The organism is Legionella impletisoli (assembly GCF_900639875.1).
In the GTDB taxonomy this organism is placed as follows: Bacteria; Pseudomonadota; Gammaproteobacteria; order Legionellales; family Legionellaceae; genus Legionella_A; species Legionella_A impletisoli.
Window position 1 is genome coordinate 117,844 of sequence record NZ_CAAAIA010000005.1, and the last position, 87,532, is coordinate 205,375.

The following is an 87,532-nucleotide window of genomic DNA, read 5'->3' on the forward strand; positions in this document are numbered from 1 at the left end:
ACTTAGGCGAAACCATCACCGATGAAGAATTGATTACCCTTGATAATGTGACCATTTTGCATCGTTTATATCATGAAACAGAGCTTAGGTTGTACAATGCCCGTGCGGTAAAATTTCAATGTCGTTGCACTCAAGAAAAAATGAAGCAAGTTTTAACTATTCTAGGTGAAGAGGATTTAAAGAATTTGCTCAAGGAGCAAGGCCATGTTGCCATTCGTTGTGATTTTTGCAACAAAGAATACCAATTCGATGCCATTGATGTGACCATGCTGTTTCGGGGGTAGGCTCATCCGAGCCTCTACCCCACATATTTATTGCATGGGCATATCCAATGAAGACAAAATGTCACTTTCTGGATCAGAAAGATGGAAGTAATCACCGCGCATGGCCTGTAAGATTTGCTGCATCGTATTAAATTGTTCGCTTAATTGAAAAAATAAATCAGCAGAATGGCGTTCCTGTAGTTCTCCTACAGACAGGTACGCCGCTTGACCCATGTCGCTAAAATATTCAAGGCTAACATGGCGTTTATTAGCCATTCCTGGAAATAAGCCACAGAACAACAAACTCTTATCACCCACGTCTTTTAAGCGCTCTACTTGTCTTTTTCCAAACAATTGCATGGATTCTAAAAAATCAAGCGCTATCACAGACTCTAAGAGTTGGGTCGTTTGAGAATACCGCATTAATAAAAACACAAGGTAACTTTCCGTGTTTTCATTTAAAACCAGTCTGGTTGCAGCCTGGGCTTCATTCACCAACGCGTGCCATTGGCTGGTATCGGTGGGATGCAGAATTAATTTTTTCATAATTAACCACCTTTTTCTTTTACTCCTACTATAAGTTTAGCAAAGCTCATGCCACATGAAAGAGAAATGGGAAGATTTTATATAATTTAATAGCTTAGAATTAATTCTTTCACCGCTTCATCGGGAGTTGTACGATGGGTGAAGAAATCACTTCTATTGAATTGGGAGCAGCTTTTTTATTTTAGCGCTCTCGGCAGCGGATTTGGATCTATGCCTAGCCCTTTTAAAACTGTTAGATACGCTTAAGGAAGCGCAGCAACAAGCCCTATTTAAACAAAGAAATACGGATAACCTATGCTTTTTGGAATTAGTTTCTCCAGGTAACCGAGCTCGCTTAATTCAAGGGGCAGCGGTTTTAAAATCCCCTTGGCTTAGCGTATTCATTATTTACGAACGAAATACCCTAATAGATCTTTTACCCTTAATTTTTAGTCAATTATCTCAACCAGATCAAGTTAATCTACTCATAGAAGCGTTTAAACAAGTCATCAGTGACAAAAGGGATCTCGAACCTTTATTAAGCTTTACGCAATCTTTGACATACAATGTTATGCGAGATTTTCTCGCCGGGCCTGTTTTTCCGGGCAATAGCAATCTCTTGCTGCATTATTCTATGCATCTTTCTAGTCTCTTGCCAAATCTGAAGAGTTTAAATCCTGAAGACAAAGAAACGATGCTAAAGCAAACTGACTCTGACGGATGGAATGCTTTAACGCTGATAGCGCGTTTTTCCCCAACATCTCTATCTCAATTGTTTCCATTAATTAACGAATTGGATGAGGTTACGGCACAAACGATCATTGAAAAAAAATGTTATGATTATCAATTCAGTAACGTACTCAATGTCATATGGGATTACCACCCCGAACATATTACCGATTTAGTGCCCTTCATAATAAAACTGCCTCTAGAGAAACAAGTCAAAATGTTAATCGACGCTTTTAAAAACGCTATCGCAAATAGACAACAGTTACAACCGTTATTGTCGGTCACCGAATCCTTGCAAATAGACCTTCGCGTCGATGTTTTGAAAACCGTTAAAAAACTTAAACCTATTTCGACAGAAGACAAGAAGCGTATAGAAGCTTTGCTTAAACAAAGTCAGGAAGAAATTAAAAGGACGAAACAGCGCCATTCTTCCACACCTCATGCGGAAAGCAGCGGTCCTTTAGGAAGATTGGGTATTTTTCATAGTGAACAACAAAACGGCTATACACGAGTACCCACCGCTGACCCAGAAGCGTTTAATAATCGCCTATAATCGTAAATTCAATATACAATATTCGACTTTAGGACCAGGAGTGGCACCTTCTGGTTTTGAAACTACGATTTCGATTAAATAAGCGATATTCTGCAAATTTCAATGTATAATGGTAAATACATAAACAAATAGCTTGGATTATCATGCATTGGCATGAGTCCTGTGTTGCTTTTTTAAGGTTAATCATGATTGAAAAGATTCGAAATATTGCCATCATCGCTCACGTCGACCATGGTAAAACCACCTTGGTGGATCAGCTTTTACAACAAACGGGTACGTTGAACGAACGTGCGCCTAAAGTCGAGCGGGTTATGGACTCGAATGCGTTAGAAAAAGAACGTGGGATTACCATTTTAGCTAAAAATACCTGTGTTCATTGGCATGGCCATCAAATTAATATTGTCGACACCCCGGGGCATGCTGATTTTGGTGGAGAGGTCGAGCGTATTTTATCGATGGTGGATAGCGTGCTGTTGCTTGTAGATGCTGTCGATGGGCCCATGCCTCAAACGCGATTTGTCACTCAAAAAGCTTTTGCCCAAGGATTAAATCCTATTGTGGTCATCAATAAAATCGACCGTCCTGGAGCACGCCCTGATTGGGTCATGGACCAGGTGTTTGATCTGTTTGATAATCTTGGCGCCAATGATACACAATTAGATTTTCCAGTGGTGTATGCATCTGCATTAAATGGCTATGCCAAATTAGATTTAGCTGACGAAACGAACAACATGGATGCGTTACTGGAAACCATCATTAAGCATGTGAGCCCGCCTGATGTGGATGAAAAAGGCCCTTTTCAAATGCAGATAAGCTCATTGGATTATTCTTCTTATGTTGGGACCATTGGCATTGGCCGTGTAACCCGCGGACAAATTAAAGCGAAATCACCCATAAAAATTATTGATAAAGAAGGCGGCGTTCGCAGTGGTCGATTATTGCAGCTCTTAGGGTTTAAAGGATTAGAGCGTGTTGAAATTGAGCAAGCTCAAGCGGGCGATATTATTGCCATAACAGGGGTGGATCCTTTAAATATTTCCGATACCATTTGCGACCCAGCACTTGTTGAAGCTCTGCCACCACTGACCGTGGATGAGCCAACCATCAGCATGACCTTTCAAGTTAATGATTCTCCTTTTGCAGGCCAAGAAGGGAAGTTTGTGACTAGCCGTAAAATCCGTGAACGATTACAAACGGAATTATTGCATAATGTCGCTCTACGGGTGGAGGACACGGACGATCCTGATAAATTCAGAGTCTCTGGTCGTGGCGAGCTGCATTTATCTATTTTAATTGAAAACATGCGCCGTGAAGGGTATGAATTGGCCATTTCAAAACCTGAAGTCATTCTTCGTGAAGAAGAAGAGCAAATGCTAGAACCCTACGAGCACTTGACCGTTGATATTGAAGAAACGCATCAAGGCAGCATTATGGAAAAGCTAGGCGAACGTCGCGGTGAACTGCAAAACATGATGCCAGATGGCAAAGGTCGAGTCCGCTTGGATTATATTATTCCAACGCGTGGTTTGATTGGTTTTCATACCGAGTTTTTATCCAGTACGTCTGGAACCGGTTTAATGTATCATGTGTTTGATCATTATGGCCCAGCCCATCGTGGTCGCATAGGTAAACGCAATAATGGGGTGTTAATTGCAAATTGCCAAGGTACGGCTCGTGCCTTTGCGCTGTTTAACCTCCAAGAGCGAGGTCGTTTGTTTATTGAGCCTCAAACCGTCGCGTATGAAGGGATGATTGTTGGGATCCATTCCAGAGATAATGACCTTGTGGTCAATGTGACTAAAGAAAAACAATTGACGAATATTCGTGCATCTGGAAGTGACGAAAACATTATTTTAACCCCAGCCATTAAATTATCGCTTGAACAAGCCTTAGAATTTATCGATGATGACGAACTCGTGGAAGTCACGCCAATCTCGATTCGTCTTCGTAAAAAAGAGTTAAAAGAACATGAGCGTAAACGAACAGCACGTGCGGCTAGCAGTGACACATAACTCAATAAGGACTGATTGGTTATGACCAAGCAAAAGTTTAAACGTGTAATTTTATACGCAAGGCAACACCGCGCCAATCAAGGCGTAAATGAAACCCTACACCGCTTGATTGGGTATTTAAAGTCTAAAAAAATAGCGGCATTTCAGGATGCAGATACCGCGTCGAATTTTGAGTTAAAATTGCCTGTATTAGAGCGTGACAATATGGGTGAAAATCAAGATATCATTGTCGTGGTTGGTGGCGATGGGAGTTTACTTTCAGCCGCTCGAATGGCGATTAAAGTGAATGTTCCCGTCGTTGGCATCAACCGCGGACGACTGGGATTTTTAACCGATATATCACCTTCAGAAATTGAAGACCAACTCAGTGCTGTTTTAAATGGAGAATACCAGGAAGAACGTCGCTTTTTATTACAAACGAGAATTCATGACGAAGATTCCACTTACTTTCAGGGTGATGCACTCAATGACGTTGTTTTAAGTCGCGGAAGAGAAACGCATTTAATTGAGTTTGACGTGTGTATTAACCAACAATTTGTCAGCCATTATCGAGCAGATGGCTTGATCTTAGCAACGCCGACTGGTTCGACGGCTTACGCCTTATCAGCCGGTGGGCCTATTATGCACCCCCTTTTAAACGCCATGGTGATGGTGCCGATGTTTTCTCATAGTTTAACCACAAGACCTTTAGTCATTGATGGTCACGACGTCGTGGATTTAAAAATCAGCCAAAGCAATGAAAGTGATTTGCAAATCAGCTGCGATGGCCATGAGTCTCGTACAGTCAAGCCAGGGCAGATTATATCGATTGAAAAAAATGCGCAACAGTTAAAGCTATTGCATCCCAAAGAATATAATTATTATGATACGTTAAGAATCAAACTCGGGTGGGGAAGCAAATCCCAGGGATAAATTATGCTCACGTCATTACGCATTGAAAATTTTGCCATTGTAGCTAAGTTAGAACTGGATTTTGAATCAGGAATGACCGCTTTTACAGGTGAAACAGGCGCGGGTAAGTCCATCATGATCGACGCCCTAATGTTGGCACTTGGGGATCGCGCCGACGTATCCGTGATACGGCCTGGTGCGGATAAATGCGACATCACCGCTTGTTTTCATTATGACGAACATTCTCTGCCTGCCCAGTGGCTTAAGGAGCACGAGGTATCCAGTGATGAGGGTGTAATCTACCTTCGCCGAGTGATTCATGGGGAAGGTCGCTCAAAATCTTACATCAATGGCCAGCCTTTTCCCTTGCAAAAAGTAAAAGAACTCAGTGAGCGTTTGGTGGATATTCACGGTCAACACCAGCATCAAAGCTTACTTCATCATGCCACACATCGCCAGCAACTTGATCAATTTGCAAATCACGATTCTCTCCTTGAACGCGTTGCTGCTTTGTTTCAAACTGCTCAAACCATTAAAAAAGAAATTGAACGCCTTGAACGTCAACATGTTTCTGAAGAGCGGCAAGAATTGCTGCGATTTCAAATTGAAGAACTTCGTCATTTGAATAGTCATGATGGAGAGATGCAACAGCTTCATGAAGAACACCAATGTTTACATCATGCCCGTGAATACCTAGAACATGCACAAGAGATTAACACATTACTCAACAGCGATGATGAGCCAAATATTATACAAGGCTTAAATCACATCATGCAGCGGTTATCGAGTTTACCAGCCCATCTAGAGCCAATTAAAAATGCGCTTGAATTAATTAATTCGGCCTTGATTCAATGCGAAGAAGCAAACGATGAAATCACCCGTTTTTCAGAGCAAATTTCTCTAGATCCCGAGCGGTTAAATGAGTTGGAAGCGCGAATTAGTCAACTACATCAAGCAGCAAGAAAGTATCACGTAGATGCCAATCAGTTAACTAATGTATTAATCGAACTCGAGAAGGAATTAAACACGCTGGACAATTCAGGCCAGAAACTCATCGAACTAAAAAAAGACTATCAGTCAGCCATCGAGGACTATCAAAAAGCTGCAGAAACACTTCGCCAGTCTCGCCATAGTTACGCCAAGAAATTAGCAGGTGAAATCAGCGGCACCATCCAATTATTGGGCATGCCACATGGTTACATTGAAATAGAAATCACCCCCCTTGAAAAGATGCAACTTCATGGTCAAGATAAAGTTGAATATAAAGTGTGTACAAATCCTGGCATGAAACCAGACACATTAAATAAAGTGGCTTCCGGGGGCGAATTATCCCGAATTAGCCTTGCCATTCAAATGATTACTGCCCAGCGTGGAAGTACGCCTACTTTACTCTTTGACGAAGTCGATGTCGGAATTGGTGGTGCCACTGCTGCTTTAGTAGGGCGATTGCTTCGCACATTGGGTGAGCGATTACAAGTGTTTTGTGTGACGCACCAACCCCAGGTCGCAGCGAGCGCGCATCACCATTTTCTTGTAGAAAAGCATAGCGATCAACAACAAACTTACTCACACATTATACGTCTACAAGATTCTGATAAAATCAATGAAATCGCAAGAATGCTTGGAGGATTGAAAGTCACCGAACAAACGCGCTCTCATGCAAAAGAACTGCTTCAGCAATTTGATACCTGTTTGGCTTAAATGAATGCTTCCTTATCCACATTTCTTGTAGGAACACTTTGAGTCGATTAGGCTTTGTTATTTATACTGAAAGAAACAGGTTATAAACAAAGTTATCCACAGAGATGGTCTATGTTTAGAAATTGATGCGACGTAAAGACCTATCCATTAAGTTAAATAGGTGCGTCGCTCCGTCATGGTTTCAATGCTGTTATGGACGGTTTGCTCACAAATTTCCTGCATAATGGGTAGTTCGCACAACGGCTTATTCTGAGCAATAAGATGGGCAATTAAAACACAATCTTCCCAGGTTTTTTCACTTTTACGTGCCTTATTTTTTAGCCAAAGCGCAACCCAGATAAAATGAAACAACCAACGGTCGCGCTGCTTTTCGAAAACTTGTGCAAAAACAGCGTCCATGGCAGCCTCAAAATCACAGACCTTAGTTCCTTGCATAAAGCTACAGAATTGATTCACCACTTTGTCGACGTCTTGATTTTCAATATACCAAGATTCAGTAAATCGTTTGGTTTTAGACCATCCTCTTGAGCGCTGTAAAGCTTCATCAACACGGACATGCGTAAAGGGAGCAATTTGTATCGTGAGTTGTTGCAATAAAGCTTTTTCATCGATGTGCTGTGGGATAAATTGAAGACCCAATTCTTCTTGAATCTCCAGCAAATGTAAATCAGGCATTTCACCATGAGCTATGCTGATGGCTAGGAAATGATTCGTCAAGCATGTTAAATAATCGATATCCACATCGCGAAGCATCACGGTTTCTTCGAAAGACTCATCATAATAACGATTAAGCTCATCAGTTGGGATATCTGGTGTAAACCAGGCGTCTTTAATACCAATATCCAACTTAAACAATAAACCACAAAGACGATTTATTTTTCGCTGTTTAAAATGAATGAAAATTCCTTGTGCACCACTACCATCTACTTCACTGGCCTTAATTCGCAACGTAGGATTTTTTTTCTCGTTCTGAAAGACAACGCCACGCTTTCGTTGGATTTTAATCCAACGATCAAATTGGGCTTGATAGGATATGGGATACCAGTGTTTGATGGCTTGCAAACGCGATAAAGATACTGAGTTTAACGTGATTTTATCCATTAAAAGATCGATGGTTCCAATGACCACATCACGCACTTCAGCTTTAGGATGAAGCAAGGTTAAAAGAGCAATATCCTGTCCTTCTTCAATACTGTATAAATCAATTACTAGATCCGTAAAAAACTCCGCTGGCAACGCATAGCTTTGTGCAAAAAAGTTTTCAGCAATATCAAACGTTGAAAGATCGGATAATTCCTCGATTAAATCTCGTATGGAGTTTAAATGTGCGTCTTCTTCTTGTGGTAAGGTTAACTCTTCTTCGCTAGCTAACGAATAATACGCTTCTTTAAGTTCATCAGACAGCTCGACATGCACCTCGTAAAAAGCATTTAATATAGGAAGCCAGAAACTCAAGGAGTGGCCACTCGTTTGAATAGAATCGGCCAGGTGTGACATTAACTGGTCTAATAATCGTGCTGCCAGCTTGTTTTGTGATTCGGTTGCAGCTTGTAATTGTGAAATACAAATTTCGAGTGCAAAAACACAAGCAGAATAATAAGGCTTAGCCACATCAATATCTAATTCTTCCATGGCGACGATGAGATCAATTAATCCTATGGCGAGCTCTGGTTCTTGTATGAAATGAGAATAATGTCTAGGGTCTAGATTTTGACTTTGTTCGATGACTTCTGCGATATCATGCAACCAGGTTTTTAGTCGTTCAATGTTTACCATTATGCCTTATCTTCTACAGGTCTTGGTTTGCCATGCTCATTAATAGCAACAAAAACAAATGTGCCTTCAGTGACACGATATTTATGTCCGCTGCCAAGTTCTTCTGACCAGACTTCTACCGCAATGGTCATCGAGGTTCGACCTTGTTTAAGCAGTTCAGCATGGCAGCTAACCACATCTCCGACATGAACCGGTTTTAAAAACGTCATGGAATGAATAGCAACCGTTGCAACCCGGCCTTTAGCAATCTTCTTTGCTAAAACACCGGCAGCAAGGTCCATTTGAGAAACCAACCACCCACCAAATATATCACCATTAGCATTGGTGTCTGCTGGCATGGCTAAAGTTTGAATGGTTAGCTCCCCTTTAGGTTTTGAAATCATGATGAACCACGCTTTAATTTCGAGAGTGCATCAGCCATAGCCGTATTAAACACGGGCTTATTGTTCGCCGATGAGGTTTTAGTAGGTGCGGGGCTTTTATCCAGTGTTTTTTTCTTTATGACTTTCGGTGTATTGGTTTTAGCTGGTTTAACTTTTTTAGCTTGAGTGGTTACCCCTTGTTCATCTTCCAATCTCATCGAAAGGCTAATTCGACGTCGCTCTTCATCTACTTCAATGACTTTAACTGTAACAATATCGCCCGCTTTAACAATTGTACGGGGATCACTGACAAATTTATTGGTGAGTGCGGAAATGTGAACAAGACCATCTTGATGGACACCAATATCTACAAATGCGCCAAAATTCGTAACGTTGCTCACGACACCTTCCAAAATCATTCCTTTTTTCAAATGATTGATGTCTTCAATCCCTTCTTTAAAACTAGCCGTTTTAAATTCAGGTCTCGGATCACGTCCAGGCTTTTCTAATTCTTTGAGAACATCCAATACAGTAGGCAATCCAAATTGCTCATCAACAAACTCTTCTGGATTAATGCCTCGAAGCAAATCACGATTTCCAATTGCTTCAGAAATCACGATGTTTTTACTGGCAAGGATTTTTTCAACCAGAGGGTAAGCCTCTGGGTGAACGGCAGAAGCATCCAATGGATTTTCTCCTTGCATAATTCGTAAAAAGCCTGCAGATTGCTGGTATGCTTTCTCACCCATGCGAGAAATTTGTTTCAGTTGTTCGCGTGTAGCAAAAGAACCATGCTCATCACGATATTCAACCAAATTCTTCGCTAAGGTTTCATTGAAGCCTGAAACACGCGTCAGCAAGGCAGACGATGCCGTATTTACATCGACACCCACCGCATTGACGCAATCTTCAACCACCGCTTCTAAACCGCGAGCTAATTTGGCTTGATTCACATCATGTTGATACTGTCCTACGCCGATGGATTTTGGTTCGATTTTAACCAGCTCCGCTAAAGGGTCTTGCAGACGTCTTGCTATAGAAACAGCCCCTCTCAGAGTCACATCCAACTCAGGGAATTCCTTTGCAGCTAACTCAGAAGCGGAGTAAACAGACGCTCCGGCTTCATTAACGACAAGCTTGGTCAATTTTAAATCTGGGTACATTTTAATTAGATCAGAGACTAGACGCTCCGTTTCGCGAGAGGCAGTACCATTACCGATGCTAATCAGATTGACTTCATAGCGTGCCGCTAATTTTGCAAGTGTTGCAATGGCCTGATGCCATTCATTATTTGGCGCAAAAGGATAAACGGTGGCGTAATCCAAGAGTTTACCAGTTTCATTAACAACCACTACTTTAACGCCGGTGCGAATTCCTGGATCAAGCCCGATGGTCACCTTATGTCCAGCCGGTGCGGCGAGCAGCAAATCTCTTAAATTCAAAGCAAATACTTTAATCGCTTCTTCATCAGCCATCTCGCGTAATTGCGTCATCAACTCTAATTCTAACTTGGTAAAGAGTTTAACTTTCCAAGTCAGTTTAATCGTATCGAAAAGCCACGTATCTGCGGCTCGGCCTTCTTCTGTGACGTTAAAATATTGGGCAATCCGTTTCACCCCATAATCGGGATCATCTGGTAAGGTTAACGCCAATTGTAACGCACTTTCTCGCCGTCCTCGAAATAAAGCTAGGGCGCGATGAGAAGGAATTTTTCGAATAGGCTCGGCATAATCAAAATAATCGGCAAATTTATTGGCCAAAGCATTCGCTTTTTCTTTGGTTCCCATAGACGTCAGTACACCATGTTGCCATAAGTAGCTTCTTAGTTCTTTAAGCAAATCTGCTTCTTCAGCGAATTGCTCCATAAGAATCTGACGTGCGCCTTCCAACGCAGTTGCTACATCCTCAACACCTGCGTCTGGATTTACAAATCGCGTAGCGTATTCTTCTGGAATAAGAGAGGGATCCTGGAGTAAGTCAAGTGCCAAAGGCTCTAAGCCCGCTTCCTTAGCCAGCATGGCTTTTGTACGGCGCTTTGGTTTATAAGGAAGGTATAAATCTTCAAGTCGTGTTTTAGTATCTGCTTGCTTGATTGCCTCTTCCAGCTCTGGAGTGAGCTTTTCTTGGTCTTTAATTGTCTGGAGGATGACTTTTCGACGCTCTTCTAACTCGCGTAAATAATGTAAACGATCAGCTAAAAGCCGTAACTGACTGTCATTTAACCCTTGGGTTGCTTCTTTTCTGTAGCGCGCTATAAAAGGAACCGTAGCTCCCTCATCTAATAACCGAATCGCTGCTTCAACCTGCGCTACGTGCGCGTTGAGTTCCCCTGCAATCACCGACGCTGTTGCCAACATCTCCTGAGTCATCTATTTCCCCGTAAATCTAATAAAAACTATCTAAAAAATGCGCATTATACCCGTTGTCTCTTGAATTGCGAGCCTACCAGAAGATGAATCTATTCGACGGTCACGGATTTAGCCAAATTACGCGGTTGATCTACATCCGTGCCTTTAACCACTGCAACATGATAAGCCAGAAGTTGTAGTGGTAGAGTATAAATTATTGGCGCAATCCAATTACCGCAAGCCGGAACTTTAATAAGTACGGCACCATTCGCTTCCCAGCTCTGTGAGTCATCCACGAACACCAGAAGTTGGCCTCCACGTGCGCTAACTTCATGAAGATTAGATTTTAGTTTATCCAGCAATTCATCATTGGGAGCAATAGCCACCACCGGCATGCTTTCATCCACTAACGCAAGTGGTCCATGTTTCAATTCACCCGCAGGGTACGCTTCCGCATGAATATAAGAAATTTCTTTTAATTTTAAGGCACCTTCCAATGCAACAGGGTATTGAACGCCGCGACCTAAAAACAGAGCATGGGCCTTATTCACAAAATTCGTGGCGAGTGATTCAATTTCACTGTTCATGTTGAGCGTTTGCTGGCATTGTTGTGGCAATTGCTGTAATTGACTAAGCACCTCATTCGCTCGTTCATCTTTAGCAAGAGCTGCTGCCAGCATTAAAAAAGCGGCTAATTGCGTCGTAAATGCTTTGGTGGATGCAACACCTATCTCAATTCCGGCGCGAGTTAAAAATACAAAATCAGACTCACGAACCAGGGTTGACGTGGCCACATTACAAATGGCAAACGAAGCAAGATAATTCATTTTTTTTGCTTTTTGTAAAGCAGCCAAAGTATCTGCGGTTTCGCCAGACTGCGAAACCGTGATAAACAAGGTTTCTTCGTGAATCACCACATCCCGATAGCGAAACTCGCTGGCAATTTCAACGGAAGTAGGAATCTTTGCCAGCGATTCAAACCAGTATTTGGCAATTAATCCAGCGTGATAACTTGTACCACAAGCTACAATATGGATTTGTTTGACTTTATCGAGAACGGCTAAAGCCTGATCACCATAGCTTGCTCTTAAAACGTTTAAACTGGAAATTCGACCCTGCAAGGTATCCGCCAACACTTGGCTTTGCTCAAAAATTTCTTTGAGCATGAAATGGCGATACTCCCCTTTACTCACTGCATGGGAATCATTGCTTAAAGAATGGGCTTCTCGATTGATGGGGTTATTGTTGGCATCATACAATTTCACGCCTTGAAGGGTTAAACAAGCACTCTCACCCTCATCGAGATACACCACAGATTGTGCGAACGTACGAAGCGCTAACGCATCGGAGGCAATAAAGTATTCATCGATGCCGTATCCCACTACCAAAGGGCTGCCTTTACGAATAGCAATCATTTCATTGGGAAACGCTTGGTGAATTACGCCTAAAGAAAAAGCGCCTTGCATTTGCTCTGCAGACACCTGAACTGCTCGTAACAAAGACGATTCAGTCTTACCATGATAATGAATCAGGTGTGCGGCTACTTCTGTATCCGTTTCGGATAAAAACTCATACCCTTTGCCCTGTAGAAACTGACGCAGTGATTCATGATTTTCAATAATCCCATTATGAACGACAGCTAATTCATTTTGCGAGAGATGAGGATGCGCGTTTTGCTCACAAGGTTTGCCATGGGTGGCCCAGCGGGTATGAGCGATACCAACTTTTCCAGTCACGGCAGTTTTTTGCATCGCTTCGGCTAGTGTTTGTACTTTGCCTAACATACGAACTCGTTGCAGTTTTAAATCAGAATTAATCACCGCAATACCTGCAGAATCATAGCCACGATATTCTAATCGGCGTAAGCCCTCTAATAATATTTTGCTAACTTCCCTGTGTGAAACGGCTCCAATAATCCCGCACATATTGACTCCTCATTCGAAGATTTTTTGCTGCAAACCAAAGATTATGCCACAACGTTAAAAAATAAATTAGTGTTTTAGAGACTTATATGGACGCGACTGCCTAGCTATCCGTTATAAAGCGCTTGCCAAAACATCGAGACCTATTACTTATTTAATTTTTTCATTAGCCTTGAACGGTCTCTTGCCCAATCCCGCTCTTTGATGGAATCACGTTTGTCATAAGTTTTCTTACCCTTAGCTAACGCAATTTTGGCCTTAATCCGATTATGCTTCCAGTAAAGCGATAAAGGGACAAGGGTATATCCTTGGCGTTCTACGCGACCAATTAATTGATTTAACTCCCGCTTTTGAAGCAATAATTTACGAGTGCGAACAGGATCGGGGTGATCATGTGTTGATGCGGTAGGTAAAGGTTGAATTTGAGCACCTAACAACCAAGCTTCACCTCGTTTTACAATCACATGCGCTTCGGCTAAATTTATTTTTCCAGCACGAAGACTTTTGACCTCCCATCCTTCTAACACCATCCCTGCTTCGTACTCTTCTTCAATAAAAAAATCAAAGCGTGCCTTTTTATTCACGACAATCGTTGAATTTTGCTGTATTTTAGCAGTCATAAGACACCTAAACGTTAACATTCAAAATGATAGGGAATGAGCGCTTGTTTTTCTACTTGCCATAGACTAGGAAAATCAAATAGCTCGGACAGACTCAAATACCCTAAAATAAAAACAGCAAGTATAAACGATTCAACTCAAAATAGGACAATAATATTAGAAACTGCCATACGGAACTAACTTTAATTGGAATATTGACTAGGAGAATACCCCATGAATCTAGGTGAAAAAATTCCTTCTACTGAATTTGTAGCAACTAATAATGTGCAATCTAATTTTGATGCTTATCGAGGGAAGTGGTTGGTGCTTTATTTTTATCCCAAAGACTCAACACCAGGCTGTACCCTTGAAAGCCAAGAGTTTAGAGACCAATATTCCAAGTTCAAAAAAAAGAATGCGGAAATTTTAGGTGTTTCACGCGATAGTCTTAAGTCTCATGAAAAATTTAAAGCCAAATACGAACTCCCTTTTGAACTGATAAGCGACCCAGATGAAACCCTTTGCCAAGCATTTGAGGTGATTAAAATGAAATCCATGTATGGCAAGCAAGTCCGAGGAATTGAACGAAGCACATTTCTTATCGACCCAGATGGTGTATTGCGCCATGAATGGCGAAAAGTATCGGTAAAAGGCCATGTTGAGGAAGTCTTATCTAAGCTAGAAGAACTTGCATAAGAAAGATGTAGCTTTTTCATTTTTGTGTGTCGTCGCTAGCGCGAGCTGTTTATAACCTCCCCTACGCAGGCAGAGAGGAGGCAATTGCTCTTCGAATTAAATTCAACTACCGAATTTAGGATAAAGACTTGACTGCTAACAGTCGGCTTAGCACAATGAAATGACGAACTTAGATCAGGAAGAAATGATGGACGCCAAAAAGGAACAAAAGTTGTTTGTGTTGGATACTAACATTCTCATGCACGATCCAACCGCTATATTCCGTTTTGAAGAGCATGATATATATTTGCCCATGGTGGTTTTGGAAGAACTAGACAATCATAAAACAGGGCTCTCCGAAGTTGCCCGTAACGTCCGTCAAACCAACCGTATGTTGGTTGAACTGATGAGCAATGCGAGTCATGATCAAATCGTAGAAGGATTGCCCATCCCGAATTACTTGGTTTCCGAAGAAGTCAAAAGCAGTGGACGGTTATTTTTTCAGACCGATGATTATGAACCACTTCGCCCTACCTCCTTACCAGGACATAAAGTCGATAACACGTTGCTTGCCACAGCACTTGGTCTGCAAAAACAGCATGCCGATAAACAAGTTATTATTATTTCTAAAGACATCAATCTTCGAATTAAAGCGGGAATACTTGGCATTCAAGCGGAAGATTATTATAACGACCGCGTGTTAGACGATGTGAACTTGCTGCATAGCGGCGTTCATATTCTGGAAAACGATTTTTGGGATAGTCATTCTAAAGATATGGAAGCATGGCAAGAAAGTGGCGATACGTTCTACCGCATTAACGGTCCCTTGACGAATAAATGGAATCCAAATGATTGTTTAAGTACGGAAGATAATCAGTTTCAAGCCATGGTAAAGCAAGTTGAGCCAGGTCATGCCGTGGTACAAATCGCTCATGATTACACGCAAACGAAAAATGCAATTTGGGGAATTACTGCAAGAAACCGCGAACAGAATTTTGCATTCAATATGTTAATGGACCCTGAAATTGATTTTGTAACCTTACAAGGCTCTGCAGGTACAGGAAAAACGTTACTGACCATCGCAGCAGGCCTTACGCAAGTGCTTGATCTTAAGCGATACAATGAAATCATCATGACTCGTGTAACCATTCCAGTGGGTGAAGATATTGGCTTTTTACCGGGCACGGAAGAAGAAAAAATGACGCCTTGGATGGGGGCCTTAATGGATAATCTTGAAGTACTGCACAGCGCTCAAGAAGGCGGAAGTTTTGGGCGTAGTGCCACACAAGACCTCTTACAAAATAAAATTAAAATTCGCTCCTTAAATTACATGCGAGGACGTACGTTTTTAAATCGTTTTATTATTATTGATGAGGCACAAAACTTAACCTCAAAACAAATTAAAACACTCGTTACTCGCGCAGGCCCCGGCAGTAAAATTGTTTGCCTTGGGGATATTAAACAAATTGATACCCCTTATTTGAGTGAAACCACGTCCGGGTTAACCTTTGCAGTCGATCGTTTTAAGTCTTGGCAACATAGCGCACACATGACTTTAACGCGTGGAGAGCGATCAAGACTTGCATATTATGCCGCTGAACATTTATAGTACGCACTTTTTAGAGATTGATCATGTCTACCCAAGCCATTACGTTTGATGACGTTTTACTTATCCCTTCTTATAACCATCACGAATCTCGTCGGGTGGTGAACATTGGTATGAAGGACCGCCTAGAAAAGCTTACCCTCGAATTGCCTGTGATCAGTTCAAACATGGATACCATCACCGAAAGTAAGATGGCAAACTTTATGTTAAGTAAAGGTGGCATTGGCGCGCTACATCGTTTTCTAAGTGTTGAAGACAACATTCGAGAGTTTAAAGCCTGTGAAGGCCAGGTTTTCGTCTCCGTAGGCTGCACTCCCGCAGAGCTCGAGCGCGCAGAAGCGTTGCGTGACGCAGGAGCCGATTATTTTTGCGTGGATGTTGCACACGCTCATGCTAAATACGTCGGCAAAACTTTAAAAAGCCTACGTCAAATGCTTTCTGATCGCTGCATTATGGCTGGGAATGTTGCCACCTATGCGGGTGCCGATTATCTAGCCTCCTGCGGCGCAGATATCATTAAAGCGGGCATTGGTGGTGGATCAGTATGCAGTACGCGAATTAAAACGGGCTTTGGTGTGCCCATGCTGACTTGTATTCAAGATTGTGCAAGAACCGATCGTTCTATTGTTGCCGATGGTGGAATTCGAACCTCTGGAGATATTGTCAAAGCATTAGCTTTTGGCGCTGACTTTGTAATGATTGGTGGCTTACTGGCAGGAACGGATCCCACTCCAGGAAAAGTCATTACGAAAGAAGACGGCACCAAAGTTAAAATGTATCGCGGCATGGCTTCACGAGAAGCACAAGAAGATTTTATTGGTCAAGTCCATGAGTGGAAAACCGCTGAAGGCGTTGCCACCGAAGTGCCTTATCGCAACACCCAGGATGCGATTATCGCAGATATTATCGGCGGATTACGTTCGGGCTTAACCTATGCTGGTGCAGACACCATCAGTGAGTTACAACGTAAATTAAATTATGTTGTGGTCACTCAAGCCGGTAAACTTGAGAGCATGCCTCATAAACTATTGGAGCGATAACTATCGCTCCAAATCGAATAAGTAAGGTTACTTAAGCACCAGGCAATTGTAATCCAGTGGATTGTTGATTTTCTAGCTCCAATTGTTTCTGCTGTGATGCTTGGACTGTTTGACGATCTGATAATGTATTATCCGCTATGGCTAGAAGTGCTGCGCTTGGATTAGGAGAACTAGAGGGTTGGCTCATTTGAGCTAAGCTCGTTTGGGGGCTCGCCGCTTCTGGTGTATCTTCAATAGCCAGAACATTTGCAGTACTTTGCGCGGAAATTTGTGCCCTTGGCTCAGAAGCTTGGATGCTTTGCTGAGAGTTTTGCTTAGCTTCTGACAGTTGAGCATTGTCGGTAGCTGAAACAGCCTCTGTGAATTGAATTTCTTCAGAGTCTGAGTCTTCTGTTGCTTCTGGAGCTTTGCCGTTCTCTGCTGGATTTTGAGCGACTTGTTCTTTGGCTTGTGAGTCATTCGCGTTTGAATTGGTACCTAAGTCCCGATTTAATATCTCCTTCATCATCTCAATATAGAATTCCAACATAGTCGTTGGATTACCTCCGCTTAAAAGTGGATTATCTGCCATTTGCGGATTAACGTCGCTTCCTGCCGTATTTTGTGTTTCATTGGATTGTTCATCATTTTTTTCTTGTTTTTGATCACTTTCCTCCGCCTCTTGTGGTGTAGTCGGTGTACTGGCTAGAGGTTCTGGTGAGGGAGGCTGGGCATTAACTTGAGGTGCTACCGCTCCTACTTCAAGAGCTGTTTCCTCTTCTTCAGAAGCTTCGGCAGACGGTTCTACTGAAGGGATGGCGACTTGAAATTCATCCGATTGAGGACTTGTTGTCGGCTGAGGGGATGTAGAAGTTGGATTAGTAGAAGCAGAAGATTTCTCAGAAGCAATTTCCTCTGTAAAAGTTGCTGTTGCTGCTTTTTGTAAGAGATTATTTTTGTATTGTTGAAATTTATCTTCATTATTTATCGCGTCAAAAGCGTTATAGATTTTTTTAAATGTTTCTTCATCACCTCCCTTATCTGGATGATGTTGTAAAACAAGTTTATTTCTTGCCTTTTTTACATCCTGAAAAGTAATGTCTTTAATGTCGCGCTCACCTAACCCTAAAGTTACAAAGTAGTTTTCTTCGTTCGGCATGACTAAAACCTCATTTTGTCATTTCATACTATTAAGTATATACCCTAAGACATAAAATAATTACAACACAATGGTGTGTGACACCCAGAGCAAGAATTATGGATTCATCACTCTTTTTATAATGATTGTATCCAGAAGTGAATCATTACTTATCCTCCAGGTATGTTTTTTACACCTTCTTTACTTTATAAGTATAGCAGCTTGCATTATGAACGATTTCTCTCTTCTGGGTTATACTATTAACAATAGATGGTTCAAAACGGTAGAAAATATGGTGCGTAGCTATGGATATTGATGATTTTCGTTACATGTGGCGAGGCAAAGCCATTCGCTCTTTGTCTAAAGAACAATCTGCCTGGTTAGCACCGATTGATCATCGCAAAGAGCCTCGCGAACGCGCTTTATTGTTATTGCATGGTTTTTCATCCTCTCCAGCGGTTTACCGGGAGCTCATGCCAACGTTTTCGCGTTTATACGATGCTGTGTTATGCCCTGCTTTACCTGGCCATGCAACGCATTTAGCCGCCTTTGCTAAAGTAGAAGCCCATGAATGGGTTCATGCTGCGGAAGAAGCTTGTGAGGCGTTGATAAAAGATTACCCCAAAGTAGATGTGATGGGGCTTTCATTAGGCGGGTTATTAGCTTGTCATTTAGCCAATCGCTTTTCACTGCATCATCTTTATTTACTAGCTCCTGCGCTTTCGCTGCAATTAAATATTCCCTTAGCCATCACGCTTGCTAAACTCTTACGTACTCTTGGATTTAAAACATTACGTAATCGAGCAGGTAATTTGCGTACAAATCGAGCAGCTGAAATTGCGTATCGTCATTTACCCATTGCGACTATTATTGAAATATTAACCTTAATCAAAGAATTTAAATTCTCACCTCCCAAATGCCCCGTTGATGTTTTTTTAGGAGCTTATGATGAGGTAGTTGACTCCCATGAGGTGGAAAAATATTTTGATAAGCTTTCAAATGTTGACATTCATTGGCTGCAAAACTCCGCTCATATTTTGCCATTAGATGGGGATATTGATCGCATTATTGCTCGCTTAAAGCAGAACTCAAAGAAAGAAAACCCTATTCTAAGCCAAGAAAACGCTTCGTGACTCAAGCAAAATTACACCCGACATTCCACATCACAGTATTTTTAGCAAAAAAGACGCCGTTCGGAATGTCGGTTACATTTGAATCCATTTATTATAATGCGTGTACTCTTGGATAAATGGCATTCTTAAATCCCGCATGTCTAAAACAGAGCCGTCAAACGCAAGAAAGTCGGTTCTCATATCCGGTATATTATAAAAATGAATATCGCTAGCATCACTAGCCAGTGTATGCTGACGTTTGACCGCGGAAATTTCGGCAACCGACTGATTAAAGGTTTTCACAAAGGCACGTTCTGCCCGCAAATAACGGCCATGAAACCGGGCTTTATCACATAACTCTACATCGAGCTTATCGGTTATGCCAGCGAGCTGAATATAAGATTGATCATAGCCACGTACTACCAATGCTTTGCTATTAACCCAATAAAAACTTAATTGAGCTTTATCTACCATAGTCAGCGAGGTTACATTCGCCATGCCTTTTAATTTAACATTGGCGTTCCCGCTTAAATCCATCATTAAATTATGGCTTCGAACGCCACTTATATCCACGGTACCAGAAGTAATATTCAGTTTTCTAACCCCGAGGTTGCCTCCTAAAATGATGTTTCCCTTGTCATTATCTAGGACAAAATCAATCAAATTGGAATTAATCTTCGTTCCTTTAACAATTCCATTACCTTGATATTCAAAGCGATTTAAAAAACGCCCATGTACTTTGGCGGTAACTGGCCCATGTTTAGGGTAACCTTTTCCTGCGATAATGACTAAGGTATTGTTAGATAGGGTGGTTGTGACGTTGGCTAAATCGGTTGCAGCGCCGATTAAAATTACTTTTGGTTTTGAATATCCCGAGTGAAGACTGATGTTAATATTTCCTTGAACCTTGACTCGATTAAAGGTCCCAACATCTCTTGTTTGTTGGATAACAGGTAATGTCGATGGGGGGGATGGGCGATGAGCACAACCAGCCAACATCATTAAAAAAATCAATAAAATAGAGCGTCTTAGCATGATTCTTTTCCTGTTCCAATATCTTGCTACATTAGAGGAACTTCGGATAATGCGCAAGAATTTCATTCGGCAAAGAGAAATTCCCGCCTTAATCGTATTATGCAGGAACATTCTATTGGACGAGCGCTTGATCAAACTTCACTTTGCTACATTAACCTAAATTTCTGACTAAAATTTTCCGTACCTTATCTTATAAGCTTTTCCCATCTTATTCGGGATAAAAATCGGAAATTTTGATTCGATTTGAACACCCTCCACGATGAAGGTCAACGGGTGCCTTCTGGACCAAACGAGCTAACGATTCTCCTTTTGGCATTAAAGCTGGGAGTGTAATGTACACATCCACCAAATAGCCATGAGTACATCCAAAATAGACCTTATCCTTCGCTCCTTTTCCGAACGCACTTTCAAATTCACGCTGAAGATCAACCAATCGAACTTCCTCGCCAACGTGCTTTGCTAGAAAATTGCTAAATGAAGTTTGATTTAATTGCTCAACCAGATCCATAGCAAGCGAAAAATAGTCATCACTCGATAGCATCTGACACATTCCATGGCGGTTCCATTCATGGCGCTCAAGACAGCTTCCGTGCTCAAAACTTGGCATCAATTGCTTCAGTCGCTTACTAACCTGTGGGCTTAATGAAACAGGAGGATAATGACAAAATTTATTTTTTTTGCTTCCGCCACAATAGCCGTAATGACTGCCACAGCTTTTCTGATTTGGCCATAATCCATGCAGCGCTAAATGACTTGCTTGGTAGGAGTCGGGGTTCAATTTATAGCACTCTGGTTTTCCAGCTTCATAGCCATACGTTTCGCAAAATCCAGGTTGCCAATTGAGCGCTAAAACAAAATGATCCGCCAGTCCCGGGGTATTATCACAAGGGATCCTTTTTTTTACAGTATATTGGGATTTGCCGCACGCTGCTTTTACCCATCGTAACGCGTTTGGGTTGTCATGCAATTGAATGCGAACCCATTCAGGAGCTTGGTGATTAATTTCTTTGATTACATAACGTTGTGAGGGATATAGGTACTCTTCAGCAGTCTGGGGCTCATCTTTTGATATATACGCGGGACACGTATTTGAAGCTTCAAAGTAGCCTGCAACAGGAATCGCAGCTAACCCAGTCGTTGAGAAACATGCGAGCAAAATCAGGGTAAATCTTATCATTCATGCCCCCTGGCATTTGTATAAGATAAAGTCCATTATATCTGGATTAGAAGAATTTACCAGTGCTCATTGAAAGGGACTTACGGATTGGATTTAACCTAAGACATTAGGTTAAAAAAGAACTTTCCCTTGGATGATTGATATGGCAACCAAGGGAAAGTATGGAGAAATCGAGGTTTAGACCGCCGATACTTCTTCAGCTTGTAGGCCTTTAGGACCTTTGGTAACCGTAAACTCAACACGCTGACCTTCAGCTAAGGTTTTACGATTTTCTGAACTGACAATTGAGCGGAAGTGCACAAATACATCATCTTGACCATTATCACGGCTAATAAATCCATAGCCTTTATCATCATTAAACCACTTCACGTGGCCGGTTTCTTTAGCAGACATTCTTTTTTCCAAAATTAAGTTATACACATACTTGTGGATTAGGTTCCAGGAAGAACGATTGGTTGGCGTTAGGTTCACTACTTATTAAATCGTTAAAGGAGGGAATTCACGAGTAACAATGTTTACCGGGATACTACAACAAGTTTTATAAGTATAACGCAGGGTGTGTAATATAGCGAGCTTTTTTGTTTATTTTTTTATTTTTTGTACAAATAATTGTCTATTTGGAGGGCGGTTTATTATGCTGACGAGTCTTACGCCTTAAAGGACAAGTGTTCATGTGCTTAGCACCTAAATGTTCAGAAAGTCTATCCAGAGCAATTTCATTGTTTTTATAAAAATGATGTGGGCCAAGTTTTTTAACCAACCCACTTCGTTTTAATAAACTCATGACGGGTCTTCTTACACGAGTAAACCAGAGCTCAATCCCTGCCTCTTCGAGCCTTGCTGAAACACTACGTAAGGTTTCAACGCCGGTCGCATCTAATTGATTGAGACTAACGCAGTCCATAATGATATAACGCAATTTTTGTTTAGCGCTGATGAGTTCTAGGATTTTATTTTCAAAATAAGCCGCGTTAGCAAAGTAAAGTGGCCCATTAAATCGCAGAATACTGATTAAATAACAGGTTTCTTCTGTCTCTCGGTCGGTAACTTCGACTAATTCTCCATGCTCATCACGAGTTAATTCACTCAGTCTTGGGCGCATCGTCTCGTATAAATAAAATATTAATGAAAGTAAAATGCCAACCACGACAGCAAAAGCAATGCGTGGGGCTAAAATTAATGCCATGATAAATGTCGTGAGAGCAACAATACCCTCGTTGCGACTAATCTTCCAAACTCGCCACATTTCTTTAATATCCAACAAGCTTAATACCCCAACCATAATAATGACACCTAATGTGGCATAAGGGAGATAATAAAATAACGGCGTCAACCATAGCAGCACAACCATCACAACGACACCGGCAACCACAGAGGAAAATGGAGTCCTGGCACCGGCTTGATAATTTAAAGCGGTGCGTGTGAAGCTACCGGACACGGGCATGCATTGGAAATAACTTCCCACGCATTTCGCTAATCCCTGGCTTAGTAATTCTTGGTTCGTATCAAACTGCTGCCGACTTTCCGTAGCGATTCGCTTAGCAATGGTAATTGCTTCGGTAAAGCCAACCAGCGCAATAACTAAGGCCGCAATAAAGAGATCGCGCATGATTTGCCAATTAAACACAACGGGCTTAAACGAAGGTAAACCGCGAGGAATAGCCCCTACTACCTCACCACCTGCTTGAATTTTTAAATAACCGTTCTCGGGTAGTTTGGCAATGCGCCAAGAACGTGGATCCACTTGCCCAATAGGACTCATTTGATCGTCTACATAAAACACGTTCTGATGATCAGCGGTCATGCGTCGAAATCGCAAACGATTTAATTCCGCCATTTCAAGGTTATGTCGCAAAATCAAACGCTCCATTTGCCATTTGGCTTCAGCTGCCTTATTCATGGCTTCATCCGTTTCTTCAGCATTGGGGCCTACTTTATTAACGGTATTTTCCACTCTTTTTTGCGCCTTTTTTACTGCAGCAATTTGGTCTTCCAGCTCCTTCGGGTAAGATTTATAATGTTCTAATATTTGCTGAACGGGAAGGTTTACAATCTGATTAACCCGAATGGTCTCTGTTTTTTCGTAACCACTCAACCAGGCCACGAGCGTTGTTATCACGACGGCAAATAAAATATGGGGCCAACCAGGCCATAACCAACGTCCGCCTAAAATAATAGCAAAGGATAACGCCGCAATAACCATGGTAGGCCAGTGTGGATTTGCCACTGCATCTTTTAACACTTGCCACACTGTTTCATAAAAATGAGGACTGGTTACGGCATAGACTCCGAATAAACTATTAATTTGCATGCACGCAATTACAATAGCAACCGCATTAATCAATCCCAATAACACGGGGTAGGATACAAAGTTAACTACAACTCCAAAACGAATAAAGCTAAGCGCGAGTTGAATGAGGCCTATTAGAAACGTTAAGAGAACCAAATAACTTAAATAATCATTTGTACCTACAGCCGCAACGGGTTGTAAAGCCACAGCCGTTAATAATGAGGTGACCGGTACAGGGCCTGTGGATAAACTACGTGACGAGCTGAATAGCGCTGCAATAATAGGAGGGATAAACGCTGCATATAACCCCATATAGACAGGAATACCTGCCAAGTGGGCATAAGCCATGGATTGCGGGATGAGTAGCATCACCACCGTTAACCCAGCCAATATATCGGCTTTTAAATTTGCCCAATATTTTAGCTCTGGAAGCCATTCTAGAAATGGCAAAGCTCGTTTAAGCCCTCCTTCCCGAGCAAATAATTGGTTCCACTGCAAACTCATTGATCAGCATCCTTATGCTATAAGTAGTCTCCTATGCCCTATTTGACTCTTCTAATCCTTAATGAATTTCGAAGCCTTTGGAGTTTGCGGCTCACTAAAGTCCGGCAATAGTGGTTTTAATTGCATGGCCAATTGCAAAAGACGCCTGTCCATCCCTTTTCCAGCGGCAATTTGTACTGAGACCGGTAAATGATCATGATAGCATACTGGAATGGTCATAGCTGGAACTCCTGCCTGATTAAAGAGTGATGTAAACGGCGAAAATTCAATATTTTTTTCCAAAAAACGTTCAAAATCGTCTTGCATGCTCAATTGACCGATAGGAAGCGGCAATTGTGCCAGTGCTGGACTCACTATAAAATCGACCTGATTAAGTACCTGATGCAAAGGGCGAAGTGCTTGAAATAATTTATTTTTTGCAGTAATTAATTGCGACGCTGTTATCGTGCGCCCCTGTTCATAAAACTGCCAAGTCACAGATTCTAGAACATTAAGTGTGGCCTTACGATCTAGGGCATATTCCTGCTGTTCAATTTCGGCATAGGTATTTGCCGCAATAAGACAAAGCGTGCACTCACCAATCGTATCTAAATCCAGATCTAAAGTAATCGTCTTGATACAGTAACCTTGATCATTCAGTAAAGCAGTAAAATGATCCAAAGCTTCATGACACGGCTTAGCGACCGGTACAGAAGGAAATGCTCCTTGCAGTTTCGCAAACGTTAAATGGCTTGGCAAGCGCTCTGTGCCATGGTGAATATTCAGTGCGGTCGTTAATAAGGGAAAGAGATTGACCGCATCATCAAGATGTCTTGTCAAAATATAATTTGTCGCCAAACCAGACCATTGCTCTTCTACCCAAGGTCCTGTGGGCATTAAACCAGGGGTGGGCTTAAATCCAAATAACCCGCAGCATGCGGCAGGTATACGGATAGAGCCTCCGCCATCACTGGCGGTAGCGACAGGTGCAATCCCAGCGGCTACCGCTGCGGCTGATCCACCCGAGGACCCACCTGGAGTACGACTTAAGTCATAGGGGTTACGACAGGGTCCAAATATCACAGGCTCCGTAACATAGGACAGCCCAAGCTCCGGTGTATTGGTCATGGCAAAAGGAACAAACCCTAGCGTAAGTAAACGTTCTATAAAATCGCTATTCTCACGACCCCGATTCATTTTAAAAAAACGAGACCCTTCAGTATTGCGAACGCCTTTTAAAGCATAACCCAAATCTTTAACTAAAATGGGCACCCCATAATAAGGTTCTTGACCATTCATTTGAGCTAACTGTGCTCGAGCCCACGAGCGGCAATCGGTAACTACCGCATTTAAAAGAGGGTTAACTTCTTCCATTCTTGCTAATGCACAATCCAATGCTTCTTCGGCGCTGATTTCATTATGTTTAATCAGCTTTGCAAGGCTTTGTGCATCCTGTTCGATGTATTCGCGAACGTTCATGGAGATCCCTTACTTACATTTGAGCTTAGGGATTGATCGGAGGTAAATCATCCTGTTTATTTTTTTTATTACGTTTTCGCCTACGATAATTTGCGATACTCACCCATAACTCATTCCCATGCCATTTAACTTGATTGCCAGGGCTGTAAATCGCTTGAGATAGTAGAGTAAGTTGCTTTTTAAAACGCGGGTCGCGTATTTGTTTGCTAATATCATTTAAATCAATAAACTCTTTATCAGGCCAGTGTAAAGAGGCCCAGTGCAGCAAAGCTTCTCGCGCTTTGGCAGGATTATTATTAATACAGGCTTCATGCAGTCGTTTAATCGCTAACCTCTTTTTATTGCCTGCTACTATTTTTGGCCTAAACCACCAAATCATTAAGGTCAAAATCCATGCGACAGCGAAAGTAACGGCTAAAAACCATGCTAACGGACTCGATTTTTCCGTGATGATAATTTCTTTCGATTTATTGGCTGCATCTATTTGTAGAGGAGCTTTATCATCGGGTGTCATTCTACTGGCTGCGTCCAAAGGCGTGGATGTTGACTTGTCAGAGCTTTTCACTTCAAGGGTACGCGGGGATAATTTTGCAATCTCCATGTTACCGGTTGTTGTGTTTAGCCAGCTAATACTTAATTCCGGAATCGTAATTTGTCCAGGTTTATTCAGAAGGTAAGTGACTTTAATTTCAGCTTTGCCAACGAGCTCATGATCACGAATGGCATTACGAAGGTCAGGTTTCTCAGGGTAAACGTTATAATCAGGTTGATCTTCAAACTCCAAAGGAGGCAACAATTGTGCTGGAAGCGCTACCGCTTCTACTGTAATGTACCGGGTTAACGTGTCACCCACTTTTGCAAAATGACTAGGGTTGTCATAGGTTTCTGATAACGACACATTCTTAGCCGGAAGCCAATGCTTTCCCTTAAAGTCATTAGGGATAGATTTAACCATTAACTGGGAGGTCTTGGGTGGAATATTAATTTGTCGTGGGATTGCTTCATAAGCCAATGCGTGAAAAGCAGGCCCTGTGATCGTTAACTCACCGCTTTTTTGCGGAAAAATCGCATAGCGCTGCTCTTCAACGATATAATTTCGTCCATTCTCTAAGCTTTGATAGCGATCTGCGTCACCCAATGGGATCAATAACGCATTCTCTACTTTAGGTGGTTGATATTGGGCATCCAATAAACGCCCGCTGTTAAATAATTTTACCGAGTACACCACTTGCTCACTAATAAAAGGGCGTTTTTTACTGAGTTCTGTTTTTATCAAGACTTCATCTTGACTGTCTGCTGGTTGAGCATCTTGAGGTTGTGGGGTAATAGGCTGGCCACTGACTTCGACCGTGAACGCTTTCGTTTGGTGATTCCCAACGTTTAATGGAGGAATAGTTAAATTTCCTGTCGTTTTAGGCATTAAAAGAACAATAAATTGACTAATGGACTTAGCCTGGCCATTCATTACGGTATAATTCATAGCGCGCTCTGTTCCCACAATGCGAAAATCTTTTTGTAAGGGCGTAAGATTTGGCAGTGCAGTCTGCTTATCATCGGATGTGATGATAAGGTGAAATGTTTCGCCATACTGAATTTTATCGGGTTTAACCTGAGCGGTAATTTCGGCTACCGCTGTGTTTAACCAGAGGTATACAAAAATAAATAAAACAGCCTGTTTTAACAGCGTCGTGTTCTTATTCATTCTCTGACTATTCGAAGCTTGGCTGTTGAATCTAACAGGTTGATAAGATTGGTGGATCCCGCGGTCAAGCCGCGGGAAGTCGGCAAAGGAAGGGCTTTTATCTTTTAACAACGCTGTGTTCTTATCTTTCTTTTCCTGACCGTTCGAAGCTTGGCTAGTGAACCTAACTGGTTGATAAGATTGATGGATCCCGCGGTCAAGCCGCGGGAAGTCGGCAAAGGAAGGGCTTTTATCTTTTAACAACGCTGTGTTCTTATCTTTCTTTTCCTGACCGTTCGAAGCTTGGCTAGTGAACCTAACTGGTTGAAGAGATTGATGGATCCTGCACTCAAGCCGCGAGAAGTCGGCAAAGGAGGAGCCATTATTGTTTAGGTGTGCTGTTTTTTGAAATTGATACTCATTCATTAATACCATCCTCGCTGCCTTCTTAAGTGATCACGAAGAAACTTCTCCCGCATTAATCCACCGGGATCATCAGGTACTAAGCGCAATAATTGTTCTTTAGCATGTTCTTGTTCTTCTTCAGTTTGTGAACCAGTTGCTGGCTGCTTACCCGATGCATCTGCAGGTTGCTGTTCTTGTTTATTGGATTGAAGTTTCTGATCGCTGGCGTTGTTTTGATCCTGTTTGTCCTGATCCTGTTTGTCCTGATCTTGTTTGCCTTGATCTTGCTTACCTTGATCTTGCTTACCTTGATCCTGCTTGCCTTGATCTTGCTTGCCTTGATCCTGCTTACCTTGATCTTGCTTGCCTTGATCTTGCTTGCCTTGATCTTGCTTGCCTTGATCCTGCTTACCTTGATCTTGCTTGCCTTGATCTTGCTTGCCTTGATCCTGCTTGCCTTGATCCTGCTTGCCTTGATCCTGCTTGCCTTGATCTTGCTTGCCTTGATGCGATTGGTTTGGTTGTTTTTGTTCTTTTTCCTGCCGTTCTTTATCCTTTTTTAAAAGATCCGCTATTACTTTACGGTTATGGAGCGCGTCTTGATGATCAGGTTCCATGGTTAAAGCTTTATCGTAAGCAGCTAGGGCCGCTTCATAATTTCCCATATGAGCCAATGCGTTGCCCTGATTATAATAACCCTGAACATCTTGCTGCGAAGCATACCATTTAGCAGCTTGTTCATAATGACCCGCGCGATAAGCCGCGGCAGCTCGCCAATCCGTTCGTGCAAATGTTTCTTCGGCTTTTTTGTATTTCCCTTGCTTCATTAAGTTTTGTCCTTGCTGGTTTGGAGTCACCCATAGGTCCGCCCAAGACCAAGCTATCACATGCGGTGACCATATCAAAAGCAGCAGCAAAACGATACGGTGAGCGGTATTGTTCATGTGGTAAGCCTCTGCAACCATCCACGTCGAAATGCGGGTAATAATAGAATTAAAGCCGGAATTAAAAACCATCGGCCTTGATCTTTCCAAACCGGAATATCATTCTTTAAATTGGCAGTATATTGTTGGTGATCACGTGTTGATTTAAGCCAAAACTCAATATCACTAGACGTATTGGAAAAAGAAATCACTTCCCCTTCACCTGCATGTGCAAATCGTTTAAACATCGGATTGGTTGAAGTGGTCGTGATAGGCAAAATAGAAGTATGTATCCCATCTGCTGCGAGCAATTTTGCTTCATCTATTGCTGCTGAAGAAGGAGGTGAACCCGTAAGAACGAGTAACTCACCGCTATGATAACCCGCTTGAGTAATTAATTGCGCTGCTTGTGATAGCGCTGTTTCTAGCTTTTGACCAGGGACTGGCATAATATCGGCCGTTAACGATGATAGAAGTGCATCAATCGTTTCTGCATCATCCGTTAAGGGTGAAACAATAAAAGGTTCACTGGTATAGACGACTAAACCAAACTGTCCCGCATCCTTATATTTAAACAAATCATGCAGCTTAAACTTAGCTCGCGTTAATCTATCTGGGTTCAGATCGTTTTCTAACATGGCGTGAGACATATCCAAAACAATAACTCTTGGCAATCGATGTTTAAAGGTTGGTACAGGATATCGAGACCAGGTTGGACCCGCTAACGCGACTATCATAAGTAATACACTGGTAAATAAGATCCATAGTGATGCAATACGCTTACTCTTTTGTTTCGTTTTCATCAAATAATGAAGAAGATGACTATCGCAAACATCACTCCATGCCAGTAAACCTTGTTTATTGCGCAAAATCATTCTAATCAGGATGAATAAAGGGATTATAGCGAGCAACCAGTATGGTCTTAGAAAATGAAATTCTGCCATTAAGATAATGCCTCCTGGTTCCTTTGAACCATTCGTCTAGGCAAAACACCAGCTTCATAAGCCAACCAGTAAAAAAATAAAACGAGGGCTAAACTTAACGGCCAGTAATAATAGTCGTGTTGCGGTCGAATCGTCTCTTCATCCTGCGATACACGTTCTAGACGATTAATGGTGTCATAAATGTTTTGTAATGATTGCATATCCGTTGCACGAAAATAGCGCCCCCCTGTAATGTCAGCTACCTTTTGTAAGGTCTCTTCATCAAGATCTGCCGCTGCATTCATATTAAAAAATAAGCTGTTGATGGCACGGGGGTCCGCCTCCGAGCCCAAACCAATGGTATACACTTTAATATCATCGGTTCGAGCTAATTCAGCGGCTTTTATAGGCGTGAGCACACCAGAGTTATTTGCGCCATCGGTTAACAATATAATGATTCGTCCTTCTTTGGGGACATTCTGAAGATGTTTAACCGCTAATCCTAATGCATCACCAATGGAGGTAGTTTTACCCGCTAATCCAACGGTGGCGTCTTCAATTCTTGTTAATAAATTTTCTCGATCATAGGTTAAGGGTGTTTGAAGATAAGCTCGACTGCCAAATAAAATGAGCCCCATTTTATCCGCTTTTCGTTCAGCAACAAATTGCTCTGCTGTGTGCTTAACAACAGACAATCGGCTTACCGGCCGGCCACGTACCAACATATCTGTTAATTCCATGCTACCTGATAAGTCTAGAGCCAGCATAATATTATACCCTTCTCGAGCAATAGGTTCTGGCTCACCTACCCACCGTGGGCCTGCAAGTGCAAGTAATAATAAACACCAGATAAAAAATAAAAGAGCTATACCCTTACGACGCGCTAAACCATGTTTTTCTGTTTCCACGATGCTTGCCACGGCATGATAAAAAGGAACTTTCAATGCAGCAGGCAAATGAAGTGGCGCTCGTGACATAAAAAACCAAATAAACCATGGCAGAGGCAAAGCGAGCAATACCCAAGGGAGGGCTAATTCAAACATGGTTTTCTCCGTTGCTTAATCCAATCCTTTGCATAACGGAATAAAAGATCAAGGCGCTTGCGTTCGTTGTCCCGTTCATAAGGGAGCTCAAGCAACTCGTATCGAACTTGTTTAAAATCAATGCGTTGCCCCGTGTCATTTAGAAATTCAAGCCACTGTTCGCCTTTTAGACCAGCCACCTGTTCGCGAGGAAAATAAACCAATGCAACTCGTTTTAACAACTCCGAAATTCTTGCGCTTGCCTGCTTACTATTATGATTGGTTTTATACTCTACATGATATTCATTCAGTAAACGTAAAGCTTGACGTTTGGAGCGTGCGTGGAGATAACGACGATACAAAATCCAAATACAACAAGCCATTCCCAAAACGAAAACCAAAAAAAGCATATACCAACCAGGAGCTAAAGGCCACCAGCCCACGGGCACTGGTAAATGGATGTCGCGAAGCTGGGCTAATTCCTGGGGAACCGAGTTAGCCATGCGTCGATCTCCTCGGATACGTGGTTCTAACAAGATAGGGTAAATCCATCTCGCTCGTTACTTGCACATACTGGATCTGGTTTCGCTTCATCAATGCTTGTAGCTCGGTAATGCGACGCTCGCAATACGTTTGATAGGCAGTCGTTACTGCCTGTTGCGTCGTATCCAATAAAATTTCCTCACGACCATTCGTAATGGCATATTGATGAGGTTTTGGAGGGGAGAGCTCTAAGGGATCACAAACATGATAAGCCAACATATCATTATGTGCTCTAAGTCGGCTCAAGTGTTGTTCAGTCTCTTCATCAACCAGATAAAAGTCACTGATTAAAACAAGAATACTCCCCGGCCTTGCCACGCGCCGAAGCCGCACTAAAGCCTGATTCAATAGGCTATGTTGCAAAGCGTTGCGATCAATAGCATGCGGAGCCTCTTTTGTGTAAGCGGATAAGGAGGCTAAAAAGGGCAACACACCCGCCTCTCGACCACGTGGGATAAACTCACTATGGGACTTATCTGAAAACAATAAGCCGCCAAGCCTGTCGCCTTGATTAACAGCTGTCCAAGCAAGGATCGCCGCCAATCGTGCTGCAACTGCGGATTTAAATGCCACCCGCGTACCAAAGTACATAGAGGGACTAAAATCGGCTAATATAATAGCGGGACGTTCGCGCTCTTCCTGAAACAATTTCACATGGGGTCGTCCGGTTCGAGCCGTTACGCGCCACTCCATGTGTCTGACTTCATCTCCTGCTTGATAATTACGAACCTCAGCAAAATCCATGCCTCGACCACGCAGTTTGGATAAGTGATTACCTGATCGCACGGCGCGTCGCTCAGGGGTATAATTTGCAGAATAAGCATAGCGCCTTAATGCGATTAGCTCAGTCAGTTCTGTAACCACTCCATCACTCATGCGGCTTCCTTAAGGCAAGGCCACCAAACGTAACAATTCATCTAGGAAATCATCGCTGCTAACCCCTTCTGCTTCCGCTTCAAAGGTTAAGAGAATTCGATGACGTAATACATCATGGGCGATGACATGAATATCTTCGGGAATAACGTAATCTCTTCCCGCAAGCCATGCATGTGCTTTAGCGCAGCGATCGAGCGCGATGGTTGCGCGTGGGCTTGCGCCATATCGTAACCAACGTTGGAGTTGACCGCTGTATGCTTTAGGATTTCGGGTCGCAACCACCAATTGAACGATGTAATTTTCCAAAGGCTCACTAGTATGAACACGAAGAACTTGTTTACGCGCTTCAAATAACTTACTTTGCGCTAAAGGTTTCACCTGTTGTTTACTGACATTTGAAGAATTAGAAAACACCGACTCAAGTGCTTCTTTTCTTGCCAAAGTAAGAATATCGTGTTCAACTTTAGCGTCTGGATAACTAATTTTTACATACATTAAAAAACGATCTAATTGCGCTTCTGGAAGCGGGTAGGTCCCTTCCTGCTCAATGGGATTTTGCGTAGCCATTACAAGGAATAGTTCAGGCAAGGGATAGGTTTTTCCACCAATAGTCACTTGGCGCTCGGCCATGGCTTCAAGCAAAGCAGATTGAACTTTTGCCGGAGCACGGTTAATTTCATCAGCCAGGACTAAATTATGAAAAATAGGACCTGGTTGAAAAATAAAAGACCCATCATCTGGGCGATAGACATCGGTTCCTGTTAAATCACCCGGTAATAAATCTGGCGTGAATTGAATGCGATGAAACTGGCCCTCAATTCCTTCAGATAGCTCCTTAACCGCGCGAGTCTTAGCTAACCCCGGAGCCCCTTCCACCAACAAATGTCCGTCGGCTAATAAAGCAATTAACAATCGCGATACCAAATCGCTTTGACCGAGAATTCGAGAATTTAAAAACGAGCTAAGTTGCAGTACTTGCTGCTGAATGACATGTTCAGCAGAAACGTCGACTTGTTCCATGTAATCAACCTGTTGCAAAAAATAGTATCCTAACGTGAAATACAAGAGCTGCCAATAGTTTCGAACACATCGACTTACTTTAACCCCGACGTGAGCATACAAGCATCTAATAGCATTTAATAAAATTAAAATGTCTACGTTCCTCGCTTTATGCGCTGTCTCTTGATCATATCTTAAGCCTACGCCACACGGCTTGACCGGGTGACCCAGTTTTTTAGCACAGTGCTTATGGATTCTCTGTCAAGCCAGATAACCTAGAAGACTAGAGCTGGATTAGATTTTCAGAGATGTAAGATTAAGCTTTATGCGAGGAATCCCGTTCCGAATTTCAAGCTCGACTAGATGCCCCTGCATAAAGCAGGACAAGTAGGCAAAAAAAAGCGTGTAATGTTCAAAAATTAAATGCGTTTGCTATGCCCCGACGTCAATGGAAGTGTCTTTTAAAATAATCCATGGTTGCCGTATTTAGATCATCGCTATATATCCCCTCTCTTACCGCAGAAAGTTTAGGACACAAGTAAATGATATTGCTGGTATTGTACTGGAATCCTAGAGGAATCGTTGCGCAATAAGGAAATACCCTATGAATCGTATTGTAAACCTTTCGTGAGTAGGCATCCATGAACAAAGGATTGGCAATAACATTGACCAATAACAAACCATTTTGCTTTAAATGATCGGATAGCGACTGAAAATACTCTCTGGTAAGCAATGCTGAGGGAATGGTCGCTTGATGACTGTAAACATCAGATAAAATCACATCATAACGCGTGGAATTTTCCTGTAAAAACTGCCGCGCATCCTGGCCTATAAATTGACCATTAATGGATTCTTTTAAAAAATATTCTTCCGCTATTGATTTAATGGCAGGATCAATATCGATATAAGTAACTCGGTTATCATGAGTGCCTGCTGCAGTTAAAGTAAATCCTCCTGCACCAATGACTAAAATGTCTTTTTGTTTCATATTGAGCTGTTGAAAAAGAATATCTCGAATAAATTCAACATAGGCGAATGCTTTCTTATCTGGAGTTAACATGGAACTGCTGGATTGGTTAATTTGCAAAACTCTTTTGAAATCCGCCGTTTCAATCACTTGATAATTCCCATAATTATTGGTCATCTTAAATTGCTGCGTTTCTACGTTCACATTGAGCATTAAAATAAAAAGCATTATCACAAACAAAAGCAAGATATGTAATAACGAATGTTCACTCAGAGGGCGAATATAAACCACCAGCACGAACAACAACAGACAATTGATGACTACCGTCCAAGCCACACCAAGATATTGAAACAGCAGTAAAGAGGTGAGCAAGGCACCAAGAAACGAACCCACCGTACTCAAAAATAATGCACGACCACTGATATGACTCACTCGCTGGCTCTGGCTAAATAAGTTCGTAGTCAGTGGTACAGTCTGCCCCAACCAGTAAACAATAGGGGCTAAGGCCACTAATAAATAACCAAACAAACTCATGAGGAAAGGTAGCGTTAAGACAATCGCACTGACGTAATAATATAAAGCAATGAAGGTGTAACTGAGACCAAGGCCAATCCAAATCATGCTTAGCGTAAAATTACGGCTAAGTACTTTAAAAAAGTCACGCTTGTAACTTCCTCCTCGCCAATACCCTAATGCTAAAAAGAGAAGAAAGACCCCGATGATAATGCTTGTTATTAATACACTGCCACCATAAAAAGGCAATAATTGTCGAATGGTTAACACTTCAACAGAAATTGTGATAAACCCTTCGAGTAATAAAATGATGAGCAATAAATGTATCATGAAACATTCCTAAAAAAGACACGACTTTATGAAGTAAGCGCTTCATTTTAAAAATGCCTTTTGAATGGATAAATCTCGCAAAGTAGGTCAACTCATGAAGAAAAGTCAATAGATTTGTTGTTTTTTCAAAAAATTTGTAGCAGGATGAAATGTGGTTATAAATTAGGGAGTCGCTATGAGAAATGGATGTATAACTGTTTTAGCCTTATCCGTATCTGTTAATGCAATAGCTGCATCGCAACAAATGATATGGGGAACTTCAAACCAGGCCTTGCCGCAATTAAAACAACACTCACCGTTTACGAAGCATGGCTTTTTAAAAACAATGGATAATCCTAAGGATGCTGATTATCAATTAGAGCTGATTGAGCCTTCTAAAGCCGACCAAAAACACGTACGTTATCAAATAACATATAAAAATCTACCTGTTTGGGGACATCAGATTGTTTTTCATAAAAACGATGCAAGCTCAAATCCCAAAGTGACCGGAATTAATGTTTCTGGAATTGAAAAAGATGTGACCAGTACTACCGCTCGTCTATCTCCAAGTGAGGCTGAAAAAGAAATACTGGCTAAAATTAAAGAACCCATTAAATTTAAAAACCTTGAAAAAGTGATTTTTATTGATAAAAAAGAAAAAGCGCATCTAGCTTATCATTTATCCTTTTTCGTCAATACTGATAAAGATCCAATCAGCGCACCAAACTACCTTGTTGATGCCAATAATGGCGAGATTCTACAAGAATGGAATGAAGTCCGAAAAGAGAAAATTGGTCAAGGGCTAGGGGGAAATTCATTAAGCTTACCCTACCGCTCAGGTATGTTTCAGCATGGCGATGCCCTACCAAACCTACCTGCGCTAGGCAAGTTTGACGTTCAACTGATTAACGGCAAATGTTACGTTCAAAACGATAATATTCGAGTGATTAACTTGGAGAACTACCCCTTAGGGTATGATGCGTTTCCAATTAGTACCTTTGCTGAGGCAGCAGCGAATATTGAGGCGTTTTCATATCCCTGTTCCCCACAAAGTCAATTCATTAATTATTCAGATGGCTCAACAGGACCTATCAATTTTTCGTTTTCTCCGGTGAACGATACGATGTATTTCGCACAGAAAACTCTCGATATGTACGATGAAATGTATGGTGTAGAGCATGCGATTGGAACAGAAGATCTTCCCTTAAGAGCGTATACTCATTTAGGGTATATGGATAATGCATTTGCTATTCCAACTATCAAAATGAAAGGGTTTGTTCTAGCACATCAACAGATCGTCATTGGAAATGGTTCAGAGTTTTTAACAGCGCCTACACAATCCGTTATTGCGCATGAGCTGTCCCATAACTTCACAGAGCTTAACTCAGGCTTATATTATGAAGGTCAATCTGGCGCAATTAATGAGGCCTTTTCTGACATGGCGGCGATTGCTATGCAAGATTACATCAGCCTAGAATACCCATGGTACTGGGATGGTAAAGACTGGGCTTTGGGACGCGAAGCTGTTTTAGATGGAAGTCCTATTCGTTATATGGATGATCCTACCCAAGATGGTTATTCAATTGGACACGCGAAAGATTATACCGACGATTTGGATGTGCACTTAGCCAGTGGCGTCTTTAATAAGGCCTTTTACTTATTATCGACCAAACCGGGTTGGTCCGTTCCTATGGCGTTCCAAGTGATGGTTGATGCGAATCAAAACTACTGGTCGCCCATTGCCTATTTTGACTTTGCTGCGTGTGGTGTGATTCAAGCAGCGATGGATCGCGGATGGAACGCAGAAGATGTCATGACGGCTTTTGCTGAAGTCGGCGTCAACTGCCCAATGTATAAGTCAAGATATCCCGTTCCACAACCAGAGGATGAAGAGCAACAACACGTTGATCAACAACAAGACGATCAACAACAAGACGATCAAAGCGATACACAAAATGACTTTAATCAAACCGATGATCTCTCAATGAGTGTTTAAATCCATCCGGTTTTATATGTGCACCTACGGCGTGATTGCTAATTTTGCTTCACGCCGACTGATTAAACAAATTCTTAGCGATTAAGGGGACTTTTATCATGAAAAAAGCGATTGCAATCTTAACCTTGCTTTTTAGTTATGCAACCTATGCAGAAACACTCACAAGCCTTTCAAAAGAGGAAGTGATCCATGTTTTTCAAGGAAATACGATCAAGAGTGTACCATTAGCCAATTTAGATAGTCAGCTCGTTCCTATTTCATTTTCGAGTTATTTTGATAAAACCGGTCAAATCATAGGAAAATTTAATAAAAAACCCTTAGGCAATGAACCTCAAAAAGATACTGGCACCTGGAAAGTAAAAGATAATGGCGTTCTATGCATAACCTGGAAACGATGGTTTAGCGGCAAAGAGGTTTGTGCTTTAACATATCCATTAGGAAATGGATATTTATTCGTTAACCCAGATAACAATAACTTTGAAAGCGTTATTCATAAAGACATTAAATCTGGCAATCAGATTGAGGAGTAACCCGTTTTCAAAAGGCCAGCGATCGCTTATAATTTCCTCTTTTTGACCAAGCCATTTACTTCTTGTTCGGGTTTTTATGAAGCGATCTGTGGGTGTTATTGTGTTGGCTTTAAATTTTGTCGAATGGCTGGAATTTAGTCTTTATCTTTATTTAGCCAAATCGGTATTTGCCACCACCTTTTTCCCACCATCTAATCAAAGTTTAGTGCTAACTTTTGCCTTATTTGCTGCGGCTTATCTTGCTAGGCCTATAGGAGGGTGGTTATTTGGCCGCAAGGCAGACTTAACTGGCCGTCGTAATCCAATGATGCATACCGCAGGATTAATGGGTATTGCAACCCTCGGTATTTGTCTTTTGCCGGATTATTCTCACATCGGGATATTAGCCGCGTGTTTACTATTAGTGTTTCGTATCGCTCAAGGGCTGGCCTTAGGCGGCGAAATTAATACTTCTGCCATCTTTCTCATTGAACATAACCCCAATAATCCCCTTTTAGCCGGCAGTCTGGTAGCCGCCTTTGGCGCACTTGGAATGTTTGTAGGAGGAGCAATCGCCGCGGTAATTCAATATTGCTCCGTTTCTTGGGTTTGGCGTGTCATATTTGCAGTCGTTGGTCTCGCTTCCTTATTGATTTCTCGTTTGCGCAAGCGGTTACAAGAGTCCCCTGAGTTCAATCATAAAAAAGATCTTTCTCGTAAAGAATTATGGCAACATCATGGTAGAGGCATGCTTCACATTGCGGCCGTCGGTGCTTTTGTAAGTGTGATGGTTTATATGTGTAATATTTTCTGGTTAACCTATGCCAGCGATCAAAAACTTTGGAGTAGCATAACTTGTGCCTGGATTGCCTCTCTAGCCCAGTTGGGTTCTGCCTTACTAGCCATACCCATTGCCCGATTTAGCTCCAAAAACCATGCACCCCAGTTACTGAAGCTTAGTATGTTTACGATTAGCATAACCGCACCGGTTCTATTTTATTGCACTTCTCAAGGTTTTCATTTAGGAGTATTTCTGGCACTTTGCGGCTATATGCTGGGTAACGGACTACTCTGTTCGTCTTTGTATTATTTTTTATACCAACAATTACCTATGCAATACCGTTGTCGTGGTGTATCTACTATTTGGGCATTCGCTGCTAGTCTCGGGGCTATGGCACTGCCACTAGCACAACAAACCGTTAGCGGCGCAGCTGGATATTGGATCCCCGCGCTTATCGTCAGTATTATTGCCTGCATTGCTTTCATCATCCTCCATGAGCCAAATGGTGGCAGAGAGACTACAATAAAAGAGATACCAGCCGGATAATTCAATATGCTCACAGATCATTTTAAAACATTCCCTCAGTATGTTATTCCCAAACATTCGTTAACGACTTTGGCGGGGTTACTAGCCAACGTCAAAACACCGGCCATTAAAAATCATTTAATTAAAACGTTTATTCGACGATACAACATTAATATGCAGGAATCGTTAGTAGAAAATCCCGAACACTATGAGACGTTTAATGATTTTTTTATTCGTCATTTAAAACCTGAATGTCGACCCGTTTCAAATGCTCATGTGGTTTCTCCAGTAGATGGGTACGTCAGTGAAATCGGCCAGATTAAAACGGGCAAACTGGTGCAAGCCAAAGGTAGAAACTATTCTATTGAAAAGCTGCTTGCTTCTGAGCAATCCATTTGCCATCAGTTTTCTGAAGGGAAATTTGCAACCTTATACTTATCTCCAAAAGATTATCACCGGGTTCATATGCCCATGAAAGCAACGCTTAAGGAGATGACTTATGTCCCAGGCAAGCTATTTTCCGTACAACCATCCACCACGCGTGTTATTCGCAATTTATTTGCTCAAAATGAACGGTTGGTGGTCTTATTCGATACCGATCTAGGACCTATGGCTATGGTCTTGGTCGGAGCAACCATCGTAGGTGGGATTGGAACGGCTTGGCATGGTGATATTAAACGATGCAAAAAGCAAACTCGATTTATTTATCCTGCCAGCAACTACAGTCATACTGAGCTTGATAAATCCCAAGAAATGGGATATTTCAAACTAGGCTCGACCGTCATTTTACTTTTTTCAAATCATTGCCCGATTGAATGGGAAACAACCCTTCATAATGGCTCCAGGATTCAATTAGGCGAGCCCTTGGCCAGGGTGAAATAATTTAGGTTAAAAGAAGTTAACAGATTGTTCGTGCATATGCTAGATTTAAAATAACGTGAGTTCGAGAGGAGCAACATGTGACTGAATACATCTATAAGGGATTTAAAATTTCATACAAAATCATGGCAACGGGCCAAGAAGAATACAAAGCCGACGGTACTGCAACTTATCTGTTAAAGAAAGACAAAAAGTTTATTCCTGTTAAATTTCATACCGAGCTCGATACATACGATAGAGCAGAGTATGAAATCAAATCATTGCTGGAACAATATGTTGATTTTGAATTAAAACATTACTACGAAACGGAAAAATAAATTTGGAGAACCTATTGAAAAATGGTACCGAGAAGAGGACTCGAACCTCCACGGGGTTGCCCCCACTAGCACCTGAAGCTAGCGTGTCTACCAATTCCACCACCTCGGCAAGCAATGGTCGCTAAATTACTCAAGTTTCGAATAGCTGTCAATTAGAATTTCAAATAGGCTCCAAAAATCATTATCTTTGGCTGTATAGCGTCACCCATTAAGTTTTAGACAAGGCGTAGGTGATTGAGGCGAAGGAGTGTATAAACAATACATGACTGAAGCCGAAAGAACCTACAACGCAGTATAAAGCTTAAACGCAGTATAAAGCTTAGTGGGTGGCGCTATAGATGATTTGTGCCAGTAAGCTCTTTAGAATTCTAGGTTCCTATACCTATCAATACATTATAGAATGAAATTTATTTTGTAAGGCTTTTTTCAATGGCATTACTAAACATCATCGAGCGCTTAATCGACTCTTGGTTCGCTTTTATGCCACAGCCTAAGCCAAGTTCTGCTTCTATCCTAAATACGAGACTAATTGCTCATCGAGGAGCACATGCGCACCATACCAATATCATTGAAAATACTTTGCCCGCGTTTCAAAGAGCTCAGGATTTAGGATGTTGGGGTATCGAGCTGGATGTACATTCTACAAAGGATCAGATGTTCGTTGTAAATCATGATCCAGACTTAAAACGATTATGGAACCGAACCATGACCATTTCACAATGCCATTTCGAAACATTGCGTCAAGAAGTACCCGAAATTCCGACGTTAAATGAGGTCGTTAAACGCTTCGGCGGGCAAATGCATTTATTCATTGAGCTAAAGTCCGCTATACGTAACGAATCCATATTGGCAGACATATTAAGTCACTTGACTCCTAGTGAGGACTATCATTTGATTTCACTCCAAGATAGATTTTTTGAACACTTTTCACGCTTTCCTAACCATTCGCTTTTATTGGTTCCAGAGCATAATAACGTCAAGCGCTTTGTAAACCTCTCGTTGAGCAAAGAGTATGGTGGGGTGTTAGGCCATTATTTACTTTTAAGAAATAAATACATCAAGAAACTACGGCAAGCGCAACAAATCGCAGGCGTTGGTTTTATTGACTCAAAATATAGCCTTTATCGCGAAATGAATCGCGATTTACATTATATTTTTACTAACCAAGCTGAAAAAATGAGCCGATACTTACAAGACTTGCAGGATGAGCATAAATGAAACACGCTTCTTCAAAATTGAAGAAGCGTGTTTCACAAACCGCTTGTTAGGAAGGATAAATCATTTCTTCAGGTTTAACGTATTCATCAAATTGTTCGGCAGTCAAAAATCCGAGTTTCACAGCCGCTTCTTTTAAGGAAGTGTTTTCTTTATAGGCGGTTTTGGCAATTTTTGCTGCTTTATCATATCCAATATGTTGATTCAAGGCGGTAACTAGCATGAGGGAATGATGCAAATAATCTGAAATTTGCTTTTTGTTAGCTTCCAAGCCTTTGACACAAAACTCTAAAAAGGAATGACAGGTATCGCTTAAAATATTTAATGAATGCATGACATTAAAAATAATAACCGGTTTAAATACATTGAGCTCAAAGTTCCCTTGGCTATCAGCGATAGACACAGTGGTGTCATTACCAATAACCTGAACGCAAACCATGGTCATTGCCTCTGATTGTGTTGGATTGACTTTGCCGGGCATGATGGAAGAACCGGGTTCATTTTCAGGTAAATGCAATTCGCCGATACCGCAACGAGGGCCAGATCCTAGCCAGCGAATATCATTGGCAATCTTCATTAACGCACAGGCCAAGGTTTTCATAGCGGAATGCGCCATAACCAAAGGCTCATGAGACGCCAAAGCCGCGAATTTATTCGGCGCAGAAACAAACGGCAAGTTTGTGATTTTGGCAATATGTGCGGCTGCTTTTTTAGCAAATTCGGGATGCGTATTTAAACCCGTACCAACCGCCGTTCCCCCCAAGGCCAGCTCATAAAGCTCAGGCAAAACCTGTTCAAATCGTTGAAGACACGCGTCCAATTGCGAAACATAACCAGAAAATTCCTGACCTAACGTTAAAGGAACCGCATCTTGTAGGTGTGTTCGACCAATTTTAACGATATCGTTGAATGCTTCTTGTTTTTCTTTTAATCCGTCACGCAAAGCACGTACGGCAGGAATTAATTTATTATGAAAGCCAAGTGCCGCTGCAATATGCATGGCGGTTGGGAACGTGTCATTAGATGATTGAGACATATTCACATGGTCATTAGGATGAATCGGTGATTTACTTCCTAACGTACCTTCTGCCATTTCAATAGCACGATTTGAAATCACTTCGTTGGCATTCATATTTGACTGCGTGCCGCTTCCTGTCTGCCATACATGCAGTGGGAAATGCTCATCTAATTTGCCTTCACTAACTTCTTTGGCCGCCGCAACGATTAAATCAGCCTTATCTTTCGGTAATTTACCTAATTCCAAATTGGTTAATGCCGCTGCTCTTTTTAAGATCCCAAAAGCGTGTGTGACTTCACGAGGAATAATATCTTGACCGATATTAAAATGGTGCAATGAACGCTCAGTTTGAGCTCCCCAATATTTATCCGCCGATACGGCGATTTCACCCATACTGTCGGTTTCAATTCGAGTGTTGGTCATAATTTTTTGCTCTATTTAATTAAAAAATTCCAGTTATTCTAACACAATTCTTGCATTACTTTGACAACGATCGTAACGATGGGGTATAAGATCTGATCCAGATTTCTATGTAAAATCGTTGTGAAAATCAATCGAATTTATCAACCAGGTACCTACCAGCCAGGGGATACCGTTGACTTATCGCCCAGTGCGGGACAACACGTCAGTGTGGTGTTGCGGATGAAACCAGGCGAGCATTTAACTCTATTCCGAGGAAATAATTACGAATACCATGCGGTTATTGTTTCTGCCCAAAAAAGACAAGTCACAGTTCAAATCCAATCACATCAGAAAATGGATCGTGAATCTTTTCGAATGATTCATCTCGCTCAATCCATTTCAAAAGGTGAACGGATGGAGTGGGTGATTCAAAAGGCGGTGGAGTTAGGGGTAAGCACGATTACACCTCTTATTTCAGAGCGTACCGTAGTGCGCGTAGATGAAAACCGTCTATCTAAGAAATTAGCGCAATGGCAAGCCATTGCGATTGCCGCTTGCGAACAATGTGGACGAAATTCATTGCCAACCCTTCATCCTATTACCGTGTTTCAGGATTACATCCAACAAACTGAAGCCGAACTTAAATTGTTGTTGGACCCAGAAAGCGAAAAAACCTGGCGCGATTTTGATTTTGAGGTTAAAGATATTACTCTTCTAATTGGACCAGAAGGGGGCTTTAGTCAAAATGAAATTGATTTAGCTCGCGCTCATCAATTTCAAGGTCTAAAACTTGGACCTCGCATTTTAAGAACAGAAACTGCTGCAATTAGTGCATTAAGTATGTTGCAAGCTGTCAGTGGTGATCTATAATGTCCACTAGAATAATTAAAAGGGGTTTTACTCATGAGCGAACACATTAAAACCGTTACAGATGGTAGCTTTGAAGAAGATGTCTTAAAATCTGGCAAACCTGTGTTGGTGGATTTTTGGGCCGAATGGTGTGGTCCTTGCCGCGCTCTTGGACCTATTTTGGAAGAAGTGGCTGCAAACAATAGCGATAAGGTGAGCTTCGCCAAAATTAATATTGATGAAAATCCTCAAGCTCCATCAAAATATGGTGTAATGAGCATACCAACATTAATTCTATTTAAAAATGGCCAAGTTGAAGCCGTTAAAATGGGATTGCTTTCCAAGTCTCAATTAAGTGCGTTTGTCGAAAGCAATATCTGATTGAGCCAGATTTCCTTTGCTCCTCAATAATACATGCTGCGGCTTGACCGCAGCGTCTCTTAATTTCTTTTAAACTTCTTTACAAAACATGACATTCTCGCCTTGTTCCAGCCAAAATACCTGTTTAAACTATCCTTCAACTAGCCGATACACCCTATGTAACCTTCTTTTTGCGATCGAATTTATATGATTTTCCTTGTATGTCAGCAAGTTATCTCAACTTCCTTCCGTGCCAAATGCCACAGGGTTGCCACCTTCGCTGGCATGTCCGGTTTTTTTGTCATGTAAAGAGCTTTTGAGGAGAGAAAATATAGATTTGACAAGCAAGCTATGATAAGCTAGAAATAACTTAGGTATGTTGCAGTTTTGCAAAATGCCTTAGGCAGCGGTATTCCTAGCTGTCCTTCCCGTAAAAAACTATCCTGGAAACCCATTTCATTTAACCAACACATCAAGTGAGAAGTATGAATTTTAGTGAACTTAAGCAGTTGCCTATCGCTGAGCTCGTCAATATTGCTCAAGAGTTAGGCGTAGAAAACACCTCCCGCATGCGTAAGCAAGACATCATTTTCGCTATTCTTAAAGCCCACGCGCTTAAAGGCGAAGATATTCATGGCGATGGTGTGGTCGAAGTGTTATCGGATGGCTTCGGCTTCCTGCGCTCTTCAGACGGCTCTTATCTTGCAGGCCCCGATGATATTTATGTCTCTCCGAGTCAAATCCGCCGATTTGGTCTTCGTACAGGCGATACAGTGTCCGGTAAAATTCGACCCCCTAAAGATAATGAGCGCTATTTTGCTTTATTAAAAGTTGACCAAATTAATTTTGAAGCACCCGATAGCGCAAAACGTAAAATTCTCTTTGAAAACTTGACGCCTTTATTCGCAACAGAACGCTTAGTGATGGAACAAGGCAATGGCAGCACAGAAGATTTAACCGCACGCGTGGTTGATTTAGCGGCTCCATTTGGCCGTGGCCAGCGTGGATTAATTGTTTCTCCGCCCAAAGCAGGTAAAACATTAATGCTGCAAAATATTGCTCATTCGATTGAGAAAAATTACCCCGATTGTTACTTGATTGTTTTGTTGATTGATGAGCGCCCTGAAGAAGTGACTGAAATGCAACGCTCAGTAAAAGGCGAAGTCGTTGCAAGCACCTTTGATGAGCCCGCTAATCGCCACGTTCAAGTTGCCGAAATGGTCATTGAAAAGGCAAAACGCCTCGTTGAGCACAAACGCGATGTAGTGATTCTTCTTGACTCGATTACCCGTTTAGCCAGAGCTTACAACACCGTCGTTCCTGCTTCAGGTAAGGTATTAACTGGAGGGGTAGATGCCAACGCCTTACAACGTCCGAAACGCTTATATGGTGCGGCTCGTAATATAGAAGAAGGCGGAAGCTTAACGATTATTGCAACCGCTCTGGTCGATACTGGCTCCAAAATGGATGAAGTTATTTACGAAGAGTTCAAAGGAACGGGTAACATGGAAATCCACTTAAGCCGCAGCATTGCTGAGCGACGAGTATTCCCTGCCATTAACATTAATCGCTCCGGAACCCGTCGTGAAGATCTGTTGTTAAGTCCTGAAGAACTTCATCGTACATGGATTTTACGCAAAATCCTACAATCAATGGATGAATGCGATGCGATTGAATTCTTGCTTGAGCGCATGAAAAATCATAAAACTAATGCTGAATTCTTTGAGGCCATGAAACGACAGGAATGACCTCTGCATGAACTATGGAGATCTGCGCGATTTCATATCGCAATTGGAACGCCAAAATCTATTAAAACGCATTGACTATCCCGTATCGCCTAAGCTTGAAATGACAGCCGTAAGCGATCGCGTTTTAAAATCTGGTGGACCAGCCTTATTGTTTACCAATCCTAAAAACTACGACGTTCCCGTGCTAACCAATTTATTCGGCACGGTTGAACGCGTGGCTTTAGGAATGGGTGAATCCAATATGAATGCTCTACGCGACGTTGGAACATTACTGGCGGCGCTTAAAGAGCCTGAGCCTCCAAAAGGCTTTAAAGATGCCTTTAATAAGCTTCCTCTGTTAAAGCAAGCGCTCAATATGGCGCCTAAATACGTGAGTAAAGCCAAGTGCCAAACTCACGTACTTGAGAAAGAAGAAGTCGATTTAAGCCAACTTCCCATTCAAACCTGTTGGCCAGAAGATGCGGCTCCCCTCATTACCTGGGGGCTCGTGACCACCAAGGGGCCTCTACAAACGCGACAAAACATGGGCATTTATCGCCAACAAGTGATTGGAAAAAATAAATTGATCATGCGTTGGCTATCTCACCGTGGTGGTGCATTGGATTATCAAGCTTGGCAAAAAGCTTATCCTGGCGAACGATTTCCTATTGCCGTGACCCTTGGTGCTGATCCTGCAACCATTCTTGCTGCCGTCACCCCGGTTCCGGATACTTTATCAGAATACGCCTTTGCTGGATTATTACGCGGCCAGCGTACTCAGCTAGTGCAATGTTTGGGTAGTGATTTGCATGTACCAGCCAGCGCTGAGATCATTCTCGAAGGATATCTCGAGCCTGGTGAAGAAGCACCTGAGGGCCCATTTGGTGATCATACGGGATATTACAATGAGGTCCAATCTTTCCCAGTGTTTACCGTTGAACGCATCACCCATCGAGATGATCCTATTTATCACAGCACATATACGGGTCGCCCACCAGATGAGCCGGCTATTCTTGGCTTAGCGTTAAATGAAGTATTTGTCCCGCTGTTGCAAAAACAATTTCCTGAAATTGTTGATTTTTATCTTCCGCCTGAAGGATGTTCTTATCGTCTTGCGGTAGTCACCATAAAAAAACAATACCCTGGGCATGCGAAACGAATCATGATGGCAGTGTGGTCTTTCTTAAGGCAATTTATGTATACCAAATTCGTCATTGTCTGTGATGACGATATTAATGCCCGTAATTGGCAGGATGTCATTTGGGCTATGACGACCCGCATGGATCCCCTTCGTGATACCGTCATGATGGACAACACGCCCATTGATTACTTAGATTTTGCCTCGCCAATTTCTGGACTAGGTTCAAAGATGGGAATGGATGCGACCAGTAAATGGCCTGGTGAAACCACACGAGAATGGGGCAAACCCATTGTGATGGATTCGGATATCTTAGAGCGTGTGGAAGCGTATTGGCCTGAGTTAGGAATTGAGCCATGAAAACAACCTCGGCAAAAATCGAGCGGATCACCCCCCTAACCAATAGTATATTGCAGTTGATTTTAAAACCTGAACAATACATCGATTATATAGCCGGCCAGTACTTACAAATCCAATTACAGAAGGAAGTATTTAGTTACTCCATAGCGAATGCGCCTTTAGGCTCCCATACTTATGAACTGCATATTCGTCATAGTCAGGATAATCCCTATAGCCAATCTCTACTCGCTGAAATCAAGGCGAAAGGATCCTTACAATTAACTGTCCCCATGGGAAATTGTCATATTCGTAACTTGGATTTTGAAAAGCCTATTTTATTTCTCGCAGCAGGCACTGGATTTGCCCCCATTAAAGCCATGATAGAACATCTTTTGGCGCAAGGATCCAAGCTACCATTTGAATTATTCTGGGGCGCTCGGTCACAAAGTGATTTGTATATGGATGAACGTGTCCACCACTGGCAAACACATGTTCCTCAATTTCAATATTTTTCTCATATAACGTCCACCAGCAAAGAAACATTAGCTTCACTAGCCTACAAACGCCATAAACATGATATTCATGATTGGCAAATTGTGATCGCAGGCCCCTTTGATATGGTTTATAGTACACGTGATTTCTTAATGAACCATCAGATCAATCGAGAAATCATGTTTTCTGATGCGTTTGATTTTGAAAAAGATTAGGGCTTGTTTAGGAGGATTATCCAATGGAAACGTTGTATCAAATATTAGGACTCATTGCAGCGGGTGTTATTATTTGGATCTTATATCGTTATATTCGTGCGCGCCCTGAAACCCTAAGCCGTGAGTCATTAAGCAAAAGTTTTTTTACTATGGGGATCCTAGCCATCTTATTGATGTGTTTTGTAGCGTTGCTGATCGTTATGGCTCGCTCAACTTAGCCTAATTTCACCCTCCTTCGGATAAGTCAATCCGGCATTCCACACCTGCGGAATGCCGGGTCAATGTTTTTTAATGTTACTCTGATAATGCCCCTTACTTATTACCAAATAGTCTTCAACGTTTGGGTTATTAATGACGCACTCGCTCTCATCTGGTAGAAGCAAACGCTCTTCGACATAAGTCATTTGCGTGCTCTCATCGACCAGTAGTCGATACCAAGGATCACGCTCTTCAAACCCACGTTTAATTGCCTGAGGGTTATAGCGTCCGGAAGCTTGAAATAATGGGTCCACATCAATAACAACCGCCCGATATCCTTGGCGTTTATGAATGACTACATCTCCAATATTATATCTGGCCTGTTTATCCATTCGATTCTCCAATCCTTGAGTTGGTTGCTATTTATTTGAATAAACTGATTTAAATATATTATCGGGGATTAAGAGGAAAACTTTACTTGTCAGGAGTCAGGGTCAGGGGTCAGCATTCTGAACCCTGAACCCTGAACCCTGAACCCTGATACCTGATACCTGATACCGATATCTAATCAAAACGCTTCACTTCGCGATGACAATAGGGGTTTTTATTATGTTTTTGGTAATAGTTCTGGTGATAATCTTCAGCAGGCCAGAATGGCTGGGCGGGTAGAAGTCGAGTGACTACATCTAAGCCTTTAGCTTTGAGTTTCTGAACTAAGCTCTTAACGTCTTCTTCTTGTGTTTGATTATAATAAAAAATCGCGCTCTGGTACTGAGAACCAATATCAGGACCTTGTCCGTTTCGTTGGGTAGGATCGTGAATTTCAAAAAAACGCCTCACCACCGCGTAGTAATCCAACTTTTCGACATCAAACAACACCCGTACCGCTTCATAATGACCGGTATTACCAGCAGAAACCTCCTCATAAGAAGGATTTAGCGTATGTCCCCCAGTATAACCCGATTCAACTTTAAGGACTCCTGGCATTGCTTGGAGGTAATATTCCACACCCCAAAAGCATCCTCCAGCTAAAATCGCTTCGTTTGTATCGCGTACTTTTGTCTCACTTACAAAATCAATCGAGGCTGAATTCACACAATATCGTTTATTTTTAGCCGTAAAATGCTCTCCAATAAACACATGTCCTAAATGACTACCACAACGCGTGCAAAGAATCTCCGTCCGAAGGCCGTCAGGATCTTTCGTTTCTCGCACGGCTCCTTGTATATCTTCATCAAAGCTAGGCCACCCACAACGACTAGTAAATTGGCTGTCAGCACGAAAGAGTGCCAGCCCACAGCGCCTGCACAAGTAGGTTCCAAATTCCTGAAGTACGTTGTACTGGCCAGAATGTGGTGGCTCTGTGGCCTTATTGAGGAGGATATTCAAGGCATTAGGCAAAAGACTCGCTTTTTTATCCGTATAGTCAGTCATCATGGCGATTGCAAATTTTATCAGCGAGATAACCAATGGCACCGGCGTAATATATTGAATTATTGTAGCGTAAAATCATTTTATAATTTGGAAACGCTAGAAATACCGGGCCACCATAAGGCTGAATAATGCTCGCCTCTAGATTTTGATAGGGTAAAGGCTTCCCATCGGTGGTTCGAACCCCCATGTCATTCCACTCTTTAGTGGATTTCACCGTGGCTTTGCCTTCCAAAGATTTATCAAAGTTTGCAGGAAGCTTCACACGAATGGCCCAAGGTTCACCAGTTTGCCAACCATTTTGTTTCATATAATTCGCAATGGATGCAAACACATCCGCTTTTGAATCCCAAATGTCTTTGCGGCCGTCTCCATCATAATCTTGCGCGTACTTCATCCAGCTAGAAGGAAGAAATTGCGGTTGACCAGAAGCACCAGCCCATTCCCCTTTAAAGCGATCTAAGGTTACATGACCATCATTTAGAATGTGTAAGGCATAAAAGAGCTGTTTTCTGAAAAAGTCTTGGCGATTTGAATCATAGGCTAAGGTTGCCAATGAATTAATGACAGGGAAATTGCCCATATAACTACCATAACTCGTTTCCATTCCCCAAAAAGACATAATAAAACAAGGATCCACACCATATTGTGCCGCGATATGATCCGCTAATTCTTTATTTTGTTTGTATTTTTTTCGCCCGATGATAATACGATAATTATCAACACGTGAATTACGATATTTGGTGTAGGTGAGACGATGCTCAGGTTGTGAACGAGAAAGGCTTTTGACTCGTCTGCTCGGTTCATGAATATTAGCAAACGCTTCATCAAACGTGCCTGGCGAGATACCTTGTCTGAGCGCTTCTTCTCGAACTTCTGCCACCCAACGATTCCAATTTTGACTGTCTGCGTAAGTGAATGGCGTGAGTGCTAATCCAATGATCGTAGCGATGAGCTTACCCCGATTATTCATATTTATTTTCCTCTTTTTATTATCGTCAGGGGCAACTGACTCACTTAAAGCCAGCCCATATTGATAGTTATCGTTCATTCAACAGCAAGTGTGCCTTTATAAGCCGCATCGGCTTTGTTTGGAAAAACTTTAGTAACCAGTGTAGACCATTTTATACAAAGCCAGTAATCCCTGATATAAAAACTCTGATGCCGTCCTCAAATAAAATGAAATATTATCAGTATTTTCATAAGTAGGTATTGGATTGAAGTTCTTGCATACATCTAAAATGAGGATACTGAACTACAAATTGGCTATACTTATCAACATTATAAGGATTATATTCTAAGTGGTGGGAAAATGAGAATAAGGATAGGCTTTAAGGGACTAGGGCTATGCGTTTAATGAAAACCCATTCCCTCAATTCTCTTTATCGCTTTTTTGTTGTGCTCGCGTTTTTAATTCTTCTTATATTAAATATTTTAATTTTTTATGCCAGCTATAATCAAAGACAAATTATTGCCAGTGAACGCAATCGTTATCAATCGCTTAAAACCATTTTAGAACTGGTTGAAAACTCGGAAAATTTAACAAAGATTGCCCGACTTTACACCATAACAGGAAAAGAAAAATACAAAGATTATTTTTATAATTTACTTGCCATCCGTGACGGAAAAAAGTCCCCTCCTCCTAATTACTCACCCTTTTATTGGGATTATGTTTTGGGAGGAAAAACACCTCACTTCGCAACCGCGCCATCGTTACGAGCTAAACATCAAATTGAACAGCTTGGATTTACCAATTATGAATTAACCCTCCTCAAAACAGCAAAAGCGAAAACCAATGCACTAACCAGGATGGAAAAAGAAGCCATTGACTTGATGGATAGGCACAAAGGCCTTGTGAATAATGGCGCTCCCAATTCTTTTGTATATAAAGCACGTGCGCTCTTACACAGCCCGTTATATCTTGAAACCAAATCGGAATACTTAGAACCACTCGAACAATTTCAGCTCGCGGTCGATTTAAGAACAGCAGAAAATCTTAATCAATTGCAAAAAAGACAACAATATGTTTTTTACACCATTCAACTGATTTTATTAATCGCCTTAATGCTTTGTCTTATTGTTTACCGCTATACAAAACACAATGTTGCAAAACCTATTGCAAAACTACGAAAACAAGCGGAAATGGTAAGCCTTGGTAATTACAGCATTCGAAACAAAATCGAATCCCAAAATGAATTGGGCATTCTTGGTGATACCATGAATGAAATGTGCACACATATTGAGGATGATATCGAGGAACGTGAGCATCTCACGGAGTTATTAAGCAAAAGTGAGGAACGGTTTCGTAATGCGCTTGAATACGCTCCCATTGGCATGGCGATTCGCACCTTAGACGGAACGTTTGTTCAATCCAATCAATCCTTGAGTGATATTCTTGGCTATAACGCAAAAGAGATACGCACGTTAACGAATGCTAACTTCATTCATCCTGATGAATTAGAGGATGTAGAGCATATGGAACAACAACTGATTAGCGGGAAAGTCGCTGCAAAACAGCTTGAGGTTCGACTAATCCACAAAAGCGGAAAAACGGTGTGGTGTTTAGTCAGTGAGTCCCTAATTTATGATAATGAAAGTCAACCTAAAAGCCTCGTCACACAAATTCTTGACATCAGTCGTCGCAAGCATGATGAACAAGAAAAAGCACAAATGCACAAACAAATGTCCGATGCGTTGGTGGTACTAAAGCAGCGCGATAAAGAAAATGCCTACTTAAATAAAATGAATGAAATGCTTTTGGCATGTCACAATCCTACCGAAGCTTATGAAATCATTTTTATCACAGCCAAAAATTTATTTTCGGGATTAAGTGGTGGATTAGCAATCTATAATCCTAAAAAAGGAGAAATGGAAACGCTTTATCAATGGGGTAAACAGCAAAATTTAAAGCCTTGGTTTTTACAAAAAGAATGCTGGGCATTACGAAACGGAAATATTTACCATATCAAATATCCAGAACATTCTGTGCTATGTACCCATTTTACAACCCATCCCTCGGGCGGGTATATAGATTTTCCCTTGTTGGTTAATGAAAACATCGTCGGCTTATTATCTATCTCCTGCACGAAAGGAGAGTTCTTAGATAATAAAAAATCACTAGTCATCACCTTCAGTGAAAACATTAAATTAGCCTTGGCAAACATTCATCTTCGCGAAGCATTAAGACATCAAGCGATACGAGACGGTTTAACGGGGCTATACAATCGTCGCTACTTAGATGAAACGCTACCCCGAGAGCTTGAACAAATGAAACGTCGCGGACATGCCCTTACCTTAGCGATTATTGATATTGATGATTTTAAACAATGCAATGACCAGTATGGCCACGATGCTGGAGATGAAGTACTGAAGTATATCGGCAAGGAACTGCAGCGAAGTGTAAGAGCAGGCGATATATCTTGTCGACTTGGGGGCGATGAATTTGTGGTACTTTTCATTAACACCACGGCTCAAGAAGCAAAGCAACGCATCGAAGAAATGATTCGAAGAATCCGTTCAACGCAAATTCGATTTCAAAACGAAACACTTCCCAGAGTCCATTTATCTGCAGGATTAGCTACCGCCCCAGAGCATGCTACAGCCGCCAGTGAATTAAAGAGGGCTGCGGATGATGCGCTTTATGTAGCAAAAAACTCTGGTAAGAATCGTATTCAAGTCTACTCTCCCCAAAGCGAACCCTAAAAAATAAAGCTATAGATCAGCACGCAGAGAAGCCATGGGCTCTAATAAAGAAGCCCGACGAGCTGGATAAAAGCCAAAAAATATCCCAGTAACCACAGAAACAGCAAAACCGGCTAAAGGAGGTACAATATAAAGAGTAAAAGACCAATGATTAAAAAGAGCTATCATCCAAGTCAAGGCCAATCCTAATAAAACTCCCAAAAAACCACCGGACAAAGACAAAATCACCGATTCAACCAAAAACAACGCTTGAATTTCGCGATTTTTAGCTCCTAATGCTTTTCGAACACCAATTTCTTTTTTTCGCTCGCTCACGGCAACCAGCATGACGTTCATTACCCCAATCCCACCAACCACTAAGGAGATCCCACCAATAACGGCTAACAACATGGTAAAAATCCTACCTTGACTCTCCATGCTAGCAATGATTTGTTTTGCGCTTCGAACAAATAAATTCAAATCAGGAGCCAGTTGATTTATGGTTTGCTTGATCTCCTCAATGACATCATCAATCATTTGGGTCGAATCCAGTAGCAACACTGCGTTGTTGATTTTACTGTCTTTATTGACCAGCATCATACCCGAGATTGGGATGATAATTGCGCGATTAATATCCTCATTAAAAAAACCATTTTCCTTCCAGGGCTTAGCCACACCGATGATGGTATACAACGCCTTACCAATCCGTACTTGCTTACCTATAGGATTATCCAAGGTATATGCTTTTAATTCTTCAGCCAAAGCGCTTCCAATCACGCAAAAATGTTCAAACGTCTCAACAAACGAAACAAAATGACCTTCAGACAACCGAATATGAATGATGTCCGCCAATGATTCATCTGCACCAATAATAGCGCCATTTAACGTCTTTCCTTCGAAACTGATGGCTTGGTAAGCGGTACTGTAAGGTGCTAGTTTTACGATAGCTGGGATTCGTTCTGGAATCGAACGCCATTGTTCTAAAGAAATGGTATCCTGGCCATTATGTTGGACTGTGGATGTGTTTTGATAAACCGATAAAGAGAGCAAATCCGTTCCTAGTGCTTTAAATTGAGCGAGTGCTTTCTCGGTAGCCAGCTTGCCAGAGCTTAAGAGTGCCACCACAGCCGCCGTTCCCACTAAAATACCCAATACAGCTAAAAACGAACGAAGCTTAGCCGTAGATAAGTTAATGACTGCTTGTTGGAAATGCCGTTTTAAATTCATGCCGATATCACTGTTGCCTTATAATTTCCCCATCAGCCAATACAATTTTTCGCGTACAAAGATCGGCAATTTTTTCATCGTGAGTCACAATAATGATGGTTCGACCCTCTTGGTGAAGCGCTAAAAACAAGTTCATAATCTCTTTTCCAGTTTTTGAATCTAGAGCACCGGTCGGCTCATCTGCAAGAATGACATTGGGATCAGTAACCAGTGCTCTGGCAATTGCGACACGTTGCTGCTGCCCACCGGATAATTGATTGGGTCGATGTGAGCTAAAATCACGCATATTTACACGCATTAGTGCTCTCTCAACGCGCTGATTAATTAAGAGATCCGATACATTTCGATACGTCAGGGGCAAACCCACATTTTGAAGCGCTGTAAAACGTGGTAAAAGATTAAATTGTTGAAAAATAAATCCTATGTGCTGATTACGTAACAAGGCCAGCTCATCTGGACTAAGTCCAGCAGTGTCCTGTCCGTTTAAAGCATATATGCCCGATGAGGGCTTATCCAAAAGCCCAATGATATTCATTAAGGTCGATTTCCCAGATCCAGAAGGCCCAACGATTGCCACCAATTCGCCTTGATGAATGGTTAATGATAGGCCTTTAAGCACCGTATTCATCTCTGCCCCAATAGGATAGGTTTTTACAAGATTGGTAAGGGTTATCAGTGCCATATACTTAAATCTGCCTTAACTATACAAAACCACATCGCCCACACGAAGTCCTGAATCAATAACCACTTTATTCGCCTGTGCAGCGCCTGTAGTCACGACCACTTCTTGGGCTTGTCCGGAATGCGCTTGCACAGTGACCACACTTTGACCGTGTTTCAACTTTACCGCTGTAATCGGCACCATCAGTTTATTCGCATGTTCTGCAGCTAACTCAATGTTGGCGCTCATACCGGATTTAACCCATTCAGCTTGCTCTGGAGTTAATATTTTAACTTCGACAATGGCAGAAAATGAAGGCAATGTTTGAGCACTGTTAGAAGAAGCCTGGGCATTCACGGCAACAAGTTTACCTAGTAATACATCATGTGGAAACGCAACACTTCGTATCGTTGCTTTCATACCTACTTTAATTTTATCAATATCCACTTCGGGCACATCGATTTCCACTCGAATTCCACTCATATCACCAATTAAAGCAAGTACTTCTCCTGCTTTAACCGATGAACCAATTCCTAAATGGCCTGATTTATCCTCACTGGATTTTGGGGGATAGAGCAAAACGCCTTGGCCTCGTGCTTTTAGAAATATTTGGTCATGCTTTTTTGATAACGCCTGCTGGACCTTATCAAACTCTGCCAAACTGAGTGCGCAAAGATTTTGGTTATCACGATTACCCGATTTTTCAACAAGCTCTGAGAGTTTTTTTGTGGCTTGAATGAGCGAGACGCGGGCATTATACAAGCTGGATTTTTCGCTTAAATAATTATTTTTGGAGATAAGCCCGGCAGTCCAAAGGTCTTCCGTGCCAATGAATTTAGCTTTTGCAATATTATAAGCATCTTTTGCTTTGAGATATTCAGTTAAGGTATCGTTGTAATGTCGTTGCAATTCAGCAGAATTTAAAACAAAGACTGTCGCATTTTTTTGAACCTGTTGGCCATAATGATAGGGCATGGTTGCAATAACCCCATCCATTGGATTGGTAAGCGAATATTCCCGAATGGGTTGAATAATGCCTGAAAAATGCAGTGTTTTGGATAATGTTTCATACTTTACAGTATAGGTTTTATCCAACTTAGTAGGAGCAGCCACATGCCGATCACATCCGCTAATAAAACAAAACAGTAACGCGAGAATGATGGTTTCTATTAAATTGAGTTGACGGTTTATATTCATTAACAATACCTGAGTTTTATATCCCAATATTTAAGTGTGGTTCCCAGCATTTTTTGAAGCTCGGATAACTGGTTTAAATAGGCTATTTTTGCGTTGATCAAGCCCATTTGAGCCTGCAACAATTGATTTTGCGTATTGTGCACATCCAATGAACTGGCAATACCCGCTGCGAGTTTCTTTTTTTCCAAAGCATACGATTGCTCGGCTAATTCAACTTGCCGTTTTGCAAGTTGATACCGTTTAGCCTGGGATTCGATATTGGTAATGGTGTTTTTAATAGCCGTAATTAAAGCGCGTTTAGCAGCGATTAAATTAAGCCTGTCTTTTTCCAACTTCACTTTGGCTGAAATCACTTGATTACGACGATTTAAATCATTAATCGGAATCGTTAACGTAACCCCCGCAGACTCAGTAATATTACGCCCATTGTATATACCATTCGGTGCATTGGTTGTGTTGTCGACGTTATTAATAATTCCTGCTTGCACATTCGCCGTCGCATCGAGCTGCCATAACTGTTGGTTTTTCGCCACGTGCAATGCGCGTTCATCGGCCTTCAAAGCCATTTTAAGTGCTAAATACTGCGTGTTATTTTTAAGTGCCAGTTGAATCGAATCATTTACATCGGGAATTTTTAGCGTCTCGATACTCACATCACTTGGTACGGCTAACTTCATGTCCGGATCCAAACCTATGGCTTGTAATAAATCCTGCGTGGTGGTTCTAAATTCATTTTCGGCTTGTTCCACCATCAAGCTTAACGACTCAATCTGATAGGACTGTTGAATATTGGCTGTGGGCTCAAGTTGCCCGGCCTCAATTCTTTTTTCATTAATTTCATAGGTTTTTTGCGCGTCTTTAAGTTGCTGCTGTTGAATTTTTAAGTTATGACCACTGATAATTAAAGCGCGATAAATACTAATCACCTGAGTAATTTGATCCATCACGGCTTGGTTAAGATTTAGCTTGTTTAACCAATCGGCATCGATTGCATCTTTTAAATTTGCTTCATTGGCGGCACGACCAAATCCTCTGAGAAGAGGTTGTGTCAGTGTAAAGTTTAAAAGGGGATTATAATTGCCCGCAGCTGCAACATTATTGTCCATTTTTAATGATAAAGAACCACCATAACGATTTTTATAACTGAGTTCAGGTGTTGCAATCGCTGTTTTATTGAAGGTGGTCCCAACGCCACTATAACGGCTTTGTTCAATGAGTCCCGTTCCTGCAAGTGCATATTGCAATTCGAATTGATTGTAAGCAAGCCGCAATTGGTACCGTTGAATAATGCGATCCAGCTCAGCATTTTGAATATTGGGGTTGTACCGAAGAGCTAATAGGATAGCCTCTCTTAGCGTTAAAAAGTGTATTTGTTTACCATGAGGTCTAGGGGATGTTGGCAATGCAACCCAATGATGGAGTATATATTCTGGATTTTGCATTGCACAGATTAAACGGTTTTCAGCTTGCTCAACGCGTTCAATTTCCTGGCTTGGATTGGGTAACCATTGAAAGAGTTTGGTAGGCGGGTGCTCAAGCTCAACTAACATCTCTTGGGCATAGGCCAAGGGTATTGCACACCATAGTAACCAGAGTATGTAAAAAATAAACCTCAAAATCATACCGATGTAGCCATACCAGGTACTGCAAATCGTTTCTTATCCTGTAAACGCAATGCCGTTAATTGCCCACCCCATAAGCAACCTGTATCAATGGGATGAAGTTTTTTGTTGGGTGACAAACCCATCAGGGCAGCCCAATGACCAAATACAATGTCAGCAGATACTTCCTTGCGGCCAGGCACATTGTACCAAGGATATAACTCTTTAGGGGCATCGTGTAAGGTGCCTTTATAATGAAAAATTAAGTGACCATCTTCATCGCAAAAGCGCATGCGAGTAAAATAATTACAAATGACGCGTAAACGTTCATAGCCAACTAACTCATCTGACCAAAGATCAGGTTTATTGCCATACATATGCGCTAAAAATTTATGAAAATCTTCATCTTGCAACGCAGTTTCAAGCTCTTTGGCTAACGACATCGCTTGAGTTAAATCCCACATAGGCGCAATCCCTGCATGCGTCATGACGACATTCAATGTTTCGTCATAACATAAAATGGACTGATTTCTTAACCAATGACCTAATGTCTCAGCATCATGCGCCTTTTCAATTTCGTTTAATGTGTCATCGTTATTGGACCAAGTGGATGCTGAGAATAACCGGCTCAGTAGATGTAAGTCATGATTACCTAAAGATAATCGTGTTTTTGAAGGCAGCGATTTAACAAATCTTAGAACAGCCAAGGACTGTGGTCCACGATTGACTAGATCACCCGCAAACCATAATCGATCCGTTTGTTCATCAAATTGGATAAGTTCAAGTAAACGCATGAGCGGATCATAGCATCCTTGGACATCACCAATTGCATAATCAGCCACGGAATTTACTCCCAGCCTGCAAAGTATTCATAGTATCTCCTGCTTTCACCCATTGTCCATTCGCTAGGAGATGCTGCAAAGCCGTTTCGCTAACACCAACCAATTGCTGATTAAAATGCTGATTAAATTGTGCTTTATTAATGACTTCAACGGCAGAGAGCTCAGACACTTTCCCGGTATTTAAATGATGGTATTTGACCCGCTCAGGGAGTACTACTGCATAATTTTCCAAGACAACGCCACTCACCATCTGTTGTGTATGCGCTTGCTCAAATCGTGACGTTACAACACCATCCGGGCCTACTTCATGCAATTGCAAGGCTAATAAGCCATTTTGCACGGCCTGCCAGTTTTTATATTCCGGGTGTTCTCGTACAAATAACTTGTATAAATCAGAAGACATTAACATACCACCTGGAACCATAAATAAAGGCGCTTTATTAATCATAAGCTCGCCTTTTTCTAAAGCTTCGATAAGCCATTGGATAAAATGTACGCCAGTGGCACGCTCGCGCTCAACAAGCGATGCAGGAGAGGTGTCTACAAACGTACTCATCCGACCACCTCGCGCACCTTTCCCAAGCGCGGTCAGTGCCATAAAATCAACAATAAATCGCTGAATCGCAATGGCATCTGCACGGACTAAAAGCGCACCTAGGGTTCCGGCGGATTGCCAATCTTCGTTTAGTAAAGCAAGCCAAACTTTTAAAACCTCGGGATTAGATGCAATCCAAGAAAACCCGGTCGTTGGCATTAACATTTTGGCCAATAATAAATTCAAGCGGCAACGTAAATCATCATCTTCTTCGCTTAACATTTGATAATGATAATAACTTCCTGCCGAACAAATACTTTCGAGTAACGGGTTCCAGACTTTATTAGATTGCCCATTGATATCAAACAAATCCACTTGATAATCAATTTGCAATTTACCGATCCCCTTTAAAATGCCCGCTGAAAAGAGAGCATAAAGCCAAAGCTTTTGTTCCTCAGAAAGCTCTCCTTCGAGAATGATGTACTCACGAAATAAATTCATGGCCGCTTCCGTACGATTTAAGGCATAATCGAGAACACCGCCAGGTAATGAATAATAGCTGTTGGCGGTTTCAGGTAGACTCTGGCAATGATTGATTAAATTATGGACCAGCGCTAAGCACATCGTTTCATAACGACTTTCAGAGAGTTCCAAGGCGCCTTGAATCAAGCTAAGCAAGTGTTGTCGCTTATCCTGTTTTAATAGCTCTTCTGGAGTTTGAACAACAAGCATATCTTTTAAAGGCTTGCCTTTACTTGGCTTATCTTTTCTACCATTTCTATGAAACAAAACAAACCTCCAACGCCAAAATTGAGTCAAAAAGCTCTCACGGATTCAGTAGAGCGAAGTATACACTATTTGGCAACAAATTTCGCTATTTGAACATACTCAGAAATAGATATTTGTTCAGGCCTCCGTGTTGGATCAATTCCAAGGGTGATAAGGGATGCTTTGTCAACGATTGGTTTTAAGTTATTTGCCAATGTTTTTCGTCGCATTGAAAATGCTTTTGCGACTAAAGACTCAAGGTTTTTAAAATCAATCTCAGGGTAAGGAGTATGAGTATGTGGGGTTAAGCGGACAACGGCGGAATCCACCTTTGGTTTGGGGAAAAACACTTCGGGTGGAACAACAAATAGCGGCTCCACCTCACAAAAATATTGTACCATGACACTAAGTCGCCCATAATCCTTCCCGCCTGGGGAAGCAGCTAAGCGTTCCACCACTTCTTTTTGAAGCATAAAATGCATATCTTTAATGGATGACGTATCTTGCACCAGATGTAAGATCAAAGGCGTTGAAATGTTGTAAGGCAAATTACCAACAATTCTTAAATCATTTCCTAATTCACTAAAATCAACGGATAATGCATCCCTATCCAGCACAGTGAGCTTATTGGACGCGTCAGGCAAAGCCTTCAAGAAAGGTTGGAGATCGCGATCAATTTCGATGGCTGTTAAGGCGTTTAAGCGCTGTAAGAGTGGCCTGGTTAAAGCACCTTGCCCAGGTCCGATTTCAACCACGATATCATCAGGTTTAGGATTAATAGCTTGAATAATGGCCATGATCACATGGGGGCTTTGCAAAAAATTCTGGCCAAAACGTTTACGAGGTCGATGTTGCATGAAAGAATAATTTTTTAAAGTTAGGCATGAAGTATATACCTGTAATCTCGCATTTTGAAAGATTATGAGTATATAAAGATTACGAGTACATAATGAAAGATGATGATAAAAATACACCGATAATGCTAATTCACCTAATTGAATTAAGGCAAAGAGCGACCTTGACTCTAATTGTCTTTGCGGTCTTTTTTTTAATTTGTTTTATGTGCAGCGATAAATTGTTTCTTTTTGTGGTATCCCCCTTAGTATTGTCTTTACAACCGGGCAGTTCTCTCCTCGCAACACACATTACCTCCCCACTTATTACACCGTTACAACTAGCATTTGATGCATCTTTATTACTCACCACGCCATTTGTCTTGTTACAACTTTGGCACTTTGTTGCACCTGGACTCTATCAGCATGAACGACTGAGCATTAAATACATTACACTCTTTAGCGTTATTTTATTTGGTCTTGGCATGATGTTTTGTTTTTATATTGTCTTACCGTTTATTTTACAATTTTTTGCACAAACAGTACCTGAAGGGGTCCGATATATGCCTGATATGTCGAATGCAATTGATTTTATTTCTCGAATGCTTGTACTCTTTGGGATTTCATTTCAGGTTCCTTTGGTTTGTACTCTGCTTGTGCATTTAAACATCGTTACCCTAGACACCCTAAAAAGTATGCGTCCTTATATCATCGTTATGGCATTTATAATAGGTATGTTACTGACACCACCTGACGTTTTATCCCAGGTGTTATTGGCAGTTCCTTTATGTTTACTATATGAATTGGGAATTTTGGGCGCTCGTTGGTTTGCAAAACCCGCTTCAGACTCCAGTCGTTCGTTAAATTAATCCGATGGCTTTTCAGAATGTTTTTGATATTCGCTGTCTGCCTTATCTGCTTTTTTCATGTTTTCATGCAACTGATGTTCATTGAGCTGAGATTGGATCAATTGAGAGAATTGATGTTGTAGACGGCTGACAAATTTATAGAGTCTTGCCAAATGATGGGCAAGCATGGGCAACTTAGAAGGGCTAAATGCAAGCAAGGCCACAACTAAGATTAAAAATAACTCAGCGATACTCATTCTTTTTTCTGTTCATCATCGTGTAATTCGCGCCGAAAATTTTTAAGCGCCGCCCCCAAATCAGAGCCTAAGCTTTTGAGTTTATTCGTGCCAAATAACGCGACGACAATCAGTAAAATTAATACCAACGACAGCGGACTGATCCCACTTAATCCCATGATTTCTCCTATGGCCTCGGACTTTTGATAATAAGCTATACGAGCTAAACGTTGATAGAATTCCTCAGAAGTCCTTAATACTCCAGTAAGCGTCTTGTTTTTTTAGAATAGCGTTTTCGATTCATGAATGCTACAACTCCTCCACCAAGCGCAGCGCCAAGAGCGACGGGTACAATTTGTTCATCAGGCAGCCAATCCAAATAATAGGTTATGCCAAACAAAAGCATCGCGATAAAGACCCCCATTCCTAATCCTTTATACCAAGCAGCGCTATGACTGTATTTCACATCCTGTTCATTCTCTTGTTCCAGAAGCTTTCGGTTTAACTTTTTGTTTAATAAAAGCACGTCATTTAATAAGCGTGGCATATACGGCAGCTGCTCAACAAAAAATGGCCAGTTGTTTTTAATGTGCCCCAAAAGCGCCTTCGGCCCAAGCTGCTTTTGAACCCAGTCTTCTAAGAAGGGTTTTGCGGTTGCCCATAAATCAAGCCCAGGATATAGCTGCCTCCCTAAACCCTCAATGGCTAATAAAGTTTTTTGCAGTAAAACAAGTTGTGGTTGTACCTCCATGTGAAATCGTCGGGCAACCTGGAATAATTGCAATACCACTAATGCAAAGGAAATATCTTTTAAAGGCTTTTCAAAAATAGGCTCACAAACCATACGAATATCGCTTTCAAACTCATGTACTCGAGTATCACGAGCTACCCAGCCAGATTCAACGTGAAGCTCAGCCACGCGATGATAATCACGATTAAAAAAGGCTAATAAATTTTGTGCCAGGTAATTTTTGTCTTGTTCATCCAACGTCCCTACAATTCCAAAATCAATGCAAATGTACTTGGGATCTTGTGGATTATGAAAGGAGATAAAAATATTCCCTGGGTGCATGTCGGCATGAAAAAAACAATCACGAAACACTTGAGTAAAAAATATTTCCACCCCGCGTTCAGCTAATTTTTTCAAATTGACATTGTATTTTTTTAACGTGGCGATATCGGTAACTGGAATACCATAAATTCGTTCCATAACGAGCACGTTTTCACGTACGTAGTCCCAATACACTTCAGGGATGTATAACAAGTGGGAGTTTTGAAAATTTCGCCGCAATTGAGCAGCATTTGCAGCCTCTCGTTGCAGATTCAATTCATTAAGCAGATTTCGTTCAAATTCATTGACGATTTCTTTGGGTTTATAGCGATTGCTTTCTTCCCAATAGCGATCGGCCAATTTCGCTATAAAATGAAGAATCCCTAAGTCCTGCTCGATGATAGGTTTAATACCAGGGCGCAGTATTTTTACCACGACGTCTTCGCCGCTTTTTAATGTAGCGGCATGAACCTGTGCGATGGAAGCTGAAGCAAGCACGTGCTCATCAAAGGTTTTGAATAATTCGGATGCTGGAAGGCCAAAGGTGGCCTCAATAATCGCTAAAGCTGAATCACTGGGAAAAGGAGGGACTTTGTCCTGAAGCTTTGCCAGCTCAAGGGCAATATCTACTGGTAATATATCTGGACGTGTGGATAGCGCCTGACCAAATTTAACAAAAATAGGCCCCAATTCTTCTAAGGTTTTTCGAAGGGCTTCGCCGCGGGTTAACTTCTTTTTTCGAAACCAATTCCAGGGATTTAAGTACACAATAAAACTCAATGGCGCAAAAAGAGGGATACTAACCACCACTTGATCCAAGCCATTTTTAGCGAGAATATAATTAATTTTTATAACACGAAGCGCTTGTTTAATCTGTTTCATGGTTCGCCATTAGTTGGTTGACTTGTGCGGTTAGCCGCTCGACATCCAAGAGTAACTCATCCACATCTTTACAAAAATCTTCGACTTCTTCTGCCGGAGGAAACCATTGTATTTCTTCTTGTAAGTATTCCGTTAAATTTTGCTGCATGGAGGAACTAAAATAGGCGGTGAACTCCTGGCCTTTGCGAAAAAAAGAACCCAACTGGTGAGCAACGACATCCCCAGTAAAATGGGCTAAATGACCTTCCCAATCAATGTCAAGCTCATCAAATAATTGCTTAACGCGTTGACCAAGTTCGGTATCGCCCGTAATTTTAATTTGATCATTAAATAGTGAGCGTACTTTTGAAGCCGGCAGCACGCTTAAGCGAATCAGACCAAGAGGGCTACTTTCAATGGTCGTATTTATCTCGCCAGGCGGATAATCATGCAATTGCAACATGGTCGCTGAAAAAGAGATATAAAAATTGACCTTTAACGGATTAATCACTACTTTCAACACTTTACCTTGTAAGGCATGGATGCGAGCGGCACTGGCTTCATCCAGCGATAAAGCGTGGTTTATTGCTTTTTGCAATGCTTTAAGGGTATACATCTTAATCATGGTTTTCTCAATATTTATAGGCCATATGCAAGGCAACGATCCCTCCTGTCAGGTTATAATACCGACAGTCTTCAAAGCCAGCCGCTTCCATCATTTCCTTTAAATCCGTTTGATTAGGATGCATACGAATTGACTCAGCGAGGTATTGATAGCTTGAAGCATCGTTCACCAATAATTGTCCCAATTTAGGCAAAATATTAAATGAATACCAGTCGTATACAGGCTTTAGGCCAGGGAGTGTAGGAGAAGAAAACTCTAAAACCATCACTTGGCCGCCAAGTTTGCATACGCGATACATAGAACGAAGGGCAGCCGCTTTGTCGGTTACATTTCTAAGACCGAAAGCAATCGTAATACAGTGAAAGGAATCATCAGAAAAAGGCAATGATTCCGCATTCGCTTGCACCACATCCAGATTCAAAGACACGCCCTCATCAAGCAATCTATCGCGCCCAACTTCAAGCATAGAGGCATTAATGTCGGCTAAAACAACTCGCCCTGTTTCACCTACACGCTTTAAAAATAAGCGCGTTAAATCGCCTGTACCTCCGGCTAAATCCAATACCGAATGCCCGGCATGGACTTGGCTCAATTCAACAGTAAACCGTTTCCATAAGCGATGAATCCCAAGTGACATAAGATCATTCATTAAGTCATAGCGGTTTGCCACAGACTTAAATACTTCGCCAACCTTTTTTTCTTTTTCTTCCCATGCTACGGTTTGATAACCAAAGTGAGTTTTTTTTTGCTGTTCGCTCATGACGGCTTAAATAGAATCAAAATAAAGTAGTTTATCTTAACTGATTCCGTAATAAAAATCAGTTTTTAGACAAAAAGACCTTGTCCATTGTATTGAGCATTGTCTTGATGTCGTAAGATCCCTACTTCCCCCGCATAAAGCGTGGGAAATAAGAAATATGCTGTAGCCACTTAGTAAATATGACCTGTAGCCACTACAGTAGTATTAAGAAAACTTTAAGATTGCATGTTAAAATAGCCGATGGGAAATAGGCTAGTACACTGTACTAGGTTTGAATTGAGAAGATTATGTTACAAGTCATTGCTGAAACGTTTGCACCTTTGCTGAGCTTATTTTTGTTTATTTTAGGAGCGGGATTTTTTTCTACGTTGCTTGCGCTCGTAATGACCTTAAATGGGGCGTCACCCATTATGATAGGTGCTTTAACTGGGGTCTTTTACGCGGGATTAGTGTCGGGCTCATTTCGCATTGAGCGATTTATCACACGCGTTGGTCATATCCGTGCTTTTTCAGCATTTTCATCTACCTTAGCTATCACGTGTCTTCTGCATGGCCTATTTTATAACCCGTGGTTCTGGATGGTGTTGCGTTTTATTGCGGGGTTTGCGAGTGCTGGGCTTTTTGTAGTCATTGAAAGCTGGTTACTTTGTAAAAGTACTACCGTAAATCGGGGCCAAGTATTAGCTTTATACATGATAACCTTTTATGCTGGACAAAGCTTGGGGCAGTTTTTCTTAAACCTCGGTGACCCTCAAACCATGTTATTATTTTCCATTACCTCCATGCTTTGCTCTTTGTCTATTATTCCCTTATCGATGACGCATGTGCGTTCACCACAATACGACGAGCCATCGACCTTAAGTTTTAAGAAGCTCATTAGTATATCGGCTTCAGGAGTACTCGGGTGTTTTATTTCAGGTTTAATTATGGGGAGTACTTATGGCCTGATGCCTTCTTTTTTAAGTCAGGCATTTCATTCCAATGCCGCTGTAGCAAAGTATATGTTTGCCATTATTATAGGTGGTATGCTCCTGCAATATCCTGTCGGTAAGCTCTCGGATATTTTTGAGCGGCGCCTGGTGTTAATCGTGATTTCTTCTGCAGCCATTTTGACCTCACTCGCTATTCTTTTAATTAATCATCAAATAGGCTGGTTATTTTTTTTACTCATGGTATGTTTTGGTGGATTAACCTTTACACTCTATCCCATCAGTATCACTCAAGCTTGTGAAGCGCTAGATACAACCGATTTAGTTGCAGGAACACAAAGTCTATTGCTGATGTATAGCATTGGAGCTATGGTGGGCCCATTAATTGCCCCAGCGTTTATTGAATTTTTTGGTGAGCGGGGTCTATTTGTGTATTTCATAACCGTTTGCGCCATGGCCATCCCCATTTTAATCCTTAGAAAAGCTCAAAAACCGGCTTTACCCCAAGAAGAAAATTTTGTCTCCATGCCACAAACTTCACCCATTTTATTTGAGCTTGACCCTCGTGGAGAAGAAAATGGAGAAGTCAATTAAAGAAACGTATCTTAGATGAAGCGTCGTAATTTGAAAGTCTGTTTGGTTTTACAGACTTTCAAATCAGAGAATGTGGTTAACTTGGTTGAGAAGAAGGTGTACCAACATCCGCTTCGGGATCAGGGTCCTGGGCTGGATCATCTTCATCGCTATCATGCTCATCGCCATCTTCATCGTCCTGTTGATCATCGGCTTCATCCGTTGCCTTTGAATTATTCATTTCTGAGTCCGAAGAAGTCGCGGTGTTATTACTGGCTGCCGCGGGAGCTTGTGAGCCATTGGCTTCAGGTGTATCTGCATACGTCCAGGTAGAAAAGGAAATGAACGCCAAGAATAATAGAAAGAGTCGCTTCATAGATATCTCCATAAATTGAAAACGCATCAAAAAAATACTCTCCTACTATAAGTCGAATTGTAACATCTTAGAATAGGGAAGTAGCTAAAAGACGTTTACAAAGACTTAAATAGTGCGATACATCCGGCATGCATTGATGACGCTCTGCTAACCATAATGTCTCTGCGAAGCAATCCATCATTTTATGCTCAACACAAAGTGGATCATGATGTTTTTGAACGAGTGTTTGAAAAATGGAACGAATCCCATTGGGGCGATCGGTTGTGACTTGATCACGAACTGCTAAATGAAGCCCCATATGTAAAAAGGGATTTGTTTGTCCTAGCTCTGGATAAAACACATGCTCAGATTCCAGGGACGATTGCTCAAGAAGGGTATGATATTCAGGATGATCCAGAATGACTGCTACAACCTGCTTTTCTACCGATGAAAGTGATTCTTGGTTTCGATATTTTTTCCAACTGGTAAAAAACATCTGCCGCGTATCTTTAACTGAAGTGCCATAAAACATAGAAAAAACCATTTTTTATAAAGTTTGAGTTTAAATTAAACATGCTTTATGAGCAACTCGTATAGGAGCAGCAATGGATTGAAACGACTGAATAAAGAGACAAGCTTTGCTTTACATTGACACGGATTAGCCTTTATGAGATAGTTTCATCGCGAGGTTGGACTTGCTATGTGTCATTCCACTGGGTCAATTGGCGACACACTGATTGGCCCTTTCTTATAACAGCGTCAGTTTGAACGCCAGGTAAATCATAATCACTCCACTCACCCCTTCAACTCTTCGCCATATTTTGGCCTGCGTTAAACGCTCTGAAAAAAAATAGGCTAAGCAAGTTAATGTAGTAAACCAAACTAAGCTCGACGCAATCACACCCATTAAGAAAAGATTGGGATGATCCGGATATTGGCTGCTTCCTCCGCCAATTAAGACCAAAGAGTCAATAATGGCGTGTGGATTGAGTAAGCTAAATCCCAAAGCAAGAAATATAATTTTTGTACGACTTAAAGGTTGAGGACTTAATTTCAGCTTAGAAGCACCAGGCTTTATTGCAGAGATTAAGGAGCGACCGCCATAGAATAAGAGAAATAGGCCTCCAAGCCAGGACATCCAGATTTGAACGCCTGGATGATGTTCTAGGACATGATGCAAACCAACGACACTAAAAGTAACCAATACCACATCACAAAAAAAGCAAGTAATGGCTGATAAAACTGCATGCGTTCGCAAAGCTCCCTGCCGAATCAAAAAAATATTTTGTGGACCTAGCGCCATAATTAAGGACAAGCCCAAAGCTAAGCCACTTAAAAAGATAGGCATGAATCAACTCCAGGAGCTATGGGTGGTTTCGCTAAAAACTCAAGGTTTATGGGCAAGAGCTCGCGGGGTAACATTTCTAATAGGCGATCGAGTACTGATTTAGCATGCTTTTCTTTAAAAAAACTCATTCTTGGGCACTTCAAAGAAGGCTGCTCGGATAATTCAGAAGAGAGGGTCAATAATTTTAAAATAGCGACTTGTAAATCAGTCAGCGTTCTCGCCATTTCAATAAAGTCGGTTACCTCTTTAAGTTCATCAGCGCTTAAATATTGACTCAACCACTGACATGCGCGCTTAATTCTTTCTAATGATTGTTCAAAAAAAGACGATTTTAAATACCGTGCTGCTTCTTGCTCCATCTCAGCACTTAAAGCATTGATTGGTTCTTCAACGACAGCAATCGTAAGGTTATGATGAAGGGCATAATCCGTCCATAACTGAATCATCCCATCAACACTATACTGGAGTTCACCCGTCATAAATCTCATAGAGAAAAAATTATCACAAATAAATTCGCCTAATGGCTTTAAATGATGATAATTTTTTTTGAAAATGTAATGATCCACAAAGCGATTCATAAGATCACACAGCATATAACTGTCTTGCCAAAAATCTGCGGGGATGCGTTGTTTAAGCTCGGTAGGCATGTAATCAGCATACCCTCCTATCGTGAATTGGCCAACAAATTGGGAAAAACCAAAATCAATCGGGTAGGCAGCAAAACGTCCATCGGGTTGACGATGGAGGTTAATATTGTCCCCTTTAATGTCCCCATGCACGACTCCCTTTTTATGAAGATTTTTTATGCTGTAAAGTACGGCGAGTATTGCATTGACAAAATCTTCCGGCGTTGTTAATTCGGTTTCATTATTAGATAATTCCTTACCTGGCAAACGCCTCATCACCACTTGGCTTGGCTCGCTGCCATCATCAGCTGATCGGAAGTAAAATGCACTGTGTTTGCCATAAACTTCGCGAAAAAATTTGCTTTCATTGAAGAAAAGTATACGTTTATAATAAACACTCGAAACAAGTCGCTCCCGTTTAACAACCCAGTCTAATCCTGACTGACTTTGCAACGTCCATACGTTAGCAGAGCTACCGCCTCCTAAGTGTTGCGGCTCCACTTCAGTAACAACATCTAAGAGCTGATCACTTTGCTTATGGTACAATAAAAATTGCGCTGTTCGAGATGTTTGCACACGTCTACCTTATTCACTATCAACGGAATATAAGGCCTATGGGATTTAATAGGCTAAAAAAATGAACTTCTGATTATAATTTGTTCACCGTGGTTTGTAAATATCTAACGTTTTCCTCGATTTCTCTTTTCATCACATTAGTCGTTCTAACAAGATTGCATGTTACCGCTGACGCAGTATAAAATGCTCAATTTGTTTGTCCTGCCAATGATTACCCAAGTTTTGTGAGTTTAAGGAGGGAGCGTGGGCTCTTTGTTAAAAACCAATGCATTAGCAATCTATGTGGCTTCTGCATTATGTGTATGTTCTCCATCGCTTTATGCTGCTGAAAACAACGCTGTGAATGAATCCAATCAAACGGTGAACGAATCGAGTAAACCCGCTAACGATTCGGATAAAAAAGATGGCTTTCGATGGACGAATCCATTAATTGATGGTTATTACCCAGTCTACCCTGAAACCAAGCCAGCAACCGGTGAAAAGGAAAAGTTAATCAAACGTGGTGAATACTTAGCTAAGCTCGGCGATTGTATTTCATGCCATACGAACGTGAAGGCTGGCACGCCTCCTTATGCAGGCGGGTTACCCATTGATACACCTTTTGGAACGATTTATAGCTTAAATATTACGCCCGACAAAGAAACAGGAATTGGGAAATGGAGTGAGGAAGATTTCATTCGTGCCGTTAAACATGGTCGCGATCCTAAGGGGCGAAATTACTTTCCTGTGTTCCCTTACGTTTACTTTGCAAACATTACCGATGATGATGCCAGGGCCTTATATTATTATTTCATGAACATACCGGCCGTAAATCTTCCTAACAAAAAGCAGCCTTTTCCATTCAGTATGCCAGGCGCAAGTCTTGGGATGTGGGGCTGGAATTTACTGTTCTTCTTCCCCAACCAAAAATTTGAATACAACCCAGAACAAACCCCAGCTTGGAACCGTGGAAAGTACATTGTAGATGGTTTAGGCCACTGTAGCATGTGCCACACCCCATTAAATTTCCTAGGCTCTCCCAAGCACCGATTTTATTTAACGGGTGCTTTTATTGATGGATATTGGGCGCCTAACATTACGAAATGGGGCTTACAAGGAGCAAACCGATACGATGTTGCTGATGTATTTATTAAAGGGGAATTAATCAATATGGCAGGCCCTGTTGCAGGCCCCATGGCAGAAGTGAACCATAACAGTTTAAGTTATCTTACGGAAGAAGACCAATTAGCCATCGCTGAATATTTGAAAACCGTGGTCAGCGAAGAACCTTTAGGCCTCGCACCCACTCATAAGCAACCCACATTGAAACGTGGTAAGCAAGTGTATGTGAACACCTGCATCATTTGTCATCAAGACGGCAAGATGGGTGCTCCTTTAATTGGCAATGGCGCCGGCTGGACGATGCGACTTAAAAACAGCGGTCTATCGGGCCTTTATCGCCACGCCATTCATGGCTATAACAGTATGCCTCCGAGAGGAGCTTGTGTAACCTGCTCTGATGAGGACGTGATGTCTGCTGTGGATTATTTACTGAATAAATCCTTATCTCGCTCAGAATGGCTTGATCTGAAATCAGGAGGCGTCAGTCAACATAAGCCCGATGGGAAAATCATCTATAAAGAAGCCTGCGCAGCTTGCCATGATGAAGGGAAAATGGGTGCACCTAAGATTGGCGATCAGGAAGTATGGAAGCCATTAATTGCACAAAACTTTGATGTATTGATCCAAAATACCATCAGCGGAAAAGAGCATCCAGTCAATGGTGGTTGTAAACATTGCACGACCGGCGAAGTGATTGAGGCGATAAAATACATCGTCAGTCAATCCAAAACGGAAGGTAATTATTCGTTATGGTGATTAACTAAAGTCTACCCATTTTAAACAAGTGAGCAAAAATACTTTACGAATCATTTTGCATAATTTTAAAACATGGCGAGTAAAGTATAACTATTTAATAAAACACGATTATTTGTAAGGGGCGGGAATGCTAAAGAGGTTAAACGTCTACAAAACAGTTTTCATGCTTTGTGCGACTCTGGTTAGCCATGGTTTATGGGCCGCGGCCGATCCATGGCAAATGAACATGCATAAAGGGGTGACTCCATTAAGCCATGATATGTATGATATTCACATGGTGGCGATTGTCATCTGCGCCATTATTGGGGTCGTTGTATTTGGGGTGATGCTTTATGCATTAATTCATCACCGTAAATCTAAAGGATATACACCCGCGACTTTTCATGATAACACCCGGCTAGAAATTGTATGGACTGTGATTCCTTTTTTAATTTTATTTGGACTTGCTATTCCAGCTACGAAAGTTCTGGTTCGTTTAGAAGACAATGCTGAATCGGATGTGACAATTAAAGTCGTTGGGCATCAGTGGAAATGGCAATACGAGTATTTAGATCAAGGTATTAGCTATTTCAGTAATTTATCTACCCCTTATGCACAAATCGCCAATGAAGAGCCCAAAGGAGAATGGTATTTATTAGAAGTCGATCGTGAAGTGGTTGTGCCCACTCATAGAAAAATTCGTTTTCTAGTGACTTCAAACGACGTCGTTCATTCTTGGTGGGTACCTGAACTAGGTGTCAAAAGAGACGCCATACCTGGGTTTATGCATGAAGCATGGGCACGAATTGAAAAACCTGGTGTGTATCGTGGTCAATGTGCTGAGCTTTGCGGCATTAACCATGCTTACATGCCTATTGTGGTTCGGGCAGTGAACGAAGAAGAGTTTGAACAGTGGGTTAATCAACAAACCAAAGTGGAAGAAAAATACAAAGACACCGAGGATAAGCCCGCTGAGCAACGCGACATGACTCGAGCTGAATTAATGAAGCTTGGTAAAGAAAAATACGATTTAATTTGTTCAGCTTGTCACAAACCAGATGGTACCGGCTTGCCACCGATGTACCCTGCTTTAAAAGGCAGCTCGGTCGCCGTAGGAAATCCGATTTCAAGACACATTAGCATCATATTAGATGGCGTTCCAGGAACGGCTATGCAGCCGTATAAAGCCCAATTTACTGATGAAGAAATTGCTGCCATTGTGACTTATGAACGCAATGCGTGGGGCAACAACACAGACGACATTATTCAGCCCGCTGAAGTTGCTAAAGTTCGGCAGGGTGAAAATATTCAACCCAAAATGGTTAAAAAAGCTCAAGTTGGAGGTTTAAGATGAGCCAAGTGCTAACACATGATGATGAACATGAACATCATGGGCCTGAACAAGGCAAAGGGGTAATCGGTTTTATCAAGCGTTGGCTTTTTACAACCAACCACAAAGACATTGGTACGCTGTATCTATGGCTTGCTATGATAAGTTTTTTTGTAGGCGGCGCCATGGCGTTAGTCATTCGTGCAGAGTTGTTTCAACCTGGTAAATTGCTGGTTGATCCGAATTTCTTTAATCAAATGACCACCATGCATGGGTTAATCATGCTCTTTGGGGTTGTCATGCCTGCATTTACGGGGTTAGCCAATTGGCAAATTCCCATGATGATTGGTGCCCCAGATATGGCATTACCTCGACTTAACAACTGGAGCTTTTGGATTTTGCCCTTTGCCTTTGGGCTTTTGGGTTCAACACTGTTTCATAGTGGTGGTGGGCCTAACTTTGGTTGGACCATGTATGCGCCTTTATCAACTCGTTATGCCCCTCCCAGCACAGATTTTATGATTTTCTCTGTGCACATGATGGGACTTTCATCGATTATGGGCTCCATCAATATTATTGCCACCATTCTTAACATGCGCGCGCCTGGTATGACCATGATGCGGCTACCGATGTTCGTTTGGACCTGGCTCATTACTGCATTTTTGTTGATAGCAATTATGCCGGTACTTGCAGGGGCTGTGACCATGATGTTAGCCGATCGTCACTTTGGCACCAGTTTCTTTGAAGCAGCGGGTGGCGGTGACCCCATTTTATTCCAGCATGTATTCTGGTTTTTCGGTCATCCTGAAGTATATGTATTAGTTCTCCCTGCATTTGGGGTTGTTTCTGAAATCATTCCAACCTTCAGTCGTAAGCCGCTGTTTGGTTATCACTTTATGGTGTATGCAACCATTAGCATTGCGTTACTCTCCTTTATTGTGTGGGCGCATCATATGTTTACTACCGGTATTCCTTTAGGTGCAGAGCTATTTTTTATGTATGCCACCATGCTGATTGCTGTACCAACAGGAATTAAAGTATTCAACTGGGTGGGAACTATGTTTAAAGGCTCGATGACCTTCGAAACACCCATGCTCTTTGCTGTGGCCTTTGTGTTTTTATTTACCATAGGTGGGTTCACCGGCCTTATGCTCTCTCTTGTGCCCGCAGATTATCAATATCAGGATACCTACTTTGTTGTTGGCCATTTCCACTATGTTCTTGTCCCTGGGGTAATTTTTGCACTATTAGGCGCCGTTTATTATTGGCTGCCAAAGTGGACTGGGCATATGTACAATGAAACCATGGGTAAATGGCATTTCTGGTTATCGGTTATTTCAGTAAACTTGTTGTTTTTCCCCATGCACTTTTTAGGGTTGGCCGGAATGCCTCGTCGAATACCTGATTATGCCTTGCAGTTTACAAACTTTAACATGATCGTCACGGTTGGTGCTTTTGCCTTTGGTTTATCGCAGTTATTGTTTTTATTTAACGTCATTCAAACCGCACGTCGTCATGGTCCGAAAGTGGATGCTAAAGTTTGGGAAGGTGCTCATGGTTTAGAGTGGACCTTATCGTCTCCTCCACCTTATCACAGCTTCTCAACGCCACCTAAAATCCACTGAGTATCAAATGGCTGTAAAATCACATACCAGATTATTAGTGACGTTATTTGCCATTGTGGTTGGAATGTTTGGGTTTGGATTTGCACTGGTACCTATTTACAACAGTCTTTGCAAAGCGTTGAATATCAATGGCAAAACAAACCCGGAAGCGGTGGCATATGATAGCCATATAACGATTCAGAAAGAGCGTGAAGTTTTGGTTGAATTTGTTGCAACCAATAACAGCGGGATACCTTGGGATTTTTATCCCAAGGTGCACAAATTACGAGTGCATCCTGGCGAAATTGCTAAGCTGTCGTTTTATGCTGAAAATAAAACAAATCATCGCATGACGGTGCAAGCGATACCCAGTGTCACTCCAGGGATTGCTGCAAAATATTTAAAAAAAACCGAATGTTTTTGTTTTACCCAACAAACGCTGAATGGTCATGAAGCCATGGATATGCCCTTGCTATTTCATGTGGATACGGATTTACCAGAGCGGGTTAAAACCATTACCTTAGCTTATACCTTATTTGACGTAACAGGCCGTATGTGATGCCGAATAGAAACAGGAGAAAATAACATTATGGGAGACCACGGTTCTTACTATATTCCCAAACCCAGTCATTGGCCATTAGTCGGCTCCATTGGTTTAACTACGATGCTCGTAGGTGCTGCTTCTTGGTTGCATGAAGATTGGTATGGTCCTTATATTTTCACCGCCGGGTTATTTATATTGCTTTTCATGATGTTTGGCTGGTTTGGTCAAGTCATCTATGAAAATGAAAAGGGCTTGTATGATCTCCAAGTCGATCGTTCTTTTCGCTGGGGCATGAGTTGGTTCATTTTTTCTGAAGTTTGTTTTTTCGGAGCGTTTTTCGGGGCGTTGTTTTTTTCTCGCTACTGGTCGGTTCCGATGTTAGGCGGACAAGTACACCCTATCACGCATTATACTCTCTGGCCTAATTTTGATGCGACTTGGCCGCTTTTGCAAAATCCTAATAACCAGATCTTTGTGGGAGCAAAAGAAGGCATGGGGGCATGGGGGCTAGCTGCGATTAATACGTTAATCTTATTGACGTCTGGTGCTACCATCACCTGGGCTCATTGGGCTTTGAAGTATAATAAACGTCGCCAATTGGATATTGGACTCGCCTGTACCATTGGTCTTGGTATTTTATTCTTATTCTTACAAGCGCATGAATATTACGAAGCTTATACAGAAATGAATTTAACGCTGGATGCTGGAATTTATGGTACAACCTTTTTTATGTTGACTGGATTTCACGGATTACATGTAACCATTGGTACGATTATTCTTATTGTCATTTTAGGGCGATCTCTCAAAGGCCATTTTACACCGGAGCGCCACTTTGCGTTTGAAGCCGCTGCATGGTACTGGCACTTTGTTGATGTGGTGTGGTTATTCTTGTTTATTTTTGTTTATTGGTTGTAATTGGCGTAAGGTTAGATGGCCCGGACAAGCTGGGCCAAGTAGGATTTTTTATCTACCGGACTATGTAGTTTTTTACCTGCCGGCCTATGTAAATTTTTAACAGCCTGAGCACGTATAGTTTTTAGCCAGCCGGACCAAGTGGGATCTTAATCTGCAAAAGCCATGTGAGATTTCATGTCGCTTTACGATGATTGCCGAAGCTCCGCGGCAGCGATTGTCGCTTTCTCAGGGGAATGGACTTCTCTTAGTTGGAATTCTTCATCGAGTTGTCCAATGACACGAATGGCTTCGCTGATGGATGTGGTGCCATCTAAAATTAAATCCAAAACCTGCTCTGCTAAAGGGTGATACGTTTCATTATTTAAAGCCGCTTTGGTAAAGGTAGAAGAGTCATTTTTTCTTAAAGCATCTAACATCTCAGGATTCATTTCCAGGAGTTCATAAACCCCAATCCGCCCAACATAGCCTCGAAAATTACAAATCGAGCAGCCTTGGCCTTCTTTAAACGGTAAATTCGGATCAACCCCCATGGACTTTAACCAAACGGTTTCCGTTTCGTTAGGCTTATGATCCGTTTTACATGCATCACAAATCACTCGGACTAAGCGTTGCCCGATGATGGCTTTTACAGCTGCTGCAACCATATAACCCTCAGCGCCCATATCAATTAATCGCATAGCAGAGCTCATGGCACTGTTGGTATGTAACGTGGCCAATACGAAGTGACCCGTTACTGCTGCGCGCATGGCAATTCGCGCCGTTTCCGCATCCCGTATTTCACCGACCATGATAACGTCGGGGTCTTGACGCAACATAGATCGCAGGACACGCGCAAACGTTAAATCAATCACGGGATTCACTTGAACCTGACTGATACGTGGAATTCTATACTCCACTGGATCTTCTACGGTCAAAATTTTCCGTTCAGGTGTATTTAACCGCGACAAAATACTATAAAGCGTGGTGGTCTTACCGCTTCCTGTAGGCCCTGTGACCAAAAGCATGCCATAAGGCTTGGTATAAACTTTTTCTAGCTCTTTAATCATAGACTCAGGAATACCAAGTTCTGTAAGATCCCCAACTGTAGAAGATTGATCCAATAGCCGCATCACCACGGCTTCGCCATTGGCAGTCGGCATCGTTGAAACCCTTACATCAAAGGTTTTACCTTTCAGGGTAAAATTAAATCGACCATCCTGAGGAACGCGTTTTTCGGATATATCAAGATTGGCACGTAACTTTAAGCGTTGAATTAATGCATTAATGATACGCTTATTCTCGAGCACGGTTTCGTTTAATACCCCATCCACGCGAAAGCGGATGCGTAAAGAATTTTCATCTGGCTCAATATGAATATCCGAGGCACGTGCCTGGACTGCGTCACGAAATAGTGAATTCAAAAGCTTTACAACCGGGGCTTGCTCTTCACTCTCAGCTTGTTCATCAAAAAGTTCATCTTCTGCAAAGGCAATATCTTCAAATATTTCACCAGACAGTTCTTCAGCAAAACTGCTTATTTCTTCTGTTCGTCTATAGACCCGGTCCAGAACTTTTAATAAGGCATTCTCGCTAACAACAGCCATCTTAACTGGTTCTTTTAGCAGTCTTGAAATAGCATCAAAAGCGTTAATATCGAGGGGATCAGCCATTCCTACCAGTAGCGCATTATCTACTTTTTTTAAGACTAAGGCGCGATAACGCCTCGCATACGTTTCGGGTAAAAGCTGGATTAACGCATCATCGAGATCAAAATAATTTAAATCGATAAAAGGTATGTCTAATTGTTTGGCGAGTAGCTTAAGCAATTGATCTTCTTTGATAATGCCCATATCAATGAGCACGCGACCGAATTTTTTACCCGATTTTTTCTGTTGCTCACTGGCTTTATCTAATGTTGCTTGATCAACCAGATGCTCTTTTAGTAATAATTCACCAAGTCGAATTCGCTTCATATCTAACCCTGCAATAATTTTAAACGGCTCTCAGCATAGGCCCTAACTGCGGGATCAATATCGTAACTTTCGCTCGCTCGCCGATAGGCACTAACAGCCTGCTGCGTCGCATTTCTCTGCTCTAAAGCGATTCCATAGCCTAACCAATATTGGCCATTTGAGGAATCTATTTCAACCAATTTTTGATATAAGCTACCGGCTTCTTTTGTACGGCCAACGGTTTGGTATACCGCCGCCAATAACCCATAGAAATCTGGATTACGATAAATATCGGGCGTAAACTGAGACAGAATTTTTAACGCTTCAGGCGCTTTATCCTGCTCAAACAACAAGCGGGCCTTCATCGTACTAAGACCCAATGCATTGGGTTTAAATGACAACCCTTCATCGAGAACTTGCATGGCTTTACTCAATTGCCCATTTGACATATAAACAGCAGCAAGGCTTTCACGAGCAGCATTCGACGTAGGAAACTTAAATATAATTTGATTCAAAAGCTGTATAGCTTTGTAATCATCCCCATCCTGAACTGCCATTAACGCTTTATTAAGCGTGTAATCATGCCATTGCTTATCTGTTAACTCATTAAATACTTTTTCAACGTGTTTTTTCTTTTTCTTATTCGTTGGCTTATTTTTTTCTTCATAATCAAGTATAGCTGGTTTTATTCTCGACGCTTGCTGTTCAAACTCTCGAATGCTAACTAACGAAGAAGAAAGCGTTTGCATAGGAGGTGCTGGCTTATGGAGCTCTTGTTGCTGAATTTTGGATTGAACAGGCATTTTTGTCCGTTTGAAATCAGAAAATGAGATGTTTACGAGCGAGGATTCATAATGTACAGGTTTTTTAGGTGTTTGAATCGACTTGACGTTAACATTCGATACGGGTACAGATAGGTGGGGCTTTGACGTCTTAAACTCTTTTAAAATCAATAAAATAATAAGGCTCAATGCTAAAATACTTGCCAACCAAATAGCGCCTTTGATAATACGGACTTTAGTCGATTTTGGTTGCGTTGGAATGAACGTGAGAGTGGGCTTTACGTTGGATTTATTTTCGTTGAGATCTTTAAGCATCTCATTTAAAAGACTCATTAGAGCAATCCCAGCTTCCAATAAACTGCTAACACTAAGCTAAGCGCAAGGCCGCTAACGACTACCAGCATGATGTTGGAGTTTAGGCGATGTTTTTTAGTTGTCTGTGCGGATTCGGTATCAGCAATCGCTCGTTTCACAGCAGCCACATCCACCGTATTCGCTCCTCGCCCATATGAAACCAACATCGATTTATGACAAAGAATATTGAGTAGTCTGGGCAATCCACCACTCGCACGGTACAAATGTTTTTTAGCGCCTGATGAAAACAATGAGCCATAAGTATAACCCGCTTTTGCCAACCGGTGATATAAATAAACATCGAGCTCTTGTTTGGCCAAGGGTTTTAACGTATAAGAAAACGTAATCCGCTGCTTTAATTGCCTTAGGGAAGGCTTATCTAATTTCGCTTCTAATTCCGGTTGGCCAAAGAGTACCACTTGCAATAACTTTTTCTCTTCCGTTTCAAGATTAGTAAGTAATCGAATGGCTTCTAGACACATCTCAGGTAATGCTTGTGCTTCATCAATCAGCAATACCGTTTTTTTACCGGCTTTATGCAACTCAAGCAATCGATGATTAATGGCTTCTAAGAGCTGATGTTGTGGCAAATCTTTTTCAGGTTTAAGTCCAAGCTCGGTTGCTAGAGACAATCGTAAACTATCAGCGCTTTGGTCTGGATTTGGGATGTAGGCCGTTACAAAATCAGGGTCTAGAGCATTGAGCAACAAACGACAAAGCAAGGTCTTTCCTGTGCCAACCTCACCTAATATTTTGATAAACCCTTCGCCGTGTTGCAAACTGAGCAACAATACATTTAACGCTTCTTGATGCGTAGGTAACTCGCAATAAAATTCAGTATTCGGTGTCAAGGAAAAGGGGGGTTTGCTTAATTTAAAATGTTCAAGGTACATTTTTAACTCCCTTTTATATTATCCTACATTCAGCAGTTGAATCTATTTCGAACAGCCACTGCATTGAAGATTCAACAGCCGAATTTAGAATTATCGAGTTCGGGGCTGACTATAGTAACCGGCCTCAGGACCAAAACTAACGGGCTCTTCGCCTTCCGTTCCATAGATATCAGGACGGCCACCAATATGGAACCCTTGTTTCAATCGAGCAACGTTTTGCGTGCTCTCAATTAAATGCCGTGTCATGGATTTTTGATTAATCACTGTCGGCTTAAGCAAGATAACCAATTCACTTTTTCTTGAGCTTTGCTTAGTTGCTCTAAAAAGTGTTCCTAAAAAAGGAATATTGCCGAAAAAGGGAAGCTGTGCGATATCTTCTTCGGTTTGGTTTTGCATCAAGCCGCCAATCACCACGACTTGGCCATTTTTAGCATGAACAATGGTATCCGATTCTCGAATTGTACTACGAGCCAGCGGCAGCTCCAAGACACCACCCTGATCACCCAAATCGATGGTCTTACGTTGATCACGCACCAAACTCACTGAGGGATGAATATGCAACGTCACATTATTATTGGAGTCAATTTGCGGCGTTACATCTAACGTAATTCCCGAAAAAAATGGTGTTAAATCAACGCTTTGAGTCGGGTTGGTTGCGGCAAGTCCCGTAGCTACGTTTTGAGTTGAATTAATATTGGTTACGAAAAACTCATCCGTTCCTACTTTAATCATGGAAATCTGGTTGTTCATTGCCGCTACACGTGGACTGGAGAGGACCTGAACATTACCCTGCGTTTCCAATGCTTGAATGGTGGTGGTAAAACTCGTATTCCATTTAATGTCGATTTTAAAAGCATCAGGGAATTCATCTTGCGTGATATCAGCACCTGCCTCGGTAAAGTTACTCAAGGCATTGAGTTGGGCACCAAAAATTTTCCAATCAATCCCCATCTGATATTCATCATTTAAAGTCACCTCGAGAATTTTTGCCTCGAGAATGACTTGACGATCCATGCTGTTTTGAACCAAATCAAGATAATTCTCAACTTGTTTTAATTCTTTAGGCATGGCTCTAACAACTACGACCCCTGCTAAAGGATTTACCGTTACGGAACGACCACCTTCTGTTCCGATAATGCTATCTAAAGTGCCTTTTAATTGCTTCCAAAAATCAACCGTGCTGGTTGTGTCTACTTCGCCAATGCGGCTTTCAACGTTGGTCGTATTGCCCGTTGAGGATGTGGAAGTACCACCAAAAGCAGTATTGGTGGTGTTGGTGGCTGGCGTTTGAGTCACTTCACCTGAGCTCAACGTCATTCGTGACCGACCTTTGCGTTCAAGTTCCAAATAGTTCACCGCAAAAATCTGTGTTTTTAGCGTGTTAGGAAGGATTTCATACCCACCGGGTATGCGGTTATACGCATAACCATAGACATTTTCTAAGGTCTGAAGCACCTCTTCCATGGTGACCCGCTTTAAATTTAAGGTAATATTGCCTTGAATTTCAGGACTAATGACAACACTTAAAGGCGTATCCGCAAAAAGCCCTGTAAAAAATGTTCGCGCAGGGACATCTTTAACCGAGATATCAAAACGACGGGATAAAAAATTTCGCTGTGGGGAGCGAATTTTAATCTCTGGCATGAGTTTTTTACTGATTTTACTTGGTGTTCGGCTTTCAGATTCCTTATACAAGGCTTGATTGCCAGCGATGCCTTGTCGAAGGTCAACGTTCATTTCATCAATGGCGGTGCCTTTGATAGGCTGATTCGTGGTGCATGCAACCAGTGTTAATAATAAAACTAAAAGCCCTTTTCTCATGCGCATTAATTCCAAATACTGCGATCAAATAAATAAATTGTCAGTCGTCGACCAGACTCAGACAGCACCACCGAGTTCCGCTCAATGGCGACAACTTTGGCATCACCCACCACATCGCCGACTGTTACAAATTTATCATTAATTAAGGCCATCCGTCGCGACTTTCCAATAATGACTGATTGCAAATTATAACTTTGGTTTTTTTTATCCCCCTTTGGCTCAAGATTTCTATATAAAGAGGGTCTTGTCGGATCTCGCAATTGCTCTGTTGCTGCATTTATCTTCCCTGATAATAAAGGAAATACTAGGATTAAGCAAAATTTAAACAAAGCATATTGATTCATTTTGAAGCCCCAGGTTTCATCGTTGAACGATCGGTTTTAGAGGGCATTAATGTATAAAATTCAATCGTGGCGATAGCCTCCGGATACGTTTCAACTTGATAATCCATTTTATCCCAATACAATTGCCAAGGTAACGCTTCCACTCGTTTCAAATAATTTAAAATGGGAAAATATTGACCTTTAAGCACCAATTTATATTGCGTACGTGTGCTTGGAAGCTGGATAAGATTTTCTGTAGTCGCTAAAGAAGGTGGGGCTTCTTGTGACTTTTCTTTTTTTTGCTTTTCTTTGTCTTTTTGCTCAGACTTTGTTTCAGGCGTTGCAGCCGAAGTGACTTTAGTCTTGGTTTCTAAGGTTTGTTCCGGCTTGTCTTTTAAATAATCCACGTTAGAGAAATCTAAAATACTGACTTCATTCGTTTGCTCTAGCATGGAATATAGCAGTTGGGCTAATTCTTTTTCGCCAATAAAACGATGTTCGTATTGAGAAATTCTTGTATCCAGTTTCCGCATTTCTTCTTTTAAACGTTCATATTTATTCATTAATTTGGCTACCGTATCGTCTTTGGCCAAATTTTCTATGACTTGTCTTTTTGTGTTGAGTTCCGTTGCCTGGGTAATCTGTTCTACCGTTTCTTTTTGAATGCGTTGCAATTTATATTTCTGCGGAAGATAAAACCCCAAAACCCAAATCGCTAGCACCACAACAAATGTTGTGCCAACGAGTATCGCACGCTTTTGCATGGGCATGCGATCAATCATAAACTGCCATTTAATTAACTGGTTTTTCATCTTTTTTTGCCGCGGGGTTTGTTTTTTTATTCTCAGGTTGTTTTTTAGGCCCTAATAATGCGTTATTAGCCACCTCAAACTCAATGTAATTTTTCTCTTCGACTCTTTTTACATAAAATAAATCGAAGTATACCTCTTGAAACACCGCTGATTTTTGGAGCGCCTGAAGCAATAAGGAAACAGCCACCGGTTGTAGGCTATATCCTCGTAAGGAAATATTTTCGGTATCTTGATTAATATAAAAGGAAGTGAGCCAGAGATCTTGGGGTACAATTTTGGCAAAGGCTTCCATATAGCTGGAAAAAGGCTTTCGTATCGTCGCATGGGTTACTTTCTCAAAGTGCTCTTTCTTGGCTTTGAGCGCACCCTCGTATTCCGTCACTTGATCAACTAAAGGTTTATCTACTGCTAACAAAGGATAGGACTGGGCAATTTGTTGGAAGCTTGTTTGAGCGCTTGCCTTTTCTTGTTGCGCCGTTTTTAATAATTGCTCTTGCTTATAGACAGTAATGCTTCGTGAAATGCCAGTAACTGCCAACATTAAAATGAGTAAAGCGAGAGTCAGACTCACCCATTTTGCAGGCAAATAATTGGTTTCTTTTGCAATCGCTTTAAGAAAATTGATTTGCTGGTTCATTTAGCCCCTCATCCCAGTTTTCTTCTGCAAAGTTCAGTGCGCCTCCTATACTTACAAACGTGTTTTTTTGTTCATCGAATGAAAAAGAGGCCTCAGTGGTTAGATAATAAGACAAATTTAGTAAAACTACGTCTTGCGTTAACTCTTTTTCAAGAAATTCAAGCAAGCTTTTAGCCTGATAAAAATTAGGCGTCAAGATAACTTTTTTGACTTCTGGAAGCTTTAATTCGCTGATGCAATAATCCATACTGCGCTGAATTTCTAATAATAAATTTTGTGAGGTTTCGTCCGTTGTATGTATAAAATCTTTTTCAGAAAAATTTAATTCACGAACCAAATACAAATCATATTTATAGATAATTTGCACCTGGCATCGCTCATTCGCTAAATTAATGACAATCGCAGGGGCTTTTTCATCATCAGGAATTAGAGTCGTCAAATTTCTTACCGCTAATTCTGCAATGCCCACTTGTTTAACGTATAAAAACGCGTCTCTAAATATATTGAGCCGAGCCAAAAGCGTGGACATGGGTGCAACCGCTACAAACACCTTCTTTCGCTGTCCAGCAACCCCATGAGGGGGAATTGGGAAAATATCCACCAAGATATCATTCAATGGGTAATCCACTAACCCTTTTAGCCGCCAGCGTAAAGCTTTAGCCATATCGCTTTCAGGAATATCTAACGCATCCATCAAAATTAGTTGATACTGACCAGGACTTAAGATCACTTGACAATGTTTACCAAGAATGCCTAAGCGCTCAACATCTTCGGCCAAGCCCTGGGTAATTAATTCCTGGATATCATCCTGAAACTCACGATATTCGTTAAACAATATTTCATTGTTATTGCGAAGAGCTGAAATACTATAGCTTTTTTGACCGAGGTATATGGCAATGGAGGGCTTATTACTTCCGCCTTTTTTAAATCCAAACATGAAATCCCTTCCTTTGAATCTGCCCTAATAACGAGAAGTGTATAATATCCGAGAACGTTATGAAAACATTGATGCATGATTAGCTCCGTAATCTCACTGTTTTCATTCTGAATTAATTAATCACATCATACCAGGAGCTAGAAGGAGAGCGCCTGGGAAATATCGCACTCACACCAGTAAGATCATTTGAAGTTGATACCCCGGCGGTTATAGATTCTACAGTGGAACCATTATAATGCAAGCGAGTGCCGTTATCTCCCACAACCCAAATATCTGTGGTGCTGAGCACTTCAACGCCTGTTAGATTATTGCCACTGATTACAAAAGGACCGTTCAAAGAACTATTATCAAAGGTGTAAGCCACGCCATTATCTCCTACGGCTACACCAAAATCCCCAAACCCATCGCCATCAGTATCAATTACCGAGATAGAGCGCAGTGGAGCTGCAACCGTGATGACAACCCATATGCCGTCGCGATAACGAATTAACTTGCCATCGGAATTGTTTTCTGAAGATCGACCTACAAAATAGGCATCACGTGGCGTGCTGGTTCCATTATCAACGATCTCAACGCCGTATAATTGCCCGATACGGTTTGTTGCTGGAGAAGTCGGTAGTGGCAAATTAACCCATTCACTACCATTGTACAATAAAGCGATCCCACGATTACCTGATCCGGTACCGTCTCTTCCGCCTACTGCTGCACCGATATCAGCATAGCCATCACCGGAGGTATCTAGGGTTTTAATAGCAAATAAGTAGCGCTGTTGAGAATCAGTGCCCGATTCATCAATTGTTTTGCCACCACAAGGTAATAAACACCAGTTTGTGCTGTCATTACTTGCATTTCTTACCCATCTCAATATCGTAAAAGATGATCCGCGATTTCTATCACCAACAGCCCATGCTTCATTGGTCGAAGTCGCATCCACACCAGTAAGGTTGACTGCTTCAGGTGGTGGTGGAGTATAGGTAATGAAATTTGTCCAGCTATTACCCTGTAACCTTGCAATTCTAAAATTAAACTGATCTTGTCTATCCGCAACAGCCCATGCGCTATGATAATTTAGGGCTGAAATGGCATTAAAATTAAACGTTCCTGGAGATTGATTATCCCATTGCAATTCGGATGCTCCATTCCAGCGCAGTATCGTTCCGTTTTCTCCTACTGCAAACACCACCGGTTGCTGAATGCCTTGTCGATATTGTCTTACGCCTTCTGGATTTGTGGATGCAGAGTTACCCGTGGATTGAATTGTGCATTGATATTGGCTAACGAGCGACCCACTCGCATGGGATAGAGACATGCTGCCGTCTTGTGCTCGTGTTACTCCAGCTAACGTGGTCGCATTCGCGATGCGATCATACTGAAAGACTTCCCGTCCAATAAGCACCCGTCCATAAGGAGCAAAAACGGACGTATCGGAAACGCTAATGATAGTTGGGCTTGCACCAGCAGAAATTGGAGAGCTTAAGGTTGAAAAGGAGTATCTTGGATTAATTAAATTTGCAGCATCGCTGGCTGGAACGACCGTAAAACCACCTCCAGACATTGACACGGTGCTCGATAAGCCAACACAGGTTTGACGATTGGCAAGAACACTTTGCGTTAAGTTTTTTCGCCCTTGCTCTAAACCACTTTCCGCGATGAAAACGGCTTTATTTTTAGCATTCAAATGAATTGAAAATAAACTCGCTCGCACTGCCATTGCGACAATCGCAGCACTTAATATGCCCACCAATACAATCATTGCTACCGCTGCAATGGCTAAAAAGCCTCCTTGTCGCTTCATAATTTTTTTCTCACCAAAGTCCCTGCTATTAAAGAGAAGGGAATTGCTTCTTCTGCAATCGTCATGGCTAACGTTACAAAACGCACGTTTGAGGCAGAGGCTGTCGTGCCGAGTGAAGCATCAAAATAACTGAACGTTAACCCTGTAATCCCAGAACAGAGTGTGTAAGCCGTGCCACCATTGACACTTCGGCTTAAATTACCCCCGCTTAAATTAATAACAATTGATTGTCCTTGTTGGTTTACAAAGCTCATGCTATTGCTTCCAATCGCACTAATGCTTTCAGCGCTTTTAATTTCACGCATTAAAGCATCTGCTGCGATATTAGCTTTCCCGGCTACTTTTAAAATGGGTTTAGCGGCAAAGTAACTTCGAAAGGCTTCGGTTAAAAAAAGGCCGGCTGTGGCGGAAACAATGCCTAATAAGACAATTCCTATCACCATTTCAATTAAGGTGTAGCCTTTGGCTTTCATTGCACAAACCTCATCGTCAGTGTGGCATTTCCTGCACCTGATACCGTCACGGTCGCCGTTCTAATACCCCCTGAAGCAGGAGGAATAGAACTTGTCACGATTAAATTGTTATTGGTTGCAAACGTTGCTAGTGGGGCACATGCAGCAGGAGAAGAACCTGCTGCACAAGGGTCACTAATGCTATTAAACCCATTGACTAACCGTTGTTGAAGAATAATATCCATACGCGCCTTGGCTAATTGACTGGCCGCAAGGTTTTTACCTGGATTTTCACCCGCCATCAAAGCTGCATTAAAGGCAATGAGTAGACCTGAGCCCACAATAGATAGCACAACGATATACAAAATAATTTCAATTAATGTAAAGCCTGAACTTAATTTCATTGCACAAGCCCCGTTTGTGGTATAACCGAAAGGTTTTTGGTTTGGCCTGCTGCGGATACGGTAAACGTTAACGTACTGCTTAACGGCGTACCTCCGCTAGTATAAGGACGGCCAACCGAATCAAACACTAATGTCGTCGTTGGTGTGATCGTTAATCCTTGAGGATAAACAACGCTTGTGGCTCCGGTTTGAATATCTGGAACTGGTGTGCCGTTTTGATCTTGGATTTGATATGAGCCAGCGCCCACAACGATTTTATAACGTTGATTCTTACTATTAGATAAAACTTTGGTGTAATTTAAATCTTGATAAAAGGTATTGGCAAAACCTTCTGCGGTGATGGCTTCTATGGCTGTATTTGGCGACCAGGTTACCATAACAAGCGAAATTATGCCGACTACAAGGATAACTATAGACAATTCAATTAAGTTAAAGCCAAGTGAGTGCTTCTTCATTTCTCTTGTAACGCCCGCGATATAATAATTAATTATAGCTTAGAAAGCTTCTTTAAGAGGGTATTACAGCGATAACTTATTGTAAAATTGTAATAACGTATTACGATCATTTCTTCATTCATCTTCACCGATGAAACACCATAGCGCCGAGGTAAAACAACCTTACCCGCATGGTTACTGCGGTCAAAGCCGCAGTACGTAGACGTGCCCCCCTACGTACTGTGCTTTAAGCCATAGATATCTACACAAAAAGAATAATTAGTATTTAATATGGGATTTTAGTAAAAGTGGATAATAATAAATGGATTTAGAGTTACGCCATAAAAA

Annotated in this window: 81 protein-coding genes and 1 tRNA gene (1 of these 82 cut by a window edge); 29 read left to right on the forward strand and 53 right to left on the reverse strand. The window is 41.6% G+C overall.

Annotation, left to right across the window (positions count from 1 at the left end):
• Positions 1–284, forward strand: partial view of an Hsp33 family molecular chaperone HslO gene (hslO, locus tag E1O41_RS06750; protein WP_131776639.1) — the end only. Its footprint begins 568 nt before the window's first position; only the last 284 of its 852 coding nucleotides appear in the window; the start codon falls outside the window, past its left edge; its stop codon occupies positions 282–284.
• Positions 285–311: 27 nt separating this feature from the next.
• Here the strand turns inward: hslO and E1O41_RS06755 are convergent, their stop codons facing one another.
• Positions 312–809: a hypothetical protein gene (locus E1O41_RS06755; RefSeq protein WP_131776559.1), complete on the reverse strand. Its 498-nt coding sequence runs from the start codon at positions 807–809 to the stop codon at positions 312–314.
• Positions 810–1,011: 202 nt separating this feature from the next.
• On the opposite strand from E1O41_RS06755, the gene E1O41_RS06760 reads away from it, so the two are divergent.
• From E1O41_RS06760 to recN, 4 genes are all read left to right on the forward strand, one after another.
• A complete protein-coding gene (locus tag E1O41_RS06760) occupies positions 1,012–2,070 on the forward strand; it encodes a hypothetical protein (RefSeq protein ID WP_131776560.1) in 1,059 nt (352 codons plus the stop codon).
• 185 nt (positions 2,071–2,255) lie between these two features.
• Entirely contained in the window at positions 2,256–4,082 is a 1,827-nt protein-coding gene (gene typA, locus E1O41_RS06765) for a translational GTPase TypA (protein ID WP_131776561.1), read from the forward strand.
• A gap of 21 nt (positions 4,083–4,103) precedes the next feature.
• Positions 4,104–4,994 (forward strand): NAD(+) kinase, encoded by an 891-nt coding sequence (locus E1O41_RS06770; protein WP_131776562.1) that lies wholly within the window; start codon positions 4,104–4,106, stop codon positions 4,992–4,994.
• Positions 4,995–4,997: 3 nt separating this feature from the next.
• Complete coding sequence (recN, locus tag E1O41_RS06775) at positions 4,998–6,674, forward strand: DNA repair protein RecN (RefSeq protein ID WP_131776563.1); 1,677 nt, start codon at positions 4,998–5,000, stop codon at positions 6,672–6,674.
• A gap of 147 nt (positions 6,675–6,821) precedes the next feature.
• On the opposite strand, the gene E1O41_RS06780 is transcribed toward recN, so the two are convergent.
• From E1O41_RS06780 to smpB, 5 genes are all read right to left on the reverse strand, one after another.
• The gene (locus E1O41_RS06780; protein ID WP_131776564.1) at positions 6,822–8,450 is read right to left on the reverse strand and encodes a hypothetical protein; all 1,629 of its coding nucleotides are present in this window, start codon (positions 8,448–8,450) and stop codon (positions 6,822–6,824) included.
• Positions 8,450–8,833: an acyl-CoA thioester hydrolase YciA gene (yciA, locus tag E1O41_RS06785; RefSeq protein WP_165481140.1), complete on the reverse strand. Its 384-nt coding sequence runs from the start codon at positions 8,831–8,833 to the stop codon at positions 8,450–8,452. The genes E1O41_RS06780 and yciA overlap by 1 nt, the downstream gene beginning before the upstream one ends.
• Positions 8,830–11,181 carry a Tex family protein gene (locus E1O41_RS06790; protein ID WP_131776565.1) on the reverse strand — a complete coding sequence of 784 codons (2,352 nt, stop codon included), beginning with the start codon at positions 11,179–11,181 and terminating at the stop codon, positions 8,830–8,832. The genes yciA and E1O41_RS06790 overlap by 4 nt, the downstream gene beginning before the upstream one ends.
• Positions 11,182–11,270: 89 nt before the next feature.
• Positions 11,271–13,085, reverse strand: coding sequence for a glutamine--fructose-6-phosphate transaminase (isomerizing) (gene glmS, locus E1O41_RS06795; protein ID WP_131776566.1), 1,815 nt, complete (start codon positions 13,083–13,085; stop codon positions 11,271–11,273).
• Between the two features lie 143 nt (positions 13,086–13,228).
• Positions 13,229–13,702, reverse strand: coding sequence for an SsrA-binding protein SmpB (gene smpB / locus E1O41_RS06800; RefSeq protein ID WP_131776567.1), 474 nt, complete (start codon positions 13,700–13,702; stop codon positions 13,229–13,231).
• A gap of 213 nt (positions 13,703–13,915) precedes the next feature.
• On the opposite strand from smpB, the gene E1O41_RS06805 reads away from it, so the two are divergent.
• The 3 genes from E1O41_RS06805 to E1O41_RS06815 all read left to right on the forward strand — a co-directional run bounded on the left by E1O41_RS06805 (position 13,916) and on the right by E1O41_RS06815 (position 17,002).
• Positions 13,916–14,377, forward strand: a complete 462-nt coding sequence (locus E1O41_RS06805) for a peroxiredoxin (RefSeq protein WP_131776568.1) — start codon at positions 13,916–13,918, stop codon at positions 14,375–14,377.
• A gap of 160 nt (positions 14,378–14,537) precedes the next feature.
• Entirely contained in the window at positions 14,538–15,965 is a 1,428-nt protein-coding gene (locus tag E1O41_RS06810) for a PhoH family protein (protein ID WP_229669339.1), read from the forward strand.
• 23 nt (positions 15,966–15,988) lie between these two features.
• Positions 15,989–17,002, forward strand: a complete 1,014-nt coding sequence (locus E1O41_RS06815; protein ID WP_131776569.1) for a guanosine monophosphate reductase — start codon at positions 15,989–15,991, stop codon at positions 17,000–17,002.
• Between the two features lie 31 nt (positions 17,003–17,033).
• On the opposite strand, the gene E1O41_RS06820 is transcribed toward E1O41_RS06815, so the two are convergent.
• A complete protein-coding gene (locus E1O41_RS06820) occupies positions 17,034–18,140 on the reverse strand; it encodes a DnaJ domain-containing protein (protein ID WP_131776570.1) in 1,107 nt (368 codons plus the stop codon).
• Between the two features lie 284 nt (positions 18,141–18,424).
• On the opposite strand from E1O41_RS06820, the gene E1O41_RS06825 reads away from it, so the two are divergent.
• A complete protein-coding gene (locus tag E1O41_RS06825) occupies positions 18,425–19,252 on the forward strand; it encodes an alpha/beta hydrolase (protein ID WP_131776571.1) in 828 nt (275 codons plus the stop codon).
• Between the two features lie 72 nt (positions 19,253–19,324).
• Here E1O41_RS06825 and E1O41_RS06830 read toward each other — a convergent pair whose 3' ends face one another.
• From E1O41_RS06830 to E1O41_RS06890, 13 genes are all read right to left on the reverse strand, one after another.
• Entirely contained in the window at positions 19,325–20,266 is a 942-nt protein-coding gene (locus E1O41_RS06830; protein WP_131776572.1) for a GIN domain-containing protein, read from the reverse strand.
• 208 nt (positions 20,267–20,474) lie between these two features.
• On the reverse strand, positions 20,475–21,443 hold the full coding sequence (locus tag E1O41_RS06835; RefSeq protein WP_131776573.1) for a ribonuclease T2 family protein: 969 nt from the start codon (positions 21,441–21,443) through the stop codon (positions 20,475–20,477).
• A gap of 177 nt (positions 21,444–21,620) precedes the next feature.
• Positions 21,621–21,836, reverse strand: a complete 216-nt coding sequence (locus E1O41_RS06840; RefSeq protein WP_131776574.1) for a cold-shock protein — start codon at positions 21,834–21,836, stop codon at positions 21,621–21,623.
• Between the two features lie 220 nt (positions 21,837–22,056).
• Positions 22,057–24,237 carry a SulP family inorganic anion transporter gene (locus E1O41_RS06845; RefSeq protein WP_131776575.1) on the reverse strand — a complete coding sequence of 727 codons (2,181 nt, stop codon included), beginning with the start codon at positions 24,235–24,237 and terminating at the stop codon, positions 22,057–22,059.
• Between the two features lie 51 nt (positions 24,238–24,288).
• Positions 24,289–25,695: an amidase gene (locus E1O41_RS06850; RefSeq protein ID WP_131776576.1), complete on the reverse strand. Its 1,407-nt coding sequence runs from the start codon at positions 25,693–25,695 to the stop codon at positions 24,289–24,291.
• Positions 25,696–25,720: 25 nt separating this feature from the next.
• A complete protein-coding gene (locus E1O41_RS06855; protein WP_165481141.1) occupies positions 25,721–27,802 on the reverse strand; it encodes a BatD family protein in 2,082 nt (693 codons plus the stop codon).
• Positions 27,802–28,725: a tetratricopeptide repeat protein gene (locus tag E1O41_RS06860; protein ID WP_131776578.1), complete on the reverse strand. Its 924-nt coding sequence runs from the start codon at positions 28,723–28,725 to the stop codon at positions 27,802–27,804. The genes E1O41_RS06855 and E1O41_RS06860 overlap by 1 nt, the downstream gene beginning before the upstream one ends.
• Positions 28,722–29,648 carry a vWA domain-containing protein gene (locus tag E1O41_RS06865; protein WP_131776579.1) on the reverse strand — a complete coding sequence of 309 codons (927 nt, stop codon included), beginning with the start codon at positions 29,646–29,648 and terminating at the stop codon, positions 28,722–28,724. The genes E1O41_RS06860 and E1O41_RS06865 overlap by 4 nt, the downstream gene beginning before the upstream one ends.
• On the reverse strand, positions 29,648–30,670 hold the full coding sequence (locus E1O41_RS06870; RefSeq protein ID WP_131776580.1) for a VWA domain-containing protein: 1,023 nt from the start codon (positions 30,668–30,670) through the stop codon (positions 29,648–29,650). The genes E1O41_RS06865 and E1O41_RS06870 overlap by 1 nt, the downstream gene beginning before the upstream one ends.
• On the reverse strand, positions 30,658–31,152 hold the full coding sequence (locus E1O41_RS06875) for a DUF4381 domain-containing protein (protein WP_131776581.1): 495 nt from the start codon (positions 31,150–31,152) through the stop codon (positions 30,658–30,660). Before E1O41_RS06875 ends, E1O41_RS06870 begins: the two co-directional genes overlap by 13 nt.
• Positions 31,145–32,068: a DUF58 domain-containing protein gene (locus E1O41_RS06880; RefSeq protein ID WP_131776582.1), complete on the reverse strand. Its 924-nt coding sequence runs from the start codon at positions 32,066–32,068 to the stop codon at positions 31,145–31,147. The genes E1O41_RS06875 and E1O41_RS06880 overlap by 8 nt, the downstream gene beginning before the upstream one ends.
• A gap of 9 nt (positions 32,069–32,077) precedes the next feature.
• Positions 32,078–33,088 carry an AAA family ATPase gene (locus E1O41_RS06885; RefSeq protein ID WP_131776583.1) on the reverse strand — a complete coding sequence of 337 codons (1,011 nt, stop codon included), beginning with the start codon at positions 33,086–33,088 and terminating at the stop codon, positions 32,078–32,080.
• 424 nt (positions 33,089–33,512) lie between these two features.
• Positions 33,513–34,877, reverse strand: a complete 1,365-nt coding sequence (locus E1O41_RS06890) for a fused MFS/spermidine synthase (RefSeq protein WP_131776584.1) — start codon at positions 34,875–34,877, stop codon at positions 33,513–33,515.
• Between the two features lie 175 nt (positions 34,878–35,052).
• On the opposite strand from E1O41_RS06890, the gene E1O41_RS06895 reads away from it, so the two are divergent.
• From E1O41_RS06895 to E1O41_RS06915, 5 genes are all read left to right on the forward strand, one after another.
• Complete coding sequence (locus tag E1O41_RS06895) at positions 35,053–36,852, forward strand: M4 family metallopeptidase (RefSeq protein WP_131776585.1); 1,800 nt, start codon at positions 35,053–35,055, stop codon at positions 36,850–36,852.
• 98 nt (positions 36,853–36,950) lie between these two features.
• A complete protein-coding gene (locus E1O41_RS06900; RefSeq protein WP_131776586.1) occupies positions 36,951–37,382 on the forward strand; it encodes a hypothetical protein in 432 nt (143 codons plus the stop codon).
• A 76-nt stretch (positions 37,383–37,458) separates the two neighbouring features.
• Positions 37,459–38,688 carry an MFS transporter gene (locus E1O41_RS06905; protein WP_131776587.1) on the forward strand — a complete coding sequence of 410 codons (1,230 nt, stop codon included), beginning with the start codon at positions 37,459–37,461 and terminating at the stop codon, positions 38,686–38,688.
• 6 nt (positions 38,689–38,694) lie between these two features.
• Positions 38,695–39,549 carry an archaetidylserine decarboxylase gene (asd, locus tag E1O41_RS06910; protein WP_131776588.1) on the forward strand — a complete coding sequence of 285 codons (855 nt, stop codon included), beginning with the start codon at positions 38,695–38,697 and terminating at the stop codon, positions 39,547–39,549.
• 77 nt (positions 39,550–39,626) lie between these two features.
• Positions 39,627–39,863, forward strand: coding sequence for a hypothetical protein (locus E1O41_RS06915; protein WP_131776589.1), 237 nt, complete (start codon positions 39,627–39,629; stop codon positions 39,861–39,863).
• Positions 39,864–39,885: 22 nt separating this feature from the next.
• On the opposite strand, the gene E1O41_RS06920 is transcribed toward E1O41_RS06915, so the two are convergent.
• Positions 39,886–39,972: transfer RNA gene (locus E1O41_RS06920), tRNA-Leu, on the reverse strand.
• Positions 39,973–40,292: 320 nt separating this feature from the next.
• Between E1O41_RS06920 and E1O41_RS06925 the strand changes: the two genes are divergently transcribed.
• Positions 40,293–41,081 (forward strand): glycerophosphodiester phosphodiesterase, encoded by a 789-nt coding sequence (locus tag E1O41_RS06925; protein ID WP_131776590.1) that lies wholly within the window; start codon positions 40,293–40,295, stop codon positions 41,079–41,081.
• A gap of 46 nt (positions 41,082–41,127) precedes the next feature.
• On the opposite strand, the gene fumC is transcribed toward E1O41_RS06925, so the two are convergent.
• Positions 41,128–42,519 (reverse strand): class II fumarate hydratase, encoded by a 1,392-nt coding sequence (gene fumC / locus E1O41_RS06930; RefSeq protein ID WP_131776591.1) that lies wholly within the window; start codon positions 42,517–42,519, stop codon positions 41,128–41,130.
• 120 nt (positions 42,520–42,639) lie between these two features.
• On the opposite strand from fumC, the gene E1O41_RS06935 reads away from it, so the two are divergent.
• The 6 genes from E1O41_RS06935 to E1O41_RS06960 all read left to right on the forward strand — a co-directional run bounded on the left by E1O41_RS06935 (position 42,640) and on the right by E1O41_RS06960 (position 47,836).
• Positions 42,640–43,368: a 16S rRNA (uracil(1498)-N(3))-methyltransferase gene (locus tag E1O41_RS06935; RefSeq protein ID WP_131776592.1), complete on the forward strand. Its 729-nt coding sequence runs from the start codon at positions 42,640–42,642 to the stop codon at positions 43,366–43,368.
• A gap of 33 nt (positions 43,369–43,401) precedes the next feature.
• A complete protein-coding gene (trxA, locus tag E1O41_RS06940; RefSeq protein WP_131776593.1) occupies positions 43,402–43,728 on the forward strand; it encodes a thioredoxin in 327 nt (108 codons plus the stop codon).
• 464 nt (positions 43,729–44,192) lie between these two features.
• Entirely contained in the window at positions 44,193–45,455 is a 1,263-nt protein-coding gene (gene rho / locus E1O41_RS06945; RefSeq protein ID WP_131776594.1) for a transcription termination factor Rho, read from the forward strand.
• 7 nt (positions 45,456–45,462) lie between these two features.
• Positions 45,463–46,932: a 4-hydroxy-3-polyprenylbenzoate decarboxylase gene (gene ubiD, locus E1O41_RS06950; RefSeq protein WP_131776595.1), complete on the forward strand. Its 1,470-nt coding sequence runs from the start codon at positions 45,463–45,465 to the stop codon at positions 46,930–46,932.
• On the forward strand, positions 46,929–47,618 hold the full coding sequence (locus E1O41_RS06955) for an FAD-binding oxidoreductase (RefSeq protein ID WP_131776596.1): 690 nt from the start codon (positions 46,929–46,931) through the stop codon (positions 47,616–47,618). The genes ubiD and E1O41_RS06955 overlap by 4 nt, the downstream gene beginning before the upstream one ends.
• Before the next feature lie 23 nt (positions 47,619–47,641).
• Positions 47,642–47,836 carry a hypothetical protein gene (locus tag E1O41_RS06960; protein WP_131776597.1) on the forward strand — a complete coding sequence of 65 codons (195 nt, stop codon included), beginning with the start codon at positions 47,642–47,644 and terminating at the stop codon, positions 47,834–47,836.
• Positions 47,837–47,896: 60 nt separating this feature from the next.
• Here the strand turns inward: E1O41_RS06960 and hspQ are convergent, their stop codons facing one another.
• The 3 genes from hspQ to E1O41_RS06975 form a co-directional block, all read right to left on the reverse strand.
• A complete protein-coding gene (hspQ, locus tag E1O41_RS06965; protein ID WP_131776598.1) occupies positions 47,897–48,208 on the reverse strand; it encodes a heat shock protein HspQ in 312 nt (103 codons plus the stop codon).
• Between the two features lie 172 nt (positions 48,209–48,380).
• Entirely contained in the window at positions 48,381–49,250 is an 870-nt protein-coding gene (locus E1O41_RS06970) for a bifunctional methionine sulfoxide reductase B/A protein (RefSeq protein WP_131776642.1), read from the reverse strand.
• Positions 49,243–50,220 (reverse strand): lytic murein transglycosylase, encoded by a 978-nt coding sequence (locus tag E1O41_RS06975; RefSeq protein ID WP_131776643.1) that lies wholly within the window; start codon positions 50,218–50,220, stop codon positions 49,243–49,245. The genes E1O41_RS06970 and E1O41_RS06975 overlap by 8 nt, the downstream gene beginning before the upstream one ends.
• Before the next feature lie 374 nt (positions 50,221–50,594).
• Between E1O41_RS06975 and E1O41_RS06980 the strand changes: the two genes are divergently transcribed.
• Complete coding sequence (locus E1O41_RS06980) at positions 50,595–52,949, forward strand: diguanylate cyclase (protein WP_131776599.1); 2,355 nt, start codon at positions 50,595–50,597, stop codon at positions 52,947–52,949.
• A 9-nt stretch (positions 52,950–52,958) separates the two neighbouring features.
• Here E1O41_RS06980 and E1O41_RS06985 read toward each other — a convergent pair whose 3' ends face one another.
• The 7 genes from E1O41_RS06985 to rsmA form a co-directional block, all read right to left on the reverse strand.
• The gene (locus E1O41_RS06985) at positions 52,959–54,155 is read right to left on the reverse strand and encodes an ABC transporter permease (RefSeq protein WP_131776600.1); all 1,197 of its coding nucleotides are present in this window, start codon (positions 54,153–54,155) and stop codon (positions 52,959–52,961) included.
• 7 nt (positions 54,156–54,162) lie between these two features.
• Entirely contained in the window at positions 54,163–54,837 is a 675-nt protein-coding gene (locus tag E1O41_RS06990) for an ABC transporter ATP-binding protein (RefSeq protein ID WP_131776601.1), read from the reverse strand.
• Between the two features lie 15 nt (positions 54,838–54,852).
• Positions 54,853–56,007 carry an efflux RND transporter periplasmic adaptor subunit gene (locus tag E1O41_RS06995; RefSeq protein WP_373288400.1) on the reverse strand — a complete coding sequence of 385 codons (1,155 nt, stop codon included), beginning with the start codon at positions 56,005–56,007 and terminating at the stop codon, positions 54,853–54,855.
• 5 nt (positions 56,008–56,012) lie between these two features.
• Positions 56,013–57,563, reverse strand: coding sequence for a TolC family protein (locus tag E1O41_RS07000; protein WP_229669341.1), 1,551 nt, complete (start codon positions 57,561–57,563; stop codon positions 56,013–56,015).
• Positions 57,564–57,631: 68 nt separating this feature from the next.
• Positions 57,632–58,456 carry a symmetrical bis(5'-nucleosyl)-tetraphosphatase gene (locus E1O41_RS07005; protein ID WP_131776604.1) on the reverse strand — a complete coding sequence of 275 codons (825 nt, stop codon included), beginning with the start codon at positions 58,454–58,456 and terminating at the stop codon, positions 57,632–57,634.
• Positions 58,449–59,780, reverse strand: coding sequence for a TraI domain-containing protein (locus E1O41_RS07010; protein ID WP_229669340.1), 1,332 nt, complete (start codon positions 59,778–59,780; stop codon positions 58,449–58,451). Before E1O41_RS07010 ends, E1O41_RS07005 begins: the two co-directional genes overlap by 8 nt.
• Before the next feature lie 65 nt (positions 59,781–59,845).
• A complete protein-coding gene (gene rsmA / locus E1O41_RS07015; protein WP_131776605.1) occupies positions 59,846–60,616 on the reverse strand; it encodes a 16S rRNA (adenine(1518)-N(6)/adenine(1519)-N(6))-dimethyltransferase RsmA in 771 nt (256 codons plus the stop codon).
• Between the two features lie 122 nt (positions 60,617–60,738).
• Between rsmA and tatC the strand changes: the two genes are divergently transcribed.
• Positions 60,739–61,461, forward strand: coding sequence for a twin-arginine translocase subunit TatC (gene tatC / locus E1O41_RS07020; protein WP_131776645.1), 723 nt, complete (start codon positions 60,739–60,741; stop codon positions 61,459–61,461).
• On the opposite strand, the gene E1O41_RS07025 is transcribed toward tatC, so the two are convergent.
• From E1O41_RS07025 to ubiE, 5 genes are all read right to left on the reverse strand, one after another.
• Positions 61,458–61,697, reverse strand: coding sequence for a Sec-independent protein translocase subunit TatA/TatB (locus E1O41_RS07025; protein ID WP_131776606.1), 240 nt, complete (start codon positions 61,695–61,697; stop codon positions 61,458–61,460). The genes tatC and E1O41_RS07025 overlap by 4 nt on opposite strands.
• Positions 61,694–61,855, reverse strand: a complete 162-nt coding sequence (gene tatA, locus E1O41_RS07030; protein WP_131776607.1) for a twin-arginine translocase TatA/TatE family subunit — start codon at positions 61,853–61,855, stop codon at positions 61,694–61,696. Before tatA ends, E1O41_RS07025 begins: the two co-directional genes overlap by 4 nt.
• Positions 61,856–61,929: 74 nt before the next feature.
• A complete protein-coding gene (gene ubiB, locus E1O41_RS07035) occupies positions 61,930–63,609 on the reverse strand; it encodes a ubiquinone biosynthesis regulatory protein kinase UbiB (protein ID WP_131776608.1) in 1,680 nt (559 codons plus the stop codon).
• Complete coding sequence (locus E1O41_RS07040) at positions 63,596–64,213, reverse strand: ubiquinone biosynthesis accessory factor UbiJ (RefSeq protein WP_131776609.1); 618 nt, start codon at positions 64,211–64,213, stop codon at positions 63,596–63,598. Before E1O41_RS07040 ends, ubiB begins: the two co-directional genes overlap by 14 nt.
• A gap of 7 nt (positions 64,214–64,220) precedes the next feature.
• The gene (ubiE, locus tag E1O41_RS07045) at positions 64,221–64,973 is read right to left on the reverse strand and encodes a bifunctional demethylmenaquinone methyltransferase/2-methoxy-6-polyprenyl-1,4-benzoquinol methylase UbiE (protein WP_131776610.1); all 753 of its coding nucleotides are present in this window, start codon (positions 64,971–64,973) and stop codon (positions 64,221–64,223) included.
• Between the two features lie 287 nt (positions 64,974–65,260).
• Between ubiE and E1O41_RS07050 the strand changes: the two genes are divergently transcribed.
• Positions 65,261–66,496 (forward strand): MFS transporter, encoded by a 1,236-nt coding sequence (locus E1O41_RS07050; protein ID WP_131776611.1) that lies wholly within the window; start codon positions 65,261–65,263, stop codon positions 66,494–66,496.
• A gap of 76 nt (positions 66,497–66,572) precedes the next feature.
• Here E1O41_RS07050 and E1O41_RS07055 read toward each other — a convergent pair whose 3' ends face one another.
• From E1O41_RS07055 to E1O41_RS07070, 4 genes are all read right to left on the reverse strand, one after another.
• A complete protein-coding gene (locus E1O41_RS07055; RefSeq protein ID WP_131776612.1) occupies positions 66,573–66,851 on the reverse strand; it encodes a hypothetical protein in 279 nt (92 codons plus the stop codon).
• A 67-nt stretch (positions 66,852–66,918) separates the two neighbouring features.
• Positions 66,919–67,362: a DUF1841 family protein gene (locus tag E1O41_RS07060; RefSeq protein WP_131776613.1), complete on the reverse strand. Its 444-nt coding sequence runs from the start codon at positions 67,360–67,362 to the stop codon at positions 66,919–66,921.
• A gap of 216 nt (positions 67,363–67,578) precedes the next feature.
• Complete coding sequence (locus E1O41_RS07065; protein ID WP_131776614.1) at positions 67,579–68,178, reverse strand: LysE/ArgO family amino acid transporter; 600 nt, start codon at positions 68,176–68,178, stop codon at positions 67,579–67,581.
• On the reverse strand, positions 68,163–69,380 hold the full coding sequence (locus E1O41_RS07070) for a protein kinase domain-containing protein (RefSeq protein WP_131776615.1): 1,218 nt from the start codon (positions 69,378–69,380) through the stop codon (positions 68,163–68,165). Before E1O41_RS07070 ends, E1O41_RS07065 begins: the two co-directional genes overlap by 16 nt.
• 429 nt (positions 69,381–69,809) lie before the next feature.
• On the opposite strand from E1O41_RS07070, the gene E1O41_RS07075 reads away from it, so the two are divergent.
• From E1O41_RS07075 to E1O41_RS07095, 5 genes are all read left to right on the forward strand, one after another.
• Entirely contained in the window at positions 69,810–71,237 is a 1,428-nt protein-coding gene (locus E1O41_RS07075) for a c-type cytochrome (protein WP_229669342.1), read from the forward strand.
• A 127-nt stretch (positions 71,238–71,364) separates the two neighbouring features.
• Complete coding sequence (coxB, locus tag E1O41_RS07080) at positions 71,365–72,570, forward strand: cytochrome c oxidase subunit II (protein WP_131776616.1); 1,206 nt, start codon at positions 71,365–71,367, stop codon at positions 72,568–72,570.
• Entirely contained in the window at positions 72,567–74,171 is a 1,605-nt protein-coding gene (gene ctaD, locus E1O41_RS07085; RefSeq protein WP_131776617.1) for a cytochrome c oxidase subunit I, read from the forward strand. Before coxB ends, ctaD begins: the two co-directional genes overlap by 4 nt.
• Before the next feature lie 7 nt (positions 74,172–74,178).
• On the forward strand, positions 74,179–74,709 hold the full coding sequence (locus E1O41_RS07090) for a cytochrome c oxidase assembly protein (protein WP_131776618.1): 531 nt from the start codon (positions 74,179–74,181) through the stop codon (positions 74,707–74,709).
• A gap of 30 nt (positions 74,710–74,739) precedes the next feature.
• Positions 74,740–75,609: a cytochrome c oxidase subunit 3 gene (locus tag E1O41_RS07095; protein WP_131776619.1), complete on the forward strand. Its 870-nt coding sequence runs from the start codon at positions 74,740–74,742 to the stop codon at positions 75,607–75,609.
• Positions 75,610–75,791: 182 nt separating this feature from the next.
• Here E1O41_RS07095 and E1O41_RS07100 read toward each other — a convergent pair whose 3' ends face one another.
• From E1O41_RS07100 to E1O41_RS07155, 12 genes are all read right to left on the reverse strand, one after another.
• Positions 75,792–77,561 carry a GspE/PulE family protein gene (locus E1O41_RS07100; protein ID WP_131776620.1) on the reverse strand — a complete coding sequence of 590 codons (1,770 nt, stop codon included), beginning with the start codon at positions 77,559–77,561 and terminating at the stop codon, positions 75,792–75,794.
• Between the two features lie 2 nt (positions 77,562–77,563).
• Entirely contained in the window at positions 77,564–78,655 is a 1,092-nt protein-coding gene (locus tag E1O41_RS07105; RefSeq protein ID WP_131776621.1) for a tetratricopeptide repeat protein, read from the reverse strand.
• On the reverse strand, positions 78,655–79,569 hold the full coding sequence (locus E1O41_RS07110; protein ID WP_131776622.1) for an ExeA family protein: 915 nt from the start codon (positions 79,567–79,569) through the stop codon (positions 78,655–78,657). Before E1O41_RS07110 ends, E1O41_RS07105 begins: the two co-directional genes overlap by 1 nt.
• A 90-nt stretch (positions 79,570–79,659) precedes the next feature.
• Complete coding sequence (mshL, locus tag E1O41_RS07115; RefSeq protein ID WP_165481142.1) at positions 79,660–81,390, reverse strand: pilus (MSHA type) biogenesis protein MshL; 1,731 nt, start codon at positions 81,388–81,390, stop codon at positions 79,660–79,662.
• Between the two features lie 5 nt (positions 81,391–81,395).
• The gene (locus E1O41_RS07120) at positions 81,396–81,734 is read right to left on the reverse strand and encodes a hypothetical protein (protein ID WP_131776624.1); all 339 of its coding nucleotides are present in this window, start codon (positions 81,732–81,734) and stop codon (positions 81,396–81,398) included.
• Positions 81,731–82,525, reverse strand: a complete 795-nt coding sequence (locus tag E1O41_RS07125; protein ID WP_131776625.1) for a suppressor of defective silencing 3 — start codon at positions 82,523–82,525, stop codon at positions 81,731–81,733. Before E1O41_RS07125 ends, E1O41_RS07120 begins: the two co-directional genes overlap by 4 nt.
• Entirely contained in the window at positions 82,506–83,162 is a 657-nt protein-coding gene (locus E1O41_RS07130) for a PilN domain-containing protein (protein WP_131776626.1), read from the reverse strand. Before E1O41_RS07130 ends, E1O41_RS07125 begins: the two co-directional genes overlap by 20 nt.
• Positions 83,137–84,099 (reverse strand): type IV pilus biogenesis protein PilM, encoded by a 963-nt coding sequence (gene pilM, locus E1O41_RS07135; RefSeq protein WP_131776627.1) that lies wholly within the window; start codon positions 84,097–84,099, stop codon positions 83,137–83,139. Before pilM ends, E1O41_RS07130 begins: the two co-directional genes overlap by 26 nt.
• A 112-nt stretch (positions 84,100–84,211) precedes the next feature.
• A complete protein-coding gene (locus tag E1O41_RS07140; RefSeq protein ID WP_131776628.1) occupies positions 84,212–85,894 on the reverse strand; it encodes a hypothetical protein in 1,683 nt (560 codons plus the stop codon).
• Positions 85,891–86,367: a prepilin-type N-terminal cleavage/methylation domain-containing protein gene (locus E1O41_RS07145; RefSeq protein WP_131776629.1), complete on the reverse strand. Its 477-nt coding sequence runs from the start codon at positions 86,365–86,367 to the stop codon at positions 85,891–85,893. Before E1O41_RS07145 ends, E1O41_RS07140 begins: the two co-directional genes overlap by 4 nt.
• A complete protein-coding gene (locus tag E1O41_RS07150; RefSeq protein ID WP_131776630.1) occupies positions 86,364–86,750 on the reverse strand; it encodes a type II secretion system protein in 387 nt (128 codons plus the stop codon). Before E1O41_RS07150 ends, E1O41_RS07145 begins: the two co-directional genes overlap by 4 nt.
• Positions 86,747–87,205 (reverse strand): prepilin-type N-terminal cleavage/methylation domain-containing protein, encoded by a 459-nt coding sequence (locus E1O41_RS07155; protein WP_131776631.1) that lies wholly within the window; start codon positions 87,203–87,205, stop codon positions 86,747–86,749. The genes E1O41_RS07150 and E1O41_RS07155 overlap by 4 nt, the downstream gene beginning before the upstream one ends.
• Between the last annotated feature and the right edge of the window lie 327 nt (positions 87,206–87,532).

Excerpts from the sequence above, each read along its gene's own strand:
- E1O41_RS06755 (WP_131776559.1), bottom strand. The coding sequence starts at position 809 with ATGAAAAAATTAATTCTGCATCCCACCGATACCAGCCAATGGCACGCG.
- typA (WP_131776561.1), top strand. The coding sequence starts at position 2,256 with ATGATTGAAAAGATTCGAAATATTGCCATCATCGCTCACGTCGACCAT.
- E1O41_RS06770 (WP_131776562.1), top strand. The coding sequence starts at position 4,104 with ATGACCAAGCAAAAGTTTAAACGTGTAATTTTATACGCAAGGCAACAC.
- recN (WP_131776563.1), top strand. The coding sequence starts at position 4,998 with ATGCTCACGTCATTACGCATTGAAAATTTTGCCATTGTAGCTAAGTTA.
- E1O41_RS06780 (WP_131776564.1), bottom strand. The coding sequence starts at position 8,450 with ATGGTAAACATTGAACGACTAAAAACCTGGTTGCATGATATCGCAGAA.
- yciA (WP_165481140.1), bottom strand. The coding sequence starts at position 8,833 with ATGATTTCAAAACCTAAAGGGGAGCTAACCATTCAAACTTTAGCCATG.
- E1O41_RS06790 (WP_131776565.1), bottom strand. The coding sequence starts at position 11,181 with ATGACTCAGGAGATGTTGGCAACAGCGTCGGTGATTGCAGGGGAACTC.
- glmS (WP_131776566.1), bottom strand. The coding sequence starts at position 13,085 with ATGTGCGGGATTATTGGAGCCGTTTCACACAGGGAAGTTAGCAAAATA.
- smpB (WP_131776567.1), bottom strand. The coding sequence starts at position 13,702 with ATGACTGCTAAAATACAGCAAAATTCAACGATTGTCGTGAATAAAAAG.
- E1O41_RS06805 (WP_131776568.1), top strand. The coding sequence starts at position 13,916 with ATGAATCTAGGTGAAAAAATTCCTTCTACTGAATTTGTAGCAACTAAT.
- E1O41_RS06810 (WP_229669339.1), top strand. The coding sequence starts at position 14,538 with ATGACGAACTTAGATCAGGAAGAAATGATGGACGCCAAAAAGGAACAA.
- E1O41_RS06815 (WP_131776569.1), top strand. The coding sequence starts at position 15,989 with ATGTCTACCCAAGCCATTACGTTTGATGACGTTTTACTTATCCCTTCT.
- E1O41_RS06820 (WP_131776570.1), bottom strand. The coding sequence starts at position 18,140 with ATGCCGAACGAAGAAAACTACTTTGTAACTTTAGGGTTAGGTGAGCGC.
- E1O41_RS06825 (WP_131776571.1), top strand. The coding sequence starts at position 18,425 with ATGGATATTGATGATTTTCGTTACATGTGGCGAGGCAAAGCCATTCGC.
- E1O41_RS06830 (WP_131776572.1), bottom strand. The coding sequence starts at position 20,266 with ATGCTAAGACGCTCTATTTTATTGATTTTTTTAATGATGTTGGCTGGT.
- E1O41_RS06835 (WP_131776573.1), bottom strand. The coding sequence starts at position 21,443 with ATGATAAGATTTACCCTGATTTTGCTCGCATGTTTCTCAACGACTGGG.
- E1O41_RS06840 (WP_131776574.1), bottom strand. The coding sequence starts at position 21,836 with ATGTCTGCTAAAGAAACCGGCCACGTGAAGTGGTTTAATGATGATAAA.
- E1O41_RS06845 (WP_131776575.1), bottom strand. The coding sequence starts at position 24,237 with ATGAGTTTGCAGTGGAACCAATTATTTGCTCGGGAAGGAGGGCTTAAA.
- E1O41_RS06850 (WP_131776576.1), bottom strand. The coding sequence starts at position 25,695 with ATGAACGTTCGCGAATACATCGAACAGGATGCACAAAGCCTTGCAAAG.
- E1O41_RS06855 (WP_165481141.1), bottom strand. The coding sequence starts at position 27,802 with ATGAATGAGTATCAATTTCAAAAAACAGCACACCTAAACAATAATGGC.
- E1O41_RS06860 (WP_131776578.1), bottom strand. The coding sequence starts at position 28,725 with ATGAACAATACCGCTCACCGTATCGTTTTGCTGCTGCTTTTGATATGG.
- E1O41_RS06865 (WP_131776579.1), bottom strand. The coding sequence starts at position 29,648 with ATGGCAGAATTTCATTTTCTAAGACCATACTGGTTGCTCGCTATAATC.
- E1O41_RS06870 (WP_131776580.1), bottom strand. The coding sequence starts at position 30,670 with ATGTTTGAATTAGCCCTCCCTTGGGTATTGCTCGCTTTGCCTCTGCCA.
- E1O41_RS06875 (WP_131776581.1), bottom strand. The coding sequence starts at position 31,152 with ATGGCTAACTCGGTTCCCCAGGAATTAGCCCAGCTTCGCGACATCCAT.
- E1O41_RS06880 (WP_131776582.1), bottom strand. The coding sequence starts at position 32,068 with ATGAGTGATGGAGTGGTTACAGAACTGACTGAGCTAATCGCATTAAGG.
- E1O41_RS06885 (WP_131776583.1), bottom strand. The coding sequence starts at position 33,088 with ATGGAACAAGTCGACGTTTCTGCTGAACATGTCATTCAGCAGCAAGTA.
- E1O41_RS06890 (WP_131776584.1), bottom strand. The coding sequence starts at position 34,877 with ATGATACATTTATTGCTCATCATTTTATTACTCGAAGGGTTTATCACA.
- E1O41_RS06895 (WP_131776585.1), top strand. The coding sequence starts at position 35,053 with ATGAGAAATGGATGTATAACTGTTTTAGCCTTATCCGTATCTGTTAAT.
- E1O41_RS06900 (WP_131776586.1), top strand. The coding sequence starts at position 36,951 with ATGAAAAAAGCGATTGCAATCTTAACCTTGCTTTTTAGTTATGCAACC.
- E1O41_RS06905 (WP_131776587.1), top strand. The coding sequence starts at position 37,459 with ATGAAGCGATCTGTGGGTGTTATTGTGTTGGCTTTAAATTTTGTCGAA.
- asd (WP_131776588.1), top strand. The coding sequence starts at position 38,695 with ATGCTCACAGATCATTTTAAAACATTCCCTCAGTATGTTATTCCCAAA.
- E1O41_RS06925 (WP_131776590.1), top strand. The coding sequence starts at position 40,293 with ATGGCATTACTAAACATCATCGAGCGCTTAATCGACTCTTGGTTCGCT.
- fumC (WP_131776591.1), bottom strand. The coding sequence starts at position 42,519 with ATGACCAACACTCGAATTGAAACCGACAGTATGGGTGAAATCGCCGTA.
- trxA (WP_131776593.1), top strand. The coding sequence starts at position 43,402 with ATGAGCGAACACATTAAAACCGTTACAGATGGTAGCTTTGAAGAAGAT.
- rho (WP_131776594.1), top strand. The coding sequence starts at position 44,193 with ATGAATTTTAGTGAACTTAAGCAGTTGCCTATCGCTGAGCTCGTCAAT.
- ubiD (WP_131776595.1), top strand. The coding sequence starts at position 45,463 with ATGAACTATGGAGATCTGCGCGATTTCATATCGCAATTGGAACGCCAA.
- E1O41_RS06955 (WP_131776596.1), top strand. The coding sequence starts at position 46,929 with ATGAAAACAACCTCGGCAAAAATCGAGCGGATCACCCCCCTAACCAAT.
- E1O41_RS06960 (WP_131776597.1), top strand. The coding sequence starts at position 47,642 with ATGGAAACGTTGTATCAAATATTAGGACTCATTGCAGCGGGTGTTATT.
- hspQ (WP_131776598.1), bottom strand. The coding sequence starts at position 48,208 with ATGGATAAACAGGCCAGATATAATATTGGAGATGTAGTCATTCATAAA.
- E1O41_RS06970 (WP_131776642.1), bottom strand. The coding sequence starts at position 49,250 with ATGACTGACTATACGGATAAAAAAGCGAGTCTTTTGCCTAATGCCTTG.
- E1O41_RS06975 (WP_131776643.1), bottom strand. The coding sequence starts at position 50,220 with ATGAATAATCGGGGTAAGCTCATCGCTACGATCATTGGATTAGCACTC.
- E1O41_RS06980 (WP_131776599.1), top strand. The coding sequence starts at position 50,595 with ATGCGTTTAATGAAAACCCATTCCCTCAATTCTCTTTATCGCTTTTTT.
- E1O41_RS06985 (WP_131776600.1), bottom strand. The coding sequence starts at position 54,155 with ATGAATTTAAAACGGCATTTCCAACAAGCAGTCATTAACTTATCTACG.
- E1O41_RS06990 (WP_131776601.1), bottom strand. The coding sequence starts at position 54,837 with ATGGCACTGATAACCCTTACCAATCTTGTAAAAACCTATCCTATTGGG.
- E1O41_RS07000 (WP_229669341.1), bottom strand. The coding sequence starts at position 57,563 with ATGTTAGTTGAGCTTGAGCACCCGCCTACCAAACTCTTTCAATGGTTA.
- rsmA (WP_131776605.1), bottom strand. The coding sequence starts at position 60,616 with ATGCAACATCGACCTCGTAAACGTTTTGGCCAGAATTTTTTGCAAAGC.
- tatC (WP_131776645.1), top strand. The coding sequence starts at position 60,739 with ATGCTAATTCACCTAATTGAATTAAGGCAAAGAGCGACCTTGACTCTA.
- E1O41_RS07025 (WP_131776606.1), bottom strand. The coding sequence starts at position 61,697 with ATGAGTATCGCTGAGTTATTTTTAATCTTAGTTGTGGCCTTGCTTGCA.
- tatA (WP_131776607.1), bottom strand. The coding sequence starts at position 61,855 with ATGGGATTAAGTGGGATCAGTCCGCTGTCGTTGGTATTAATTTTACTG.
- ubiB (WP_131776608.1), bottom strand. The coding sequence starts at position 63,609 with ATGAAACAGATTAAACAAGCGCTTCGTGTTATAAAAATTAATTATATT.
- E1O41_RS07040 (WP_131776609.1), bottom strand. The coding sequence starts at position 64,213 with ATGATTAAGATGTATACCCTTAAAGCATTGCAAAAAGCAATAAACCAC.
- ubiE (WP_131776610.1), bottom strand. The coding sequence starts at position 64,973 with ATGAGCGAACAGCAAAAAAAAACTCACTTTGGTTATCAAACCGTAGCA.
- E1O41_RS07050 (WP_131776611.1), top strand. The coding sequence starts at position 65,261 with ATGTTACAAGTCATTGCTGAAACGTTTGCACCTTTGCTGAGCTTATTT.
- E1O41_RS07055 (WP_131776612.1), bottom strand. The coding sequence starts at position 66,851 with ATGAAGCGACTCTTTCTATTATTCTTGGCGTTCATTTCCTTTTCTACC.
- E1O41_RS07060 (WP_131776613.1), bottom strand. The coding sequence starts at position 67,362 with ATGTTTTATGGCACTTCAGTTAAAGATACGCGGCAGATGTTTTTTACC.
- E1O41_RS07065 (WP_131776614.1), bottom strand. The coding sequence starts at position 68,178 with ATGCCTATCTTTTTAAGTGGCTTAGCTTTGGGCTTGTCCTTAATTATG.
- coxB (WP_131776616.1), top strand. The coding sequence starts at position 71,365 with ATGCTAAAGAGGTTAAACGTCTACAAAACAGTTTTCATGCTTTGTGCG.
- ctaD (WP_131776617.1), top strand. The coding sequence starts at position 72,567 with ATGAGCCAAGTGCTAACACATGATGATGAACATGAACATCATGGGCCT.
- E1O41_RS07090 (WP_131776618.1), top strand. The coding sequence starts at position 74,179 with ATGGCTGTAAAATCACATACCAGATTATTAGTGACGTTATTTGCCATT.
- E1O41_RS07095 (WP_131776619.1), top strand. The coding sequence starts at position 74,740 with ATGGGAGACCACGGTTCTTACTATATTCCCAAACCCAGTCATTGGCCA.
- E1O41_RS07100 (WP_131776620.1), bottom strand. The coding sequence starts at position 77,561 with ATGAAGCGAATTCGACTTGGTGAATTATTACTAAAAGAGCATCTGGTT.
- E1O41_RS07105 (WP_131776621.1), bottom strand. The coding sequence starts at position 78,655 with ATGAGTCTTTTAAATGAGATGCTTAAAGATCTCAACGAAAATAAATCC.
- E1O41_RS07110 (WP_131776622.1), bottom strand. The coding sequence starts at position 79,569 with ATGTACCTTGAACATTTTAAATTAAGCAAACCCCCCTTTTCCTTGACA.
- mshL (WP_165481142.1), bottom strand. The coding sequence starts at position 81,390 with ATGAGAAAAGGGCTTTTAGTTTTATTATTAACACTGGTTGCATGCACC.
- E1O41_RS07120 (WP_131776624.1), bottom strand. The coding sequence starts at position 81,734 with ATGAATCAATATGCTTTGTTTAAATTTTGCTTAATCCTAGTATTTCCT.
- E1O41_RS07125 (WP_131776625.1), bottom strand. The coding sequence starts at position 82,525 with ATGAAAAACCAGTTAATTAAATGGCAGTTTATGATTGATCGCATGCCC.
- E1O41_RS07130 (WP_131776626.1), bottom strand. The coding sequence starts at position 83,162 with ATGAACCAGCAAATCAATTTTCTTAAAGCGATTGCAAAAGAAACCAAT.
- pilM (WP_131776627.1), bottom strand. The coding sequence starts at position 84,099 with ATGTTTGGATTTAAAAAAGGCGGAAGTAATAAGCCCTCCATTGCCATA.
- E1O41_RS07140 (WP_131776628.1), bottom strand. The coding sequence starts at position 85,894 with ATGAAGCGACAAGGAGGCTTTTTAGCCATTGCAGCGGTAGCAATGATT.
- E1O41_RS07145 (WP_131776629.1), bottom strand. The coding sequence starts at position 86,367 with ATGAAAGCCAAAGGCTACACCTTAATTGAAATGGTGATAGGAATTGTC.
- E1O41_RS07150 (WP_131776630.1), bottom strand. The coding sequence starts at position 86,750 with ATGAAATTAAGTTCAGGCTTTACATTAATTGAAATTATTTTGTATATC.
- E1O41_RS07155 (WP_131776631.1), bottom strand. The coding sequence starts at position 87,205 with ATGAAGAAGCACTCACTTGGCTTTAACTTAATTGAATTGTCTATAGTT.